Genomic DNA, 115,343 nt, shown 5'->3' with positions numbered 1-115,343 from the left:
CACTTTGCTGAGGAGCAATCGGGTGCAGCAAATTCAGTTCACCGTGCATACCGTGCATATTGTTCTCCGCGCATCGGCCAGAATTGGCCCAACAACTCAACCTGTGGACCACTTTGCAATTTGTTTGCCAGTTTTTAGATAACGCGATAACTCAATGATTTTCCTTTTGAATAGAGTATTTACGCCCCGGTCGGATAATAAAGGCGCGACCGCCGTGGTGCAGAAATCACCGGTTTTGTTACGCCGCTGTGCAGGGTTTGTCCATGCATGTAGCACGCAATGGATTGACGCTCGGTAGCGCAAATGATAATTGTTATCATATAAATTCATTTCATCAGGCAGGTTTGTATGATCACGAACACTGACCGCGCGTCCGTCCCCACTGTTTGTATTGTTGGCGGCGGCCCTGCCGGATTAATGCTGGGCTACCTGCTGGCCCGTCAGGGAATTGACGTGACGGTGCTGGAAAAACACCGAGATTTTCTGCGTGATTTTCGCGGCGACACCATTCACCCTTCGACGCTGGATATCATCTGGCAACTGGGTTTTCTCGATGAGTTTCTCGCCCTGCCGCATCAGCGCGCCGAGAAGCTGTACGGCGAAATCAACGGTAAAGAAACCACGCTGGCGGATTTCACCCATCTGCCGACGCAGTGCAAATTCATCGCTTTTATGCCGCAATGGGATTTCCTGAATTTCATCGCCAGCAAAGCCGCGCTGCTGCCAAATTTCCGGCTGATCCACAACGCGCAGGTGCTATCGCTGCGGGAGAAACAATCCCAGGTAACCGGCGTTCTGGCGGACGTTAACGGCGAAACGCAGCATTTCGATGCCGATCTGGTGGTGGGTTGTGACGGCAGAAATTCGATTGTGCGCGAGCAGGCCGGCATGGAAATCCGCCGTTTCGGCGCACCGCGTGACGTGCTGTGGCTGAAAATCAATAAACGCCCGGACGACCCGCAGTGGTCGATGGGCCATCGCGGCCCGAAGAAAAATTTCATCATGATCGACCGTGGCGATTACTGGCAGTGCGGTTATTCGATTCCTAAAGACAGCCTCGACGCGCTCAAAGCACGCGGCATCCCGCCTTTTCTGGATTTGCTGACGGATGTCTCACCGTTTGAGCGTGAGCGTCTGGGCGAAGACATTCAAAGCTGGGACGACGTGCGTCTGCTGGTAATCCGCATCGACCGCCTCAAAGAGTGGGCAAAACCGGGGCTTCTGTGCATCGGTGACGCCGCCCACGCGATGTCCCCGATTGGTGGCGTCGGCGTAAATCTGGCGATTCAGGATGCCGTGGCGACCGCAAATATTATCGCGCAACCGCTGAAATCCGGGCGTCTGACGCTCCGCCACCTGAAACACATCCAGCGTCGACGGAGATTCCCGACCTGGGCGACACAATCGCTACAGATTATGATCAGTAAAGCCGGGCAAAAAACCCGCAAGCGCGCCCCTTCACGGCTTGAAAGCTGGCTACGGGGGAGGAAGTTTATTCCATTCTTGTTCGGACGGCTGATCGGGGTCGGGTTTTATCGGGAGATCCCGAAGTTATGAGCGTAAGCCTTTTGGGAAAAGGCTTTAAAACTTTTTGAAAAGGTGAAAATTTCGGTTTTTCAATAACTGTGATCACTTAACGAGCTGCGCAGAAACCGCCAAAGAGGGAGGAAAGCGCCTCCCTCTTTGATCTCCCACGCTTTTTTCACTGCGCGCTGCCGCTCGCTGGCTATGTTCCAGGTGACGCTGTTATTGCCGCGAAAACTTGCCGCTACGCGATCCCCTTACTCGGTATCGAGCCATAGGTCTCGAAACTCTTCGCTCGGCAAGCTTTCTGAAAGCGGCCGGAGGCTTATCTAAATTCAAAGGCATTTTGAATAACAATTAGTGGTGAGGTTGCGAATTAGAAAGTCACTGGCCGCTATCAAAACGACGTTGAGAGAGTGGTAAGAAACAGCGAGAGTCTTTTTTCGAGCAGGTTCGAACCCGAAGCGAAAGTACCGCGCAGCGGCGGCGTTTGCGGCACTAACCAGCGTTGCTGAAACAGTGCCAGCCAGCGATAGCGCGCAGTGAAAGAGCCCGGGATTCTCAAGGGGCGCGGCGACAGGCGCTCCTTGAGGCCAGTTTGGGTGGCAACCCAAGCTCCTGACCCGAGCGTGCACAGCAAAAACCGTCTGGTGATGTCGGTCATCCATCACAAATATCAATCCTCTCCCCTATTTCATCACCGATAATTGATAAGCGTCATTACGCCGGACCGGTTAATTGTTCAAAGTGCCCGCCTTTCACTTGGATCCAAATTTAATCTCGGGGAATACATGTATGACAGAGTTATTGATAGGTCTGGTGGTCGCGGTGTTTGTCGGGCGGTACATCATCAAGGGATATTCGCCAACCGGCGTGCTGATGGTCGGCGGTTTATTACTCCTGATTATCAGTGCGTTAATGGGCCACAGCGTTTTACCGGAAGGTACGAAGAGCACCGGCTGGAATGCCACGGATATCGTGGAATACGTCAAAATTCTGCTGATGAGCCGCGGCGGCGATCTCGGGATGATGATCATGATGCTGTGCGGTTTCGCGGCGTACATGACGCATATCGGCGCTAATGACGTGGTCGTCAAACTCGCATCACGTCCGCTACAGATGATTAACTCGCCGTACATTCTGATGGTCGCGGCCTATATTCTGGCGTGTCTGATGTCGCTGGCGGTGTCTTCCGCAACCGGTCTCGGCGTGTTGCTGATGGCGACGCTGTTCCCGATTATGGTGAACGTCGGCATCAGCCGCGGCGCGGCGGCGGCGATTTGTGCATCTCCGGCGGCCATTATTCTTTCCCCGACGTCCGGTGATGTGGTGCTGGCGGCGCAGGCGGCCAACATGCCGCTGGTCGATTTTGCCTTCAAAGTCACCCTGCCGATTTCCATTGCCGCCATTGTGGCGATGGCCGTCGCGCATTTCTTCTGGCAGCGTTATCTGGATAAACGCGATACCGCCGTGGTGGATAGCGTGGATTCGAACAAAGACGACGTCATTGAAACCAACGCCCCGGCGTTTTACGCCATTTTACCTTTCACGCCGATTATCGGGGTGCTGATCTTTGACGGCAAATGGGGCCCGAATCTGCACATAATTACCATTCTGGTGATCTGCATGTTGCTCACTGCACTGATCGAAACGGTGCGAAACCGCAGCGCGAAAGCTGTGTTTGCCGGGCTGGACGTGGCGTACCGCGGCATGGCGGATGCGTTTGCCAACGTCGTGATGCTGCTGGTGGCGGCAGGCGTTTTCGCGCAGGGGCTGAGCACCGTCGGCTTTATCAGCAGCCTGATCGGGCTGGCACAAAACTTCGGTTCCGGCAGCATTATTATGATGCTGGTGTTGGTCACCATCACCGTTCTGGCCGCCATGACCACCGGCTCGGGCAATGCGTCGTTTTATGCGTTCGTGGAACTTATCCCGAAACTGGCGGCGAAAATGGGCATCAACCCGGAATATCTGGTGATCCCGATGTTGCAGGCGTCTAACCTCGGCCGCACCATTTCACCGGTCTCCGGCGTCGTGGTGGCGGTAGCCGGTATGGCAAAAATATCCCCGTTCGAAGTGGTAAAACGCACCTCCGTACCGGTTCTCGTCGGGCTGATTGTGGTCATCGTCGCCACAGAAATTCTGGTTCCGGTTCACTGATCCCCTTCTGCAAATCTATCCATCAATATCCCCTTAAAAAATGAAGGGGATATTGATCACATAAATACGATAACGAGAATCACCCTCTCAGGTTAAGCTACTGCGCCTTGAAGGTCGGGGAAAACGCCCCGTCTGAGTGATGGCGAAATCCGCGTAATATAGGCTTTTTATGTCGAATAATCCGGGCTATAAACGAATCGGCGGGTGGTTACTGGCCCCGATGGCGTATCTGATTGTCACGCTGCTGAGCGTTGTATTAATGCTGTTCCTGTTTTCAATGGCCATATTTATGCCGGAATCACGCGAATATTTAATCACCAATTCGCAGGCCTTTACGCTGCAATGGTATTTCTCCGTGGTGACCACATTAGCGATGGGGTTATTTACCGTTGCGGTTCTCTGGCAATTTTGTAAGCGTGCCAGAGCGTTACCAAAAATGTATATTATCTGGTTGCTGTGTACGGTTTTGCTGGCGGTAAAAGCCTTTGCATTCTCGCCGGTTACCGATGATCTGGCCGTGCGTAACCTGTTGTTACCCTTATTGGCTGCTGCGGTGTTTGTTCCTTATTTCAAGCGTTCACTGCGGGTGAAAGAAACCTTCACGGAATAACCCTGAAGTTTTAATGTTTATTATGTCCGGGCAATTGTCATGACCTCTTACTTATTACTGTTTGTCGGCACCATGCTGGTGAATAACTTTGTTCTGGTGAAGTTCCTCGGACTTTGCCCGTTTATGGGCGTGTCCAAAAAACTGGAATCCGCCATCGGCATGGGCCTGGCGACCACGTTCGTAATCACCTTGTCGAATATCTGTTCGTGGATGGTCAACACCTTCATTCTGATGCCGCTGGGTCTGGTGTATCTGCGCACCATGGCATTCATTCTGGTGATCGCCGTCGTCGTGCAGTTCACCGAAATGGTCGTGCGCAAAACCAGCCCGTCGCTGTATCGCCTGTTGGGTATTTTCCTGCCGCTTATCACTACCAACTGCGCCGTGCTCGGCGTGGCGCTGCTTAACATCAACCAGCAGCTGAATTTCATGCAGTCCGCGCTCTACGGGTTTGCCGCCTCACTCGGCTTCTCGCTGGTGATGGTGCTGTTCGCCGCCATTCGTGAGCGTCTGGTTGTCGCTGACGTGCCTGCACCTTTCAAAGGTTCTTCGATTGCGCTGGTCACGGCGGGCCTGATGTCACTGGCCTTTATGGGCTTCACAGGTCTGGTGAAATTCTAATGTTTGAATTATGGGTAGCTATTGGCGCGCTGACCGCACTGGCGCTGGTTTTTGGCCTGCTGCTGGGTTACGCATCGCGTCGTTTTGCTGTTGAAGGCAACCCGGTTGTCGATCAGATTGACGATATCCTGCCGCAAAGCCAGTGTGCGCAATGCGGGTATCCCGGCTGTAAACCTTACGCCGAAGCCGTGGCCAATGGCGACAACATCAACAAATGTGTGCCGGGCGGCGAAGCCGTCATGCTCAAGCTGGCCACCCTGCTCAACGTCGAGCCACAGCCGATGGGCGAAGACGTCGCCGCCGCCGTGCCGGTGCGTAAAGTGGCGTACATCGACGAAAGCAACTGTATCGGATGCACTAAATGCATACAGGCCTGCCCGGTCGATGCGATTGTGGGCGCAACCCGCGCCGTTCATACCGTAATTACTGATTTATGTACCGGCTGTGACCTGTGCGTCGCGCCGTGCCCGACGGACTGCATCGAAATGCTGCCGATCAAAACCACCACCGCAAACTGGAAGTGGGATTTGCAATCCATTCCGGTTCAGGTCATCCATGCGGAGTAACATGTTTAATCTGTTTGCCGCGCTCAAAAAAGACAAAGTCTGGGACTTCGACGGCGGTATCCATCCGCCGGAAATGAAGACCCAGTCGAGCCACGTTCCGCTGCGCAACGTGACGTTGCCTGAGCGCTTTATCATCCCTCTTCAGCAACATCTCGGCCCCGAGGGCGAGCTGTGTGTAAAAGCCGGTGACCGGGTTTTAAAAGGCCAGCCGCTGACGACAGGCCGTGGCCGCACCGTGCCGGTCCACGCACCGACGTCTGGCGTGATTACCGCCATCGAACCGCACATTACCGCGCACCCTTCCGGACTGAAAGAGCTCTGCGTTCTGATTAAAGCTGACGGGCAAGACACCTGGTGCGAACGCGACATTGTGGCCGATTACCGCCAGCTTTCTGCCGCGGATCTGAACCAGCGAATCAGCCAGGCCGGTATCGCCGGTTTGGGCGGCGCAGGTTTCCCGACTGCCAGCAAACTCGCGGGCGGCCTGACGTCAACGCGCACGCTGATCCTCAATGCCGCCGAATGCGAACCTTACATCACCGCCGATGACCGGCTGATGCAGGAACACGCGGATCAGATCCTCGAAGGCACGCGCATTCTCTGCCATATGCTCAGCCCGGAACGCGTTCTCATCGGCATCGAAGACAATAAACCAGAAGCCATTGCGGCGTTTAAAACCGCGATTAAAACCACGGCGCAGCCGGATCTGGCTAACGGTATCCGCTTTGAACTGCGCGTGGTGCCGACCAAGTATCCGTCCGGCGGTGCCAAACAGCTGACCAAAATTCTGACCGGTCTTGAAGTGCCGAAAGGTCATCACTCGTCGTCAATCGGCGTGCTGATGCAAAACGTCGGCACTGTTTACGCGATCAAACGCGCAATTATTGACGGCGAACCGCTGATCGAACGCGTCGTGACGCTGACCGGTGAAGCGATGGCGAAACCCGGCAATGTCTGGGCGCGTCTGGGCACACCGGTTTCGCATCTGATGCAGGAAGGCGCGTTGCAGCCGCAGGGCGACAAAAAGATGGTGATCATGGGCGGGCCGCTGATGGGCTTTACCCTGCCGTCGCTCTATGTGCCGGTCGTTAAGATTTCCAACTGCCTGCTGGCTCCGTCCGAATCGGAACTCGGTCAGCCTGAACCGGAAGAAGCCTGTATACGTTGCAGCCTGTGCGCGGAATCCTGTCCGGCAGGTTTACTGCCGCAGCAGCTTTACTGGTTCAGTCGCGGCGAAGAACACGAAAAAGCGCGCAACCATAATCTGTTCGATTGCATCGAATGCGGCGCCTGTGCGTACGTCTGCCCGAGCAACATTCCGCTGGTGCAGTATTACCGTCAGGAAAAGGCCGAAATCCGCGCCATCTACAGCGAAACCGCACGTGCGACCGAAGCCAAAGCGCGTTTCGAAGCCAAACAGGCGCGTATGGAACGCGACAAAATCGCCCGCGAAGAGAAACACCAGAAAGCCGCCGTGAAGCTGAGTGAAACGCCGGTGGACAACGCGCCGGTCGCCGAAGCCACAGGTGAAACGGCGGAAGTGGATCCGCGCCAGGCCGCACTGGCCGCCGCCATTGCCCGCGCCAAAGCCAAAAAAGCGGCTGCCGCACAGGAAATCCCGGTCGCGTCTGAACCGGTGCCTGAAACGCCGCCGACCGCACAAGACGATCGCAAAGCCGCCGTGGCTGCCGCTATCGCCCGGGTAAAAGCGAAGAAAGCGGGAAATGGCGTGGTGGTGGAAGCCACCGACAGCGTGCTGAATGTTACCCCGCCAGCGCCGGCAGAAGACGACCGCAAGGCCGCCGTAGCCGCAGCGATTGCCCGCGTGAAAGCGAAGAAAGCCGCCGCCGTGCAGGTCAATACTGACGAAAGCGTGACAACGTCACCGGCTGAACCTTCTGCTGACGACAAACGTAAAGCCGCTGTTGCTGCCGCCATTACCCGTGCGAAAGCTAAAAAAGCGGCGGCGCAGAGTGACGCCGATGAGTCCGCTGCGGACAACGACGCATCATCAGAACCAGGCACAACACAACAAGAAAGCGATCCACGCAAAGCCGCCGTGGCTGCTGCGATCGCCCGAGTTAAGGCCCGTAAAGCCGCTCAGACAATGTCGAACGAGGAATAGATGGCCTTCAGGATCGCAAGTTCACCTTTTACACATAACCGCCAAAATACCAGCACCATCATGATGATGGTGATTCTGGCGTGTATTCCGGGTCTGATCGCTCAGATTTGGTTTTTCGGCTACGGAACGCTGGTTCAGCTCGCACTGGCTATCGTGATTGCTTTACTGGCGGAAGGTGCGGTTTTGCAGCTGCGCAAGCAGCCGGTAAAAAAACGTCTGGGCGATAACAGCGCCCTGCTGACGGCTATTTTGATCGGCATCAGCCTGCCGCCGCTCGGCCCGTGGTGGATGGTGGTGCTTGGCACGTTTTTCGCCATCATCATCGCCAAACAGCTGTATGGCGGTCTGGGCCAAAACCCGTTTAACCCGGCGATGGTGGGTTATGTGGTGCTGCTGATTTCGTTCCCGGTACAGATGACCACCTGGCTGCCGCCGGACACGCTGCAACATCATCACGTCAGTTTCACCGATACGCTGCTGACCATTTTCACCGGCCACAGCGGGCAGGATCTGACCGCCTATCAGTTGCAGATGAACGTGGATGGCGTGACACAGGCAACGCCGCTGGATGCATTTAAAACCGGCTTACGCTCCGGCCATACCGCCGATCAGATTCTGGCAACACCGCTGTTTAGCGGCACGCTGGCGGGTCTTGGCTGGCAGTGGATTAACCTCGGTTTTCTGGCCGGTGGCCTGTTCCTGATGTGGCGCAAAATCATCAGCTGGCACATTCCGCTGGCGATGCTCGGTATGCTGGCGTTCTGCGCCGCCATCGCGTGGGGTCTCGCGCCGGAAAGCTATTCTTCACCGCTGGTCGGCCTGTTCTCCGGTGCGACCATGCTCGGTGCCTTCTTTATCGCCACCGACCCGGTGACGGCGTCAACTACACCCAAAGGTCGTCTGGTTTTCGGTGCATTAATTGGTTTGCTGGTGTGGCTTATCCGCACGTACGGCGGGTATCCTGACGGCGTGGCTTTTGCCGTTTTACTGGCCAACATTACCGTGCCGCTGATTGACCACTACACTCAACCACGTGTTTACGGGCATCGCTGAGGAAGAATTATGTTAGCTACAATGCGACGCCACGGGCTGATTCTGGCTTTCTTTGGCGCACTGATGACCGGCATGACCGCCATCGTAAACCTGCTGACCAAGCCGACGATTGAACATCAGGCGCTGTTACAGCAAAAAACGTTGTTTGATCAGGTGATCCCGGCCAGCGTTTACGATAACAACATGCAGGACGAATGTTACAACGTCACCGATGAATCACTCGGCACCGCTACGCCGCACCGCATGTATCTGGCGCGAAAAGGCGGCGAACCGGTGGCGGCCGTGGTGGAAACCACCGCGCCAGACGGCTATTCCGGCGCGATCCAGTTGCTGGTTGCCGCTGATTTTCATGGCAAAGTGTACGGTTCCCGCGTGCTCGAACAGCATGAAACGCCGGGGCTGGGTGACAAAATTGAAGTGCGTATTTCTGACTGGATCAAGCATTTCGCCAACGAAACCGTGAACGGCGCCAGCGACCCGCGCTGGGCTGTGAAGAAAGATGGCGGCGTGTTTGATCAGTTTACCGGCGCGACCATTACCCCGCGCGCTGTCGTGCGCTCCGTAAAACGCACGGCGTTATTTATCGAGACGGTACCGTCTCAGCTTTCCCACCTCACCCCTTGTGGAGCCCGTGATGAGTGAAGCCAGAAAGATAATCGTTCAGGGTCTGTGGACCAATAACTCCTCGCTGGTCCAGCTGCTGGGGCTTTGCCCGCTGCTGGCCGTGACGTCCACAGCGACTAACGCCTTAGGTTTAGGGCTGGCCACCACGCTGGTGCTGACCTGTACTAACGGTATGATTTCCGCATTCCGCAAATGGATACCGGATGAAATCCGTATCCCTATTTATGTGCTGATCATCGCATCGGTGGTCAGTACCGTTGAAATGCTGATTAATGCGTATGCCTTTGGTTTGTATCAGGCGCTGGGGATTTTCATCCCGCTGATTGTGACCAACTGTGTGGTGGTCGGTCGCGCGGAAGCCTGTGCCGCGACTAGCCCGGTGCATCTGGCGGCGCTGGACGGCGCCATGACTGGCCTCGGGGCGACGTGCGCAATGTTCGTCCTCGGTTCGATGCGTGAAATTCTCGGCAGCGGCGTGTTGTTTAACGGCGCGGATTTGCTGCTCGGTGGCTGGGCGAAAGTGCTGCGCGTTGAAGTGATTCATCTGGATAACCCGTTCCTGCTGGCGATGCTGCCGCCGGGCGCATTTATCGGTTTGGGCCTGCTGCTGGCGGCTAAATATCTGATTGATCAGCGCATGAAAGCGCGAAAAGCGGTGCAACACGTTGCCTCCGAAGACAGTTTGCCAAAGGGAAGTGTTCATGAATAAGGAAAAGCGCATTGAGATCCTCAGCCGTTTGCGGGACAACAACCCGCATCCCACGACCGAACTGGTGTACACCACGCCGTTCGAGCTGCTGATTTCGGTGTTACTTTCCGCGCAAGCCACGGACGTTAGCGTGAATAAAGCGACCGCGAAACTGTATCCGGTCGCGAACACCCCGGCGTCCGTTCTGGCGCTCGGCGTGGACGGTGTGAAGGAATACATCAAAACCATCGGCCTGTTTAATTCAAAAGCGGAAAACGTCATCAAAACCTGCCGGATTTTGCTGGAAAAACACAACGGCGAAGTACCGGAAGACCGCGCCGCACTGGAAGCCCTGCCGGGCGTCGGGCGTAAAACCGCCAACGTGGTGCTCAATACCGCCTTCGGCTGGCCGACCATTGCCGTCGATACCCATATTTTCCGCGTCTGTAACCGGACGAAATTCGCGCCAGGTAAGACCGTCGATGACGTGGAAGAAAAACTCCTTAAAGTCGTCCCCGCCGAGTTTAAGCTCGATTGCCATCACTGGTTGATCCTGCACGGGCGCTATACGTGCATTGCGAGGAAGCCACGGTGCGGATCGTGTTTGATTGAAGATTTGTGTGAGAGTAAAGAGAAGGTGTATGCGGAGTGAAAGGGAGATCCCTTTGAACCCGTTTTATTTTCATTTGCAACTTCAATCTTAAATTCGAATTCGAATTCAAATTCAAGACCTTGGGTTGCCACCCAAACGGGATTTTAACGGGATCGAGAATATTTCGGTTTCTCAATTGCGGTGATCACTTAACTCACTGCGCCGAAACCGCCAAAGAGGGAGTAAAGCGCCTCCCTCTTTGATCTCCCACGCTTTTTTTACTCCGCGCTATCGCTGGGGCGATGGACATGTTCTGGCACATCGGCGTGTGGCGCGAAATCTTGCCGCTGCGCGGTCCCTTCCCTACGGGCTTCGAGCCTTGCGGTCTCGAACCCTCGGTCAGCAAAATTTCTGAGCGCGCCATCTCACCATTCAAAAGAATCGATTCTGATGCTTCTTCGTTTTTCAAAATAATGAATGGCATGGCAACGTTGCGAACTAAAAAGCCAGTGGCCGCATTCAGAAAGCTTGCTGAATGAGTGTTTCGAGACCTTAGGCTCGAAGACCGAAATGAAGGGACCGCGCAGCGGCAAGTTTTCGCGGCAATAGCCGGAGTGGCTGAAACATAGCCAGCAAGCGACAGCGCGCAGTTAAAAGCGCGGGTGTCCAGAGGGCGCGCGCTTACGCGCCCTTTGGGCCAGTTTGGGCGGCGAGCCCAAGGTCTTAATTTGAATTTGAAGTAAAAAGCCGCCATTGCAGCGGCCTCTGCAATCATCAGATGAATGATTTCGCCTGCTTCAGCACCACATCACAGGCTTTGGTTTTCACTTTCTCTTTCACCTGCGACAGCCCGCTACCGAGATTATTCAGGTCAACGCTCTGATCTTTACCGGTTTTCAGCAAGCCACCCAGACCCTGCTGGTAATCCTGGCTTTCAGCACCGGAAGCACTTTGTATCCCCAGTTTGTTCAGCAGCTGATCTTTCACGTTTTCGGTGCTGGCTTTGGAAAGTACGTTGTTTTTCACGCAATACTGCAATACACCGGCGACGTTGGTCGCGCTGGTGGAGGTCAGCGCTTTATCGCCACCATTAAGCAGTGAAGTCAGTGATGATGTGGTTCCCGTCCCTGAGGTTGTTCCCGCACTGTTAAGGCCGTCGGATGCAGCCTGTTGCAGTTGTCCCAGCAGGTTATTTGATGCCTGTGCGGAGGCTGCCACTAACAGGCTGCCCGCGACGATTGCCAGAACGCCAGCTTTTAATGCTTTCATGTGCTACTCCATTCATTTCACTTATATATTGCGGGAAAGCTTGGTCTTAAATGATGAATTCATCAATAGGAAAATGGGAGAGAAACCGGCAATGCCGGTTTTATTTTATCGTCGACGGGGGTTTAAGCGGTTGTTGCTGCGTCAGCCACAGACCGGCGGCGGTGAAGAAATGCTGTGCCAGCGCCGTCGCCCTGCCCGGTTCGGCCACCACCAATGCTGCGTGGCGGGTCATAGGGGTGATGTCCAGCGGGCAGCGTTTCAGCGCCGGATGCATTTCATCAATCAGATGTCCGCTCGGCACCAGCGCACAGCCAATGCCGACAAACACGCCCTGCATCAGCTGAAATATTGAGGTGCTTTCCAGACGCGGATGAAGTTCCAGCCCGGCCTGACGGAAAAAATTATCCAGGTACCGGCGAAAATATCGGCTCGGCTCGGACAGACACAAAGGCAACGCCGCAGCCTGTTCGGCGGTCATTAGCCCCACATTGTCCAGCCCGGGGAAATGGTCCGGGTGATACACCACGTCCACGCCGCCGTCATCAAGCGACACCAGCTGGAAACGCAGTTCGTTGAGGGTCGAAAATTCGAAAAAGCCGATGCCGACATCCACGGAATGGCTGCTCAGCGCTTCAATCAACTGATCGGCGCTGACTTCCGAGACGCGGTAATCCAGCCCCGGATGCGCCTGGCTCACCGCTTTGATTAGCTGCGCCAGCGAAACGCTGCACTGCGGCATAACGCCGATGCGTAACGTCCCGCTCATGCCTTGTTTGAGAGATTCCACCTCCAGCTTAAGGCCTTCGTAAACCGCCACAATTTCGCGCGCCCAGCTCAGCACCCGCAGGCCTTCGGCGGTGAATCCTTCGAAGTTGTTGCCCCGGTTGATCAGATTCAGCCCGAGTTCTTTTTCAAGGTTTTTGAGCCGCATCGACAGCGTCGGCTGGCTGACAAAACTGGCTTCCGCCGCCCGCCCGAAATGACGTTCCCGTTCAAGATTGCAGAGATAAATAAGCTGTTTGATGTCCATTTTAATTGGTTATTCAATATGTTGCTAAAACGCTGTAAGCGTATTGATTCATTGTTGTACCACCGTGCGTACACACAAAGAATGGCCCGAAATCCGTGCGAAATAATTAACGAAGCATAGCGGATAGCAGGATGAACGTCATCAGCGTGTCCGTTCTGACTTTTCAGACAAGAATCCGGCAAACATCGTAATTTCCGGCTACGCTTAAAAGCTGTCACAAACAAAGGAGCACTAAAATGTCATCTCAAGAATTCGATAACGATGCAGATCGTCTGGCTGATAAGGTCGAAAACAAAGCGAACGAGTTCGCAGGCGAAGCGCAAAAGCAATTTGGCGACTTTGTGGATTCACCAAAGCACCAGTTGAAAGGCGCAGCGCGCAAATACTCTGCTCAGGCGAGTGAAGTGGTTTCGGATGTTGCGGATAAGGTTAAAGAAAATCCGCTGTCGGGACTGATCGCCGCAGGCGCTATCGGTGTCGTGCTCGGTTTGCTGCTTGGCCGCAAATAAGCCTGATCTTCAGTAAGATTAAAGCTTTAGTTAAAGAAAGCCCGGTTGGGCTTTCTTTGTTTTCAGCATCCCGTAATTCGTTTTACGCCGTCAGCCCGATAAAGGCGTGCACGCCCATATAGATTCCCACAGCGCCAATCAGTGCGCTGGAGAAATACGGTGCGCGCCGGGCAAGCGTGTTGAATCCGCTCCAGCGTTTGGCAACCTGACGGATACTCACCGCCGCCCCCACACCGACGGTCACCAGCGTTAACGCCAGCCCGAAGCTGAAACAGACCACCAGCGCGGCACCGAGCGCCAGCGCTTTCAGCTGGATGCAAATCAGCAGTACGGTAATCGCCGCCGGACACGGGATCAGCCCGCCGGTCAGGCCGAAGAACAGAATCTGCCAGTTGGTGACTTCCTGTGTCGCAAACCGCCGCGCGATATCCCCCGCATGCGCCCTTTCGTGCGCATCCTGATACTCCTGCGCAGCGACATTAACGCGAAACCCTGCCAGGTTCGCCGGTTTAGCGTTAATGGCATGAGGCACGCTGGCCGCCTGAAGAAGTCCGTGATCGTGACCGTGATGATGGTCATGCGGATGATCGTGATGGTGATCATCAGCGCCGTGATCATGGGTATGCCCTGCGCCGTTTTGCTGTTGTTTCCACGCGCTTTCTCCGCGATAAGTCCGCCAGAACATCCACGCGGCCGTCCCGACGATAATCACGGCAGAGATCAGCTGGAGCCAGGGTTCCGCCGATTCGGCAGTAAAACGGTTACTGATAACCATCCCGCCAAACGCAATCAGCCAGACGATGGCGGTATGCGAAACCGTAGCCGCCAGCCCGAGCATCACTGCCTGCCGGACGGTGCCTTTGATCGCGATGATGAATGCCGCCATCATCGTTTTCGAATGCCCCGGCTCAAGACCATGCAAAATCCCTAACAATATGGCGCTGGGAATAAATACCCCGGCATTCCCCTGCTGCAGCAAGGTGGCAAAGTCGTTCATCGTTATCATTCTCAATGGAAGTGGCGCGGACGATTGTACTCCCCCCCAGTATTATATACTACCCCCCAGTATCTTGAGAGTGTTATGCTATCTGCGTATTTACGGCCATCAGGGAGTTAACATGTCACATACAATTCGCGATAAACAGAAGCTGAAAGCGCGTACCAGCAAGATTCAGGGACAGGTTGTGGCATTGAATAAAATGCTGGATGAACCGCACGAATGCTCAGCAGTTTTGCAGCAGATTGCGGCAATCCGGGGCGCGGTAAACGGGCTGATGCGCGAAGTGATCAAGGGACATCTGACCGATCATCTGGTGCATGAAGAGGATGTGGCGAAGCGCGAGGCCGATCTGGATGTCGTGCTGAATGTGCTGAATTCTTACGTGAAGTGAATTGCGCCCATGAAAAAGGGGCCAAAGCCCCTTTTCGTTACTGTCTGTCAGACTTTATTTTCTGACCTGTTTGGTCGCAAAACCTTTGTTCAGCTTACGCCAGTACACCAGCCAGGTGATCAGCGCACACACCACGTAGAACACCAGGAAGACTTTCATCGCCCCTGCCGGTGAACCGGTCAGTGCCAGAGATGTCCCGAAAGCTTTCGGAATGAAGAAACCGCCGATCGCCCCAATTGAAGAGATGAAGCCCAGTGCCGCCGCGGTATCTGTCACTGCTTCACGCAGCGCTTCGTCGTCAGTTGCACCACGTGCTTTCGCCTGATCGGTGGTCAGCTTGCGGAAGATCACCGCAATCATCTGGTACGTGGAACCACTGCCCAGACCGGCCGTCAGGAACAGCACCATGAAGACCGCGAAGAAGGCCGGGAAGTTTCCGCCCACACCGCCGGCTGGCAGCGTCAGGAACAGCAAACCGGCAAAAATTGCCATCACGATATAGTTGACCAGCGTCACGCGAATGCCGCCCAGACGGTCTGAAAGCATACCGCCGCCGGAACGCGCCAGCGCGCCAATGAACGGGCCGAAAAACGCGTACTGAATGATATTCACGTCCGGGAACTGGGTTTTGGTCAGCATAGCAAAACCAGCGGAGAAACCGATAAATGAGCCAAACGTCGCCAGATAGAGCACGCTCATGATCCACAGGTGGCCGCGCTTCAGTACCGGCAGTTGCTGGCGGATGGACGCTTTAGACGTCGCCAGATCGTTCATGCCAAACCATGCCGCGACAGTCCCGATAATCAGGAACGGCACCCACACCCACGCGGCGTTTTGCAGCCACATGTCTGCGCCATTCGCCAGCGTTTGTTTGTCGCTGAACGCCGCAAACACGCCGAGGGAAATCACCAGCGGTGCAACCAGCTGCATTACGCTCACGCCCAGATTGCCCAGACCGCCGTTTATGCCCAGCGCACCGCCCTGTTTGGATTTCGGGAAGAAAAAGCTGATATTCGACATGCTTGACGCAAAGTTCGCGCCACCGAAACCACACAGTAATGCGATAACCAGGAAAGTATTGTAGGACGTGCTGACATCCTGCACCGCAAAGCCCAACCATACGCATGGCAGAACCAGGAAAATGGTGCTGAGTGCTGTCCAGCGACGGCCGCCAAACAGCGGGATCATGAACGAGTAAGGGACGCGCAACAGAGCGCCGGACACGGAAGGAATCGCGGTCAGCATGAACAGCTGATCGGTGGTGAAGTTAAAACCCACTTTGTTCAGGTTTACGGAAACCAGACTGAACAGCATCCAGACGCAGAACCCCAGTAGCAGACAAGGCACGGAGATCCAGAGATTTCGGCTCGCCACTTTATGCCCGGTTTTTTCCCAGAAAGCCGGATCTTCCGGCCGCCAGTCCTGCAAAAGGCGTGACGGCTTTTCCGTTGATGGAGCAGATGTTTGTGACATAAGTACCTCGTGTAGCAGCGCGTTATAGTTGTAATGACTGAGTTATGTCGCACACACTAGGTAGAGCACCGCTTCCGCATGTTGATGCAAATCAACGCAACGGCAGGTGTAAAAAGGCGAAAAAAAGCCCACAAATCCTTTGTGAGTATCCGGCGAATTTCGGATAAAGTGCTAAGATTCATTGAGTTGGTGACTTATTCCCCCTTTATTTATCAGGGGTATCGTCCCCGCGGAAATAAAGGAGTAATCACAAAGAGGTATAGGGAAACTCCCCCTGATCATAAAAAATGCCACTCCGTAATTATATCGTTTCAGCTTTACACGGTATTTACCGCTCCCGACACAGGTCCAGGAACTCAGTTATGTTTAAACGCGCTTTGCCATCTCTGTCGCTGGTCAGCCAGATCACCATGCTGATGCTGTTGCTCGGCCTGCTTGGCATTGGCGGAATGAGCATGGCGGCGTGGATGGCGGGAAGTATTGAAGGTAACGCCCACGCCATTAATAAAGCCGGTTCGCTGCGCATGCAAAGTTACCGGTTATTGTCCGAAGTGCCGCTTAACGGCAAAAGCGCTGCGTATATCCGCCAGATGGAAGTTGACCAGAACAGCGCCGATTTGTTGCAAGCCGTTGAGCGTGAAAATCTCCAGCCGCAATTTTTTGCACTGCGCCATTATTGGCAGACCACTTTGCGCGATCAGGTTCTGGCGGCAAAACATCCGCAGGACGTCTCCGCCAATATGGCAGTATTTGTCGGCCAGCTTGATGTGCTGGTGGCCGAACTCGAGCACAAAACCGAATACCATTTACAGCAGATCGCGCTGATCCAGCGCGGTCTGGTGTCTTTCACCCTGATCCTGCTGGCGCTGACCATCTGGTTCCTGCGTCGCCATCTGCTGACGCCGTGGCGCAGCCTGCTCGCTCAGGCCAGCGCAATTACCGCCGGTGACTTCACCCGCCGCTATGAACGCAAACGCGTGGCGACTGGCCATGCGCATAACGAGATGGATATTCTCGGTGATTCGCTCAACAGTATGTCAGTGGCGCTGGGTGAAATGGTCGATAATCTGGCGCAGCGCGTGGCGGAGAAAACTGCCGATCTGCAACAGAAAAACCGGGTGCTGGATTATCTGTACCGCGTCAGCCGCCAGTTGCACACCAGCGCGCCGCTGGAAATGCGGATGCAGCCGGTACTGAAAGAGCTGCAATCGCTGACACCGCTCAGTGGCGTGCAGGTGCGGCAATACGAAAATAACGGCGCGGAAGTGTTTAATGAATTCAGCCAGGCCTCACCGCGCCAGCCGGTCAGCCCGAAAGTGGGCGAACATGCGGGTGAAACCGGAGAATCCCTGAGCTGGAGCCTGCGCGATGAGCGCGAAAACTACGGCGTTCTGCTGGCCCAGCTGCCGCCGGGGCAACATCTTAATGACGATCAGCAACAGCTGGTGAATACGCTGCTAGAGCAACTGACCAGTACGCTGATGCTGGCTCGGCAGGCTGAGGATCAGCAGCAGCTGATGCTGATGGAAGAACGTTCGGCCATCGCCCGCGAGCTTCACGATTCGCTGGCGCAGTCCCTCTCCTGCCTGAAAATTCAGGTGGCCTGTTTGCAGATGCATCAGGAAAGATTGTGTGAGGAAGATGCGGCACTGTTACAGCAGATGCGTGAGGAGTTGAGCACCGCGTACCGCCAGCTGCGCGAATTGCTGACGACGTTCCGCCTGACGATCAACACACCCGGCCTGCGGGCTGCGCTGCAACATACGGTGGATGAATTCTCGCGCCGCATGGGGCTGAGGATAGATTTCGATTATCAGATACCGCCGCGATCGGTTCCGGCGAATCAGGGCATTCACCTGTTACACATCGCCCGCGAGGCGCTGAACAATGCCTATAAACACGCGAAAGCGACCCAGGTTTCCCTTTCGCTGCACGCCAGTGAAGGCGAAATCACCATGAGCATCTGCGATAACGGCGAGGGTATTTCCCCTGACGCAGAGCGGCAAAATCATTACGGCCTGATTATCATGCAGGATCGCGCCAGCACATTACACGGCCAATGTCGGGTTGCCCGACGTCCGGACGGCGGCACAGAAGTCACGGTCCGTTTCCGTCCGGAAGCGTTACCCATTAATCCCCAGGAGCAAGTATGAACGACATCACCCCTTCCACCATTTTGCTGATTGACGATCATCCTATGCTGCGCAACGGCGTGAAACAGCTGATTGCGCTCGATGCCAGCCTGCAAGTCATTGGCGAAGCCAGCAACGGCGAACAGGGTGTCGAATTGGCGAAACAGCTCGACCCGGATCTGATCCTGCTGGATCTGAACATGCCCGGCATGAACGGGCTGGATACGCTGGATAAAATGCGTGAAACCTCGCTGTCTGGCCGCGTGGTGGTTTTCAGCGTATCCAATCATGAAGATGACGTGGTGACGGCGTTAAAACGCGGCGCGGACGGCTACCTGCTCAAAGACATGGAGCCGGAAGATTTGCTGGCCGCCCTGCACAACGCCGCGGCGGGCAAAATGGTGCTCAGCGAAGCGCTGACGCCGGTACTGGCCGCAAGTTTGCGTGAAAGCCGTCCGAGCGGCGATCGCGATATTCAGTCCCTGACGCCGCGCGAACGCGACATCATCAAGCTGATTGCCGAAGGGTTACCGAATAAGATGATTGCCCGCCGCCTGAACATCACCGAAAGCACAGTGAAAGTTCACGTGAAGCATTTGCTGAAAAAGATGAAGCTAAAATCCCGCGTCGAAGCGGCGGTTTGGGTGTTGCAGAGTAACGTGATTTAAGCGTTACTTCACGGATACTCAGTACATTTCCGGTTAACTCCCTCCCCTGCGAAGGGGAGCTAGAAATTCAGCCCGGCGTCATCGCCGTATTGCGGTTGCGCCGTCAGCGGTGGGGAAACAGTCAGCGTGATCCAATTTGAGGTCACTTTCTGCGATTTGCTGTCTTCCACCGTCACCGATAAACGGTAGCTGTTAGTGGCACCCGGCGAATTGTCCCATTGCGGCACGATCACGCTCCAGCCTTCCGCGTTACGGTTATTGGCCGGCGGCGTCAGGCTCAGCGCCTGCGTATCGCCCTGCCAGCTCAGCGCAACAACGGAATTGAGCGCACGCAGTTGGAGTTTCAGCGGCACCGTTTCGCCCGGCTGTAACGACCAAGGCGGCGTCGCCAGATAGACCGACAGGGTTTTCCGCTGTTTAAACTCCATCACCGGCAGGTTATTGCGGTCGACCATATCGAACCGGCTACCACGCAGTGAACGCGCTGCGGCAACATTCTGCGATGACAGCTGCTGATCCAGCGGCACGCCCAGACGATAGTTGAGCGTCAGTTTCACCACATCCTGATTATCGCCATCCTGCCCGGCCTGATGTTCTGCCATCACGGTCACCAGCGGCACCGGCGTGTAATTCAGCCCGAACGAGACCGCAGAAGGGTTACTCTGGCGCGTACCGTTGCCGAATAAATCCACCTGATTACCGAAATATTGCTCATAACTGAGCGACGCCCCGATCTGACGGTAAAACGGCAAATAGCCTTTGGTGGTGATGTCGTAACCGCGCGCCTGACGCCGCAATTGCGCTGACGTGTTGCTGTCCGCACGATACGAGGTCAGCGGATGATAATAATTGGTGGAAAATCGCAGGTAATCCGTCCAGGCTTCCGCGCCCAAACTTCCGCGTGTCAGCTGATGGTCGAAATCATTATCGATAAACGCGTTATAGCCAAGCATCCACTCGCCGGTATTAAAACGCTGGCCCAGGCCAAAATTCCCCACCGTGGCGTCCGCCGCGCTTTGCAGGCCAATTTGGCTGTAGACCAGATTATTCTCTGAATTGTACAACGGGCTGAAAAGCTGGCCGGAGCTGCCATCCAGATTATGACCTGTGACATCCAGCGTCGTGCTGACAGTGCCCAGCGGCGAAAGCAAACTGCTGGTTTCTTTTTGCACCAGTTTGGCGGCCTGGCTGAGCGCAATATTTTCCGCCTGCAAACGCAGCGGATCGTCGCTGTCTGATGTCGTGGTGCCGAGTTCTTTCAGCGTAGTGGCGAGCTGTTTTTCCGTCGCACTCGGCGCATTGTCATTTTTAATGTACTGACTGCCGAGGCTGGGTAACACATTGGATTGCGGGCTGTTTCCGGTATTGAACGCAGACCGTTCATCATCCGCAGGCAGGAAACCGGAGAGATCATACGAAAGCCCTCGGGTGCCGGAAGCAACTTCAGAAGGGTCTGCCGTCAGCGCAGAGGCGCTTCCAGCATAGAAAGCCAATCCCCCTGCCACGAGCAGAAAGAAGCAGGTTGAGCCCGCATAACGCTTCAATAAATAAGAAAAAAAATCTGTGACCTTTGTCATGCCTTGCACATTTTAAACGTAAGGTTTGATCTTACCTGACAAACGACATATTTCAACCTTCATGCCATGAATGGCCACATAACCCTTTTCATAAAGTGGAATTATGCGGGGGTATTCCCTGCAATATGTGCGGTTAAAATCCACGCACATCACAAAAAAACGTCTAAAATTACAACATTAGAAACCATTGCCACACATTTAATAACATTTTTAACAAATTAATCACTTATCTTTACAGGTCGTTTTCATTTATCCTTAGCAGGTTAACGATTTATTCCGGTGCCACCCGACTGCTTTTGCAGAGCGCACCAGAATTCAGACCGGCGTTTTTAATGGCCGCCATCAGGCCGTAAAACGCTTCTGCACGCGTCCCTCTCCCCCTTTCTTCCGCCCGGAAGACGACGGGATGTGCGCCATTAATAGCTGCATATTGCTACATAAAAAACAGGGAACATACATGAGCAAAAAAACGTTACCGGGCGTCACCCGCAGGCAAATTCTCTCGTTTACGGCAGCCTCCGCAGTCTTGGGCGCGGCCAAAGCCGCAAACGCGGTAACACTTAAAGGAACGCCCGTGTGGAGCCCCTTTGACGCCAGCCCGCCTCCGCAAATTGATATCGATGGCTGGGCGTTCTTCACCGACGCCGAAGCCGCCGCCATGGAAGCCATTGTTGACCGTCTGGTACCCGCCGATAATCTGAGCGTCGGCGGTAAAGATGCCGGATGCGCAGTCTTTATCGACCGCCAGCTAGCCGGCTTTTACGGCACGTACGCACGCCTTTACATGGAAGGCCCGTTCAAGGACGGCACACCCGAACAGGGCGACCAGTCTCCTTTAGTTCCTCAACAACGTTATCGTCTCGGCCTCGCCGCGCTGGATAAATACAGCCAGTCGCAGCATCAGAAACTGTTCAAAGATCTGCCCGGCGACCAGCAGGATCAAATCCTGTCCGGCCTCGAAGGCGGAAAAATTGCTCTGGATGGGATCGATTCCAAACTGTTCTTCGCCATCGCGCTCAAGAACACCATGGAAGGTTTCTTCGCTGACCCGATTTATGGCGGTAACCGCAATATGGTGTCGTGGAAAATGCTGGGCTTCCCCGGCGCACGCTACGATTACCGCGAATATGTCGGCAAACATAACCAGAAACTCGATCTGGAACCGCTGAGCATTTCAGGCGGCGACGCATGGAAAATGAAGAGCTAAGGGCAGAAAACATTATGGCAAAGAAATTACCTAAAACCGACGTGGTGGTTATCGGGCTCGGCTGGGCCGGCTCGATCATCGCCAATGAACTGTGTGACGAAGGTCTCAACGTTGTGGCTATTGAACGCGGCCCGTGGCGTGATACGGCGCGCGATTTTAACGTGGCTACCGTCGCCGACGAACTGCGTTACAACTCCCGTCAGGAACTGATGTTACGCACGCGTCAGAACACCATTACTATCCGTAACAACCCGGCACAAACCGCCTTACCGATGCGTGAATGGGGCTCGTTCCATCCGGGCAATGGCACCGGCGGCGCAGGCAACCACTGGGCGGGAATTACCTTCCGCTTCCAGCCGGACGAATTCCGCCTGAAAAGCCATCTGACCGAACGTTACGGCGCAAAAGCGATTCCTGAAGAACTGGTTCTGCAAGACTGGGGAACCGACTGGGAAGAAATGGAGCCGCACTACGCCTCGTTTGAACGCATCGCCGGGGTTTCCGGTAAAGCCAGCAACGTGAACGGCGAGCATCGCGACGGCGGTAACCCGTATGAAGGCATGCGCTCGATTGAATATCCGACCCGCCCGATGGATCAGCCTTACGGCCCGACGCTGTTTGCCGAAGCCGCACGCAACATGGGCTACAAAGCGTTCCCGGTGCCCTCTTCGCTGATTTCCGAGCCTTACACCAACCCACTTGGCGTCAAAATGGGGCCGTGTACATTCTGCGGTTTCTGCACCAACTACGGTTGCGCTAACTACTCCAAAGCCAGCGCCATCACCACCGTGTTACCGGCGCTGATCCGCAAAGAGAATTTCGAAGCCCGTACCAACTGTGAAGTGATGCAGGTGCTGAAAGATTCCACCGGCAAACGCGCAACCGGCGTGGTTTACATCGACTCTTCCGGCGACGAATGGGAACAGCCTGCCGATCTGGTGATCGTCAGTGCCTTCACCTTTGAAAACGTCCGCCTGATGCTGCTTTCCGGCATCGGCAAACCTTATGATCCGGTCACGTTAGAGGGCACTACCGGCCGTAATTACGCGTATCAGACGGCCAACGGCGTGCAGCTGTTCTTCGATGACAAGAACTTCAACCCGTTCATCGGCGCAGGTGCGGTCGGAATGGGCATTGATGATTTTAACAACGATAACTTCGACCACAGCGGCCTCGGATTCTTTGGCGGCGGCAGTATCCGCGTCACGCCAATCGGTGGCGCGCCGATCGGCTACCGTCCTGTTCCACCGGGAACGCCGAAATGGGGTTCCGAGTGGAAAAAAGCCACCGTGGCCAACTATCTCAGCTCGATGTCCATCGGCTGCGAGGCCAGCAGCTACACCACCAAAACTAACTATCTGTCGCTCGATCCTAACTACAAAGATCGTCTGGGTCGCCCGCTGTTGCGCGTCACGTTCGATTTCCCGGAAAACGACCTGAAAATGGCGGCGTATTGCACCGGTAAAGTGGCGGAAATTGCGAAAGCGATGAATCCGCGCCAGCTGGTTGCCAACCCGATGAAAGGCCACTGGAACGGTACGCCGTATCAGTCGTCTCACGTTGTCGGAGGATTTGTGATGGGTGCAGATCCGTCCACCAGTTCCGTGAACAAACACCTGCAAGTCTGGGATGTGCCGAACCTGTTTGTGGTCGGCGCGTCGGCCTTCCCGCAGAACCCGGGATACAACCCGACCGGCACCGTCGGCGCACTGGCGTTTAAAGCCGCTCATGCGATCCGTAACTATTACCTGAAAAAACCGGGAGAGATGATCGCATGAAAAAGTTAACGTCATTCTCACTCGGCTTGCTGGCACTCAGTGTTTACGGCCTGGCGCACGCCGCCGGTGACGGCTCTTTCGAGCAGGTTGAACGAGGGCGCTATCTGGCTACCGTCGGCGACTGCGCGGCCTGCCACACTGCCTCCACGCCGGACGCCAAACCGTTCGCCGGTGGCGTGCCGATCGAAACGCCGTTTGGCCGTTTAGTCGGCGCCAACATCACACCGGACCCGGAAACGGGTATCGGTAAATGGTCTTTCGACGACTTCCAGCGCGCAATGTCCGAAGGCGTGGGCCACGGCGGTAAACGTCTGTACGGCGCGATGCCGTTCACGGCGTACACCAAAGTGACCCGCGAAGATAACGCCGCCATCTGGGCGTATCTGCAAACCCTGCAACCGGTGCATCACGAAGTGGAAACCAATCAGCTGCCGTTCCCGTTCAACGTGCGCGCCAGCCTGATGGGCTGGAACTGGCTGAACTTCAAAAAAGGCGAATTCAAACCGCAGATGGATAAATCCGCGGAATGGAATCGTGGCGCGTATCTGGTTGAAGGGCTCGGCCACTGCGGCACCTGCCATACGCCGAAGAACATGATTGGCGGCGATAAAGACAGCGAGTTCCTGCAAGGCGCTGTGGTGGAAAACTGGGTTGCGCCGGACATCACCAGCAATAAACATACGGGCATCGGTAACTGGACGCAGGAAGATCTGATGCAATATCTGAAAACCGGTTCAAACCGTTTCGATATTGCCTCCGGCCCGATGGCGGAAGAAGTGACGAATTCGTCGCAGCACTGGACGGATGCGGATCTCAAAGCCGTCGCGGTTTACCTGAAAGACAGCGGTCACGACAGCGGCAGTACTGCCCCTTCTCCGGTTAAAGCCGAAGACAGCGCGATGGTGGCCGGTAAAAATATCTACGCCGACCGCTGTTCCGCCTGCCACACACCATCCGGCATGGGTCAGGAAGGGTTGTTCCCGCGCCTCGCCGATTCCGCGCTGATCAACCAGCCAAACGCGACATCCCTGATCCGCGTTGTGCTGGCGGGCAGCCGTCCGGTCGCGACCGACAGCAAACCAACCGCGCCGTCTATGCCGTCATTTGATGCCAACATGAGCGATACGGACGTGGCGAACGTGCTGACTTACATCCGCAACAGTTGGGGAAATGCCGCGGCACCGGTTTCGGCAAGCGATGTGAAAGATTTACGTGCAGAGCTGAAGAAATAACCGGACGCCAGACAGGACAAAGGCCGCGAAAGCGGCCTTTTTTCTTACTGACGTTTGAAGACTTTTCGCACCGAACGGTCAGTGCTGTGAAGGCATCTGCATAATCTGCACTAACAGGTGATCGTTGTTCTGACTCAGCTGCACCAGATGTTTGCATTCCACTTTAATAGCGGTGAGTTGATCGTCGGTCAGCGAGTACGGCAGGTTGATATCGATGCTGTACATATTTTGCTGCTCTGCCAGTTCAATCAGCCGGACGATATTCGTTTCGTCGCTGACCTGCGTGGAAACCACCTGCAAAGCGAGTGCGCGCAAGGCTTCCTGCTTCGATTTATCTTTTTTCGAACGGGATTTCAGAACCATGCCGAAGAACGGCATCACGCCATAAATAGCGTCGACAAAACTCCATTTCTTTTTGCAGGATGCGGACAAATATTCCATGTAGTCAAAGGACGCTTTTTGACTGCGCGCATCGGGTACCAGGCGATTTTCATTCATCCCCGTTTCCTCTTCCTGGTCAGGGCCTGTTCATTTGAACGTCTGTACAGAACGTGCGAAGGTGTGCTCAGTGCTCTGCCTGCTGACAAAGAATCTGCCGGCAGATAGATAATGCAGATCAATTTATGAAGCTAAATTTATTCGTCTGTATAATGGCATAATTCAACAACACTTTGCCAGTCGGTTCAGGCGCTTTCCGTCACTGAAACGCACTTTGCTAGCATTTCAGAATTTAGCCAAAATATTTAGCGGATATGGAATTTATGCCGCAAAAATGTCACGTTCTATTACGCTAGCGCGATGGCGTCAGCAGACGTGTCACGCTATGCTACTCACCGGATTTCTTATAACAGCAAGCCAATGAATAGAATCGTTTTTGTAGAAGATGATGCGGAAGTCGGCAACCTGATCGCCGCCTATCTGGGTAAACATGATATCGACGTGCTGGTCGAGCCCCGTGGTGACACGGCGCAGGCGCGTATTGAGAAAGAAAAACCCGATCTTGTCCTGCTGGATATCATGCTGCCGGGCAAAGACGGCATGACGCTGTGCCGCGATCTGCGCCCTATTTTCCCCGGCCCGATCGTGCTGCTGACCTCGCTCGACAGTGACATGAACCACATTTTATCGCTCGAAATGGGCGCCAGCGACTACATCCTGAAAACCACACCGCCTGCCGTTTTGCTGGCACGGTTACGCCTGCATTTGCGCCAGAACCCGGTGCAATCCTCGCAAAACGAACAACCGGTTCAGACGCTGAAAAGCGGCAACGCACTGCACTTCGGCCAGTTGTGTATTGACCCGGTGAACCGCGAAGTCACGCTGGTGGATGAAACCATCATTCTTTCCACCTCAGACTTTGATTTGCTGTGGGAACTGGCGACACACGCAGGACGCATTATGGATCGCGAAGCGTTACTGAAAAACCTGCGCGGCGTGAGCTACGACGGGCTGGATCGCAGCATTGACGTGGCGATTTCCCGTCTGCGCAAAAAACTCTACGACAATACCCTCGAGCCTTTCCGCATCAAAACCGTGCGCAATAAAGGGTATTTGTTTGCTCCGAATGCCTGGGAGTCTTTACAGGAATGAGAAAGCTTTTCGTCCAGTTCTTTCTGTTACTGCTGGTCTGTTTCCTGGTGATGGCGATGCTGGTCGGCCTGGTGTACAAAGTCACCGCCGAACGCACAGGCCGTCAGTCCATGAATGACCTGATGAAAAGTTCGCTTTACCTGATGCGCAGTGAGCTCAGGGAAATCCCGATTAAAGACTGGAACAAGACCATTAATACGCTGGATTTGAACCTGTCTTTCAAACTCCACATTGAACCGCTCGGGAAACGCAAACTCAGCCCGGCGCTGGATCAGCGCCTGAAAGATGGCGAGATTATCGCCCTCGACGACGAATACACCTTTATTCAGCGTGTTCCGCGCAGCCATTATGTGTTGGTCGTCGGCCCGATCCCCTATCTGTTTTACATGCACGAAATGCGGCTGCTTGATTTGGGGTTGCTGATTTTTATCGGCCTTTCGCTCGCGCTGCCAGTCTTTCTGTGGATGCGCCCGCACTGGCAGGATTTGCTGCGGCTGGAAAACTCCGCGCTGCGCCTCGGTAACGGACACCTCGACGAACGCATCGATTTTGATTCGACCTCCAGCCTCAACAGGCTTGGCGTCGCGTTTAACCAGATGGCGGACAACATCAGCACGCTGGTTGCCAGTAAAAAACAGCTGATTGACGGCATCGCCCACGAACTTCGCACACCACTGGTACGTCTGCGTTACCGGCTGGCCATCAGCGAGAACCTGCCGGAGTCCGAACAAAACGCCATTAACCGCGACATCGGACAACTCGAAGCATTGATCGACGAACTGCTGACCTACGCCCGGTTGGATCGCCCGCAGGTGGCGCTGAATCTGGAAAAAGTGAATCTGGCGCACTGGCTCGAAGACAAGGTCGAGGATTTCCGCCTGATCAATGCTGAACGCACTATCCTTTATCAGGCGCCTGAAAACCTCGATTTCGGCGGCGTCGATTTACGGCTAATGGAGCGCGTGCTCGACAATCTGGTCAACAATGGCCTGCGTTATTCTCAGGAAATGCTGTGCATCAGCCTTTGGCTCGATGGCGAAATGGCCCATTTACAGGTCGAAGACGACGGCCCCGGCATTCCGGAAGAAGAACGTGTACGGATCTTCGAACCCTTTGTCCGCCTCGACCCGAGCCGCGACCGCGCAACCGGCGGCTGCGGGCTCGGGCTGGCAATCGTCCACTCTATCGCCGTGGCGTATCAGGGACGTATTGCGGTTGAAAGCAGTTCACTCGGCGGAGCCAGCATGCGTTTCAGCTGGCCGGTAAAACCCCTATTCAATCTGGCTGTTGAACAGCCTGACCAAAACCAGGAAGGGAGCTAATAATGACCATCGCGTATAAAAAATTGCATGACACCTTCGCCCGTTTATCCCGCTTCGGCCATTTATCGGCGATTGCAGGCTGGGATGCAGCGGCCATGATGCCCCCGCAAGGCGGCCAGGCGCGCTCCGAAGCGCTGGCTGAACTGAGCGTGCTGACGCATCAGATCCTCACTGCGAAACAGGTCGGCGAATGGCTGGAACAGGCCGGTGGCGAGCAGCTGAACGATGTGGAACAGGCGAACCTGCGTGAAATGCGCCGTCATTATCAGCAGGCAGCGCTGTTGCCGGAAAGTCTGGTACAGGCAAAATCACTGGCTGGCGCACGTTGCGAACAGGCATGGCGTATTCAGCGCAAATCCAACGACTGGGAAGGTTTCTCCGATAACCTGAAAGAAGTCGTAAAACTGAGCCGTGAAGAAGCCAAACTGCGTGCCGAAGCCGCGGGTATCAGCCGTTATGACGCCCTGCTCGATTTATATGAACCGGGTATGACTTCGCAGAAACTCGACGTTCTGTTCGGCGACCTGAAAACCTGGCTGCCAGATCTGCTGCAAACCGTGGTGGAAAAGCAGAAAACCGAATCCCGCATTGCGCCGCAAGGCCCGTTTGACATCGAAAAACAGCGTCAGCTCGGCCTGAAAGTTATGGATCGTCTGGGCTTTAATTTTGATGCCGGTCGTCTGGACGTCAGCGCTCACCCGTTCTGCGGCGGTGTTCCGCAAGATGTGCGCATCACCACGCGTTACAACGAAAATGAATTCCTCAGCGCCATGATGGGCGTCATCCATGAAACCGGTCATGCTCGTTATGAACAAAACCTGCCGAAAGAATGGCTGGGTCAGCCGGTTTCCAATGCTCGTTCAATGGGCGTTCATGAGTCGCAAAGCCTGCTGTTTGAAATGCAACTGGGTTGCAGCGAACCGTTCCTGAAATCGGTGTACCCGCTGGTTATCGAGCAATTCGGTCAGCGTCCGGGGCTGGATGAAAGCAACTTTATCAAGCTTAACCAACGCGTCCAGCCGGGTTTAATCCGCGTTGACGCCGATGAGCTCAGCTATCCGGCGCACGTCATCCTGCGTTATGAAATTGAAAAAGCGCTGATGGAAGGCGAAATCGAAGTCGACGATATTCCGGCCCTGTGGAACAGCAAGATGAAGGAATATCTGGGCATCAATACCGTGGGGAATTACCGCGACGGTTGTATGCAGGATATCCACTGGACCGACGGCGGTTTCGGTTACTTCCCGACGTACACGCTCGGCGCGATGTACGCCGCGCAGCTGTTCCAGTTCGCCAACAAAGCGATCCCAACCTTGCAGGAAGACATCGCCCGCGGCGACCTGACGGCGCTGTTCCAATGGCTGCAGCAGAATATCTGGCAACACGGGAGCCGGTTTACCACTGACCAGTTGATGGCGAATGCAACCGGGGAGACATTGAATCCGGGGTTCTTCAGGGCACACCTGGAGAATAGATACCTGTAAGGTAGCAGCCTGGCATTGAATTCAAATTCAAGACCTTGGGTTGCCACCCAAACTGGCCTTAGGGGTGGCTTATCGCCGCCACCCCTAAGAACCCCGGGCTCTTTCACTGCGCGCTGCCGCTGGCTGGCTATGTTTCAGAAACTCCCCTTATTGCCGCAAACGTCGCCGCTGCGCGGTACTTTCGCTTCGGGTTCGAACCTGCTCGAAAAAAGACTCTCACTGTTTCTCACCACTCCCTCAACGTCGTTTTGAAAGCGGCTGGAAGCTATGTAATTCGGAAGAATGATGCAGGTTGTTTTGATTTGCTCCTTCCCCTCTCACGAGGGGAAGGCCGGGATGGGGTGTTGGTTTTAGCGACTCAGAGGTTTGCAAAACCCCCTCCCAACCTCCCCCTTCGCAGGGGGAGGAGCAAACCAGCCGCTCGTGAAAGTTTGCTGAATTACATATCTCGTGGCCGCTTTCAGAAAGCTTGCCGAACGAAGCGTTTCGAGACCTGTGGCTCGAAACCGAGAAAGGGAACCGCGCAGCGGCAAGTTTTCGCGGCAATAGCTGTGGCACCTGAAACATAGCTAGCGAGCGGGAGCGCGTGTTGAAAAACGTGGGGAAATCCAAAAGGGGAAACGCTTTTCCCCTTTTGGTCGGTTTCGGCGCGAGCCGCTGAGTTATAACTGTTATTGAAAAACCGAAACTTTCTCGATCCAAATAATGTTAAGCCGCCAGCGCTGCAGCCCCACCGCATAACCTCATGATTTCCCTGAAATCCCCCCTTTGTACATTCCGTTACACGCCGAAACCAATCACTCACGGACTTTGCGATTCAACCCGCCTAGTATTCTTCATACCGGCCCCGCAGTGGGGTGGACACTTAAACGAAATTCCGAGGAATTAAAGATGAAAAAAGTATTAGCTCTGGTTGTAGCCGCTGCAATGGGTCTGTCTTCTGTCGCTTTCGCTGCTGAAACTACAGCAACTCCAGCGCCAGCCGCTGCTGCAACGACTACTGCTGCTCCAGCGCATGCTGCTAAGCACAAGACTCATAAGAAAGTAGCTCAGAAAGCTCAGGCTGCTAAAAAACATAAAAAAGCCGCTAAGAAAGCTGCTCCGGTAGCTCAGAAAGCGCAAGCTGCTAAAAAACACGTAAAACACGCTAAGAAAGCTGCTCCGGTAGCTCAGAAAGCGCAAGCTGCTAAAAAACACGTAAAACACGCTAAAAAAGCTGCTCCGGTAGCTCAGAAAGCGCAGGCTGCTAAAAAACACGTGAAACACGCTAAAAAAGCTGCTCCGGTAGCTCAGAAAGCGCAGGCAGCTAAAAAACACGTAAAACATGCTAAGAAAGCTGCACCAGCTGCAAAAGCAACTCCAGCAGCATAAGTCGTAAAGAAGTCTTTGTGAGCGTATCTACTCACCATTATCAAGACTGATGACTTAACACCCGGTTCGCCGGGTGTTTTTTTCTCCGGTTCTTTATCTTGAGGTACTGATGGAAGATGCTGCGCCGCTACCTGTTCGAAATCACCCTGTGCTCTCTGATCCTCTGCGGTCTGATCACCCTGTTCTTCTACTTCTGATGTCATTGTGAAGTACCCTGAGATGGCGCCCGCCGTCTGCTCAAAAGATTGAGTTATCAGACAAATATATCCATCACGAAAGATAACCGTCTATAATCGTTCCATAATAACTGGTTCACGGGTTCTCCCTGTTTTCAAGGTCAGAATGTTATGCGCATCGCGTTACCGCTGTTTTTGTGCTTTTTCTGTTTTACCGCCAGCCCTCTCGTTCATGCAGATTCTCCGGATGATGCAGATAGCGACGCACCTGCTATCAGCCTTAAAGAAAAAACCGCCCTGTTCTTCGGACACGATCAGCGCACTCCCGTTGCCGCCGCCGCACACTGGCCGTGGCAGGCGATTGGTCAGATAGAAACGGAAAGCGGCAATTTATGCACCGCAACCTTAATTTCTAAACATCTGGTTCTTACCGCAGGCCACTGTGTATTGGCACCGCCAGGCAAAATCGACAAAGTGATCGCCCTGCGTTTTATTTCGCATAATCAGAAATGGCGTTACCAGATCACTGCATTACAAACACTGGTTGACCCGAAGCTGGGTAAGAAACTGAAAGCTGACGGCGAGGGCTGGATTGTGCCGCCGAAAGCTGCGCCGTTTGATTTCGCGCTGATCCGCCTGACAGATGAAAAAATCGCTCTGCCGATCAAGCCGTTACCACTTTGGGAAGGTTCGCGTGATGACCTGACCGCCGTGCTGAAACAGGAAGGCAGAAAGGTGACCCAGGCCGGATATCCTGAAGATAATCTGGATGATTTGTATGTCCATCAGGATTGTCAGGTTACCGGTTGGGCGCAGCCAGGCGTGCTTTCGCACCGTTGCGACACGCTGCCGGGGGACAGCGGCTCTCCGTTGCTGATCAAAAATTCGGAAGGCTGGTCATTGATTGCGATTCAAAGCTCAGCTCCGGCGGCACAGGACCGCTATCTGGCTGACAACCGCGCGCTGGCCGTTCCGGCAATACGCGATGCACTGAGCACCTTGTCTTCCGGTGTGATCAGTGCCAGCTCTACAGCAGCCCCTGCTGCGCAATAATATTCTGCTGCACCTCAAAACAAAAAGGTCGCTGAGAGCGGCCTTTTTGACATGTTGACTGGTCTAATGACTTAAACAACGTGCTCTTTATGCAGCTAACCCACGAATCAGATTTTTACCCAGACGTTATGATGGCCTTGTTCTGCCTTAACAAGGTTTTCGAATACTGATGTCGTCTTGCCCGCACTGGTTGCGGGCTTTTTTTCGCCTGCAATGTGGCATAATTTAAAGCCCTTTACTCACCAGCTGCGCGGCCTTAACGAAGACTTCATCCTCAACGCCGTCACCTTTCTGACGCCCAAGCTTTTGCAGTTCTTCAATCAGACTTTCGCGGTTTATGGGTTTCTGCCCGGAAATAAGCCCCATCACAGCGGCACCGATCGCCAGACCAATTAAACCGGTTTGTTCTTTTTCATCGATCACAATGTTCACCCTGATAATAAGCCCGTTTCAAAATTAGCAGAAATTTTAAGTTTTTCATCAGAGTTGAATTCCGAATCCCTTAATTGCTGAACCGTTGTTCCATTGTCTGCATTTTGGGATGCCCCTTTTTATGCTCCCGGAGTGTCCTTATTTTAGCCGCCGAAACCTCGCTTTAAATCATGGCTGGCAATCAATAATAAACTTATGAAAATCACCTCCCCATCATTCGATTCATTGCTCTCTGATATCTCCGTGCGTAGGTTTACTCAAAATTTTATAAACTCAAGGAGATAAGAGAAATGGCAATTCCAGCTTACTTATGGCTCAAAGATGACGGCGGCGCGCTGATTAAAGGCGGAGTGGATGTTAACGGACGTGAACATAGCATCGAGGTGAAAGGATTTCATCACAACCTGATGATCCCGACTGACAACGCAACAGGGAAAGTTACAGCTACACGCATGCACTCCCCTTTGCTTATCGTAAAAGATTTTGACTGCTCAAGCCCTTATATTTACAAGGCTGTGGCAACAGGCCAGAACCTCGAATCAGCTGAAATTAAGTGGTATCGCATTAATGATGCCGGTCAGGAAGTGGAATATTTCAACATGCTTTTGGAGAAAGTGCGGATAGTTTCGATTTCTCCGGCAATGGCCGCAGCCAGCAATCCAAATGAGAACCATATGGAAACGGTTGAAATCCGTTACGAGAAAATTACCTGGAAGCACAACGACGGCAATATTATTTTTGCCGATTCGTGGAATGACCGTCAGACAGCTTAGTTTGAGAGGGGCGAAAGCCCCTTTCTTTAATCATCGTAAAACCATCGCCCAACTTTCACAGCTTCAATAATCATTTCGACGGTTAGCGGTTTTAACGCGCGTTGTGGCAGTTTCTTTTGCCAAAACGCTCTCTCCGCTTCGTAATAATTTAACATGTCAAAATCTGAATAATCGACGCTGTACTTAGTGAAAACGTCTACAAGCATGTCTTCGGCGTCTTCGGGAAGTAAGTTAAATTCCCCTTCGTTTATTCCCCAGTGCTTTTGAACAGGAACAATTTCAGGGTCACGCCAGCTCTTTCTGAAACCATAATGCTTGGTCAAATATTCACAAATTTCCGTTTCAAAATCCCTCTCGTCCATTAGAAATACGTCCAAGCGATTCGGTGTTCAGGTCTTGCGATGAGGTTGTATTTGTTTCTGGTACTCCTACCAACCATTTCAAGCATCATGACAATCTGCGCGTATCCCAACCACGGAATCCAGCGACCAATAAAAGGAGCCATGAACAGGTCAAACTACTCGATGCAAAAATGGCACTATGAGGCATCAACCCCAGAGTGCCACTATGGGAAAACCGGTAATTTTAAAGTCTATAAATACAATTAATTACTGACTAACTGTTCCATCGTCTGCAAGATTCGTTTATCTGAAATCGGGTACGGCGTGCCCAGCTGCTGGGCAAAATAGCTGACGCGAAGTTCTTCAATCATCCAGCGGACTTCCTTCACATCTTCGCTTTGCTGACGAACCGGCGGCAGTTTGTTCAGCCATTGCTGCCACTGCTGCTGGATATTTTCGACTTTCAGCATCTGCGCTCGGTCGCGGTGAGCATCCATCGCCAGCTTGTCCATCCGCCGCTCGATAGCCTGTAAATAGCGCAACGTATCCGGCAACCGTTTCCAGCCGTTTTGCGTGACAAAACCGCGATAAATCAGGCCGGACATCTGCGCTTTAATATCAGAAAGCGCCAGTGCCATCGAGATATCAATCCGCCCTTTCAGCCGTTTATTAATATTAAAAACCGTCGTCAGGATCTGCTCAACCTGAATCGCGATTTGCACCACGGTGTCATTGAGATTGGCGCGCACATGCTCGTGGAGCTTCGCGAAATCTTCCTCGCGCCACACCAGCCCGCCGGATTCCGCGATCAGTTTATCGATACCGCAGGAAATACAGTCGTCAATCAGATCCAGCACTTTGCCGTAAGGGTTGAAATACAGCCCCAGCTTGGCTTTGTTCGGCAGCTTTTCATGCAAGTATTTCACCGGCGACGGGATATTCAGCAGCAGCAAACGCCGCATCCCGGTGAGCATCGCCTGTTGCTGTTCCAGTTCGCTGTCAAACAGGCGGATCGCCACGCTGTCTTTCTCATCGACAATCGCCGGATACGCTTTCACTTCATAACCGCCGCGCTTTTGCTCGTAGCGTTCCGGCAGTGTGCCGAAACTCCAGACATGCAAATCGCGCTGTTCGATACCGTCATCGGCCACTGCGGAAAGCGTCTGCTGAACCTGCTCTTTCAGGCCAGATTTCAGCGCCATCAGATCTTTGCCTTCGCGCAGTGTTTTGTTCTTCTCATCAACAATGCGGAACGTCATTTTGAGATGATCGGGCACCTGATCCAAATGCCAGTCTTCGCGGTCAATGGTCACGCCGCTCATCTTGCGCAACTCTTTTTCCATCGCATCAAGCAGCGGCATTTCGAACGGTTTGATGCGTCCGAGCAGCGCATCCGCATAGTTTGGCGCAGGCACAAAATTGCGGCGAACAGGTTTAGGCAATGACTTAATCAGCGCCATAATCAGCTCGCGGCGGATGCCGGGGATCTGCCAGTCAAAACCTTCCTCACTCACCTGATTGAGCAGCGGCAACGGGATATGCACCGTGACGCCATCGGCGTCAGTGCCCGGCTCAAACTGGTACGTCACGCGCAGTTTGAGATTGCCCTGATGCCAGAAGTTCGGGTAATCGTGGGCGCTGATGTTGCCCGCGCCCTCTTTGATCAGCATGCTTTTTTCAAAATTCAGGCTGTCTTGTGGTTGTTTTTTCCACCACGTATCGAAGTGCTTCGCCGACACCACTTCCTGCCCGATGCGTTGCTCGTAGAAGAGGAACAGTGTCTCGTCATCGACCAGAATGTCGCGGCGACGTGATTTGTGTTCCAGCTCCTCAACTTCAGTACGCAGGCGTAAATTGGCGCGGAAAAACGCATGACGCGTCTGCCAGTCGCCTTCCACCAGCGCATGGCGGATAAACAACTCGCGCGAGACCACCGGATCGATCGTGCCGTAATTCACCCGGCGCGCAGCCACAATCGGCAGGCCGTACAGCGTGACTTTTTCCGTCGCCATCACCGCGCCCTGCGTTTTTTCCCAGTGCGGTTCGCTGTAACTGCTTTTCGCCAGATGTTGCGCCAGCGGCTCAATCCATTCCGGTTCGATGCGGGCGGCAATGCGCCCCCACAAACGGCTGGTTTCCACCAGTTCCGCCACCATCACCCATTTCGGCGGTTTTTTGAATAAACCGGAACCGGGGAACACGGCAAAACGGGCGTTACGCGCACCGGTATATTCCTGTTTGTCGGCGTCTTTCTGGCCGATATGCGACAGTAAACCGGTCAGCAACGCGCAATGCACCTCGCGGTATTCCGCCGGCTCACTGTTCACCGGCAGCCCGAGTTCTTTCACCACCTGACGCAGCTGAGTGTAAATATCCTGCCACTCTCGCACGCGCAGATAGTTGAGGAAATCACTGCGGCATAGCTTGCGGAACTGCGCCGAAGACAGCTCTTTTTGCTGCACTTTCAGGTGATCCCACAAATTCACGAACGCCAGGAAATCAGAATCTTTATCCGCAAACCGGCGATGCTTTTCATCAGATGCCTGCTGTTTGTCCATCGGACGCTCACGCGGATCCTGAATCGACAGCGCGGCGGTGATAATCATCACTTCACGCACGCAGCCATTTTTCTGCGCTTCCAGTACCATGCGCGCCAAACGTGGATCGACCGGTAACTGCGCCAGCTGGCGGCCCAGGGGCGTGAGCGAGTAACGGCCATCGACCGCATTATTGATGGCGTTCAGCTCTTCGAGCAGGCGCACGCCGTCCTGAATATTGCGTTTGTCCGGCGCTTCCACAAACGGGAATGCCGCGATATCGCCCAGTCCCAGCGACGTCATTTGCAAAATAACAGAGGCTAAGTTGGTACGCAGAATTTCAGGATCGGTAAATTCAGGGCGCGACAGGAAATCCTGCTCCGAATACAGACGGATACAGATACCTTCGGAAACGCGTCCGCAGCGGCCTTTACGCTGATTGGCCGAGGCCTGAGAAACCGGCTCAATCGGCAGGCGCTGCACTTTAGTGCGGAAACTGTAACGGCTGATACGCGCGGTACCGGGGTCAATCACATATTTGATGCCCGGCACGGTCAGCGAGGTTTCCGCCACGTTGGTCGCCAGCACGATACGGCGACCGGCGTGAGACTGGAACACGCGGTTTTGTTCGCTGTTCGACAGCCGCGCGTACAGCGGCAGAATCTCGGTATGCGGCAAATCCAGACGGTTCAGCGCATCGGCGGTATCGCGAATTTCACGTTCACCGCTCATGAAGATCAAGATATCGCCCATGCTTTCGCGACCCAGTTCATCCACGGCGTCAAAAATCGCCTGCAACTGGTCGCGGTCGACGTCGTCCGCATCATCCACAATCGGGCGATAACGCACGTCAACCGGGTAAGTACGGCCGGAAACTTCAATGATCGGCGCGTTATTGAAATGACGGGAGAAGCGCTGCGGATCGATGGTCGCGGACGTAATAATGACTTTCAGATCCGGGCGTTTTGGCAGCAACTGGCGTAGATAACCAAGTATAAAGTCGATGTTAAGACTGCGTTCGTGGGCTTCATCGATGATCAGCGTGTCGTACTGCATCAGCATACGATCCTGCTGGATCTCCGCCAGCAGAATACCGTCGGTCATCAGCTTCACCAGCGTGTTATCGCTGACCTGATCGTTAAAACGGACTTTATAGCCGACCGTATTGCCGAGCGTGGTATCCAGCTCATCGGCAATACGGTTGGCGACAGTACGCGCCGCCAGACGGCGTGGCTGCGTATGCCCGATGACCCCTTTAATGCCACGCCCGAGTTCCATACAGATTTTCGGGATCTGCGTGGTTTTACCGGAACCGGTCTCACCGGCGACAATCACCACCTGGTGGTCGCGGATGGCCTTAAAGATGTCGTCTTTTTTCTGGCTGACCGGCAGATTTTCCGGATAGCGGATTTTTGGCCGTGAGGCTTCACGGGCGGTGACTTTCTTCAGGCTTTCGGAAATGGCGTTCTGAAGCTCAGCCGTTAATGCTTCAACGGCCTGAGGATTAGTGTTCTGATCAAAAGTCTTTTTGGCACCCTGCAAACGACGTTGCAGGCGTTGCCGGTCACGTAGCATCAGCCCGTCTAACTGCGCTGATAATGCCGCGAGCGGTGATTTCACGTTCGATATTCCTTGTTGCAAGTCAGCGGACTGAATGGGCAAAGCATCCGTCATCTGAATGAGAAATGATTTGAGGCGGGTTCATACGAGCCTGTTTGCCAATATGTTAACACAAGCTATTGAGGATGAAGAAAGTTCGACTATTTTAGCCTTTCGTGTCTTGTTCAAAAATACTGAACGGAGGTCTCGAAATATTGCGCTATCACTGAATAAGCTTTGTGAATAAAGTAAGTTCCATTCCGGGGATGTTCTGGTTATAAAATCTGCTCCCCAATGTTCACACAGTTAAGGAACTCACTAATGAGCAAAGTACTCGTTCTGAAATCAAGCATTCTGGCTAACTTCTCTCAGTCTAACCAACTGGCCGATTATCTGGTTGCACAGTATCAGGCCGCTAACAGCGGTTCGACCGTAACTGTTCGTGACCTGGCTGCTGACCCAATCCCTGTACTGGATGGCGAACTGGTTGGCGCACTGCGTCCATCCGATGCTCCGCTGTCTCCACGTCAGGAAGAAGCACTGGCTCTGTCCAATACCCTGATTGAAGAATTGCAGGCGCATGACGTGATCGTCATCGCTGCACCAATGTACAACTTCAACATCCCGACTCAGCTGAAAAACTATTTTGACCTGGTTGCTCGTGCTGGCGTGACCTTCAAATACACCGAGAAAGGCCCTGAAGGTCTGGTGAAAGGCAAACGCGTTATCGTTCTTACCAGCCGTGGTGGCATCCATAAAGACACCGCAAGCGATCTGGTTGCCCCTTATCTGTCTCTGTTCCTGGGCTTCCTGGGCATGAGCGATGTAGAATTCGTTTACGCGGAAGGTATTGCTTACGGTCCGGAAGTCGCGACTAAAGCACAGACCGACGCGAAAGCAGCGATCGATGCAGCAATCAAAGAACTGGCTGCTGCATAACCTCTGTTATCACAATCTGAGCCATCATTCACTTTAGAATCCTTCAGACCTGCTCAGATGACGTTGTGATAAAGCACTTGCGCGCCGAAAGGCGCGCTTTTTTTCATGCCTTAAATTCCGGCTTACTTCTGCAACCACTGCCCGTTAATGCCGCGTACAAATTCACCTTTTGCGGCTCTGGCGACCAGTTTTTGCCCGGCGAGTTTGGCAACGTCGTCGGTGCTGACGTTATTATCCTGCGCCACCTGCTGATATTGTTGTTTGCGCGCATCGTTGATTTTTGCCGCCAGCGCAACACTTTCTGCATCCTGCCTGACCGGTGCCAGATAGCCGGAAAGGGTTTCGCCCACGCGCCCCTGCTGTTTGGCTTCATTGAGCGTTAACGCAAAAGCCTGGCTGCAAAACAGGAATCCGCTGGCGAGGATCATCAGGCTGAATCTTTTAAACACAACTCCGGACATACGGGCTCCTAGAACAAATCGCTCTGATTTTTCAACAGATTCTCGACATCCTTGTCAACTTTGATATGAATTTCATGCTCGATTTTCACATTCATGTTTATCGTGATCGGCTCTTTCGGCGCCGCCAGCTCGATGCGCGGGACGCAGCCGCTGAGCATCATTACGCTGAGCGCCAGAGATGGCCCGGCGAGTCGCAGTTTCATTGTTCCTTCCTCACTGTTTGTTCCTTTTCTGTCCGGCAGAAACCGGACCTTTCGACAGCGCATCAGCAGGCAAAGACACCTCCTGTTGCAGCCAGTCCTGAAGATTGTCGCCAAAGCGCAAACTGCGCCACAGCTGGTAAATATTTTCCTGATGGGTGTAATTGAGCACGATTTCGCGTTTTTCCTTATCGCCGCCGTGAGTCGTGTCGGTGTAATTCACGCCGTCGACTTTCGCCGCCATCGTCAGTACGCCCAGATTATCGAGGCTGACCTGTGCGTCGGAACGGCTGATTTCCAGATAGCGCAACAGGCTCACCACCATTTTATTAGCGAAGTTGCCGCTGGCCATCGCATCGGCAAACTGCGGATCCAGACGCAGCGTCAGGCCACCGTCATTTTTGATCCACCCGTTCTGAATGATCCATTTTGGATTCTCAACAAACAGCGGCAGTTCGCCGTAAATCACGCCGGACATCGCCAGTTGTTTGGGTTTCAGCGCCGTAAACAGCTCGCTGAGATTGATTTTTTCCAGCTTCAGCACCGCCGCGTCGTGCTGAGGCATTCGCAGTGCCGACAGGCTCAGATGCCCGCGCAGCATATCGACGCCCAGATTGGTGAGCGTCAGCGGTTTGCCTTCGCTCCACGGATAATGCCCCTGTAAATCGGCGGTGATATTTTTCATCGCCACCAGATTGTTCACTTCGCCGATACGAAGCGTGACGGGCTTTTTCACACCGAGCTGCCAGACGGAATCCTGCAAACGGTACGGCAGACTGAAATCCAGCCCGCTCAGGTCGCCGTCTTTCATCCACAGACCGCCATTTTTCACCACCCAGTGGCCACCGGCGACAAAGCCCTGCCCCCGTGCAGCGGAAAATGCTGATTGCGCGTAGAAACTCCCTTCGCGCAGTTTGATGTTGAGATCGGGCGTCAGCAGCGTCTGGAAAGACGTCAGCTGCTGCTTCGGCCACCAGGCTTCGCCGCGCAGACGCTCGCCGTCCCAGCGTCCGGTCAGCCGGATCGGGCCAATCGGTCTGGCGTCCAGCATACCGCGCATGCCAAACCTGTCCGGGCTGTCGCCGCTGAGCTGTAATACCAGCGTCGCAGGCGGCAGATAACCGCCGTTGGTGAGCGCGATTTTCTTCGCCACCAGTTTGATATCGCCTTTAAATACTGTCGGTAAATCAGGATATTGCGGTTTAAATCGCGCAGCCGGCGGGCGCAGCCAGACCAGCGGATGATCCAGCGTAAGACGTGGCGCTTCCACGTCAACCAGCCCGTAGTGCAGACGGTCGAAACCGGTCGAAAGGCTGTTGATGCTGATCCGGTTATCGTGCCATTGTCCTTTGCCGGACATATCCCAGCGCCCGTTAAGCGGCGGCAGATGCCCGTTGCCCCAGTAGTTGAAATCCCACAACCCGGCGTCCGGCCAGAATTCCTGTGATTTACCGCTGAGATGCAGATCGAATTTACCCCAGAAGCTGTGACTGGCTTTCAGAATCGCCTGCAATGGCCCGCTGACGCCCTGCGCCGATACTTTCACACCCGCCAGCGGCCAGCGTGCGTCGGTGATGGTCAGCTCCGGCGTCGGTTTTCCCCACGCGCGTAGCAGTGAACCGCTGCGCAGTAACAGCGTTGGGTTCAGCACTGAACCGCTTAGTTCGCCGGGCAATGAGGCGCTCAGAGAAGTGGCCTGCAAATTCGCCTGCCCGGTCAGCCGGAAACCTAAGTTGCTGTCGAGCAACCCGATGCGCCCCGGCCCCATACTGAGCACCACGTTGGCTTTGCCGTTGTGGCCCTGCGTCAGCACATTCAGGCGCGCGGTGATATTGGTCTGATCAAACGCCGGTGACCAGTCGCTGAGCGTCAGGTTGACGCCACCGGCCAGCGGCTGCGCGGCATACGGCCAGCGCCATTGCCCTTGTGAAATCTGCAATGCATTGCCATTGAGTTTCCACGGTAGAATCGCCAGCGGCTTATCGCCGCCTTTTTCCGTCAGCGTCAGTTGGCCCTCCGTTGCCTGCCAGCTGAGAATAATGTCCAGCGGCGAAGGAACCTGCGCGGTTTGAATTTCTGCATGAAGCTCGCCGGATTCCGGCAGTTGATCGAACGTGGCGGGCAGAAGAAGTTTGCCGCTGAGCGTGACGGGTTGTTCGCTTCCGGGCGGGATGAGGCTGAACGTATGGATCGCCAGCGAGCGGTCAGCACCGAGAACAGCGTCGAGTTTCAGCGCCTCACCGCTCACGGTCAGATGTTGCACACCGCCTTCGCTGCTCAGCTGAACCTGCCCCGCATAACGCTGCCACGGCGTGACAGAAAGCTGCGTCACATTGACGCGCCCGTCGGGCAACAGATGCTGTAAATCCGCCACGGAGAACGGGGTTGAGGCGTCACTTTTTGGCAGTTGTGCCAGACAGGCGGTATCGACTTTCAGCGCATCAACATTAAGCGCCCAGCGTCCGTTTTCTTTGCTCAGGCGCGCATTTTCCGCTGTCGCCAGCGCGCATTCACCGGCGGAATAACGCAGCCCCGGCAATTGCAACACGCCGTCCGACCAGTGCGGCGCACCGCTGAGCGTCAGTTGTGTTCCTTTCGGGAGCCAGTGGCTGGCAACCGGCGGCAGCCATCGCGGCACCGTTTTCCATAACCCCCACATCAGCAGCGTGAGAATCACCACTATACTCAGGATAATTTGCGCGCTTCTCTTCAGTCCGTTCCTCATGACTTGCCTTGTTTTGCACTTAATCGTCTGACCGCACGCAAGATATCATAATTAGCGTAACAACTGATGGTTGAAATACCAGTATCCGGCACCCAAATAGCACAGGAAAAATTGTCGGCACCCCGACGCTCTGTTAGTTTGGTGGCATATTGCGAATTGTTTCTGAAAATGTTTATTCCTTATAAAACATACGGAAACGGTTTCGCCAGAGATTCAAACTCACTGCGGAGAAACACCATGAAAGTGGCTGTCTACAGTACTAAAAATTACGACCGGAAATATCTGGAACTGGTCAATGAACATTATGGCTATGAACTGGAATTTTTCGATTTTCTGCTGTCCCCGCAAACTGCAAAAACCGCAGCCGGTGCAGATGCCGTCTGCATCTTCGTCAATGATGACGGCAGCCGCGAAGTGCTGCAGGAACTGGCTTCTCTGGGGATAAAAACGCTGGCGCTGCGCTGCGCGGGCTTTAACAACGTCGATCTTGAGGCGGCGAAAGAACTGGGCATCTCTGTTGTGCGCGTTCCGGCCTATTCACCGGAAGCCGTTGCTGAACACACCGTGGGCATGATGTTGTGTCTGAACCGCCATATTCATCGCGCTTATCAGCGCACACGTGAAGCAAACTTCTCACTTGAAGGGCTGATTGGTTTTAACATGCATCAGCGCACCGCCGGTATCATCGGCAGCGGTAAAATCGGCGTGGCAACCATGCGTATTCTGAAAGGTTTTGGAATGCGGATTCTGGCGTTCGACCCGTATCCAAGCCCGCTGGCGCTGGAACTGGGCGCCGAATATGTCGATCTGGATACGCTCTACGCAGAATCCGACGTTATTTCCCTGCATTGCCCGCTGACACCGGAAAACCACCATCTGCTCAACGCCCAGTCCTTTGCCAAAATGAAAGATGGCGTGATGATCGTGAACACCAGCCGCGGCGGTTTGCTGGATGCGACGGCCGCCATTGACGCGTTGAAAAAACAGAAAATCGGCGCGCTGGGCATGGACGTGTATGAAAACGAGCGAGATCTGTTCTTCGAGGACAACTCAAACGAAGTTATCCTCGACGACGTTTTCCGCCGCCTGTCTTCATGCCACAACGTGCTGTTTACCGGCCATCAGGCATTCCTGACCAGCGACGCGCTGACCAGCATTTCAGAAACCACGCTGATGAACATCGATCAGCTGGCCAAAGGGCAGAACTGCCCGAATGTGCTGACGGCGTAGCCCTGTCATGATGTTCAAAGCCCGCTACGGCGGGCTTTTTGCTTGTTACAGAGACTCAACCTGGCGGCTCAACACCCTGCTAATTTCCGGCCCGTAGCCCGTGATCGTCAGTACGTCGCCGGTCAACGTGACGGATGCAAATGGCAGGCTGCTTTCCCCGTCGACCATGCCTTTTAGCGTAATAAAATCGGTATTCTCCACGCGGTCATAGCCCCCGCGGTGATCGTGCCCGGCGAAATACGCGCGCACGTTATAGCGGCATAGCAATTCCACCAGCGTTTCGCAGTTCCACAGGTTATGCGTATTCACCGGCGTCAGCGGGTAATGGCCGAACACCAGCACCGTTTCGCCCTGCGCGCGGGCCTGTTTCAGGTTTTGCTCAATCCATTCCAGCTGTTTACGCCCTACCGCGCCGTTCCACGGCTGCGCCTGCGACTGCTGGCATTCGGTCAGTTCATCGAGCATAAATTCTGCCAACTGGCGGTCTTCGCCGTTGGCATGATTGCAGTACAAACTGACGTCGTTGCCGTCAATCACCAGAAAACGATAACCCGGCAGGCTGAACTGGTAATAGCTTTTCGGCAACCCCAGCGCTGGAGACTGTGCCGCCAGATGTTGGGAAATCACCTGCGCATCGTGATTACCAATGAGCACGGCGTGCGGATGGCGCAACGCCTCGTAACGCGCCAGCACCGCCTGATAACTGCTCCAGTCGCGATCCACCAGGTCGCCCAGCGTGACCACGAAATCGAGCTTTAAATCATTCAGCTCATTAATCGCTGTCGCCAGTTTATTCAGGCTGTTGCGGTAATGACGCTCTTTTTGTATGTCTGCATCGGCATATTGCGGGTCCGCAATCAGCCCGAAACGCAGCCTGACGCCTGAAACTGCCGCGTCATGCATATCCGGCAACTGATACAAAGCACTCACGTTGCCCAGAGCCCGTTCCTGCGCTTCCGATAACAAAGGGGATGAGGTGATGACGGTCATAAGATGCTCCGGTTGTTCTTAACGAATCCCAGCCCGCATAAAGGATTGAACGAACTGACGTTGAAAAATAAGGAATAAGGCCAATAACGGCAGCACCGTCATCAGCGTTGCCGCGCCAATCAGTGCCCACTGCACGCCCTGTTCCGGCGCAGAAAACAGTTGAAGTCCGACGGTAATCGGCCGCACTTTTACCGAATCGGTAATGACCAGCGGCCAGAGGAAATCGTTCCAGTGAAAGCTTACCGACACCAGCGCAAAGGCCACGTACACCGGTTTCGCCAGCGGGATATAGATTTTACGCAGAATGTAAAAACGGCTGGCACCTTCCACAACCGCGGCTTCTTCGAGCACCAGCGGAATGCTTCGGAACGTCTGGCGCAGCAGGAAAATGGCAAACGCCGAGGCGAAATACGGCAGCGCTATCCCGAGCAGGCTATCGCGCAGGCCGAACGCGCCGATCGTTTTGTAGTTATTGAGGATCAGAACGTCGGGGCTGATCATCAGCTGCAACAGCACCAGCGCAAAAATGATCCCCGCGCCTTTAAGTTTAAACCGTACCAGCGCGTAGGCGGCGAGCGTCGCTAAAATCAGCTGGCACACCACAATCATCAGCACCAGCAGCGTGGTATTGAGAAAATAGCGCCCGAACGGCGCGGCTTGCCAGGCGTTGATAAAATTCTGAAAAGTCAGCGGTGCAAACAGGGAAAAACTCCCCTGTTCAGATGCCGGATGAATCGCGACCCAGACCGACACCAGCACCGGTAAAAACCACAAAAACGCCGCCAGCCAGATGGCAATATTCAGGCACAGGCGGCCTGCGGAAAACGTCCGCACCGGCGTTAGCGTCATCGTCAGGCTGCTCATTGATAGTGCGTCCTTTTATCCAGCAAATTGAATTTGATCAGCGCAATCGTGGCAAGAATCGCCAGCAACACCACGGTCATCGCCGAGGCGTACGGCAAATCCCAGTAGCTGAACGCAGTGCGGTAGATATAAAACAGCAACAGACTGGTGCTGTTGTTTGGCCCGCCGTTGGTCATCGCAATCACCTGATCAACGATGCGGAAGGCGTTCATCGACGCATTGATCAGAATAAACAGCGTGGTCGGCATCAGCAGCGGCCACTGCACGCGGCGGAAAAAGTAGCGGCGCGACGCCCCTTCTATTTCTGCCGCCTCAGCCAGACGCGGATCGATTTGCTGCAACGCCGCGAGATAAAAAATCATAAAGAACCCGGCTTCGCGCCAAACGGAAACCACCATCAGGCTGTAAAGCGCGGTGCCCGGTTCGCCGAGCCAGTTCACGGCGGGCAGCGAAAACAGCGCCATCAGTTTGTTAAGCAATCCGAGCTGAGGCGTATAGAAAAACAGCCAGAGATTGGCGATCGCCACCATTGGTAATAAAGAAGGGATGAAAAACGCTGCGCGAACCATCGCGTTACCGCGCAAACGGCGGTTGACCGCCAACGCCATCATCAGCGCCAGCGCGACCGACAGCGGAATGGTGATCACCGCATAAAGCAGGTTGTTGCGCAGCGACAGCATAAACGTGTCGTCATCAAGCAGCGCCCGGTAGTTATCCAGCCCGACAAACTGCGCCGGATGCCCGTTGCGTGCAGCGCTGAACACACTTTCCCAAATCGTTGCCAGCGCCGGATAGTGGGTAAACAGCAGCAAAAAACAGAGCGCGGGCAAAATCAGCAGATAACCGTAAATCTGCAAAGACAACCCGCGTGTGCGGGCTGCCGGGGCAACAGCGTGAAGCGTGCTGTGAGGAATGCTCATCCGCGAGCCTTACTGATACGGTTTCAACAGACGGTCCGCCTGTTTTTGTGCAGAACTGAGCGCGTCGGCGGGCGTTTTCGCCTGCGTCACCGCCGCTTCAATCGCATGGTTCATTAGCTCCTGAATCTGCACGCTGTTGTACGTCGAGAGTTCCGGCTGTGAATATTTCAGCTGCTCACGCGCCACCAGCGCCTGGGGAACCTGTTTCACGTAATCCTGCATCACCGGTGTTTCCCACGCGGCAGGCGACGTCGCAACATAACCGGTCGCGATGCTCCAGCGCGCCGCCTGTTCCGGAGCGGAAACCCAGCGGATGAATTCCATCGCCGCTTTCTGCTGCTCAGGCGTCGCGTTTTTGAACACATACAGATTGCCGCCGCCGGTCGGGCTGCCGCGCTGCGTTTTCTCCGGCAGCATCGCTACGCCGAACGGGAATTTCGCGTTGTCACGCACCGTCGTCAGGTTGCCGGTGGTGGTCACCATCATGGCCGTTTTGCCATCGATGAAATCCTGCGGTGTGGTGCCCCAGGCAATAGCGCCTTTCGGGGAAACCGCGTCTTTTTGCGCCAGATCCGTCAGCCATTGCAGCGCTTCCACGTTGGCTGGCGTGTCAAACGTGACGGCGGTGCCTTTGCCGTTATCGAGATGGCTGCCGTTAGTGGCGGCGATGCCCTGGAAGTTCCAGTAACCGTTTGGTGTGGAAGGAATTTCAATGCCCCATTGTTTGACGTCGTTGCCGTCGCGCACCACCAGTTTCTTACCGAAATCCACCACCTGCTGCCAGTTGGCCGGAGGCGTATCGCCGTTCAGACCCGCTTTCTCAAACGCCTGTTTATTCCAGTACAAGACCACCGTCGAACGCTGGAACGGAATGCTCCAGACTTTGTCCTGAATGTGGCGGATAAAGGCCGGGTAGAAACCGTCGATCCACTTTTTCCCCTCGGCATCATTGGCAAGATCGCTCACCGGCACGATAGCGCCCGCGTCAATCAGGGAATAGGCTTCGATATCGCCGATCACCGCGATTTGCGGCGCATTGCCCCCGCGAAACGCCGTCAGCGCTTTCGTTACCGTCGTTGCATAATCCCCGGTGTAAACCGGCTGAATGCTGATATCCGGGTGCGTTTTCTGAAAATCTTCCACCAGCGTATCGACCGTATGACTGATTTTTCCGCCCACGGCAATCGGGTAATACATCTGTAATTTTACCGGATCTGCCGCAAAAGCAGAGGTTCCGGTGATCAGTAAAACAGCGGTAGCAAGGCGTGAAAAGCGATGAACAAGTGACATGGTTTTCCCTTCGGCAAGTGTTGTAGTAAGAGTAAAAAAAGACGTTCACGACGATAAATGGCCGTCAGACTGCGACTCTCTGGCCAGAGGGCAAACAAAATTCCTCTGCGTCATAACAGCGTTTTCCGCCCGTCGTGAAGAAAAAATATTGTGTGCTGTTCAGCCATTGCAGCCCGACCGGCTGGCCTTCCGCAAAACGCTTCATACCGGCCACTTTTACGGTCAGCGGCTCTGCGGCACCGGCGATGGAACACACCACCAGCGTATCGGCACCCATATATTCGTGGCTGATCACCTGCGCCGTCAGCCCCGCCTGCATGGCATCGGTCAGCTGAATATCTTCGGCGCGCAGCCCGAGGCTGAGCGAGGCGTCACCCGGCATTTCCACAACCGGAACCGGCATAGTGGCGAGATAATGATGTTCACCGCGACGCGTCAGCGGCAGGATATTCATCGGCGGCGCACCGATAAATTGCGCCGCAAAAATGCTTTCCGGGTTGTTGTAGAGATTGTCCGGCGTGTCGTGCTGTTCGATGCGCCCGTCGTTAAGCAGAATGATTTTGTCAGCCATGCTCATCGCTTCGGTCTGATCGTGGGTGACGTACACCATCGTCAGGCCGAGTTTTTTCTGAATCGCCCGGATCTCGCGGCGCATACTCTGGCGCAGTTTGGCGTCGAGATTGGACAGCGGCTCATCCATCAGGCACAACCGGTTATTGGCGATCACCGCCCGCCCCAGCGCCACGCGCTGTTGCTGGCCGCCGGAAAGCTGCGCAGGCAATCTGTCCAGCAGCGGCTCCAGCTCCATCAGCCGGCTGACGTCCGCCAGCCGCGAAGCAAATTGCCGCTTATCTTCGCCACGCGCCCTCAGCCCGAACAGCAGATTTTCCCGCACGCTCATGTGTGGAAATAATGCATAAGACTGAAACACCATCGACAACTTACGTTGTGACGGCGTCAGCGCGGTGACGTCGGATTGCTGGAAATAGATCGCTCCGCTGTCGGCCGACTCCAGCCCGGCAATCGTTCGCAGCATGGTGGATTTTCCGCAGCCGGAAGGGCCCAGCAGCGCAATAAATTCGCCCTCTTCCACATCAAAACTGATGTCATTGAGCGCAACTTTATTGCCCCAGATTTTGTGTATGTGATGGAGTGATAAATAACTCATGTCCGTTGCCCGTCTCTGACCGGTGATGGGCATAACCTAGCGGGGTTAAGTGACGCTTTTATGAAATTTGGTTTTTTTCACTCGCCCTGATGGCGGGATCGAGGAAGTTTCGGTTTTCAATTGCATTGATGGCTTGATCGAGAAAGTTTCGGCTTCTCAATAACTGTGATCACTTAACTCACAGCGCCGAAACCGACCAAAGAGGCCCAGGACGGGGCCTCTTTGGAATCTCCACGTCTTTTTTACTGCGCGCTATCGCTGGAACGACGGACATATTCTTTCGCATCAGCGTGTGGCGCAAATCCAGGCACTTCGTGCTTCCTTCACTCGGTCTTCGAGCCATTGGTCTCGAAGCCGCTCCGTTCAGCTGGATTTTGAGTGCGCCATATATCCATTGAAAACAATCGATTTTGAGACTTCTTAGTTTTCTAAAAATAATGAATGGCATGGTGAGGTTGCGAACTAAAAGTCGCTGGCCGCTTTCAGAACGACGTTGAGAGAGTGGTGAGAAATGGCGAGAGTCTGTTTTCGAGCAGGTTCGAACCCGAAGCGAAAGACCCGCGCAGCGGCGGCGTTTGCGGCACTAGCCGGAGTTGCTGAAACAGTGCCAGCCAGCGGCAGCGCGCAGTTAAGAGCCTGGGGGTCTTGGGTGGCGGCGGCGATAGGCCGCCCCCCAAGTCGGTGTGGGCCGACGCCCACGACCTTGAACTTGAACTTGAATTTAAACTTGACGTCCCCCCCGTACGGGCACCACCCCACAGGGTTACCGGGCTAAAGCACCGTGCTTAACCGTCCGCACGCCGTCGCAATACGCCGCCCGGCCTCAATCACCGTGGCGTTGTCTGTGGCAATCGACAGCCGGAAGTATGGCGACAAGCCGTACGCACTGCCGCCCACGCCGGAGACGCCGTTTTCCAGCAGATAATCCATCACATCGGCTTCGTTTTCGATTTTCGCGCCGCCCGGACGGTAACGCCCGATCAGCCCCGCACAGCGGCAGAAGACGAAGAAACCGCCCTGTGGCTGTAAAAGTTCCAGCCCGTCAACGCCGGAAAGGATGCCCGTGATGTCATCGCGCCGCTGCTGATAGGCCGCCACCTGGGGTGCGAGGAAATCCAGCCCGCCGGTGTACGCCGCCAGCGCCGCGGCCTGGCTGACAGAACTTGCGCCAGAACTGATTTGCGACTGCACCACGGTCATCGCGGTGATCAGTTCTTTTGGCCCGGCCCCGAAACCGATGCGCCAGCCGGTCATGGCGTAGGTTTTAGACACGCCGCCGACCAGCAAACTGCGTGCCTGAAAATCGTCCGCCACGTTCAGCAAATTACGGTGTTCGCGGCCATCAAACAGAATATGTTCGTACAAATCATCGAGCATCACCAGCACCTGCGGATGCCCGCGCAGCACAACGGCCAGCGCCTGTAACTCCTGCGCTGAATACACCGCACCGCTCGGATTCCCCGGATGATTGAGCACCAGCCAGCGCGTGCGCGGCGTGATGCTGGCCGCCAGTTGCGCCGGTGAAAGCTTATAACCCTGCTCCAGATGGCATTCCACAAACACTGGCGCGCCGCCGTTAAAACGCACGCTGTCCGGGAACGTCGGCCAGTACGGCACCGGCACAATCACTTCATCACCGTCGTTTAATGTCGCCGCAAACGCGTTGAAAATGACCTGCTTCGCGCCGTTGGCAATCATCAGGTTATCGATGCCAAACTCCAGGCGGTTTTCCTGCTGCAATTTTCGCTGTACCGCCTCACGCAGCGCCCGTATTCCGGGCGTTGGCGTGTATTTAGTCTCCCCGCGTGCAATCGCCTCATACGCCGCCTGCTTGATGTGCTCAGGCGTATCGAAATCCGGTTCACCGGTGGTGAGATCCAGAATATCGACACCGGCCTTTTTCAAATCATTAGTGCGCTGCTTTGCAGCCGCGTTGGCCGAAAGCGAGACGCGTTGCACGCGCTGTGACAACGAAATCGTCATACCGTTATCCTTATCTCAGAGCGCAGGCAAACCCAGATTTTCGCGCAATGTGCTGAATTCATACTCTTCGCGGAACAACCCGCGACGGCGTAATTCCGGGATCACCAGCTCGACAAACAACGAAAGCTGCTCCGGCATGATGGCGGGCATAATATTGAAACCGTCCGCGCCGCCCTGCTCCAGCCAGTGCTGGAAATCATCGGCGATATCTTCGGCGGTTCCCACCAGCACGCGATGACCGCGTGAACCTGCAGCAATCGCAGCCAGTTCACGCAGGGTCAGATTTTCGCGGTAGGCCAGATCCGTCAGCAGTTTCACACGGCTCTGATTGCCTTCCCCAGCAGGCACATCCGGCACCGGGCCGTCGAGCGGGAACTGGCTGAGATCCATATTAAAGCGGGTCGAAAGCTGACGAATACCGTTATCGATATCCACCAGTGAATTGAGTTCGCGCCAGGTTTCACGCGCTTCTTCCCGCGTGCGGCCCACGATCGGCATCACGCCGGGCAGGATCAGCACATGATCCGGGTTGCGCCCTGCGCCTTTTACCTGCTGTTTCTGCGAACGGTAAAACGTCTGTGCTTCTTCCAGCGTCGCGGCAGCGGTAAACACTACCTCGGCAGTGGCGGCTGCCAGCTTCTGGCCGTCAGCGGATGAACCGGCTTCAATAATGACCGGACGTCCCTGCGGTGAACGGGTGATATTCAGCGGTCCCTGCACCTGGAAATATTTCCCGCGATGATTAACCGGCTGAATTTTTTCATTCACGAAATACTGGCCGCTGTCTTTGTCCGGCGCGACGGCGCCTTCCTGCCAGCCTTCCCAAAGCTTAAACGCCACATCGAGAAACTCGTGCGCCACGGCGTAACGCTCGGCGTGCATCGGCATATCTTCCCGGCTGAAATTGCGTGCCACGTCGGTGGAAAACGACGTCACCACGTTCCACGCTGCACGGCCATGACTGATGTGATCCAGCGACGAAAAGCTGCGCGCCAGATTAAACGGATCGGTAAATGTGGTCGATGCGGTCGCCGCCAGCCCGATGTGACGGGTCTGCACCGCCAGCGCCGCCAGTAACGTCAGCGGCTCGAGGCGCGCCATGGTAGAAGGCAGCCGGTAAACGCTGGTCGCCAGCGCGTCACCGATGAAGAACATATCGAACTTGCCTTCTTCGGCTTTTTTGGCGATCCACGTCAGCCATTCTACGTCCGTTGGCGAACCGAGCTGTTCGGTTAAACGCCAGCCGCTGACGTGATGTCCGAGCGGTTGAACAAACAGGCCGAGGCGCAGCTTTCTGGTGTTTTCTGAAGAAGAAGTCATGAAATGTTCCTAAGAATAATGTTGATTTTCTGTCGCCCGCAGGGCTTTTTCGATGTGTTCAGCGGCCATGGAAAACGGCAGGCGCGCCGCGTTTTCGGCGGAGAACTTCACTTCACGGGCAATAGATGCAAGGATTTCATCGCGGTTACCGTTGAGTTCCGGCAGCGCCAGCGGCGCATCGTACTGACGCAGCAGCGCCAGCAGTTCCGGCTCCGGTTCACCGTTGTCGCTTTCCATCAGCGACTGCACCAGCAGGCCGAAACCGACTTTCTCGCCGTGCAGCCAGTCGTGCAGTTCAGGCTGATGGGTAAAACGGTTGTGAATGGCGTGCGCCACACCCGGTGCAGGCGTTTCATCGCGCATGCTGTTTGCCATGCCCGCCGCCGCGATATTGGCGTCGATCACTTTAATCAGCGCCGGTGTCACTTCATGGCGGGCGTTATCAAGCACCGCCTGCGCGCCGTATTTATCAAAGGTTTCCACCGCCAGTTTTGCCGCCTGAATCTTGAGATTCAGCGCCAGGCTGTCGTCGCTTTTCTGTTTATACGGACGGAATTCGTACCACTTCGCCAGCGCATCCACGATACCCGCCTTCAGATAACGGACATCGTTTTGGGCGATGACTTCGCTGTCCACCAGCACCATCAGCGGCATTCGCGATAACGGCTGACTGCGGACGTGCCCGCCATGCGCGTTGTAAATGATGCTCACCGGCGACCAGGCGGCGCAGGTGGCGGCCACCGTCGGCAGCGTCACCAGCACTACATCATCGATCAGATTCGCGATGGCTTTCGCGCAGTCCAGCACGCGTCCGCCGCCGATACCCAGCACCAGCGTGGCGTTTTGCGCTCGCACGGCGTTGAGATGCGTTTCGATCGCGGCATCGGTGCATTCGGTGGTCAGGAAATTCACCTGCCATCGGATCCCCGCCTCACGCAGGCTTTTTTCCAGCTGCGGATTCACCGCCTGCCAGGCTTTCGGGCTGGTGATAATGGCAATTTCATTCGAATGAACGGCAAGAAGTTCACCGGTGCGGGCACGCAGCCCCGGCTGATGGTGATAGGTTTGCGGTGATTTTATAGCGAACACGATGATGCCCTATTCTCTGGTCAGTAATTGAATAAACTGCCTGCCCGTAATAAACAGGAATTCGGATATTGGATATATTAAGTCGTTATATAAACATCGTACGAGAATTGAAAAAATAAACAAAGTTCTGATTACGGATCCTTATTCACTAATTCGCAATAGAATAGATGAATTTTAGCTATGGCAACAAAACTCCTTGCATCCTGTGCTGGATCAAAGAAATGATAGCGCTGTAAAGGGTTAATTTCATGAACAAAAACAGAAATATCGCCATCGGAATATACCGGTCTTTATTACTGTTTTTTGCCAAACACATTAATTAACCCTCAGAAAAACAGAGATTATTATGGCCTCACATCCGATTGATTTTCTTTTGCTTGGCAATAATTTTGGCACACCGGAAATGCGGGAAATCTGGTCAGAGAAAAATCGTCTGACGCAGCAAATAAATGTCGAAGTGGCGCTGGCATTAGCCGAAGGCGAACTTGGCGTGATCCCACAACCCGCGGCACTGTCGATAGCGGAAATGGCCGACGCCAGCCAGCTGAACGTTGACGATATCGCAGCGTCCGGTGCGCAGATGAAGCATTCCCTGATGCCGGTGCTGACGGCGCTGCAAAAACAGTGCGGCGAAGCCGGTGAATACATTCATTACGGCGCCACCACGCAGGATATCGTCGATACCGCCACGGTTTTGCAGCTCGCCCAGACAATGAAAGTGATCGTGCGTGACAGCACCGCGCTGGCGGACGTGCTGAAAATTCTGGCGCGCGAGCATCAGTACACCCTGATGGCGGGCCGTACCCACGGAATGCAGGCGTTGCCGACCACCTTCGGCTTTAAAGCCGCCGTCTGGCTGGATGAATTTATCCGCCATCTTGACCGCCTTCAGGCCATCACGCCGCGTCTGCTGACCGGCAATCTCAGCGGCGCGATCAGCACGTATGCCGCGCTCGGCGAAGCCGGCCCGGAAGTCGAACGCCGCACGCTGGCACGCCTTAATCTGAACACGCCGAATATTGGCTGGCAGGCGGCGCGCGACCGTTTCTCCGAATACGCCAGCACGGCAGTGCTCATCAGCGGCACGCTGGGCAAAATTGGCAACGAACTTTATAACCTGATGCGCACCGAAATTAATGAAGTCGAAGAACCGTTCAGCGCGGGGAAAATCGGCTCGACCACCATGCCGCATAAACGTAATCCAGCCGCCATCGAAGGTTTGGCCAGCCTGACCGCCCCGCTTTTACACAGCGCGTCGCTGATTTATCAGTCCATGCACGTCGAACACGAACGCGATGCCATGAGCTGGCGTGCGGAGTGGATCGCCCTGCCGGAAATCTCGATTTACCTTTCTGCCCAACTGCAAAACGCTCGTGCCATTTTGTCCGGCCTGACGGTCAATAAAGACCGCATGCTGGCGAATTTGCAGATGCAGGACGGCCTGCTGCTGTCGGAAAAAGTCATGTTTGAAGCCGGTAAAAAACTCGGCAAACAGACGGCGCATCATCTGGTTTACGAGTGTGCTATGCAGGCGTTCGAGAACCGTCTATCTTTTAAAACCGTGCTTTTAGCACACCCGGTTCTGGCCGCCAGCCTCTCAGAAGAAGATCTGGACCACTGGCTGGATCCGGCAAATTACATCGGCTGTGCGCCGCAAAAAGTGGATGACGTGATCCGCTTCGCCGAACAGTCCGGTCATTTATCATCCCCGGAGAAACCTGCGATATGACCCCACATTTCCGGCGGCTCAGTTCAGACGACAGGCACGAATATCTGTCGCTGATGCTGGCCGCATACGCCCCGATTAAAGCCCTCGGCATTCAGTTTGACGCGGCCACCGCCGATCTGGCGCGGGTGACGAAACATCTCGATGAACATGCGGTATTTGCCCTGTTTGACGGCGAGCACATGGTAGCCTCGGTCACTCTACGTTTCCCATGGGGCACGATGCCTGGCCCGATGGGCCTGCCACATATTGGCTGGTTCGGCACGCACCCGGACTACACAGGCCAGAATCTTGGAAAACAGCTGCTGGAATGGCTTGAAGACCACATCCTTATCGGCGAACTCAAAGCCCCGGCGTATTCGCTTGGCACCGCCACCAGCCATCCGTGGCTGCGCGAAATGTACATCAAACTGGGTTTTCAGCCGGTCTTCGAAAGAGACCTTGGCAAAGGCCATATCACGCTGTATCTGAAAAAGATCCTCGACGAAGAACGCCATGCCGGATGGCTGGCGCGTCAGCCAGCTTAAGGAGTTTTACATGTTGAATACCGGTCAGGAACATCAGGCGCTGGCGAAATTCATTGAGGATTTTCGCCATAACATGCACCGCCACCCTGAGCTTTCCAATCAGGAATTCGAGACCACGGCGCGTATTAAAGCCGTGCTGGAAAGTCATCAGATCCGCGTTCTGAATCTGCCGCTGAAAACCGGTCTGGTGGCCGAAATTGGCGGCCAGAAAGCCGGTAAGCTGGTGGTGTTACGTTCGGATATTGATGCCCTGCCAATAGAAGAAAAATCAGGTGTGGAATACACCTCGGAAAACCCGGGCGTAATGCACGCCTGCGGCCATGATTTCCACACTTCGGCGGCACTCGGCGCGGCGATTTTGCTCAAAGCGCGTGAGGAAACGCTTTCCGGTACTGTGCGCATTTTATTCCAGGCAGCGGAAGAAACCGGCCACGGCGCTCCGGCGCTGATTGAAACCGGCGCGCTCGACGCCGCCGCCGTCATCTTTGGTATTCACAACGACCCGACGTTGCCGGTCGGCATTATCGGCAGCAAAGATGGCGCACTCACCGCGGGCGTAGACCGTTTTGCCATCACCATTTCCGGCACCGGCAGCCACGCCGCCCGCCCGCATGAAGGCAATGATCCGATTATTATTGTCGGGCAAATCATCGGCGCATTGCAGACGCTGATTGCGCGCAACGTGCCGTCAGATCACAACGCGGTGGTGTCCGTCACGCAGGTTCACAGCGGCAGTACGTGGAACGTAATCCCCGATTCCGCCTGGCTCGAAGGTACAGTGCGCTCATTTAATCAGGACACCCGCGAGCTTATCGAACGCCGTTTCCGTCAGCTGCTCAAAGGCATCGCCGGTGCCTTTGATACGCAAATTGAACTCGACTGGCAGCCCGGCCCGCCGTCGGTGGTAAATACCGCTGAATGGGTGGATTTTGCACTGGCGCAGGCCGCCGGTTCGGGCTTTGAAGCGCGTCGCGTGGAAGCCAGCCCGATTGGCGAAGACTTCGCCTTCTATCAGCAAAAACTGCCCGGCGCATTCCTGATGATCGGCTCCGGCGGCCCGTTCGCGCTGCATCATCCGGAATTTCGCGTCGATGACCGCGCGCTCTTCCCGACCGCACATTATCTCGCGCAGCTGGCCGTTAACGCCCTTGAACGCCTCAGCCCGCTGGCCTGAAACAGGAAAAAACATGACACTGACTTCATCGCTGACAAAGCTTATTGTCAGTGCGCGTCCCTCCGCCGAAGCGCGTGAAAATGCCCGCGAAGGCCTGCTCGATTTTCTGGCCGTCACCCTGCCCGTTGTGCGCGGCGAAGCCGGCGATTCCGGGCTGAAAAGTTTGCAACAGGTTTACCGGACAGACGATGCGCAGACGCGCGCCGTGTTACTGGGTTACGCCGGTCATGCGCTGGATTTCGATGATTTCCACCCGGACTTTCGCGGTCATCCCGGCGTGGTGATTTTGCCTGCTTTACTGGCGCTGGCGGCCGATCGACCCGACATCAGCGGCGAGCAGTTTCTCAATGCCTGGGTGACGGGCGTGGAAACCGCTGGTCGCCTCGGACTGGCTGCCGGTTCGCAGCATTACAAACTGGGTTTCCACAATACCGCCACGCTCGGCACCATTGCCGCGGCGGCGGCCTGTGCGCGGCTGGTCAGCGCCAGTGAACCGGAAACGGCCCTTATTCTGGGGATGGCGGCTACCCAGGCGGGCGGTTTACGCGCGCAGTTTGGCAGCGCGGTTAAACCGCTGCACGCCGGGCTGGCGGCGCAGATTGCGGTTACATCCACGCTGCTGACACTGGCGGGTTTTCACGGTCAGTCAGAAAACGTGCTCGACAGCTTTTTCACTGCTTACTGCGCCGGTCAGCAGCAGCCGGAAAAACTCACCGAGAGCTGGGGCGCACCGTGGCGTATCGTCTCTCCGGGGCTGGAATTCAAACCTTATCCGACCTGTGGCGGCACGCACAGCGCCGCCGATGCCGCGCGGGCAATCCGCCATGACTGGCTGCAACAGGGGAACTCATTAAGCGAACTGAAAAATGCGGTGGAGCGGATTGAAATCTCTTTCCCGCCGGGCGGTGACATTGCAGCGTCGGTGCGCGTGCCGTCGAACGGTATTGAGGCACGTTTCAGCCTGGAATACGTGATTGCTGCCAGCCTGCTGCGCGACGCCTTGCTGATACAGGATTTCTCGGAAAACCCGCCGGATGCAGAAATCGCCGCGCTGGCTGCCCGTATCACCCGTCATCCGGATCTTAGCGCCCCGCCGGACGAGCTAAACCCGGCAGCCCGTTTTCATCAGGTGACGGTATTTTTACGCAACGGAGAAACGCGGCAAAAACGCTTTACGCGTCAGCAAAGTCTGGCGATTGCGTTCGATTTACCGGGGAAATTGCGCGCCTGTTTGCCGCATATGACGGACGCACAGCGGGCCAATATTGTGGCACTGAGCAGGCTGGAAAGCCGCGACAGTTTGCCGCAGCTGTGTGATTTACTTTTTAGAGCAGATTCTACAATACGGTAGACAGGAAATTGCGGACACGGACGTTCTCCGCTTCATCCAGCACAGTTTTCACCGGCCCCGACGCCACGATTTTTCCGCCTTCCATAAAGATCACGTTATCGGCGACTTCACGCGCAAAGCCAATTTCGTGCGTCACGATCACCATGGTGATCCCCGAATGCGCCAGCTTTTTGATGACCTGCAATACTTCGCCCACCAGTTCGGGATCGAGCGCCGACGTCGGCTCATCAAACAGCATCACTTCCGGATCCATCGCCAGCGCACGGGCAATCGCCACGCGCTGCTGCTGACCGCCGGAAAGCTGCTGCGGCCAGTCATCTTCACGGCTGGCTAACCCCACCTGCTGCAACAGCGCGCGGGCTTTGGTCAGCACCTGCTGACGGCTTTGTTTCTTCACGCGCAGCGGCGCATCGGTAATGTTTTGCAGCACCGTGCGGTGCGGGAACAGATTAAATTGCTGAAACACCATACCGGTACGGCTGCGCTGAGCGGCGATTTTCCCGCTGCTCAGTTCATACAGCGCGTTGCCTTTTTGCCGGTATCCGACCAGTTCGCCACCGATACGGATGGTGCCGCCGTCGAGTTTTTCCAGATGATTAATGCAGCGCAGCAACGTGGATTTCCCGGAACCGGAAGGCCCTAAAATCACCGTCACCGACCCCGCCGGAATATCCAGACTGATTTCGTCGAGAATGGTGTTTCCTGAAAAACGTTTGGTGACTTTCCGGAACTCAATCGCCTCACCCATGGCTGGTTTCTCCTGCATTCAGGCCGGTATTCACCGCCCGCGGCGTCTCGTCACGCGGTTTGGATTTACGTTTCACCTTGTGCAAACTGCTGCGGCTGAAATGACGCTCGACGTAATACTGAATCACCGACAGCAGCGACGTCAGCACCAGATACCACAGCGTCGCGACCAGCAATAACGGGATCACTTCATACGTTCGCTGATAAATAATCTGCGCGGAAAACAGCACGTCTTGCAGTGAAATCACCGACACCACCGCAGTGGTTTTAAGCTGACCGATCACTTCATTACCGGCTGGCGGCAGAATCGCCCGCATCGCTTGTGGCAACACGGTATGACGGAATATGGAAGCAGGCCGGTAACCGAGGGCACGCGCGGCTTCAATCTGGCCGGTGCCCACGCTCTGGATCCCCGCACGGATAATCTCAGCGGCATAAGCCGACTGGTGCATCACCAGCGCAATGACGGCAGCGCTGAACGGGCTGATTAATGAGTTGGCCGACGCACTCCAGATTTCACCTGCCCACGGCAGCGAAAACGAAATGGTCGGATACAGCGCGGCAATGTTGTACCAGAGAAACAGCTGAACCAGCATCGGCACGCCGCGGAAAAACCAGGTATACCCCCAGCTCACGGCGACCAGCACCGGATTGGACGATAACCGCATCAGCGCCAGCACGGTGCCGCCGGCAAAGCCGAAAATCACCGAAATGGCAGTCAGCTGCAACGTCATCAAGACGCCCTGCAAAATCGACGGGCCGGTGAAGTTTTCTGCAATCACTGACCATTCAAAACGCGGGTTATTGAGCATGGAATGGGCGGCAGCGCCCAGCACCAGAACGACGATCAGGGCGCTTATCCAGCGCCCGATGTATTTCTTACCGACGATCCGCAGCTCTTCCGGCTGCTGACCGTGTGTTTCAGTGCTCATCCGAAAATCTCTTCATTACGTTTGGATTCTTTCACTGCGCCAAAACCAATCGACCATTTATCAAGGATCTTCTGATAAGTCCCGTCTTTAATCAGCGAGTTAAGCGATGCCTGAACGGCCTCTTCCAGCGCAGATTGTTTCGGGAACGCAACCGAAACCGGTGCGTCATCCACATGAATGGTGCCGGACAGCGCCAGCGGCTTCACCTGGCTGACCTGATACGTCAGGCCTTCATACGGGCCAAAGAACATCGGTACGCGACCGCTGACCACAGCCTGCACGCCCGACGGACGGTCCGGGAATACGGCAATTTTGATCGGCTGTTTCCCCGCATCGGTGCAGATTTTGCTGGCCGCTTCGAGACGCCCTATTTGCGTCGTGCCCGCACCGGCACCGATTTCCTGCCCGCACACGGCATCAAAAGACGTAAACGGCGCGATATTGGCATCTTTACGGGAAATCACGCCCAGACGCGACGCATCGTAATAGCTGACAAAATCGACCTGCTCGAGGCGTTTTTTGGTGGCGTTAATATTGGAAAGCGCCACGTCATAGCGGCCTGATTTCAGCCCGGGAATGATGTTGTCGAAACCGCCAGTATCCTGCCAGCGCACGTCCACCCCCAGACGCGCCGCAACGGCATTCATCACGTCAATTTCACGCCCCGCGAGGGTTTTATTGTCTTCCTGGAAAAACGTGGTCGGCGGCGTATTCGGGTTGGTACCCGCGACAATATATCCGCGTTTAGCAATATCGGCTGGCAGTTTACTTTTCAGCGATTCATCGGCGGATACATGGAAAGTGGTAGAGGAAGGAACAATTTGCTCGGCTGCCCATGCAGTCGATAAATTCCCGGCAATCAGCAGCGGGAGCAATAACTTGGATAATGTCATGACGGGACCTTTTTCCTGGTGTAAACCCTGTGAAAAACCACAAAAATAGTGCGGTAAAAGCGGCAGAGTCTTTGCTGTTTATATTTCATCTCTGAATTAACACCTGTTCTGCCGATAGAACCGATTTTGCGGGTATATACCTTTTGGTGACAAATGAGAAAATGAGATAAGGATTTCACAAATATGGGAATGGTTATTACGCTGGCGCGTGGGTAATCCACACCTTGGGTTGCCACACAAACCTTGGGCTCGCCGCCCAAACTAGCCCAAAGGGCGCGTTACCGGGTCTCTGGTCGGTGTGGGCCGACGCCCACGACCTTGACCTTGAACTTGACCTTGACGTAACCCCCGCACGTGCGCCGAACCCACAGGTTTCCCGATTTCCGCAACTCCATAGCTACTATTGTTCTTTTACATCCCTTCCCCCTGACTTTAATAATCGTTGTTAATGATGTGTTGCGATTACAAGGGAAAACGATGGGATACCGCATAAGTTTGCTGGAAAAAAGTCCGCTTGATGAACATGAGGATGCCGCCGGGGCGCTGCGCCGGACGCTGGAACTGGCGAAGCTGGCAGAGCGCTGGGGCTATCACCGGTTCTGGCTGGCGGAACATCACAACAACGACAAACTCGCGATCTCCTCGCCGGAAATTGTCATCGCCTGGATCCTCGCGCATACGCAAAAACTGCGGGTCGGCTCAGGGGGTGTGATGCTGCAACATTACAGCCCGTACAAAGTCGCCGAGAATTTTAACCAGCTGGCATCACTTGCGCCTGGTCGTGTCGATATCGGTATCGGCAAAGCGCCGGGCGGATTGCCGCTTTCTACCCACGCGCTGCAATACGCTGTCGATCCGGCGCGCAAAGGCGAATTTGCGGATCAGCTGCGTCAGCTAGATGACTGGCTTTCTGTGCCGGTTCGCGGGCGCGGCGTGGATTCCCTTTCGGCCACGCCACAACCACCGCAGTCGGCATCGCGCTTTCTGCTTGGCGCGAGCGAACAAAGCGCCAGGCTGGCGGCCAGTCTCGGCTGGGAATTTGTTTTTGCTGCGCACCTTAATGCCGACGAACGCGACATTTCCAGCGCCCTTTCCGCTTATTCCTACGACAGCAACGGGCGACGCGCACTGCTCGCCGTGCCGGTGATTGTTGCCGACACCGCCGCTCAGGCCGCACGGCTGGTCGATAACACCCAGCGTTACCGTGTAACCGGCAGCGACGGCCAGAGCGTAAACGTCGGCAGTCTCGAACAGGCGGAAACGTATATCCGGCAATCCGGCGCGGCGTCGCATCAGATTGAAGAACGCCAGTCGGATGTGCTGCACGGCACCGGTGAGGACGTTCATCGCCAGCTGGAAGCGTTGCAGGCCCGTTACGGCGTGGAAGAATTCATTATCGACACACCGGTCGCTCAGCCGAAGGCGCGCCTGCGTTCACTCGAACTGCTAGCCGCGTCCAGCGTGGCGCTGGCATAAGGAAACGTACATGAGCCATCTGATCCGCCTTGCCCAGGAATCTGAAGCCGCGGCGCTGCATTCGCTGCTGCAAAAAGCCTATGAACCGCTGCTCGAACACGGCATCCATTTCACCATCACCCGCGCCAGCGTGGAGGATGTGCGGGATGTGATCCGCAATGAAACCACTTATGTGCTGGAAAAAGACGGCGAGCTGACGGCCACGCTGACGACACGTTTTCTGTGGACACCGGCGAAAAATCATCTCGCGCCCTGGCCTTTCGTTCACTGGTTTGCCGTGGCGGAACACGCCAAAGGACTAGGTTTTGGCAGCGAGATTATCCGTTATGTCGAAGAGACGTTTTTGCGCGACACGCTGAAATCCCCCGCCGTGTATCTGGCGACCGCCATCAAACACCCGTGGCTGACGGAGTTGTATCAGCGCCGGGGTTACGAGCCTTTTCATACCGCGACTAACCCGCTGGGCGTCGAGCTGGTTTATCTGCGAAAAGTGCTGATTCAGCAGGCTTTCGACGCGCAGGAACAGGCCCCGCTGGTGCGCTCCATCGCGGAATTACGCACGCTGGTTTGACCGCGCTTCAGCGCTATTTAATTCACGAATACTTTATCTCTGAGAGCCGTCCATTAAAGGGAAAGAAAATGACTCAACAACAAAAGATACGTCTTGGCGCTATTATTCAGGGCGCATCGGGAAATATGTCCGCATGGCGACATCCGGATGCCATTGCCGACGCCAGTATTAATATTCAGTTCTGCCAGCAATTAGCGCAAAGAGCCGAACAGGCTAAATTTGATTTCTTATTTGTGGCCGACGGGTTGTTCATTACTGAGAAATCAATCCCGCATTTTCTTAACCGTTTTGAACCGATTACGTTGCTTTCCGCACTGTCGCTGGTGACACAAAAAATCGGGCTGGTCGCGACGCTTTCCACCTCGTACAGCGAGCCGTTCACCGTCGCGCGCCAGTTCGCCAGCCTCGATCATCTCAGCGGTGGCCGCGCAGGCTGGAACGTCGTGACTTCTCCGCTGGAAGGTTCTGCCAAAAACTTCTCACGCGACAAACACCCGGAACACGACGAGCGTTACCGCATTGCCAGCGAATACGTCAGCGTGGTCAAAGGCTTATGGGATTCCTGGGAAAAAGACGCGTTTGTACGCAACAAAGCTACCGGCCAGTTCTTTGCGCCGGACAAACTGCATACGCTTAATCACCACGGCAAATATTTCTCGGTACAAGGTCCGCTGAACGTTGGCCGTTCTCCGCAAGGGCGTCCGGTCGTGTTCCAGGCCGGTGCATCCGAACAGGGAAAAGCCTTTGCAGCAGAAGCCGCCGACGCGATTTATACCCGTCAGGAAACGCCGGAGCTGGCACGCGAATTCCGTGAAGACGTCCGCCGTCAGCTGGTCGAAAATGGGCGTAATGCCGACGACATCCGCGTCTTCCAGGGTATCAGCGTGATTATCGGTGACACCGTCACAGATGCCGAACGTAAATACCAGGAAACTGCGCAGCTGGTGACGCTGGAAAGTGCGCTCGATTATCTGGGGCGTTACTTTGAGCATCACGATTTCGCGCAATATGACCCGGATGCGCCGTTCCCGGACATCGGCGATTTAGGTCAGAACAGCTTCCGCAGCACTACCGATGAAATCAAACGGAATGCTAAAGAGCGCGGGCTGACATTACGGCAAGCCGCGCTGGAAGCCGCCACGCCGCGCCCGACATTTTTCGGCACCGCCGAACACGTCGCCGACGGGCTGGAGCACTGGTTTACGTCAGGTGCAACGGACGGTTTTATCGTTCGGGGTGGCACACCGACCGCGTTTGATGACTTTATTGACTCCGTCATTCCAATTTTGCAGGCACGCGGGTTGTATCGTACCGAGTACGAAGAAGGGACGCTTCGCGGGAATCTGGGATTACGGGAGCCGGAGAATCAGTTCGTAGAGGTTGTGTATTCCGATGCACTGACGGTTTAAATTTTTGCTGAGACCGCAGCAAAAGGCGGTTTTTCACTTGCAGTGAGGGCCGGTGTTGACCGAGAAAGTTTCGGTTTCTCACTTACAGTGATCGCTCAGCGGCTGGCGCCGAAACCGCCCAAGAGAGGGAAGTGCTTTCCCTCTCTTGGATCTCTCCCCGCTTTTTCAACAAGCGCTATCGCTCGCTGGCTATGTTTCAGGTGCCACAGCTATTGCCGCGAAAACTTGCCGCTGCGCGGTTCCCTTTCTCGGTTTCGAGCCACAGGTCTCGAAACACTTCGTTCGGCAAGCTTTCTGAAAGCGGCTGGAGGCTTTCTGAATGTGCAAACATTTGCAAACGGTTCGTTTGCTCCTCCCCCTGCGAAGGGGGAGGTTGGGAGGGGGTTTAGCAGGTCACTGAGTCGCTAAAACCAACACCCCATCCCGGCCTTCCCCTCGTGAGAGGGGAAGGAGAAAACCAACAATCAGCCTGCATCTAACTTCCGAATTATATAGCCTCTGGCCGCTTTCAAAACGACGGCGAGTGAGGAGTGAGAAACAGCGAGAGTGTTTTTTCGAGCAGGTTCGAACCCGAGGCGAGAGAACCGCGCAGCGGCGGCGTTTGCGGCACTAGCAGGAGTTGCTGAAACATAGCCATCGAGCGGAGCGCGCAGTAAAAAAGACGCGGAGATTCCAAAGAGGGCTCGTCATAGCCCTCTTTGGTCGGTTTCGGCTCAGTGAGTTACGTAATCACAGTTATTGAGAAACCGAAACTTTCTCGATCCCGCCCTCACTGCAGGTGAAAAACCGATTTTAAAGCGGCCCGGGCAAACCAAGATTTGCCCGAAAATCCCCCCCGTTATAATCGGTATCCACCAACCCGCGTTTCCGTAACTCCGGTAATAACCCGTTTAAAAGCAAATCCTCCTGATCCGCCTGCCCCAATCCATGTAATGAAATCACATCCAGCACACCCGCGCGGTAGCGCTCTTCTATGGCGTCCGCCAGCGATTCCGGCGTTCCGGCGACAAACCAGTGACCGGTTTCCTGTGCCTGGATGATCAGTTCGCGCAGCGTCAGCCCCTGTAAGGCGAATCGTTTGAAGATTTCCGCACGCCCGCGACGGCGGTTGACCTGTTCGACGTCCGGCAGTAACCGCAGCGGGATCGGCTGATCCAGCGGGGAATCGCGCAGGTCTATTTCACCGCCCAGCATGTCCGCGACCTTGAGCCGCCCCTGCTGATAATCAATCCGCTCGTGCTTTTCGAACAGACGGCGCGCCACGTCTGACGGGCTTTCGCCGATGATCGAATGGAACGAGTTCATGATCAGTGGCCGGTTTTCGCGGCGACCAGACGCATCGGCGTGATGATGCACGCGCTCAACAAAGGCTTTGGCATCTTCCAGCGTCGGCTGCGAGGTGTAGATCACTTCGGCGTATTTCGCACCGAGTTTCAGCCCTTCTTCGGATTGCCCGGCCTGAAATTGTACCGGCCTGCGCTGTGGCGGCGGCGGTACGTTCAGCGGGCCCTGTACGCGGAAAAAATCCCCGTGATGATTAATCGGGTGCAGCTTACGCGGGTCAATTTTCACTGAACCGTTTTTACTGCGCGTCACCGCGTCCGGCTGATTGGCGTCAAATAAGGCATTGATGACCTGAATAAATTCCGTCGCGCGGGCGTAACGCACTTCCGGTGCGGGAAGCTGAATGTCACCGAAGTTTTCCTCACCCACCGAGGACGTCACGGCGTTCCAGCCCGCGCGGCCACCGCTGACGTGATCGAGCGTGCCAATCAGTCGTGCCAGGTTGTACGGATGCTGATAGGTGGTTGAAACGGTGGCGATCAGCCCGATTTGTGACGTCACCTGGCTGAGCGCGGCGAGTGTGACAATCGGGTCCTGACTGCCCGTTGAACCGGAAAGCCCGTCGGGATCCGCCTGCAATAAATCGGCGGTGAAAAGCGCAGTGAATTTCTCTTTCTCCGCTTTTTTGGCCAGCGCAACAGCGCGGGAAATACCGGTATCCGGGCGCGGATCATCAGAGGCGTAGATCGCACTCCCTGCCCCGGCCAGGGTTTTTAAACGTCTGCGGGATGAACTGGTCAAACTGATCTCCTTTCACGGGAAAAATAAACCTGCGTTAAAAATAGAGAACAGAGGTGATTAAGCCACGAAGAAAAAAGCATTTTATAACCCTGAATATAGATAAGCCGGGTTTTCCTGATTATTTCCTGATTGACCAAAAATAATAATTTTCCGCTAAGTCATTTATTTTCGCTGATAAGCAAATATTGTGATTTTACAACTTAGTAACCCGCCCTTAATAATTCCTTCCAGCCGCCGGTTAATAGCGCGGCATCCTTATTATTTATGCGCTTATTCAAATAATTCATGATTAATGACCTGACGGGAAATGTATGAAATCTTTTGCTGGTGTGCGTTCTCTTTCTGCTTTAACACTTCTGGTGCTTTCTTCCGGGCAGTCGCTGTATGCCGCTGAACAACCTCAGCAAGGCGGAAGCCTGACGTGGGGCGTCGAAACCGAGCCCAATACGCTGAATCCGCAGTTAAACGGGCAATCCAAAGCCGAGCTTATCCTGCGTGTTGCCTATGAATCACTGCTGGCGCGCACGCCGGACGGCGCGTATATCCCGTGGCTGGCGACCGGTTATCACGTTTCCGATGACGGCAAAACTTACACCTTCACCCTGCGCGATGACGTGAAGTTTTCCAACGGGGAAAAACTGACGTCCTCCGCCGTGGCAGAGAATTTCCGTCATGCACAGGATCCGGCGTATTGCGCAGGTTCGAGTATTTGTGCGCTGGCCGGGCGAATCGATACCATCGCCACACCGGACGAGCACACGGTTACCCTCACGCTGAAGCGGGTTTACAGCCCGTTCCTCTCGTTTGCCTCCGGCCTGAAACTGATCTCACCGTCGTCGTGGACATCGCCGCAGCTGAAAGCCGGTGGCACGGATATCGCAGGCACCGGCCCGTTCATTCTCAGGCGCTATGAGAAAGGCCAGCAGATTGAATATGTGCGCAACCCGGATTATCACTGGGCGTCAGCGAATGCCAAACATCAGGGCCCGGCGTATCTCGAAAGCGTAACGTACCGTTTCCTGCCGGAATCTTCCGTGCGCACCGGCGCGCTGCTTTCCGGTCAGGTGGATGTCATTGAAGGCGTGTCCGGCAACGATGCGGGCGAATTCAAGGACAACGCGGATTTCAGCTATCAGCACGCGCTGAACACCGGCACGCCGTATTCGCTGTTCCTGAATGTGAAATATGGCCCGACGCAGGAAGTGAAAGTGCGGCAAGCGATTTTACAGGGGCTGGATATTTCTCCGATTCTGCAATCGATTTATCGCGGCGAACGCACGCGCGTCTGGGGCATTACGTCGCCGGTTGACCCGCTGTATGACGCCAGTCTGACCGGCAAATATGGCAATAATCCAACCCTGGCGAACCAGCTTCTGGACGAAGCCGGCTGGAAAACCAAAGGCGCTGACGGCATCCGCACCAAAGACGGCAAGCCGCTGAGCATCGAAATTATTCAGGCACAGGCCACCGTGCGCGACCAGCGTGATGTCCTGTTGCAGGCCTTGCAGGCGCAGGCACGGCAGCGTCTGGGCGTGGATCTGAAAATCCGTTACGTCGATTCCGGAACCTATACCGAAGTCAGAAAAACCGGTCAGTTTGGCTCAATTGCCAACTCCAACACCGACACTGACGGCATCGATATCGAGAACCATTACCTGCCGATCAATGCCGGGGGTTCGATCAACTACAGCCGCACCGATGCACCGGAAATCATTCCGCTGCTGAAAGGCGCGTCGCAAACGCTGGATAACGCAGAACGCAAAACCTACTACGGGCAGTTGCAAAACTTTGCCGTGTTGCAGCAGGCGCTGGCGATCCCGCTTTATGAGCCAGAAGACCAGATTGCGGCGGCCTCTTACGTTCACGGCGTGGGTTTCAGACCGTTCAAACAGATGCCGGAAAACGCCTACGACGTCTGGCTGAGCAAGCATTAATCAGAAGTAAGGAGTTTTATTATGTCGGCTGAAAGTACCTTTATTCCCCCGCAGCGGCCTAACTCAGCGCCGTCATGGCGCGGTCGCGTTGTCCGGCGGTTGCTGAGCGGCGTGCTGGTGCTGTGGGCCGCGGTCACGCTGTCTTTTATCAGCGTGTATCTCGCGCCGGGCGATATCGTCAGCTTGCTGATGGGCGAACAGGTACAAACACCGGCGATTGAAGCGGCGATCCGCGCCGAATGGGGGTTGGATCAGCCCCTGTACATGCAATATCTGCACTATCTCTGGCGCGTTTTGCACGGTGATTTTGGCCGTTCTTATATGCTCAATACCGACGTCAGTTCGCTGGTGCTATCGCAGCTGTGGCCGACGCTTAAACTCACCGGTCTGGCGCTGGTCGTCAGCCTGGTGTTTGCCGTGGTGATGGCCGTCGCGACCGCACACCGTCGCTGGGGGCGACGCATTGCGGGGGGCATCGAGCTGGTTCTGGCCTCTACGCCCTCTTTCTGGCTCGGCATCGTGCTGCTGTTTATCTTCAGCTTTACGCTGCGCTGGTTCCCGGTGGCGGGCGACCGCAGTTTTTCCTCGCTGGTATTACCGGCGTTATCCCTCGGATTAGCGCAGGGCGCAGTGGTTTCTCAGGTATTGCGGCGCGGGCTGGAAGATGCGCTCGACGAACCCTTTGTGCTGACGTTGCGGGCATGGGGGCTGGGCAACCGCATTATCCGTTTACGCCACGGGCTGCGCCACGCTGCCCTGCCCGCCGTCACACTGACCGGCTGGCTGATTGGCGGTTTGCTTAGCGGCGCGGTGATCACCGAACAGGTGTTTGGCCGCCCGGGTTTGGGCAAAATCACCGTCGACGCGGTTCTGGGTAAAGACTTGCCGGTGGTGCTGGCCGTGGCGATTTTCTCCGCGCTGGTGTACGTCGTGCTGAGTACGCTGGTGGATATTTTGTATCTGTTTATCGATCCGCGCCTGCGGGATAACGGCCAGAATGACGGAGAAAACGCATGAGCCAGTTACTGATTTCAGGCCGCATGAAGCGCCGGTTTTCAACCGGTTACCTTCTCGCAGCCGTATACTTGCTGCTGGTCGCGTTGGCGGTGATTTTCCCCGCGTGGCTAACGCATTTCGACCCGCTGAACGCCGATCCGGTTAACGCGCAACTTCCGCCTTCGTCTGAACACTGGCTCGGCACCGATCAGCTCGGGCGCGACGTGCTGGCGCGCATCATTTACGGCAGCCGGTATTCCCTGCTGATCAGCCTCGCCGCGATGGCCGTGGCGGTCAGCATCGGCAGCCTGCTCGGTTTACTGGCCGGATTATTCAAAGGCCCGCTTGATGAGCTGATCAGCCGCGCCGTGGATGTGGTTTCCGCGTTCCCGGATTTACTGCTCGCACTGATGCTGATTGCGTTCACCGGCCCCGGCACCACCAATCTGATCTTCGCGCTCGGCGTTGCTTCCGTGCCGCGTTTCACCCGCGTGGTGCGGGCGCAAACCTTTGTGGTGATGTCCTCGGGTTACGTGGAGCAGGCACGCACGCTGGGCCTCAAACGCCACGTTCTGGTCTGGCGGCATGTGCTTCCGCACGCTATCGCACACGTTCCGGCGCTGGCAACGCTCGGGCTGGGCACCGCGATTATCGGCACGGCAGGTTTAAGTTTTCTCGGCATGGGGCCGCAACCGCCGACCGCAGAATGGGGGCTGATGCTGGCCGAAGGTCGTAATTATCTGCGTAATGCGTGGTGGATTGGCGTCTGGCCGGGCGTGGCGATCACCCTGACCGTGATTTCTGTGAACACGCTTGGCCGCTACTGGCAGGCCACTTTTGAAGGGAAACAGCCATGAGCGACGAACTGTTTATTGATATCCGCAATCTTTCGATCTCCTTTCCCTCAGCCGACGGTGAAAAACCGACGGTCAGCGGTCTGAACTTACAGCTTAAACGCGGGGAATCCATCGCATTCGTCGGGGAGTCCGGTTCAGGGAAAACCGTCACCGCCCGCAGCCTGCTGGGGTTACAGGATGCCAAAGCGAATATCACCGCAGACCGTTTTGTGATCGACGGGCAGGATATGCTCGGCGCCAGCCAGCGCCGCTGGCGAAAAATTCGTGGCAGCAAAATTGGCTATGTCTTGCAGGATGCGCTGGTGTCGCTCGACCCGCTGCGCCGCATCAGTCAGCAACTGCGCGATGCGTTACAGGCGAACCGCGCCGGTAAACCGCACGAGCTGCATCCGCAAAGCATTTCGCTGCTCAAATCGGTGGGTATTCCGGACGCTGAAAACCGGCTGACGGCGTATCCGCATCAGCTTTCCGGCGGGCTTCGTCAGCGTGTGCTAATTGCCACCGCGCTGGCCGGGAAACCCGGTTTGCTGATTGCCGATGAACCGACCACGGCGCTGGATATGACGGTGCAGAAGCAGATTCTGGATCTGCTGCAACTGCGTCGCGACCGGGGTGAAAGCCTGCTGCTGATCAGCCACGACCTTTCTGTCGTCGGGCAACTCGCCGACCGGATCCTGGTCATGCATCAGGGCAAAGTGGTGGAAGAAGGCACGGGCGAAAAACTGCTGAGCACACCGGATCACCCGTATACCCGCCAGCTGCTCGCCGCCATTCCCGGCCCTGCCACGCGCGGGCTGAAACTCTCCGGGCAGAGCGGCAGACCGCTACCCGCCAAAAATATCGTCAGCGGCGAACCGGTGCTGGACGTGCGCAATCTGAGCAAACATTACGCGAACAAAGCCGTGGTTAACCACGTCAGCCTGACGCTGGCGGCGGGTGAAACGTTGGGGATTGTGGGTGAATCCGGTTCGGGGAAAACCACGCTGGCCAGAATGGTGCTCGGTCTGACTGAACCCAGTTCCGGCACGATTACTATTCAGGGGCAGCGCTGGAGTCAGATCCCCGAATCCATCCGCAGGCTGCAACGCCGCGGGATTCAGCTGATCGCACAAGATCCGCTCAGCTCTTTTGATCCGCGTTATAACGTGGAAAAAATCATCGGAGAAAGCCTCGATAGTGTGGGCATTTTTGGCGATGAACGACGTCGCCGCATCCTTCAGTTGCTCGATGAAGTGCAGCTCGGCGAAGGATTTTTGCGGCGTTATCCGCGCGAACTTTCCGGCGGTCAGCGCCAGCGTGTTGCGATCGCCCGCGCTTTTGCCCCGAATCCTGCATTACTCGTGGCCGACGAACCGGTGAGCGCGCTGGACGTTTCCGTGCAGGCGCAGGTGCTGGATTTACTGGCCGAGATGCAGGCAGAACACCGCACCGCGCTGCTGTTTATTTCGCACGATCTCGGCGTGGTCCATCACCTGGCAGACAGGGTGATGGTGATGAAAGACGGCAGCGTGGTCGAGCACGGACAGGTCGATGACGTCTTCCACCGCCCTGCTCATCCGTGGACCCAAAAGCTGATTAATGCCCTGCCGGTGGTGAGTTCAAACCGGCAAACGGCGGCAGCGTTTTAAACACAGTTCAGACAAGCCGCTTGCCGTCTTTATCCACCACACGTTCGCCGTCTTCTTTGGTGAACGCGCCTTTCTGCGCATCCGGAAGAATATCCAGAACCTTCTCTGACGGGCGGCACAGCGCGGCCCCGAGCGGCGTCACCACTACCGGGCGGTTCATCAGGATTGGATACAAAAGTATCGCGTCAATAAGCTGCGCATCGGTGAAGTCCGGATTATCCAGCCCGAGTTCGCCGTAAGGCGCGGTGTTAACGCGCAGCAGTTCTCTGACAGAAATGCCCATCGCGGCAATCAGTTTCACCAGTTCTTCACGCGAAGGCGGCGTTTCCAGATACAGAATGATCTCAGGCTCAGCGCCGCTGTTGCGGATCAGTTCCAGCGTATTACGCGATGTGCCGCAAGCCGGATTATGGTAGATCGTTATATTGCTCATTTTTCAGGACTCATTGGAGGATTAATACTGTTTCCGCGTGAAATCACATTCACTAAAACATATTTTTTTGGCATCAGCACGCAGAAGAAACCGCGTGACTGAATTGACTTCGGACTTCTTAATGCTCGCATTTCCACGCTGTATCGATCATAGCGACTGCCCAGGCGGGCACATGTGGAGATAAACAGTAATGCACCCATTTACTTTCACGGCGATCAATGACCCGTTCCGCCTCGCTCAACAGTGCCATGTGCCTGGATATTTTGGGCTGTGATTCGCCAGTTACGGTACAGAGTTCGCAAATACACATCTCTCTTGAATGGGGTAAAAGCAGCACCCACCCAGAAATCCCATTACGGCAGTTCGTACTCACAACCTGATCAACATGCACAGGCGGCTAAAACCCTCAATAGTAAAGCTGTCGGTCGCTTACTGGCTGCAGGCGGTGTCTACAATGGAAACTTAGAAGGCTACGCCAAAACAGCTCAGCAACTCGGTGGAGATGCCCCGGCGGGTTACGATCAAGTTCTGAACGAAACAACAGCAGGATCGGCTATTGCTGTCGTTTCTGTAGCAGCCGGGCTAGGACTCGGCCGGTTAGGTGCAGCAAGTGAAATTGGTCAGTTGGAGAGGTTTGTTCCACCGCCAAAAATTAACGGTTTCACAATTGAACAATTATCCGATGGTGCAAAAATATTGGATAAAGGCGATTTGACTCAAGCAGGTCGTGCGCTTCAGAAGCACGGAGGACGTGTAGGTAGCGTATTCCCATCAGTTAAAGGCAATACGTTAGCAATCAACGAGCAAGGGCAAAGCATTGTAGATAACATTTTAAACGATACTGGTAAAACAGTCCTTCAGAGCAATACTGGCCGATTTGGTCAAGTCACTGATATTATTGCGACAGATGGTCGAGGTTTGCGCTATGACCTCGAAGGGAAACTAATTGGATTCTTGGAGCCACCGAAATGAGCAAGTTAACCGCACAACTGGCCAGCGTGCCAGACAGAGAAAACGTTGTTTATGAAATCTATTCTGATTCAGATCAAGTGGCTGAAGTATCTAATGAGCCTGATACCGGTATCCGAATTGAAATTTTCCCATGCACCAATTCGAACGGGATTTGGAGTTTTGATTTCAATGAGTTTTATACACTCATTGAACAAGCAAGAATGAATATCACCATTTAACCGCCAACATCCACCGGGCGACTTTGTATCTGACTCTCTACAGGTCTGAAAGGAAAGCCATCAGGAACTCTCTGCCCGTGTGAATCAGGCGAAAATCTGAGATTTCACAGATGGCTTTATGGCCTGTTACGCCCGCGATGCCTGACGGCGTTTAATCGATTTGCCCGCAACATAGGCCAGCGATGCGCACAGCAGGTAATACATCAGGCCGACAAACAGGAAGATTTCCGCCGGGTAGATTTGCACCCGGTTATTCACCTGCCCCGCGACGGTGGTCAGCTCCGGCACATTGACGATAAACGCCAGCGAGGTGTCCTTCACCAGCGAAATCAGCAACCCGAGATACGACGGCAACAGGTTCGGCCACGCCTGCGGCAGCAGGACATTGAGCAAAACCTGGCTGTAACTCATGCCGGACGCAATCCCCGCTTCGGTTTGCCCGCGCGGCAGTGAATCCAGCCCGGCCAGCGTGGAGTGCATCACCGCCGCCGAGGTAAACCAGGCAAGTGCGATAATCACCGTCAGCGGGCCGGGGATCGAGCCGCCAAACACCACCGGCAGCAGGAAATACAGCCAGAAAATCACAAAAATAAGCGGGATGCCGCGAATAAACGACGCCCACAGAAACAGCAATTTTCGCGTCCAGCCACCGAAACGCCAGGCTAAAGCTGCCATTGCGACGCCCAGCACTAACGCGAGCACGCCAGCTGAAACAGCCATGATCAGCGTAAGTAAAACGCCCCCCGGTTCGCCGTCGGCCAGTCTTCCCCACAACATGTAGGTGAAGTTATCGTGCAGAATCGACCAGTCAAATTCCATCATTCACCTCCGCCTTCTGCGCAGCCTGCGGCCTTTGTTGCGGGCGTTTCGGGCCAAATACCGTCATCAACCCACCAAGGATCATCCCCAGCGCCAGATACAGCAACGTGCCGACCGCAAAACCTTCAAAGGCGTGCGCGTTGTAACTTTCAATCTGACTGACCTGATACGTCAGCTCGGAAAATCCGATGCCGGTCGCCAGCGAGGAAAGCTTCATCAGGTTGAGATATTGCCCGGTAATCGGCTGCCACGCGTTGGTCAGCGCCTGCGGTAACAGGATCGAAAGCAGCAGCGTTTTACGGCTGAAACCCTGTGAAATCGCGGCTTCGGTCTGACCTTTCGGCACGGAATTCAGCCCCGCCTGCACTTCTTCCACCAGAAACGCGGCGGTGAATAATCCCAGCCCCCACGCGGCACACAAAAATTCCGGCGTGAGCCACGCGATATTGCCGGGGAAAACCGCCCACGCGTGGGTATCGCCGATGTAAAAACGCCAGCTTTGCGGCAGCGCGCCGTACGCGGCGAAATACCAGAAAAGCAGCTGAACCAGCAGCGGCGTGTTGCGGAAAACCGACACAAACGCCGCTACCGCGCCACGCGCCAGACGCGAATGACTCAGGCGCAGCGCAATCAGCAACACCACCAGAAGCGTCGCCAGCACACTGCCCGCAATACTGACGTAAAGCGTGGTGAGAAAGCCGGAAATAATCCACTGCAAAGGCTGGCCGGTGAGCACGCCAGCCCAGTCGGGATGCCAGATCATTGCCCCGCTCCTGTTTCAGGATGCAGCGGAAACAGGACTTTTTGCAGAAAACGCTGCGCACGCGGATGCTGCGGCCGCAGGAAGAAATCCTCCGGTTCCGCCTGTTCCAGGATCTCGCCGCCGTCCATGAAAATCACCCGGTCGGCAATTTCACGGGCAAAACTCATTTCGTGCGTCACCACAATCATCGTGATGCCGCTTTTCGCCAGTTCCTGCATCACCAGCAGGACTTCGCCGATCATCTCCGGATCCAGCGCCGACGTCGGCTCATCGAACAAAATGATGTCCGGATCCGTCACCAGCGCCCGGGCAATCGCCACGCGCTGCTGCTGTCCGCCGGAAAGTTGCTCGGGATAATGCTGCGCTTTGTCCTGCAAACCGACGCGGGTCAGGAGTGTCAGCGCCTTCTCTCGTGCATCACTTTTCTTCCAGCCGTGCACTTTAATCAGCGCGAGGCTGACGTTGTCCTGTGCGGTCAGATGGGCGTACAGGTTGAACTGCTGAAACACAAAGCCGATGTGCGTACGTAATTCGCGTAACGCCGGTCCGTTCAGGCCGCGCGTCGGTTTGTTGTGGATGAGAATTTCGCCATCAGTGACGGTTTCCAGCTGATTAATCAGGCGGATGAGCGTGGACTTCCCTGAGCCGGACGGCCCGCAGACCGCCACCACATCACCGCTGGCGACGCTCAGACTGACATTCCGGATCACAAGGTGATGACCGAAAGATTTACTGACCTGACGAAATTCGACCGCCGTGGTTTTCGCGGCGTTTGAATGTGAAAAAACCGCAGACGTCGCTGCGGTTGATAAGGTGTCTTGCTGCATGTGCATTACCTTGCATAAAGCGGATTATTTGGCTTCAATCTTAAACAGACGTGGCTGCGGAGATTTTGTCTGCGGGCCAAACCAGACGTTATAAATGCTTACCGCCTGACCGTTTTTCTCCAGATTTAGCAACTCGTCATTTACCACTTTCAGCAGGCTGGTTTCGCCTTTTTTCACGCCAACGCCAATCTCTTCTTTGCTCAGTAATTCAGGCAAGACTTTGTATTTTGCCTTGTCCGGCGCGCCATCCAGCAAACCGGCCAGAATGGTGCTGTCCTGTGTTATCGCCTGCACGTTGCCGTTACGCAGCGCAGAAAGCGCCAGAGGAATATCGTCGTAAGACAACACGCGCGATTGCGGGAAGCGGTTATGCAATTCCTGCTCGCCGGTGGTGCCTTTCACCGCGCCGATACGCGCCGTAGCATAGGCATCGAGTTTATCCGGTGAATTGGCCGGCACCAGGAACTGCTGGCCGGTCACGAAATAAGGAATGGAGAAATCGACCACTTTCGCGCGTTCCGGCGTGATGGTGATATCCGCCACAATCAGATCGGCTTTGCCGGACTGCAATAAAGGAATACGGTTCGCCGGATTCGTCGGCACCAGTTGTAGTTTCACACCCAGCGTTTTCGCCAGCGCTTTCGCAAAATCAACGTCATAACCGACGATATCGTGCGTTTTGGCATCCACAGAACCGAACGGTGGATTGGAATCAAACGTGGCCACTTTCACCACGCCGGCTTTCTTTATATCAGCCAACTGATCCGCATGGGCTGCAAAAGTTGAGACTGCGCTGAGCGCCAGAAACAGACCGGCGGAAACAACGCTTTTATTGAATTTATTTTTGATTACTGAAGAAGCAGCCATAGTTTTTCCTTATAAGTCGTCTTAAGAGGGCTCGCGCCCTAAATTTATAATCTGGCAGGTAAATAACGTTTTTGTTTTGTAGGTCAGAGAATTGCATATAGGAACGGGCGACTGCCACTAACAAAAAAGGATATAGATGGATGATTAATGCATAAGGGTTGGATCTGCCCACTGGGGCGCATATCTGTTCAAAGTATGGGCTCGCCGCCCAAACTGGCTTCAGGTCAAAATCAAGACCTTGGGTTGCCACACAAACTGGCCTCAAGGAGCGCCTGTCGCCGCGCCCGTTGAGGATCCCGGGCTCTTTAACTGCGTGCTACCGCTTGATGGCTATGTTTCAGGTACCGCTGCTATTGCCGCGAAAACTTGCCGCTACGCGGTTCCCTTACTCGGTTTCGAGCCATAGGTCTCGAAACGCTTCGCTCGGCAAGCTTTCTGAAAGCGGCCGGAGGCTTATCTAAATTCAAAGGCATTTTGAATAACAATTAGTGGTGAGGTTACGAATTAGAAAGTTATTGGCCGCTTTCAAAAATCACGCCAAAGCGAGAGGTGGAAAACCGCGTATCTGTTCGCGCGGTTTGTAACCCGAGTGCAGGGAACCGCGCAGCGGCGGGATTTTGCGGCAATAACCGGAGTCTCTGAAACATAGCCAGCGAGCGACAGCGCGCAGTTAGAAAAGCGCAGAGTCCAGAGACCCGCGCGTTACCGGGTCTTTGGTCGGTGTGGGCCGACGCCCACGACCTTGATTTTGATTTTGATTTTGACCGAAGAGCCAGTTTGAGCAGCGAGCTCAAGGTCTTCAGGCCCGTTTGGGTGGCCAAAACCCATAAAAAAAAGCGTCCTGTTAGCGCTCAGCCACCTGAACGCTAACGGACGCCTTCATCCGTAATCTCTCTGTACTGACGTATTTCACTCATGTCATAAAAGCTAATGCAGCTTGTATGCCAACTTCACAGCTATAACAAATTCAAAACCTTAGCCACAAAAGACTTTCATACTGGCGATTTTTTGCACCAAAAATGTCCGTTATGCCCTGCCGGAAGGCAAAAATTCCCCCCCAGCCCGTAACCAAAATAAGATCACAATTCCATGGAAGGGATTTTCATTGAAATCGTCATTTTTATTCTGCCTCGCACTTCCCTGTGCAGCATGTTGAAGGGTTATTTCATTCGCGTTAAGCGGCGGACCAGATCCATTTCAGCGCGACGGAACGGAATACCGTATTCGTCCAGCACGTCGTGGAACCATAAATGGGCGTAATCGTGATTGCCCTTGCGCACAACCGGCCACGGCAGTGTGGTCTGGGTTTTTCCGCGCACCAGCCCCCACTGATAACACCCGGCGTTGAAGGCGCTGAACAGCGGCAACTGCTCTTCGAAAACGCTGCCGACGTGGCGCGCCAGCCATTCGGTACACAGCATCGGGCGGTTGAATTTCTGCCAGAAACGCAGCGCGTGTAAGAGTTTTGGCGTGGCGACGTAAGCGTGAAAACTGATGACATCAGACAGTTTTGCCGCCGCGACATCAATCGGGTGCGTGAAAAACTCACTTTCCGGCTGTTCCGGATCCTGCGAGAAATGCCACGCACCGACGGTCAGCGGTTGCTGCGGATTTTCCTCACGCGCCCAGACAAACGCCTTTTGCATCAGTTCCAGCGCGAAAACTTCCAGTTTTTCGTCATACAGCACTTCTTCCAGACCGGTCGCAAACGTGCCGCGATTCCCCGGCTCGTTGTACAAATCCCAGATAGCGATGCGGGCGTCAGTGCGAAAATGGCGGATGATGTCGCGCACATAATCCTCAACCTGCGGCCATATTTCGCGGTTACACACCACATCGCGCCCCGGACTCGCCGCCGCCTGGCTGTTATGTTTTCCTGGCTCCGGCGCTTTTTGCGGCCCGAGATACGGCTCGTCGCCGGAAAAACCGCAATCGTCCATCAGCGTCAGCATCACTTTTATCTGGTGGCGCGCCGCGATATCCAGGAACTGGTCGATACGCGCCAGCAAACCTTCACGATCATCCTGCCAGACGATAAACGGCAAATTGGTGCGCAACTGGTTGTAACCCGCATCGTGCGCCCAGCCCAGCTCCTGATCGATAGTCGCCGCATCGAAGGTCTCTCGCTGCCAGAGATCTGTCCAGTTCACCGCCGTGCGCGGTAAGTAATTGAATCCGCACATCCACCCCTGCTTTTTGATCCACTGCGCCGCCTGCTGTTCATTCCATTGCTCTTTCATCGTTTATCCTCGCGTTATTGACCATTAACTAATATTATTAGCTAATTTTTATTACCTGACTGACATTGCAGCAAATTCGTCATGCGGGTTCTGCTGTTGAGATCACACTCTTTTTAGCCAGACTGCGGGGTGGCCGGGCAAAAAAGACCGCTGTGATATAGTGAAAAAGGAGTGATACATGGCAGACGGGAAAAGGGAAATGGAGAAAAAAAACAAAGTCACGATGAGTGATATTGCGCGGGAAGCCGGGGTTTCGCAGGCGACCGTTTCACTGATTTTAAACAATTCACGTTCTGTCAAACTCAGCGAAGAAACGCGTCAGCGGGTATTCAATACCGCGCTTTCGTTGGGTTACAAAAAAATACCTGCACCGCATAATGACAACGGACAGGAAGAAATTGCGCTGCTGGTCAACGCCATGCCGAGCTATGACCCGTTCGTTGATGCGCTGAGTGAAGCGCGTGAAGCCGCCTGGCGGCAAAATACCCTGCTCACCGTCTATGATTACGGCGATGATGCCGAACTCGCGGTGCGGATTATTTCTCAACTGAATCAGCGCCGTTGTTCCGGGATTATCATTGCCTCTCCGGTGACGCAGGCGATTGATTTTGCCCCTTTTGCTCACCAGACGCCGTTACCTGTCGTCCTGCTGAACGTCTACGATCGTGCTTATCCGCTGCTGCCCACATTTTTGCCGGACGACCGCGCAAACGCTTTGCAAATTACCCGACATCTTATCGATCAGGGCGCCACGCGCATTGCGCATATCATGGGGGATCACTGGATGGAAGCGTGCGAAATGCGACTCGAAGGTTACCGGGAGGCCCTGATACAAGCGGGCATGAAACCCGACGATCGGCTGGTGCAGGCCACCAACTGGTCACTCAATGAAACCTATCGCGCGACGCTGCAGCTAATGGATCAGCCCGAACCGCCGGATGCGATTTTCTGCTCCAGCGACTGGATGACCATCGGTTGTTATCAGGCGCTGACCGAACTGCATCTGCGAATTCCGCAGGACATTCTGGTCGCCGGATACGACGATCAGCGCATCACCGATCAGATGACGCCCAAACTCACCAGCGTCCAGTTGCCGTATAACGAATTAGGCCGGATGGCGGTGGAATATTTGTGCTCTGGCGAAGATGCCGCCACGCGGGTCATTATGGCGGGGAAACTGAAGGTTCGGGCGAGTACGGTCAGGTAATACAACCTGACCGCCCTGAGTACAAACTACCCCAAATCTCCCCCGTTACTGGCTATCACTTTCTTGTACCAGTAAAACGATTTCTTACGGGTTCTTTCCAGCGTGCCGTTGCCGCTGTCGTCGCGGTCGACGAAGACGAAGCCGTAGCGTTTGCTCATTTCGCCGGTGGAGGCGGAAACCAGATCGATGCAACCCCACGAGGTGTAGCCAATCACCGGAATGCCGTCGGCGATGGCTTCGCCCATCGCACTGATATGTTCACGCAAATAGCTGATGCGGTAATCATCGACGATTTCGCCTTGCGCGTTGAATTCATCTTTTGCGCCGAGGCCGTTTTCCACCAGGAATAACGGTTTCTGGTAGCGGTCGTACATCATGTTCATGGTGATGCGCAGCCCGAGCGGGTCAATGCCCCAGCCCCATTCACTGGCTTCGATGTACGGGTTTTTCAGTGATTTTACAATGTTCGCCGCGCTGCTGTTGTTGTCGTTCATGTCAGCGGACGCACAGCGCGAGGCGTAATAACTGAAGGAGACGAAATCGACGGTATTTTTGAGGATGTCGTCATCGCCGGGCTGTTTGTCGATGACAATACCTTTTTCAGCGAATACGCGGCGGGTGTAGGACGGATAAGCGCCGCGCGCCTGAACGTCGATAAAGAACAGGTTTTCGCGGTCCTTTTGCAGCGCCGCCCAGACATCTTCCGGCTTGCAGGTGCGCGGATAGAAATTGCCGCCCGCCAGCATGCAGCCGACCTGATTTTCCGGGTTCACTTCATGGGCTATTTTCGTGGCCAGTGCGCTGGCAATCAGCTCATGATGCGCGGCCTGATATTTCACCTGCTCCTGATTTTCGCCCTCTTCGAACACTAAACCCGCGCCGGAGAACGGGCTGTGCAGCAGGATATTGATTTCATTAAAGGTCAGCCAGTATTTCACCAGCCCGTCGAACGCCTCAAAACAGGTGCGCGCATAACGGGCGAAAAACTCGACCATTTTGCGGTTACGCCACGAACCGTATTCAATCACCAGATGCATCGGCACATCGAAGTGGCAAAGCGTCACCAGGGGTTCGATGCCGTATTTTTTGCATTCGGCAAACACGTCGCGGTAGAACGCGATGCCTTCCGCATTTGGCGTTAACTCATCGCCGTTGGGATACAGACGGCTCCAGGCGATTGAGGTGCGGAATACGGTGAAGCCCATTTCGGCCATCAGCGCGATGTCTTCTTTATAACGATGATAGAAATCAATCGCCTGATGACTCGGGTAAAACTCTGTTGCGTCCAGGCGGAAGCGCTTTTCCTGACCGGTTTTTACCGCCAGCCGGTGCGCACCGTGCGGGATCATGTCGACCGTCGTCAGGCCTTTGCCGCCTTCAAAACTGGCACCTTCGGCCTGGTTTGCGGCAATCGCGCCGCCCCATAAAAAGCCGTCAGGAAATAAGGATGCTGCCATGAATTACTTCTCCTTTAATGTGAACGCGCTGCGTTGGGTGCCACCGGCAACGGCGCAGGCGTGGTGATCTCTGCCGTTTTGCCCTCTTTCGGCGTCACGGTTTCCACGGGAATATCTTCAAATCCGAGTAGCAGGGTGATGACAAACGAGAGCACCACCGCGAGGATCATGACACCCGCCACCCAGACAATGGTCATCGGATTGGACGGGTCGAAGAACTGGACGCTGGTAAACAGCCCCGGCGACGCCATCGAATGGCTGGCGAGACCGCCTAAACCGGCAACGCCACCGCAGATAAAACCACTGATCAAGCAGGCGATGAGCGGACGTTTGAGCCGCAGCGCCACGCCGTAAAGCGCAGGTTCCGAGATCCCGGCCACAATCGCGGAAGCCGCTGCCGCTAGCGCGGTCTGGCGCAGTTCCGGGTTTTTCGTCCGCCACGCCACGGCCAGCGATGAACCGCCCAGTGACAGGTTTGCGCCGATTTCTGACGGCATCACCATGCCTTCTTTTCCGGTTTCCGCAATGGTCTGAATGATGGTCGGCGTGAACACGCGGTGCATGCCGGTCATCACCAGCAGCGGCCAGGCCGCGCCCATAATCGCCACCGACAGCCAGCCGAGATAGCTGTGAACGGTGTACACCACGGCGGAAATACCGGTACCTATCCAGATCCCCAGCGGCCCGATCAGCACGATGGCGATCGGTGCAGCAATCAGCATGATCAGCATCGGCTTGAGGAAGTTTTTGGTGACGACCGGCGTAATGCGATCGACCCATTTTTCAATGTAAGACAGCAGCCACGTCATGCACAGCGCGGGGATCACGGTGTAGGTGTATTTCACCGCCGTGACGGAAATGCCAATGAACTCGACTTTCTGCCCCTGCGCGGCTTTCGCCATCAGGTCGATAAACGCCGGATGTACCAGGATCCCGGCAATCGCAATCGCCAGTGACATATTGGTTTTGAATTTCACCGCCGCCGACGCCGCCACCATCACCGGCAGGAAGAAGAACGCACCGTCACCGATGGTATTGAGGATCACCAGCGTCGAAGCGCCCTTTTCAAACACGCCACTCATGTCCAGGATCATCGCCAGCAGTTTCACCATCGAACCGCCGATAATCGCCGGGATCAGCGGTGACATGGTGCCAATCAGCGCATCGAGAATTCCTGCGCCAATCCGTTTGAGCGTAATTTTGTTTTTGGCGGGCGCATCATCGCTGGCCGCCGCAAAGCCTTCCGGCAGCAGTTTCAGCACTTCGGCGTAAGCCTGTGACACGTTGTTGCCGATGATCACCTGGCACTGTTTTTCATTGCGCACCACGCCCATCACGCCGGTGATAGATTTGAGTGCCGCCGCGTCCACGACGGATTCGTCGTTCAGCACGAAGCGCAGGCGCGTCATGCAGTGCGTCACCGCCGCCACGTTGTCCGCGCCGCCAATGGCATCGACGATTGACCTGGAAATTGCTTCAAAATTCTTAGCCATGAGCGATAACTCTCTCGGATTCATAGGGTTATATATAATTATCTTTCCGGGAAGCCTTTTTTATGAAACGTAGCGGGCTTTTTCCGAAACAGTAGGTAACCGGTTTCATACGAGAATGTTCAGTTCTTCTTCTGACTTCAATAAATAAATACAACACCGTTTCATTTTTGTGATGACGATCTCCCTGCGCAGTGAAATCGTCTCAGGACGCGTGGAATGTGTAGAATGGCGAATAATTTTTCTCATCCAGAAGGTGCCTGATGTCGACAATGCAGGAAGTGGCAGCCAAAGCGGGCGTCTCGAAAGCCACGGTTTCCCGTGTGCTTTCCGGCAAAGGTTATGTAAGCCAGGAAACTAAAGATCAGGTCTATAAAGCCATTGAGGAAGCGGGTTACAGGCCCAATTTACTGGCAAGAAATCTGGCGACCAGCAAATCAATGTGCATCGGGCTGGTGGTGACGAATACGTTGTATAACGGGCATTATTTCAGCGAGTTAATTTCTCAGGCCGCGAAAAAACTCGATGCCAACGGACGCCAGCTGATTCTGGTGGATGGCAAACACAGCGCCGAAGAAGAACAGGATGCCATTCAGTTTTTGCACGATTTACGCTGCGACGGCATTATTATTTATCCGCGCTTTTTATCGGTCGATGAAATGGATTTTCTCATCGAAAAATATAAAAAACCGGTGATGGTCGTGAACCGCAAATTACGTAAACATCAGAGTCACTGTATTTATTGCGACCATAAAGGGTCGAGTTTTAATGCCACGCAGGCGCTTATTGAACGCGGACATCGGGATATTGCGTTTATTACCGGTTCTATGGATTCTCCGACCGCCATTGAGCGGCTTTCCGGCTATCGCGACGCGATGACGGCATCCGGTTTGCCAGTGGAAGAATCGCTGATCGTGCAGGGAAAATGGTCTCCGGCCAGCGGCGCGACAGCGGTGGAAACGTTGTTGTCGTCCGGGCAACCCTTCAGCGCCCTGCTTGCCAGTAACGATGAAATGGCGATTGGTGCAATGAAGCAGCTCAGCACTGCCGGAATTGCCGTGCCTGCGCAAGTTTCGGTGATCGGGTTTGATAATATTCCGACCGCGCCATTTCTTATTCCGGCACTGTCGAGCGTGAAGGATCCGGTCAGCGATATGGTCAGCGAAGTGATCAGCCAGATTATCGCCATGCTCGATGGCGGTTATTTATCCGGTCAGAACAAATTTTCATCCGACCTTATTCTGCGCGAGTCAGTGACCGACGGCCCTTATAAAGTTGTACAGTAATTCACGGGAATATTCCGGGGCGCTTGCAGAAAATACCGGAAGCGCCCTGCATTTCCCTCAGCTTTACGTAAACGCAGTTTAAATTTTCCGTTAAACCTCCTTTATTAAGCCTTATCCGAATTGTCGTTTTCCCGTTTGCCCCGCAAAGTCTGTGTGTTATCAGAAAACACCGTCAAAACGGGAACGAGGAATACAATGATTAAGTCAGGAATGGTTGTTCTGTGTGCGTTGCTGGCGACCGCCAGCCTGAGTGCTTACGCTGAAGGTCCGCAAAACGGGCCGGTCAGTCAGCCGCAGCCGGTCCATAAAGTTCACAAGCCTGTCGTGAAACACGAAAAACCGCATCATCAGGTCAAACCTGCGCCGGTTCATCATAAAGCGAAACCAAAACCACCGGTGAAGCACGAACCAAAACCGCAACGTCCGTAACCAAAATTTAACAGGCCGCCATAGTTTGCGGCCTTTTTATTTAACACATTGGATCCCCTCATATTTCCCTTAGCTTTTTATGCTATTTCTCTAAAGTTATCTGCCCGGCGTGCCGATACCTTATCTGGCTATTAAAACCCAAAAGCACAATTTCACTTAAGTCCGATCTTTTAGCTAAAAACGCTTAAATTTAAGCATGTTAGAAGCAAAATTTGGCGAACTAAGAATTATCTTATGCTAACGTTTCATGAGCACATCACAGCAAAAATGCGCCGGGACAGGCGCACTATTTCGCCGGACTCTGATTTGGACGGACCCCGCGCAGAGGCGGCAGGCTACCAGGCAAAAAAAATGAGCGAAGATTCTGATGTACTGTATCGGTTGCTGGTCCAACGCGTAGAAGACTACGCGATCTATATGCTGACACCGGACGGCACGATTGCGAACTGGAACGCCGGGGCGCAGCGGGCCAAAGGCTATACGCCTGAAGAAGTGGTGGGTAAGCATTTCTCCTGCTTTTACACCGAAGAAGATAAAAAAAGTGGCTGGCCGCAACACGGTCTGGAGACCGCGCGCTCAACGGGGCGCTATGAATCTGAGGGCTGGCGACAGCGCAAAGACGGTTCGCGCTTCTGGGCACATATAATTATTGAAGCCCTGCGTGAAGCCGGTGAAATCATTGGTTTCGCCAAGATCACCCGTGATGTGACCGAAAGACGTGAAACCGAAAAGGAATTGCTGAAAGCCAAAGAACTGGCCGAAACCAACAGCGAACAGCTCTCTTCGCTGTCGCAATTTCTGAATACGGTGATCGCAAATATTCCTTCTTCCGTCATCGTCGAAAATGCCGTTTCACGTGAAATTCTGCTGGTTAACCGTCAGGCAGAACGTCTGCTGGGAATTTCGCGTGAGAAAATGCTCGGCAAGCGACCGCAGGATTGTATGGGGATCGGGCTCAGCAATTTTATTAATAAGCAGTCAGACGAATGTCTGCGCGCTGAAGGTGTGCATAAAAGCGAGCAACAGTTGCTCACGGCACTCGGCGACAGGACGTTGCAAACCACCAGCTCAGTGATCCGCGGACACGATCCGCAGACCAGTTACGTAATGATGATTGCTGACGACGTCACCGATCAGCAGGCCGCACATGCGCGCATTCATCACATGGCGCACCACGATAATCTGACCAGCCTGCCCAACCGCATTCTTTTCAGCCAGCGTCTTAACGAAGCTTTGCAGCGCGACAGCTATACGCACAGCCACACTGCCACGCTGTGTCTGGATCTGGATAACTTCAAAAACGTGAATGACGCGCTCGGCCATCAGGTCGGCGATGAGCTGCTGCGGGCGATTTCCAAGCGCCTGCGGATGACACTGCGCGATGACGACACGCTGGCGCGCATCGGTGGCGACGAGTTTGCCGTGGTGCTGCCCGGCCTGAAAGATATCTCCGCTGCGCATCAGATTTCCAAGCGCCTGATTGAATCCGTGCGTCCGCCGGTCATTATCGACGGTCACTCGCTCTCTGTCGGCCTGAGTATCGGCATCGCACTGGCGGATTCCATCGAGAACACGCCGGATCAGCTGCTTCGTTGCGCGGACATGGCGCTCTACGAAGCCAAACGTAATGGCCGCAACCGATACGAAGATTTCCGTATTGAAATGGACGCCGCCGCTCGTAAACGCCGTGTGGTCGAGATGGATTTGCGCGATGCCATTACCTGCAATCAGCTGCGTCTTTACTACCAGCCGATTACCGACGCCAAACACGATTCGGTGATAGGTTATGAGGCGCTGATGCGCTGGCATCACCCGCAAAACGGGCTGATCATGCCGGTGGATTTCATTCCTATCGCCGAAGAAACGGGCCTGATTCACAGCCTTGGATCCTTTGCGCTGCATGAAGCCTGCCGCGAAGCCACGACATGGAAGGGATCGCAAACTGTTGCCGTCAACCTTTCACCAATTCAGTTCAAGAACAGCGGGCTGGTTTCTGTGGTGGAATCCGCACTGGAAGCGTCCGGGTTGGATCCTTCGCGTCTGGAAGTAGAAATTACCGAATCTGTGCTGCTTGACAATACGCTGGGCAATATCGATACCCTGCGAAAACTGAAGGCACTGGGCGTACGTATCGCGCTGGATGATTTCGGCACCGGTTATTCCTCGCTGAGTTACCTGCGCTCGTTCCCGTTCGACAAAATCAAAATCGACCGGTCGTTCATCAACGATATGCAAGATAGCCGCGAAGCGTTGGCGATCATCCGCGCCATCACCGGCATGAGCCGCAGTCTGGATATTCAGACCACCGCAGAAGGCGTCGAAACCCCCGAGCAGTTCATGCGTCTTAAAGAAGAAGGTTGTAGTTTGTTCCAGGGATATTATTTTGGACGGCCTCAGCCCTCAGAATCTCGCCTGACCGGGTTTACACCTCTCTGATGATAGGTATTAAACACGATTAGCGGGAGGAGTCATCGGGGGATAAAGGTTTCATTATTGGGTTAATTCTGGCGATTGGTTTCCACTTGCCATAAGGGCTGGATCGAGAAGATTTCGTTTTCTCATCTGCGGTGATCGTTCAGCAGCTGTTTTGCCCCTCCCCCTGCGAAGGGTGAGGTTCGGAGGGGGTTTTGCAGGCCGCGAAGCCACTAAAACCAACACCCCATCCCGGCCTTCCCCTCGTGAGAGGGGAAGGAGCAAACCAAATTAGTCTGCACGATTCTCCCTAACATCTTTCTTTTTATTCGGCATACGTATTTCAGCTCCCGTGCTGGCAAATGCATCCCATTTTTTGAATTTGACAAAGACATTCCCGGATGTTCCAAATGTCTGAATGAGTTAAAAAATGCCAGTCGCCGCGAGGGCGTAATGCGTTCACCGCTTCTTAAGGAATAATGATGTCTGAGAATTACGATTTTAACGTCGCTTATCCTACCCTGCGCCCGACGATGATGGGAGCCAATGCGGTCTGCGCTTCTCAACCGCTGGCAGCACAGGCCGGGATGAAAATGCTGATGCTCGGCGGAAACGCTGCCGATGCGGCCATCGCCACCGCCATCGCGCTGACCGTGCTGGAACCCAGCGGTAACGGCGTGGGCAGCGACGCTTTTGCGATTATCTGGGACGGCAAGAAAGCCCACGGCCTGAACGCATCGGGCCGCTCACCGGCGGCGTGGACGCCGGAATATTTCGCATCCAAAGGCCATGAAGCCGTGCCGACCTATGGCTGGGACGCCGTCACCGTGCCCGGCGCAGTCTCCGGCTGGGTGGCGGTGGCAAAACGTTTTGGCACCCTGCCGCTGACCACGCTGGCACAACCGGCGATCGACTATGCCCGCAATGGTTTCCCGGTGTCGCCGCTGATTGGCCGCCTGTGGGAAATCGCGGTGAAAAAATTGAGCAACCAGCCGGGTTTCAGCGCCTGTTTTGCGCCTGAAGGCCGTGCGCCAAAAATCGGCGAAATCTTCCGTAATCCTCAGCTGGCCGACACGCTGGAACTGATCGCCAAAACCGAAGGCGGAGCGTTCTACCGCGGCGAACTGGCCGATATAATGATCGCCCACAGCCGGGAATTTGGCGGTGCGATGACGCACGCTGATCTGGCGAATCACAAAGCCGACTGGGTGGAAACGCTGCAACAATCCTTCGCGGGCGGTTCGGTTCACGAACTGCCGCCAAACGGTCAGGGCATTGCCACGCTGATTGCGCTGGGCATTCTCGATAAGCTTAACATCGGCGATAAACCGGTGGATTCCGTCGAAACCACGCATCTGTGCATCGAAGCGATGAAACTGGCGCTGGCCGATTTGGATCAGCACGTCACCGACAACGACCACATGCAGTTCGACCCACAACTGTTCCTGAACGATGCTTATCTGGAAGAGCGTGCGCGCCTGATTGACCGCACGAAAGCCAGCGACGTGACCTACGGCGCACCGCGTCCGGGCGGCACGGTTTACCTCACCGCCGCCGATTCCAGCGGCATGATGGTGTCATTTATTCAGTCCAACTACATGGGTTTCGGTTCCGGCGTTGTCGTACCGGGAACCGGTATCAGTATGCAAAACCGGGGTTGCGGCTTCACGCTCGATCCGCAGCATGCCAACTGCGTCGCGCCAAATAAGCGCACGCTGCACACCATTATTCCGGCATTTGCGCAGGACGGCGAAGGCAAACCGCTGATGTCCTTCGGCCTGATGGGCGGCCCGATGCAGGCGCAGGGGCATTTGCAACTGGCGCTGCGCATAATGCTGTACAAACAAAATCCGCAGGCCGCCATCGATGCGCCGCGCTGGCGGATTAACGGTGGCCGCCAGGTCGCGATGGAAGCCACTTGTGACCACAATACGCTGGCGGCGCTGCGCGCAATGGGGCATGAGCTGATTGTCGAAGATCCACTTAGCGGCCATTCGTTCGGCGGTGCGCAGGTGATTGTGGCAAATCCGGCGGGCGGGTATCTGGCGGGGACAGAATCCCGCAAGGACGGACAAGCGTTGGTGATGTGATTTGCAGGAAGCCGCTGCAAACAGGCTGCTTTTGAGGCGAGCTTGTGATTTTAGTTTTTCACTTGCAGTGAAGCGCCAGAACGATGATCGAGAAAATTTCGGTTTTTCAATAACGGTGATCGCCTAACTCTCCGCGCCGAAACTGACCAGAGACCCGCGCGTTACCGGGTCTTTGGTCGGTGTGGGCCGACGCCCACGACCTTGAAGTTGAAGTTGAAGTTGAAGTTGAATTTCCCCCTTGATCCCACATCCTCTGTGATGCCCCTTCCAAATTTCACCTAAACAAATGTAATTCGACGCAGGTTGTTTAAAAATTTGAAACGCCGTTCTATAAATGGAGTGTTGCGTTTTTCGCACTTTCATATGGAGAACAAATCTATGAGCCGTCCACTGTTTTATGGCGTAATCCCGCCGGTTTCGACCATCCTGAAAGAGAACGAGCAGCTTGATCGCCAGGGAATGGCGCGTCTGATTGATTTCGCCATTGAAGGCGGCGTTAACGGTCTGTTTTTCCTCGGCAGTGCGGGGGAATTTGCGCATATGTCCCGCGAACTGCGGCATGAAGTCGCTGAATTTTGCACCAGACACGTCGCCGGACGCGTGCCTGTGCTGATTGGCGCGGCGCATCCCGGGACGGCGGAAACGCTGGCGTTTGCACAACACGCCAAAAGTGTCGGCGCGGACGGCGTGGTGGTGGTGAATCCGTATTACAACCCGATCACAGAAGAAGCACTGTACCTGCACTACAAAACCATTGCCGAAAACGCCGGGCTGCCGGTGGTGATGTACAACTATCCGGGGCTGACCGGTCAGTCGATTCCCGTGAGTCTGATTAAACGCCTGGCGCTGGATTGCCCGAATATTGTCGGCCTGAAAGATACCGTCGACAGCCTGAACCATATCCGCGAAACGCTGGCGGCGGTGAAACCGGTGCGACCGGATTTCGCGGTGTTCTCCGGCTATGACGAATACCTGTTCGGCACGCTGATCCTCGGCGGTGACGGCGCTATTCCCGCCAGCGCAAACTTTGCGCCACAGCTCACCTGCGGCATTTACCGCGCGTTCAGAGAGAATGATTTCGCCACCGCCGTTGAACTGCAACAGCGCCTGTCGTTCCTGCCGCCGCTGTATTCGCTGGATACGCCGATTTACAACGTCATCAAATACGCCATCTCGCAGGTCGGTATCGACGTGCCGGTTTATTCGCTGAAACCGGCCTTACCGCTGAGCGGTGATAAGCAGAAGATCGTCCGTGACATCCTCAGGCAGGCAGGCGTCCTGCACTGATTGCAAGCACCGCCCTCCTCCCTCTGCAACGAGGGAGGAAAATCCCCAACAAATCTAAATCGAAATCATTACTATTCCGCTTTAATATTCGCTACTCTATCCGCATGATTTATCGAACCGAATCTCTTTCATAACGTCATGATGCAAACACTTCTCGACAGTTTCCGCGATACGCCTGTGAGCTGGGTGGCCGATACATTTAAGCCACTGACGCCGCTGGTCACCAACGCGGTGCCGATGTCACAGCTGACTACCGCAGAAGGCTGTGGTCTTGTGCTGAAACGCTATCTGGATGCCAATGCCGGCGACGCCGCGCAGTGCGACAAACGCCGCGCGCGCATTTCGATGTGGTCACAATGGTATTTCGCCACCCTGCTGCCAAGCTGGGTGATTGTGTCCTTGCGCCACGGCTGGCAGCTGCCGATCGCCGCTGAAAACGTCTATCTGTGCATGCAGGAAGAAGGCTTACCGGCGCAGATTTATCTGGATGGTGAAGGCGCAGCGCTGACTTCACAGGAACCGATGGCGCGGTTTGACGTGATGATCGAGCAGCAGCTGCGCCCGATTTGCGAAGCACTGGCAGAATTCTCCGGCCTGAAACCGGGCATTTACTGGAGCAATGCGGCCATCCGCGTCGGCTGGGGTGTGAAACAGGCCGAACTGGTCGATGCTGATATTTCTGACGGCATGACGCTGATGGAATCGCGCGAGCTGCGCTACGGCGGCAAAAATCCTTTATTTCAGCCAATGCGCGCAGAAAACCCCGCGGATCCCGACAGCCCGCAATACCGTAAACAGTGCTGCCTGCGCTACGATCTGGAAGACCATGCGATGTGCCCTTCCTGCCCGTTATTGCTAGCAGAGCGTAAATCCGGCAAAAGACGCAAAACCGTCGCGGAGTAATTTGCTGATGCGCCAGCTACTTACCAAACGGTAATAAGTTAAGCGTAAAAAATGATTGGATCTTAGTCTCATATAATTATAAGAATTACGTTATATAGACCAACGAGGCATTCATCATGACAATGAAAAAACCTAAGAGCTGGCCATCCGCTCTTAACTCGCTGGCCTCAGAGGTGATTGATACTCTGGCGCAACCCGTTAACCGCGTATGGAACACGTTAACCGGCAATCAGCAGCCGCTCAGAGCAAGGATTGTTCATCGTTATGCGATTCCGTCTACCCGCACCATCAGCGTAACGGAAGGGTTCTTCGGGTTTATTCCGGTGGAATCTTATGAAAACGAACGTTTTATTCTGGAAGTCGCCTACGCCGACAAACAGTATCAGGTAGAAGTCCCGCGGGCTTATTACCAGAAAAGTAATATCGGCGACGGTATCGATATCCACACGCTGTAATGCCCTCTTCTTTAAACAGGCTGCGCCTTCACGGGCGCAGCCTTTTTTTATGCCCTGAACTCTGCCGTTTTTGCCAAAAATCTGCCTTACCCCACAGATTTCGCTTTTATTTTGTTCAAAACGTGAAAATTATTGACATAATAATCACCTGAATTTAGAAAATTATTTACATTTTATTCCCGCCGTTTCTTTCCTTATATGAGGTTAATAATGACCCGCACCGGACAGCTTTCCCCTGCCTCTGCCAGCCAGTCACGCCGCGCGTTAGTCGCCGGTTCGGTGGGCAACTTTATTGAATGGTACGAATTTGGCGTTTACGGTTATCTGGCGACACTGATCGCCGGTAACTTTTTCACCCTCGAAGGCCAGACCGGCATGACCGGTTTGCTTCTGACGTACGCGTCGTTTGCGCTGGCCTTTTTCTGTCGCCCGATTGGCGCGATTATTTTTGGCCGCATCGGCGACCGCATTGGGCGTAAGCCTACGCTGATTGCCGTGGTATTGCTGATGACGCTCGCCACCGCCATCATCGGTATCCTGCCGACTTACGCACAAATTGGCGTCGCCGCACCGCTGTTACTGACGCTGATGCGCATGTTCCAGGGCTTATTTGCAGGCGGTGAATTCGGCGGTGCGGTTTCGCTGATGACGGAATTCGCCCCGAAAGGCAAACGCGGAATTTACGGCGCGTGGCAGTCGTTTACCGTGTCACTCGGTTTACTGACAGGCGTGGCGCTGGTGGCCATTCTGGTGCAGTGGCTGCCTGAAGCGGAAATGAAAGCCTGGGGCTGGCGCATACCGTTCCTGCTGGCTCTGCCGATGGGGCTGGTGGCGCTTTATCTTCGTCTTAAACTCGACGAAACGCCGACCTTTATTGCCAGCCAGAAACCGGAAAAGAACGCACCGCGGACGTCGGAAGAAAAAGCCTCAACACTGGCGACAGCCAAAGCCATTGCACTGGGGATTGGCCGCATGATGGGTTGGTCGGCGGGCGGTTACACCTTCCTGGTGGTGATGCCGTCTTATCTGCAAACCTCGCTTCACGCCACGTTTTTGCAGGCGCTGGTCGCGACCGTGCTGGCGAACGTTGGTTTCGCGATTGCGATCCTGCCCTCGGGCTGGCTGAGTGACAAAATCGGCCGTAAAAAAGTGATGATGATTGCCGTGCTGGCGGTGATTATTCTCAGCTTCCCGCTGCTGCATCTGCTGCAAAACCCGGACAGCAGCCTGCTGGCAAAAGGCGTCGCCGTGCTGATTGCCGGTGCAACCATCGGCATGATTGCGGGCCCCGGCCCGGCGATGCTGGCGGAAATGTTCCCGACCCGCGTGCGTTATACCGGTCTCGGGCTGTCTTATTCGCTGTCAAACGCCGTGTTCTCCGGCTGCGCAGGGCTGATTATCACCGGCCTGATTAAAAAAACCGGCAATCTCGACATTCCGGCGTATTACGTGGTGGCGACCTGCGTGGTCAGCCTGTTTGCGCTGATGACGCTGCGCAAAGACGACCATCTTCGCGAACTGGAAAAATAACCGATGAATCTGCAATCACGTTTACAGGCTTTGCAGGGCAGCTTTTCACCGGCAGAAAAGCGGATCATTACCCTCATCATGCTGAACCCGCCGGATATTGCGAAATTGAGCGTCACCGCGCTGGCGAAGCTTGCCGAAACCAGCACTGCCACGGTGGTGCGAACCAGCAAACGGTTAGGGTTTGAGGGGTATCCCGCGATGCGGCTGGCGCTGGCGGCAGAATTACCCCATGCTCTGCCGCCTGTTGAATCGCCGCTGGCGGCGGACATTAATGAAACCGACTCCCCGAAGCAAATCCTGCATAAGCTGCTGGCATTTGAGGTCGAAGGCGCGACCGCCACGGCGCAGTTGCTGAAAGGCGAATCGCTGGAAGACGCTGTTGCGGCGCTGGCACAGGCGCGGCGGATTGATGTTTACGGCGCGGGCGCGTCTTCGCTAGTGGCACAGGATTTTTGCCAGAAACTGCGCCGCATCGGCGTCATCGCGCAGACGTTCGGCAGCACCGATGAAAGCCTGGTCAGCGCCTGTCAGTTAACGGCGGCGGATGTCGCACTGGCAATTTCCCATTCCGGTGAAACGGCGGGCGTGCTGGACGCCCTGCTGCACGCGAAAAACGCCGGTGCGGCAACGCTCGCCATCACCGCCAGTGGCCGGTCACCGCTGGCGCGCAAAGCCGATATTGTGCTGCTCACCAGCAGCCGCGAACTGGGTTTTCGCGCCGCCGCGATGGCGAGCCGCACCAGCCAGTTGCTGATTATCGATTGCCTGTATATCGGCGTTGCGCAGCGTCTTCCGGGCGCGCGGGACGCCTTACGCAAAACTCACGACGCCGTGCGCCAGCGCCGCCGCTGATATTCCGGCACTTCACAACGCGCCTTCTATACTTCATAAAACACTCCGTTTTATGCGTTTATTTTGAGGGCAGCCATGTTCACCCACCGTTTGGTTTTTCCTGCCAGCGTGCTTCGCGGACGCGGAGCGATTAAACATTTAGGCGCAATGTGCGGACGTCTCGGCCAGCGGGCGTTATTGGTCGGCGGTAAACGGGCAATTGCCAGCGTGGAAGCCAAAGTCGCCGATCAGCTCGAACAACAGATGGTCAGTTATCTCGGCAGTGAAATATTCAACGGCGAATGTTGCCAGCAGGAAATCAACCGGCTGGTGAACGTTTTCCGCACGCAGGGCGTTGAAGTGATAATCGCCACCGGCGGTGGAAAGGCACTGGATACGGCCAAAGCGGCAGGCGTTGCCTGCAACATTCCAGTCGTCACATTGCCGAGCATTGCGGGTACCTGCTCCGCCGTCACCTCACTGGCGTTTCGTTATCATGAGGACGGCGAGTTCCGCGACATGGTTCCGCTCCCCTGCGGCCCGGCGGCGGCGGTGATCGACGCTGATTTGCTCGCAACTTCTCCCCTGGCGTTGCTCTCAGCCGGTATCGGCGACACGCTGGCAAAATGGTACGAATATCGCGCCATCAGTGACCTGAACCAGCTCACCGGCCTTGCGGGTGTTGCGAGAACCAACAGTGAACTTTGCTATACGCTCATCGAACACTTCGCCGCCGACGCCTGTTTCGCGGTGCAGGACGGCAAAGCCAACAATGCGCTCGAACAGGTTCTCGATGCGATTTTCCTCTACGCCGGACTGACATCCATTATGAGCAACGGCGCACACACCGGCGCGTCCCATGCGTTATACGAAGGTTTCACCGCCTGCGCCAAAACCCGCCACGTCGCCCACGGTCTGCTGGTCGGTTACGGGAATCTGTGCTTGCTGGCACTCGAAGGGCGCAGCGATGAAGAGTTGCACATCGCGTTAGCCCTTGCGCGTGCCAGCGCGATACCGACGCAGCTTTCGCACATCGCAGAGGGTCTGACGGAGCAGGATCTGGCAGTGATTATCGACCGGAGTCTGAGTACGCCGGATATGGCGAACATGCCAGGGGATGTCTGTTTCGCAGACGTGAGGGGGGCAATTAAGCGAGTGGAGAAGTTGGGTGTCCTGTAGTTTTTCTTGAAAGCGGCTGGAGGTTATGGAATCGAAAGATTGCTGCTGGCTGATTTTGATTTGCTCCTTCCCCTCTCACGAGGGGAAGGAGCAAACCAACCAACTGTAATGTATAAATAAAATGTCATCTGGCGCTTTCTGAACCTGCAGATTTACATAGCCATTGGCCGCTTTCAGAAAGCTTGCAGAATGAGAGTTTCGAGACCGAAAGGCTCGAACACCGAAATGAAGGTACCGCGCAGCGGCAAGTTTTCGCGGCAATAGCTGTGGCACCTGAAACAGTGCCAGCGAGCGGCAGCACGCAGTTAAAGAGCCGGAGATTCTTAAGAGGCGCGGCGATAGGCGCCTCTTAAGGCCAGTTTGGGTGGCAACCCAAGGTTTAGAACTTGAATTTAAGGATTCAAAAGCCCCCTTTTGTCCTCCCCCAACTCCCACAATTTCCTCCGAATCAGCTGCTTAAGCTTTAACGCCGCCTGCGAAGCAGGCTGATCCTTCCTGCTCAGCAGGATCACCTCAAACGGCAGTGCCTCCACGACAGGCACAATCTTCAGCTGATCGACATACCGCCGGGCGGTAAACGTATCAACAACGCCAACACCGCCGCCTGCCAGCACCATGTCGGCAATCACGGAATAGGTTTTGATGAACAACGCGGAATGCGGCATCAGGCCGTTTTCGCGCAGGACGCGGTTGAGCACCTGCCCGAGCGGATCCTGCTGCTGGAGCATCAGTAAGTCGTTTTCACATAGCCATGCCAGCGACACCGGGCCTTCAACCTCAGAATCTTTCGGTAATAACGCCACCATGTTGGCCTGATAAATCGACTCGGCAACCAGTTCCTGCGTAGCCTGCTCACCAAACGCCAGTGCAAAATCCATTTTGTATTGCAGCAGATCCTGACTCAGCGTGTTGAAATGCCCTGTCACCAGTTCGACGCTGCCGCCAGGCGTCTGGCGGCGAAAATCCACCAGCACCGGAGCCATGACGCTGTGCCCCAGCGCGTGCGCCGAACCGATGCGCACGTGCTGGCCTTCGCCCTGACGCAGCTGCTCCGCCAGTTCACCAATCGCCTGAATATGGCTGAACAACGCCTCAACTTCCGGCATCAGGCGGCGGCCTTCGGGCGTGACGATTAGCCCCTGCGGCGTGCGGTCAAAAAGCGTGAAACCCAGTTGCTGCTCGGCGTGGTTCAGTACGCGGCTGACGTTGGGCTGTGAAACGTTGAGCAGGCGGGCCGCGCCGCTGACGCTGCCCGCCTGTAAGACCGCCTGAAAGACTTCAATGTGGCGTAAGCGCATTTATTTCTGCGTCGTCGCAAGGTAAGAAAATGCGCTTAACAGGCTGATAATATTGGCGACGTTCGGGCTGTGATAGCCCACGGTCACGGCGTCGATGCGCTCAACGCCGGGGATCAGGCTGAACAAGTCGGCCAGAACCGGTTTAGCGGCCATCAGTTCAAGATGGTATGGCGCACTGAATCTTCCGGCGGTGAGCGGCGCGGGTTTGCTGACGGCAATCGTCGCCTGTTTGCGGATTTTAGCGCAGGCAATTGACGGGCTGTCGGATTCGGCAGCGTTGGCGGAAATCGCGCGTTTTACGCAGACGTACTGGGATTCCGGGTAGTGGCGGCGGATCCAGGTTTCGAGATGATCGTCGCCGGTCACCAGCCACAGCGGAACGTTCAGTTCGGCCCCGGCTGCGGCATACAAATCACTTTCGCCGACCACGTTGCCGTTGAGTTTTACGCGGTAAAAGGCGCGGCCATTAATGGTATGCGCCAGTACGCCATTTTCCCCGGCGGCGGTGTGATAACCGACAAACATCAGGCCGTCGTATTGCTGCTGTTGCAGCCCTTCGACCATCGATAATCCGCGCGGTTTGCCCTGAACCAGACGGGCGCGCGGATCGATTTTATCCGCACGCAGGTTCTGCATCATCGCGTGGCTGTCGGCGACCGTCACTTCCATCGCACCACCGGCAAATGCGCCGTCGATAGCTGCATTCACTTCGCCTTCCATCAGCGCCCGCGCGGCGTCGTAATCCGCATTGCCGGGGCTGCATTGCTCGGGGCGCATCACGCCCGCAATACCTTCGATGTCAGCAGAGATAAAGATTTTCATAATGGTTCCCTTTCAGTTTATTTGCTCCTCCTCCTGCAAAGGAGGAGGCCGGGAGGGGGTTTAGCAAACGACTACTTTGCCAGATTATCAAGGAGATAACTCAGCCCCAACCGGTAATGTCCGTCGAATCCGCAGACGGTTTCTGCACTCAGTAAGGCATCAATAATAGCGTGTTCTGTAGCATCTGCTGCGAGCGCCAGCAGCGGTTCCAGTTCTGCCTCTGTCAACGTGACACTGTCACGATTAGTGGAAAATGCCAGCGCGATATCACCCGAACCATGGCCCCAGTAACTGCCCAGACGCCCTAACCCGGCACCGGCGCGTTTGGCGATCCGGCCAAGCTGGCGGCTGTCGAGATAACGGTCGCAGGCCATGATGATAATGATGGAACCGGCGTCTACTTGCGGAGCAAGCTGTGGCTGGATTTGCGCGATGGCGTCACCGACGCGCACGCCGTCAAGCGTCAGTTCGGAAAGCTTGCCGAAATTCGCCAGCACCAGCACGCCGAGCGTTGCGTTAAGTTCTTCACACCAACGCGATGCCGTGCCGATCCCACCTTTCAGGCCGAAACTGCTCATGCCACGCCCTGCTCCCACGCTGCCACGGGCGAACGTTTTTGTCGCGCCGTCGAGTGCGGTCAGCGCGTCGTCTTCACTGACCGCCATCGCCTGAATATCGTTAAGATAGAAGTCATTACATTCGAGGATCACCGGATTAATGGTCGCGTCCGGTCGGCCAATTTGCGGAAACTGTTCGCAACTGTGTTTCACCAGTGCGTTGAACAAGGTGCCGGTGGCGAAGGTATTGCTGAGCAGAATGGGCGTTTGCAGTTCGCCCAGTTCCATTATCTGGATCAGCCCCATCGGTTTGGCAAAACCATTCAGAACTGCCGCACCGCACGGCAGCGGGTATTCATAAAGGTTATCGCCCGGCGGCACAATCGCGGTGACGCCGGTCTGGACATCCCCCGCCGCCAGCGTGCTGTGGCCGACAGTCACGCCCGCGACGTCGGTGATGGAATTGGACGGCCCGCAGGGAAACCGCGGGTGAAAAATCTGACGCGTTTTGCGCCAGCGTTGCAGCAAAGCCGCCAGCGTCTGCTGCGTGAATTCGTCTTCGTTATCTTGCGGTGCATCAGTCTTCCGTTTCATGTCATGAGTTCACAGCGTAATTACTTTTTCAGTTTAGGATCGAGCGTGTCACGCAGCGCGTCGCCAAGCAAATTAAACGCCAGAACCGTGAGGAATATCGCCAGACCCGGGAAAACGCTGACGTTCCATTTGCCCGCCATCATCATGTTACGGCTCATCGCCAGAATATTGCCCCACTCCGGCACGTCCGGTTCCGGGCCAAGACCGATAAAACTCAGGCTGGCGGCGGTGAGAATGCTGGTGCCGATGCGCATGGTGAAATAGACAATCACGTTCGTAAGCGTGCCCGGCAGAATGTGGCGCAAAATGACCACACGGTCAGGCGCACCGACGCACCGCACCGCTTCCACGTAGGCACTTTGTTTGATGGATAACGTTGCCGCACGCACGATGCGGGCGAAAACCGGCACGCTGAACACCGCCACGGCGATTATTACGTTATTCAGGCCGGGGCCGAGAATGGCAACCACCGCAATCGCCAGCAACATACCGGGAAACGCAAACAGAACATCGGAGCCGCGCATGATTAGCATGTCCGCCCACCGGCCATAATAACCCGCCAGTAGCCCGAGCAAAACACCGGCAATCATGCCCAGCGTGACGGAGAAAATGCCGACGTAGAGGGAAATCCGTGCGCCATAAATAATACGGCTGAGCACGTCGCGGCCCAGATCATCGGTGCCAAACCAGTGTTCCGGTGTCGGGCCGACGCCCAGCGCCATCCAGTCCGGCGTCATCGGGTCAAAAGGTGCCAGCCAAGGCGCAAAAATGGCCACCAGGATCAGCAGCAAAATAAATCCGCCGGACACCAGTGCCATCGGATGGCGGATAAACGTCTGGAAAAAGTCGTACCACGGCGAGCGGATATCCTCACTGTGCGAGGCCATCGCTGCCGGTTGGTTTTCCACCGGCGAAGAGACAGGATCGGTCATATACAGCTCCTAGCGCAGACGAATCGCCGGATTGACCACGGCGTAAAGCACGTCAACCAGCAGATTAATCAGAATAAATTCAAATACAAACAGCATAACCAACGCCTGTATCACCGGCTGATCCTGCGTTTTGATGGATTCGATGAGTAACCAGCCCAGCCCCGGCCAGCTGAAGACGCTTTCGACGATGATCGAGCCGCCGAGCAGGAAACCAAACTGCAAACCGAGCATGGTAATTATCGGGATCAGCGCGTTGCGCATGATGTGTTTCCAGGTCACCAGCCGCGCCCGTAAACCTTTGGCGTTGGCGGTGCGGACGTAATCTTCCTGCGCCACGTCGAGAAATGCCGAGCGGGTGAAACGCGCCATGACCGCTGCAACTGAAGAACCGAGCGTAATCGCCGGTAAAATGATGTCGGTCGGCTGGTTAAATCCGCTGACGGCAAATAGCCCAAACGGCATGGCGACAAACTGAATCAGCAGCAACCCGAGCCAGAACGGCGGCATGGAAATCCCGCCGACCGCCATACTCATTAGCGTCCAGTCCTGCCACTTTCCGCGTTTTAGCGCTGAGACCACACCAATCACCAGCCCCAAAACCACTGACCAGGCGAAACCGGCCAGCGCCAGCAGCAGCGTGGGCATAAATCCGCTTTCAATCACACCTAACACCGGCTGGCGCGTGCGGTACGTCGTACCCAGATCGCCATGTACCATGCCGTCGAGCCAGTGCCAGTACTGCGCCGGAAGCGGATCATTCAGACCAAGCAGTTGCCGCGCTGACTCAACCGCCTCAATCGGCGCATCCTGACCGGCGTAAATACGCGCAGGGTCACCCGGCAGCAGCTTGATAAATCCAAATACCAGTAAGGATACCACCAGTAAAACCGGGATCATCTCCAGTAAACGGCGGATTAAATAGGTCAGCATAAATGTGTTTCCCTGAGCCTGAATATGGATGGCAGTCTACTCATCCCCGGCGCAAAAGAGAGAGCTGACCGAAGGTCTGGCCTTTGCTCCTCCCCCCCTGCGAAGGGGGAGGTTGGGAGGGGGTTTAGCAGACATGCCCCTTGCCAAAGCACACTTTAACAAGGGTTTTTAACCTTAATACCCCACCCCAACCCTCCCCTTCACAGGAGAGGGGGAGTAAACCGCATACACGTTCTGGCATTCAATTACTTAAACTGTGCCTGATTGAAAATCAGCGAACCGTCGGCCAGCATGTAGACGCCGGACAACGCTTTGCTCTTACCGACCAGATTGTCCGGCACGCCCAGATACGCCATTGGCGCATCTGCCCACAGCAGTTTCTGCGCATCGGCATAAGCCGCTTTACGTTTTTCAACGTCGGCGGTTTGTAGCCCGGCGGTGATCGCCGCATCGACCTGTTTGTTGCTGTAGTACGACACGTTGTACGCCGACGGGATCCAGGATTCGGTGGCGAACAGCGGACGCAGCGCCCAGTCTGCATCACCGGTCGAGGCCGACCATGCGCCGTAATACATTTCAACTTTCGCATCTGCCGGCTTCGGCGTGCTCCAAAGACGCTGCGTCAGGGTTCCGGCGTCCATCGGCACCAGTTTCACGCGGACGCCAATCAATGAGAGCTGCTGTTTCAGGAACTGCGCGCTGCGGATACGGTCGGTTTTATTCGAACTCCACATTTCCACGTCGAAGCCCTTTTCATACCCGGCTTCTTTCATCAGCTCTTTCGCTTTGGCGATGTTGTAGCTGTAATCCGGCGTGGACTGTTTCTGATAGAACTGGACATTTTTCGGCAGCGGCGACGTGGACGGCGACCCTAAACCGGCGAAGCCCACTTTCAGCCATAAATTACGGTCGATGGCGTAATTAATCGCCTGACGAACACGCACGTCGGAGAACTCTTTTTTCTGCGTGTTGAAGGCGATGTAATAAAGATAAATACCCGGATCCTGCGCGATATCGAGTTTCGGATCGCTTTTCACGGTTTCGACCAGATCAGATGGCAGCGGATACACCGCATCCACGCCGCCGGATTTCAGTTTTGCTACCTGCGTGGAATCTTCCGGCGTCGGATACAGCGTCACGGATTCGACTTTCGGCCAGCCTTTCTGCCAGTAGTTGTCGTATTTCACCAGCTTCACGTCTTTGCCCTGCTGCCATTCGACAAATTTAAACGGACCGGTTCCGACCGGATGCACGCTCAGATCCTGCTCGTTCGGATACTGTTTCAGCGATGCCGGGCTGTGCATGACTGCTGACGGGTGCGCCAGCGTGTTGATCATCGCGCCGAACGGTTTATTCAGCGTAATTTTGACCTGATAAGGACTGACCACGTCTACCGATTTAATCATGCTGAACAGGGAGTTACGTTTCAGATGATTCGCCGGATTCGCCAGGCGATCGAGGTTCGCTTTTACCGCATCGGCGTTAAACGGCGTGCCATCCTGGAAGGTCACGTCGTGACGCAGGTTGATAGTAAATTCTGTGGCGTCGCTGTTACTGGTGTAATCGGTCGCCAGCACCGGCACGACGGCCATTTTGTTGTCGAACTGGAACAGACGTTCAAAAATGCCGCTCTGTATGGAATAACTCAGCGTATCCGTGGTGTCGTGCGGATCAAAACCGGTCACATCGGCATACATAGAAATGCGCAGATCTTTCGCCTGTGCTGAAGCGGCAAAACAGAGCGCCAGTCCCGCTGCCAGCAGGCTTTTACGTAGAAACGTTGAGTGCATGAACTTCTCCTGTGTATTCCAAAAAAGAAAAAAATAAACGTTATGCCTGTTGTTCAGCCACCCAGTGGTGCGGCGAAACCTGGCTGTACCTGAGTTTTTCTATCTGTACACCGGCCGGATGCACCGGCGATTTCACTTCCACATCATCAAAATTGCGCAACGCCCGCTGCGTCGGATCCGCCACCGGCACCGAACTGAGCAGGCGACGGGTGTAAGAATGTTGAGGATTACTAAACACAGCATCTCGCGGACCAATTTCCACAATCTGCCCGCTGTACATCACCGCGACCCGGTTGGCGATGCGTTCCACCACCGCCATATCGTGCGAGATAAACAGCCACGCCAAACCGGTGTCACGCTGTAAATCCATCATCAAATTCACCACCTGCGCCTGAATAGAAACATCCAGCGCCGACACCGCTTCATCAGCAATAATCACCTGCGGCTGCAACGCCATGGCGCGTGCGATGGCAATACGCTGCCGCTGGCCGCCGGAGAATTCGTGGGGATAGCGGCGCGCAAAAGAAGGATCCAGCCCGACGCTTTTCAGCAGCTGATTCACCACCGGCGTGGCATCTGCCAGTGATTTTTTCAGGCCGTGCAGTAATAAAGGTTCCGCAATAGAAAAACCAACGGTCAGACGCGGGTTCAGCGATGCATACGGATCCTGAAATACCATCTGAATCTGACGGCGGACGGCCTGAAACGGCGTGTCGCGCATCAGCGTGATTTCTTTGCCTTCCAGATGAATGCTTTCAGATTCGCTGCCGACAAGACGCAAAATCGCGCGCCCGGTGGTGGATTTTCCGCAGCCACTTTCTCCGACCAGCGCCAGCGTTTCGCCCGGCCATATTGAAAAATCAATTTGCTCAACGGCGTGAACTTCTTTGGTCACACGCGACAACACGCCGGAACGTATCGGATAGCAGACCCGCAGCCCGCGTACATCCAGCAGCGGCGGTGCGTCGTAATTCGCGGTTTTCTGATCGCCGTCGGCGGCTGAAATGTGAGATTCATCACCTGCAATCGATTGCTTATTTACGCCATTTTTAGCCGCGCTGAGGAGCGGAAAACGGCGTGGCCATTTGAGCCCCTGCATGTCGCCCAGTTTCGGCACGGCCGCCAGCAGCGCGCGGGTATAAGGGTGCTGCGCATGGGCAAAAATTTCGGTCACGCTGCCCTGTTCCACCACGTTGCCCTGATACATCACCACCACGCGGTCGGCAATTTCGGCGACCACGCCCATGTCATGCGTAATAAAGAGAACAGACATGTCGGTGCCCTGTTGCAGGTCACGCAGGATTTGCAGAATGCGCGCCTGTACGGTGACATCGAGCGCAGTGGTAGGCTCGTCGGCAATCAGCAATGCCGGATCGCAGGCCAGCGCTTGCGCAATCATGACGCGCTGACGCATACCACCGGAAAGTTCGTGGGGATAACATTTGAGAATGCGTTCAACGTCGGGGATACGCACCTGTTTAAGCAGTTCGCGGGCTTTGTTCAGTGCATTGGCTTTGGTCGCCATCCCGTGATCAATCAACCCTTCCGTAAGCTGATCGCCGACCCGCAACACCGGGTTCAGCGACGTCATCGGCTCCTGAAAAATCATCGACATTTCGCGGCCACGCAGTTTGCGCCGCGATTCTGCCGAAAGGGAATTGAGCGTGTGGCGTGTGCCGTCGCGCCCGAAAAAATTAATACTCCCGCCGTTTATATGGGCGGAATCCGGCAGCAGGCCCATCACGCTGAGCGACGTGACGGACTTACCGGAGCCGCTTTCGCCGACCACGGCGACGACTTCACCTTTATTAATAGAAAAGGAAACGCCCTTCAGCGCCTGAGTTTTGCCCTGACGGCCGGAAAACGTGACCGACAAATCGTTAATCTGCAAGATTGGCGATGGCTGTTCATTAATCAAAAAACGTCTCCTTTATATAGCAGTTAAAAATCAGAGCCAGACTTCGCCATTCTCGTAGCGCAATGCCGGTTCGGCGTCCTGCGCCAGCCAGATCGGGCCATCAAGATCGACACGTTCAGCCTGAACCGCCACTGGCAGCGCGGCTTCCATGGCAATCGAAGAACCGAGCATACAGCCAACCATGATCCGCAACCCCAGACGCCGGGCTTCTTCAGTCATCGCCAGGGCTTCGGTCAGTCCACCGCACTTATCAAGCTTGATGTTGATCATCTCGTAACGGTCGCGCAGACCGGCGATATCCGAAAGTTCGTGACAGCTTTCGTCGGCGCAGACAGGAATGGGATGCAAACAACGCACCAGATCGTTGTCATTGCCTGCCGGAAGCGGTTGTTCAATCATCGCCACGTTAAATTCGTGCAGAGCCTGAAACAGGCTGCCGAGATCTAAACCCTGCCAGGCTTCGTTGGCATCCACGACCAGCGTCGCCAGCGGAGCCGCCGCGCGGATAGCCGCCACTTTCTCAATAATCTGCTCGCGATCGAGTTTGATTTTCAGCAACTGCGCGCCGCCGGCCACGGCAATTCCGGCCGCTTTCGCCATGTTTTCCAGAGAATCCAGACTCAGGGTTTCTGCGGTAATCACCGAAACAGGTTTCGGCATATCAAGCAGTTGCCACAAGGTTTTGCCCTGTTTTGCCGCATCGAGACGCCACATTGCACAGTCGAGGGCATTGCGCGCCGAACCGATCGGCATCACTTCCTGCAACGCTTCACGGGTCAGCCCCTCTTCAACCAGCGGGCGGATCAAGTCCAGCTGTTCGCAAACGCTTTGCGGGGATTCCTGATAATGCGCAGTGGGCGTGCATTCGCCGGTTGCGGTAAACTCCCCGTCCGTCAGGATCACACGCACCACCGTCACCGCGGTACGTGTCCCGCGTGAGATCGCAAAAGGCTTCGCCAGCGGCAGTTCGGCTGACAGGAAAGTCATCTGAGTCATCAGCCGTTATCCCTGATCCATTGCGCGATATTTTTGATACCGAAACGCACCGGATCGGTCGCCGGAACGCCGAATTCTTCACTGATTTTGGCCAGCGCGATCTTGGCTTCTTCTTCACTCACGGCAGAGGTGTTCAGCGAGAAACCGGCAATTCTGACGTCCGGACTGGTGAGGCTGGCCGCCGCCAGATTGGTATCCAGGCACTGGCGCAGCGTCGGCATAAACTGATGCGGCAGATGGCGCATATGCGGACGGCCAAGTTCATGACACATCACCAGCAAATGTGCCTGCGCGCCGTGGATCAGGCCCATGCTGACGCCTGCAAACGACGGATGATAAAGCGAACCCTGCCCTTCAATGATGTCCCAGTGATCGTCGTCGTTGGCGGGTGCCAGCGCCTCAACTGCGCCGGAGATAAAGTCAGCAATCACGGCATCAATCGCGATCCCGGCACCAGCCACCAGCACGCCGGTTTGCCCGGTAGCACGGAAATCCGCGTTTAAATCCAGTTCACGCATAGCAGATTCCAGCGCCAGCGAGGTATACATCTTGCCGACGGAACAGTCCGTGCCGACGGTCAGAATACGTTTGCCGCTGCGCTTCTTACCGGTGCCGGTATCCAGCTCAGGTTGCATATGGCGAACATCGAACAGTTGCACGTTATGCTCGGCAGCCAGTTTCACCAGCTCAGGAATATCGTTCAGCCCCTGATGCAGGCCGTTGGCGACGTTCAGCCCGGCGCGGATCGCCGCTTTGATGGAATCAAGCCAGTGCGCCGGTAATTTTCCGCCTGAATTCGCCGTGCCCAGCACCATGGTTTTTGCGCCCTGCGCGACCGCTGTGTCGATATCCAGATCCGGCAGCCCGAGGGAGACAGAGTCCGTCGCCAGACGAATTTGCCCGACGCAGGCTTCGGGACGCCAGACGTGTATACCACGCGCCGTTTTCGCCGCCAGCGGATCCATCACATCGCCCAGGAATAACAGGTAAGGCTTGGGTATTTGCTGCATGTCAGTTTCTCCGGAAATGAATTTTAGAATGTGTTTTAAGTCAGGCCGGAAGTCACTATTCCACGGGCGTCATCACCCGGCGAATACTTGTTTAGCGCTGGGGTATAACCTCAGGCTATAGGTTCTAGTGCATTGAATTGGATGGATTATTTGAGATGGAGAGAAAAGTCGTGAGGATGGAGAATTCAGAGAAAAACAACAATAAAAAAAGGCAGAGCCAATGAACTCTGCCTTTGCGATTACCTTTTTCAGACACAGAATGGGGTAATAATTTCTTCCACTAACTTAGAAGCGGTAAGTCAGCGCAACAGCCACAACATCATCAGAGCTCACGCCCAGTTTGTTGTTGTCATCGATCAGGTTGATCTCGTAGTCAACATAGGTGTACATGTTTTTGTTGAAGTAGTAAGTCGCACCGATTTCAACATATTTGACCAGATCCTGATCGCCAATGCCGTTTTCAACGTCTTTCGCTTTAGACTGAACATAACCGATTGAAGGACGCAGACCGTTTTCGAACTGGTACTGTGCAACAAACTCGTAACCCTGAGTTTTGTTCGCGAAACCGCTGGTGCCGTTAACAGTGATTGGCGCTTCGTTGCGGGTTTCGTTGTACATTGCCGCCAGGTAAACCTGGTGTGCGTCATATTTCAGGCCAGTTGCCCATGCAGAAGCTTTGTCGCCTTTGCCGTAAGTGCCGTTAGTTTGTGCATTAGTGCGGTCAGAAGAAGAACCCGCGATAACTGCACCGATACCTGAACCTGCGATATCTTCATAGTCGATAGACGCACCGTAACCGTCGCCATTCGCTTTAGACGCAGTACGACCGTCGTTTTCGTTCTTAGCCTGATATTGCAAAGCTACGTTCAGACCGGTGACCAGACCGAAGAAGTCCTGGTTACGGTAAGTAGCGAGGGCATTCGAACGACCAACCATGAAGTTATCGGAGTTAGCGGTATCACCACCGAACTCTGGCAGCATGTCCGTGAAGCCCAGTGCGTCGTAAACCACACCGTAGTTACGGCCGTAGTCGATTGAACCGAAGTCTTTAATTTTCAGACCTGCAAAGCCCAGACGAGTTTTGTTGCCCAAATCACCCTGAGATTCAGCGTGGTTAGCCTGAATGTTGTATTCCCACTGACCATAACCGGTCAATGTGTCGTTAATTTGTGTTTCACCCTTAAAGCCCAGACGCGCATAAGTTTTGTCGCCGTCTGAACCGGTGTCATCAGAAAAATAATGCTTAGCGGTTACGCGACCGTAAAGGTCCAGTTTATTGCCATCTTTGTTATAAATTTCGGCTGCATTTGCGGTAGAACCCACTGCAATTAAAGAGACCGCTAAGGCCAGCACACTGCGCTTCATCATTATTTAAGTTTCCTTGATTTTTTATAAAGGATTTCTCATGCCCGCTTTCTTTTAAGTATCGGGAATATCAGGCTGTGAGTATTTGTACATGTATTTAAATGCGTCTGTCTGTAAAACGATTTGAACCTTAACACTGAGCACGAAAAGTTAAAATGGAAAAGTTCGCCTCGGTAAGTCTTTTTTGCGTAAAGAGTTGTAATAAATTATTTCAATCATAAGTCTCTAACCCCCTGATTATATGCGGTTTTCGCATAACGTTTTGCACCATAATGGTGCCATGCATTATTTTGGTGCATCTGAGGTTAGCTTTTGTAAAGCAGTTGCAAGCGGGATCACCTTTCTCAAACGGTTTTTATCTGTTAACAATCGTTAATGAATTCACGGTAGGAAAAAGCGTAACGCCTTTTAATAGTGCATAGCAGGATAATCATTTCGATGATAAGTTCATTAGCAAATAAATAGAAAATGCGACCATAAGATTTTTGTACTACGCAATTTCGCCCGGCTTCGGATTTTTAATAGAAGACCTGAGTAAAATAAACCAAAATTTAATCCAAAAATAATTTCGTGGGTGACTAGATTGAACAATAATCCGTATTTAAGCTTATCCGAATTGTATTTTATTTATTCAAAACGGGCTTTGTAATTTCCGGATGCAGATTTACTGAGAAAAAAGTTGTCTCAGACGGGGAAGAATTTTCAGGTTTTTAAAGCAGAAAGTGGCTGATGAATCCTTCAACCCTCCTCAGTATTGAGGAGGGTGCCGAATATTAACGAAACTGTGCGGCGTGAAGTTGTGCGTAACGTCCCTGAAGGGCCAGCAGAGAGTCGTGTGTCCCCTGCTCGACGATGCCTTCTTTGTCGACCACGATAATACGGTCGGCATTCTGGATCGTCGCCAGACGGTGAGCAATGACCAGCGTGGTTCGTCCTTCAGACAGCTCAGCCAGCGATTGCTGAATAGCCTGTTCGGTTGCGGTATCCAGTGCAGAAGTCGCTTCATCAAGGATCAGGATCGGCGGATTCTTGAGGAAAATACGGGCAATGGAAAGCCGCTGTTTCTGACCGCCGGACAGTTTAACGCCCCGCTCACCAATGACCGTGTCCATTCCCAGCGGCAGCGCGTCAATCACATCATCCAGACGCGCACGGCTGGCGGCGAGACGGATTTCTTCTTCGGTGGCATCCAGTTTTCCATAAGCAATGTTCTCGCGGATTGTGCCGCCAAACAGGAAGACATCCTGCTGCACTATACCGATGTTGTGGCGCAGCGAGGTTTGCGTCATATCACGGATATCAATGCCATCGATGGTGATACTGCCGCTGTCAATTTCATAGAAACGGGGCAACAGTGAGCACAGCGTGGTTTTCCCCGCACCGGACGGGCCGACAAACGCCAGCGTTTCACCGGCATTAATCGAGAGCGTAATCCCGTTCAGAATCTTGCTGGCGGATGTGTAACCGAACACCACATTATCATAGTGAATATCGCCGCGCAGATGGCTGACGACCTGCGCGCGCGGGCGATCCACGATATCCGGCGCGGTATCGATCAGTTGGGTAAAGCGTTTAAAACCGGCAATGCCTTTCGGATAGCTTTCCAGAACCGAGCTGATTTTCGCCACCGGCCGGAAGAACACTTCCACCAGCAGCAGGAAACCCACGAAGCCGCCGTAAGTCAGCTGGTCATTAATCACGTACCAGGTGCCCGCGACCATCACGATCAGCTGGACCAGACGCGTGCTCAGATAACTCAGCGTCAGGCTGGCGGTCATGATCTGATAGGCTTTCAGCTTCGTCGTCCGGTATTTATCGTTGTCATACGCGAACAGTTTTTGCTCATGCTCTTCGTTGGCGAAGGCTTTCACCACGCGGATACCGCCGATGCTTTCTTCTATACGGGCGTTAAAATTCCCCACCTGCCCGAACAGGCGCCGCCAGGTTTCTGTCATTTGCGCCCCGTAACGGCTGACCATCCAGGTCATTGCGGGCACAATAATGATGGTCATCAGCGCCAGTTGCATATGCACGGTAGCCATCAGAATAAAGGCACCAATGAAGGTCATCACCGCAATAAACACGTCTTCCGGCCCGTGGTGCGCGATTTCCCCAACCTCTTCCAGATCTTTGGTCACATGCGTAATGATGTGGCCGGTTTTGGTATTGTCGTAATAACGGAAAGAGAGTTTCTGTAAATGGCTGAAAGCCTGACGGCGCATGTCGGTTTCAATCCCGACGCCCAGCGCGTGACCCCAGTAGTTCACAATCGCCATCAGCGCGGTGTTAAACAGGTAGATCAGCAGCAAGCCGACCGTTGCACCGATGATCAGCACCCAGTCATGTGCAGGCAGAAGCTTATCAATGAAAGTTTTGATCGCCATCGGAAAACCCAGTTCCAGCAATCCGGCGAGGATCGCGCACCCGAAGTCGAGGAAGAACAGTTTTTTATAAGGCGCGTAATAAGAGAAAAATCGGCGGAGCATCATGCATCCTCTAATTAAGATTACCAACCTGTAAAGGCGAAGCGACCAGTCTAGATGAAAATTGTTATCAATCAGAGAATTTTATGTGCCTGCATGTGAGACGCATTACAGGCAAACCGGCATTCTCTTTTGATCTGGTTAAAAAAATCGGGGATACTGTTTAAATACACAGTAAGCCATTTTAGCTTCAGAATAAGGGGATGTCATGGGAGAATTCACCGGTTTCACACAGTCAGGCCTGAACTTCCTGCAGGCGCTGCGCCAGAACAACAATAAAGAGTGGTTCGAAGAAAATCGTGACATTTATCATGAACATCTTCTCGAACCGATGCGCAAACTGGTCGAAGATTTAAGTCAGGATATGGTCATCATCGACGATTTGTTCGAAACGCGTCCGGCGATTGGCAAAACCATTTCCAGAATGCACCGCGATACGCGTTTCTCTCACGATAAGTCGATCTACCGCTGCAATCTGTGGCTGACCTTCAAACGCTCCCGCAAAAACTGGACCGATGCGCCGGTGTACTTCTTTGAATTCGGTCAGGACTGGTGGCGGTACGGACTGGGATATTACAGCGCGTCAAAAACCACGATGGATCTTTTCCGCCAGCAGCTTCTGAAAAAGCCCGCAGAGTTTCTGAAAATCGCGAAATGCATCGAGCCGAATTTCACCATCGAAGGCGACAGTTATAAACGCCCGCTGATTAAAGATCAGGATCCGGCGCTAGCAGCCTGGTACAACAAAAAATCCTTTGCGCTAATGAGTTCCCACAGGGATATGGAGCCGGTTTTGAGCAGTGAACTGGTGGGGATTTTAAGGGCTGATTTTTTGCGCATAGCGCCGTTGTATCAGATGCTGATCGGGATCGAAGGAATGAAGAGGAATCAACTGCCGTTGGGGGAAGAGTGATGTTCATGGGCTCGCCGCCCAAACGGGCCCAACGGATTGAGAAAATTTCGGTTTTTCACTCGCCGTGAGGGCTTAATCGGGATCAAGAAAATTTCGGTTTTTCACTCGCCGTGAGGGCTTAATCGGGATCGAGAAAATTTCGGTTTCTCACGAGCGGTGATCACATGGCTTTTCGCGCCCAAACCGCCAAAGAGGGAGGAAAGCGCCTCCCTCTTTGATCTCCCACGCTTTTTTCACTGCGCGCTATCGCTCTCTGGCACTGTTTCAGAAGCCGCAATTATTGCCGCGAAAACTTGCCGCTGCGCGGTACCTTCATTTCGGTCTTCGAGCCTTTCGGTCTCGAAACACTCATTCAGCAAGCTTTCTGAAAGCGGCTGGAGGCTTATCCAAATTTAGCAGCATTTTTTAAAAAACAATCAGCAGTAAGGTTGCGAACTAGAAAGCTTCTGGCCGCTTTCAAAACGACGTCGAGTGAGGAGTGAGAAACAGCGAGAGTTTTTTTTCGAGCAGGTTCGAACCCGAGGCGAGAGAACCGCGCAGCGGCGGCGTTTGCGGCACTAACGGTAGCCACTGAAACAGTGCCAGCGAGCGGAGCGGGCAGTTAAAAAAGCGCAGAGTCCAGAGACCCGCGCGTTACCGGGTCTTTGGTCGGTGTGGGCCGACGCCCACGACCTTGACGTTGACGTTGACGTTGAAGTTGACGTTGAAGTTGAATTTAACTCCCAACTCCCCCGGTTGCCTCAACCGCCTTCGCCACATATATCTCCCGCAATTTCCCGGTCATCACCCCCGGTTTCCCATCCCCGACCGCTTTCCCGTTCAGGCTCACCACCGGCCAGATAAAGGTTGTGGCGGAACTGATGAAAATTTCCCGCGCATTCTGCGCCTCTTCCAGCGTGAACGGACGTTCTTCGAATCGCAGATCGTTTTGTTTCGCCAGTTCGAGCAGCGCCTGACGCGTGATCCCGTGCAGGATGTGCGTACTCAGCGGTCGGGTGATCAGCGTGCCATCGGCATCGACGATCCAGGCATTGCTGGAACTGGCTTCAGTGATCAGGCCGTTCTCAACGAGCAGCGCGTCGTCCGCATCATGTTTATGCGCGTATTCTTTAGCAAGGCACGGCGCTAACAGACCGACGGTTTTGATGTCGCGACGCTGCCAGCGGATATCATCCACGGAAACCATGCGGATGCCGGTTTTGGATTTCGGATGATCAATCAGCGGACGGGCCTGTGTGAACATCAGGAACGTCGGGCTGACCTTTTCACCGGGAAAATCAAAGTCGCGGTCGCCGCTGTTGCCCCGGCTAATTTGCAGATAAACCGCACCTTCGCGCAAATTGTTTTCGGTAATAAGGCGGTTTTGCAGGATCTCAATTTCCCCCAGCGCACAAGGCAACCGCAGCCCCAACGACTGACACGAACGCGCCAGCCGGGCCAGATGGGCGGCGTTATCCAGTAAGCGACCGTTCAGAACGGCACTCACTTCATACACCGCATCCGCAAATAAGAAACCGCGGTCAAAAACCGACACCTTTGCATCCTGCTCGGCAACAAACTCCCCGTTGAGGTATACCGTTCTGGTCATGTTATTTTTCCTGGCCAAATTGAAATAGGATTTTTATTAGCTTACCTGAGTCACAGGAATAAACTGCGTGAAAACTGAGCGGGCGATGTTGACGTAACGCAGGTTTCTGGCTCCCGGCACATAAAAAAAGCGCTCCGTTGAGCGCTTTTCGTGAGAATTTCCAGACGGTCAGAGCTGACCTTTCTTCTTTTTATTACGGATGACCAGCCAGCTGATCAGCGCCATCACCGCACCCATAAAAATAAACCAGATACCGAGCATAAGCTGAGGTGCCATTTCCCCCGGCGGGGTTTCAGGGCTGCCAACGATCAGGCCGTGAAGCGTAGCGACAATGCCGATTACCAGCAAAATCAGGCTGTTGCGTAATAAACGACGGGCGACAGTCATAGGTTGTCTTGGAGTGGCCATCAGTGCGTCCTTGAGCAGTAAAATAAAGATAAGGGCGCATAATAGCGCCCCTGATTTTTATGTCAAAACACACTGTTCACAACTTCAGCCGATTTTCAGCGGCGGTTGCGAACCAGCTGGTAGCGACGGGTGAGATATTCCACCGGCGCGCTCCAGATATGCACCAGACGGCAGAACGGGAACAGCAGGAATAACGTCATTCCCAGCACCAGATGCACACGGAAAATAAACGCCACGCCGTCCAGGTGCGCCGCCGCGTCGCCGTGGAACGTCACCACCGATTGCGCCCAGCCAACCAGTTTCATCATTTCGCTGCCGTCCATATGCTGGGCGGAGAACGGAATGGTGCCAAGGCCGAGCGCGCACTGAATCACAAGCAGTGCGATGATCATGATGTCGCCAAAGCTAGAGGTTGCACGCACGCGCTCGTTAGTCAGACGACGCCAGAGCAGCATGCCGCCGCCGACTAACGTCAGCACGCCGCACGCGCCACCGGCAAACATCGCCATTTGCTGTTTCACCGGCACCGGCAGGAAGGATTCGTACATCCAGTGCGGCGTCAGCATCCCGAAGGCGTGGCCGGCAATAATACCGAGAATGCCGACGTGGAACAGCGGTGAAGCGATGCGTAAGGTTTTTTTCTCCAGCAACTGGCTGGAGCCCGCGCGCCAGCTGTACTGACCGTAGTCATAGCGCAGCCAGCTGCCGACCAGAAAGACCGTGCCGCACAGGTACGGGTAGATATTGAAGAAAAAGTTGTTGAGGAAGTCAGTCATTTGCGTGGTTCCCCCGCATTCGTGTCATCAAGGTTCAGATACTGCGGTGCGACAGCACCGGCAAAACGTTTCTGGCGCGCAGCTTCTTCACCGCCCGCACAGCTTTGCTCGCCGAGGAATTTTATTTGCTCTTCTTCCCAGACCGCATCCAGCGCAGCCGGAGTGTCGTCACGCGCTTCCTGTTTAATCCCTTCGCGCACGTTTTCTGTGGCGATGTCGGTGCCGGACAGCGCCAGCAGCAGATCAAACAACTCCGCATAATGGCTGTCGCGTTCCTGCAAACGGGCGCTCAGCAGCGCCAGGATCGGCGCGATGTCACGCAGGCCGCTACGGGCTTCCTGTTCGTCACGCGTGGTCAGATATTCCAGATAAAGCGGCAGGTAATCCGGCAGCTCGCGGCTGTCGATTTCAAGACCGGCTTCACGGTACTGCCCCATCAGATCGACCATGGCCTGCCCGCGGTCACGGGATTCGCCGTGAACGTGTTCAAACAGCAGCAGCGAGGTGGCGCGCCCACGGTCAAACAAACCGGTGTACGCCGACTGTGCGTCGAGTAAATCTTTCTGGCAGAAATCCGTGATGTACAGCGCCAGATCCAGGCGCTGTTCGGCACTCAGTTCCGCAGAGGTGGTCACGGCTTCAAGCAGTTCCATCTTGTGCGTCCAGAGATCTTCCGACGGGTAATCCAGCAATAAGCCAATCAGTCGTAAACTGTTCATTAGCCTTTCCTTTCGGTTTTCGCGCCAATGTCGATGGCATCGATGCGTTTGCTGTTAAACAGGTTGAATTTGGTATCGCTGCCGTGGCAACCGTCACCAAAGCTGAAACCACAGCCCTTCGCTTCCGGGAACGCTTCGCGCGCCTGTTCGCGGTGGCTCGATGGCACAACGAAACGGTCTTCGTAGTTAGCAATGGCCAGATAGCGGTACATTTCTTCCGCCTGGGCAGCCGTCAGCCCGACCTGCTCCAGCGCGCTGGTATCCACCACGCCTTCCACGCTTTCTGCTCGTTTGAAATGACGCATCGCCAGCATACGTTTCAGGGCGCGCAGCACCGGCGCGGTATCGCCCGCGGTCAGCAGATTCGCCAGATATTCCACCGGAATACGCAGACTTTCGACGTCCGGCAACACGCCGCTGTGCGGTAATGCACCCGCGTCGGCGGCAGACTGAATCGGTGACAGTGGCGGCACATACCAGACCATCGGCAGTGTGCGGTATTCCGGGTGCAGAGGCAGCGCCAGCTTCCATTCAATCGCCATTTTGTAAACCGGCGACTGACGCGCGGCGTCCATTACGGACAGCGGAATGCCGTCGATCTCAGCCTGCGCGATCACTTCCGGATCGTTCGGATCCAGGAAGATGCTCATCTGGCTTTCGTACAGATCTTTCTCGTTTTCTACCGATGCAGCTTCTGCAATACGGTCGGCGTCATACAACACCACGCCGAGGTAGCGGATGCGGCCTACGCAGGTTTCGGAACAGACCGTTGGCTGGCCAGCTTCAATACGCGGATAACAGAAAATACATTTTTCTGATTTGCCGCTTTTCCAGTTGAAGTAGATTTTTTTGTACGGGCAGCCAGTCAGGCACATACGCCAGCCGCGGCATTTGTCCTGATCAATCAGCACAATGCCGTCTTCGCCACGTTTATAAATCGCGCCACTCGGACAGGTCGCCACACACGCCGGGTTCAGGCAGTGTTCACACAAGCGTGGCAGGTACGCCATGAAGGTGTTTTCAAACTCGCCGTACATTTCTTTCTGCATGTTGGCAAAGTTCTGGTCGGCAGAACGCTTGCTGAACTCGGTGCCTAAATCATCTTCCCAGTTCGGGCCGCCGACAATTTTCTTCATGCGTTTTCCGGTCAGCAGGGAGCGCGGACGCGCCACCGGCTGATGTTTACCGTCTTTCGCGGTGTGCAGATGCTGATAATCGAAATCAAACGGTTCGTAATAATCGTCAATTTCCGGCATATGCGGGTTGGCGAAAATTTTATGCAGCAGGTTGGCTTTGTTGCCCATACGCGGCTGCAATTTGCCGTTGATTTTACGGATCCAGCCGCCCTTCCATTTTTCCTGATTTTCCCAGTCGTGCGGATAACCCAGGCCCGGTTTGGTTTCGACGTTATTGAACCACGCGTATTCCATCCCTTCGCGGCTGGTCCAGACGTTTTTACAGGTTACAGAACAGGTGTGGCAGCCAATGCATTTGTCGAGGTTCAGCACCATGCCGACTTGTGAACGAATTTTCATTTGGCTTTCTCCTGACTTTTTT

General features: G+C 54.9%; 104 protein-coding genes and 1 pseudogene (2 of these 105 running past the window's edge). 52 read left to right on the top strand and 53 right to left on the bottom strand.

The features are described 5' to 3' along the window. Positions 1-49: the start of a FadR/GntR family transcriptional regulator gene (locus ACLBVC_RS11110; RefSeq protein WP_410149704.1), read on the bottom strand. The gene continues 665 nt to the left of window position 1, outside the view; the window shows 49 of its 714 coding nt (coding positions 1-49); the start codon lies at positions 47-49; its stop codon lies beyond the left edge, outside the window. 299 nt (positions 50-348) lie between these two features. On the opposite strand from ACLBVC_RS11110, the gene ACLBVC_RS11105 reads away from it, so the two are divergent. Further along, entirely contained in the window at positions 349-1,557 is a 1,209-nt protein-coding gene (locus ACLBVC_RS11105) for an FAD-dependent oxidoreductase (RefSeq protein ID WP_410149631.1), read from the top strand. Between the two features lie 364 nt (positions 1,558-1,921). On the opposite strand, the gene ACLBVC_RS11100 is transcribed toward ACLBVC_RS11105, so the two are convergent. Further along, a complete protein-coding gene (locus ACLBVC_RS11100) occupies positions 1,922-2,188 on the bottom strand; it encodes a hypothetical protein (RefSeq protein ID WP_410149630.1) in 267 nt (88 codons plus the stop codon). Between the two features lie 131 nt (positions 2,189-2,319). Between ACLBVC_RS11100 and dcuC the strand changes: the two genes are divergently transcribed. The 10 genes from dcuC to ACLBVC_RS11050 all read left to right on the top strand — a co-directional run bounded on the left by dcuC (position 2,320) and on the right by ACLBVC_RS11050 (position 11,102). After that, a complete protein-coding gene (dcuC, locus tag ACLBVC_RS11095; protein ID WP_410149629.1) occupies positions 2,320-3,684 on the top strand; it encodes an anaerobic C4-dicarboxylate transporter DcuC in 1,365 nt (454 codons plus the stop codon). A gap of 169 nt (positions 3,685-3,853) precedes the next feature. Then, entirely contained in the window at positions 3,854-4,294 is a 441-nt protein-coding gene (locus tag ACLBVC_RS11090; RefSeq protein WP_152326145.1) for a DUF2569 domain-containing protein, read from the top strand. A gap of 39 nt (positions 4,295-4,333) precedes the next feature. Beyond that, positions 4,334-4,915 (top strand): electron transport complex subunit RsxA, encoded by a 582-nt coding sequence (gene rsxA, locus ACLBVC_RS11085; RefSeq protein WP_101078861.1) that lies wholly within the window; start codon positions 4,334-4,336, stop codon positions 4,913-4,915. After that, complete coding sequence (gene rsxB / locus ACLBVC_RS11080) at positions 4,915-5,481, top strand: electron transport complex subunit RsxB (RefSeq protein WP_152326144.1); 567 nt, start codon at positions 4,915-4,917, stop codon at positions 5,479-5,481. Before rsxA ends, rsxB begins: the two co-directional genes overlap by 1 nt. Position 5,482: 1 nt before the next feature. Further along, the gene (gene rsxC, locus ACLBVC_RS11075) at positions 5,483-7,606 is read left to right on the top strand and encodes an electron transport complex subunit RsxC (RefSeq protein WP_410149628.1); all 2,124 of its coding nucleotides are present in this window, start codon (positions 5,483-5,485) and stop codon (positions 7,604-7,606) included. Next, positions 7,607-8,659, top strand: a complete 1,053-nt coding sequence (gene rsxD / locus ACLBVC_RS11070; RefSeq protein WP_410149627.1) for an electron transport complex subunit RsxD — start codon at positions 7,607-7,609, stop codon at positions 8,657-8,659. A gap of 9 nt (positions 8,660-8,668) precedes the next feature. After that, entirely contained in the window at positions 8,669-9,301 is a 633-nt protein-coding gene (gene rsxG, locus ACLBVC_RS11065) for an electron transport complex subunit RsxG (RefSeq protein ID WP_410149626.1), read from the top strand. Then, positions 9,294-9,992, top strand: coding sequence for an electron transport complex subunit E (locus tag ACLBVC_RS11060; RefSeq protein ID WP_410149625.1), 699 nt, complete (start codon positions 9,294-9,296; stop codon positions 9,990-9,992). Before rsxG ends, ACLBVC_RS11060 begins: the two co-directional genes overlap by 8 nt. After that, a complete protein-coding gene (gene nth, locus ACLBVC_RS11055; RefSeq protein ID WP_410149624.1) occupies positions 9,985-10,623 on the top strand; it encodes an endonuclease III in 639 nt (212 codons plus the stop codon). Before ACLBVC_RS11060 ends, nth begins: the two co-directional genes overlap by 8 nt. A gap of 248 nt (positions 10,624-10,871) precedes the next feature. Beyond that, positions 10,872-11,102: a hypothetical protein gene (locus tag ACLBVC_RS11050; protein ID WP_410149623.1), complete on the top strand. Its 231-nt coding sequence runs from the start codon at positions 10,872-10,874 to the stop codon at positions 11,100-11,102. A 235-nt stretch (positions 11,103-11,337) separates the two neighbouring features. On the opposite strand, the gene ACLBVC_RS11045 is transcribed toward ACLBVC_RS11050, so the two are convergent. Continuing rightward, entirely contained in the window at positions 11,338-11,832 is a 495-nt protein-coding gene (locus ACLBVC_RS11045) for a DUF2501 domain-containing protein (protein ID WP_410149622.1), read from the bottom strand. A 100-nt stretch (positions 11,833-11,932) separates the two neighbouring features. Beyond that, complete coding sequence (locus tag ACLBVC_RS11040) at positions 11,933-12,862, bottom strand: LysR family transcriptional regulator (protein ID WP_410149621.1); 930 nt, start codon at positions 12,860-12,862, stop codon at positions 11,933-11,935. Between the two features lie 236 nt (positions 12,863-13,098). Between ACLBVC_RS11040 and ACLBVC_RS11035 the strand changes: the two genes are divergently transcribed. After that, positions 13,099-13,371, top strand: a complete 273-nt coding sequence (locus tag ACLBVC_RS11035; RefSeq protein ID WP_410149620.1) for a DUF883 family protein — start codon at positions 13,099-13,101, stop codon at positions 13,369-13,371. A gap of 82 nt (positions 13,372-13,453) precedes the next feature. On the opposite strand, the gene ACLBVC_RS11030 is transcribed toward ACLBVC_RS11035, so the two are convergent. Then, positions 13,454-14,368, bottom strand: coding sequence for a nickel/cobalt efflux protein RcnA (locus ACLBVC_RS11030; RefSeq protein ID WP_410149619.1), 915 nt, complete (start codon positions 14,366-14,368; stop codon positions 13,454-13,456). A 121-nt stretch (positions 14,369-14,489) separates the two neighbouring features. Between ACLBVC_RS11030 and rcnR the strand changes: the two genes are divergently transcribed. Beyond that, positions 14,490-14,762, top strand: a complete 273-nt coding sequence (rcnR, locus tag ACLBVC_RS11025) for a Ni(II)/Co(II)-binding transcriptional repressor RcnR (RefSeq protein ID WP_195815876.1) — start codon at positions 14,490-14,492, stop codon at positions 14,760-14,762. A 54-nt stretch (positions 14,763-14,816) separates the two neighbouring features. Here rcnR and ACLBVC_RS11020 read toward each other — a convergent pair whose 3' ends face one another. Continuing rightward, the gene (locus ACLBVC_RS11020; protein ID WP_410149618.1) at positions 14,817-16,235 is read right to left on the bottom strand and encodes a NarK family nitrate/nitrite MFS transporter; all 1,419 of its coding nucleotides are present in this window, start codon (positions 16,233-16,235) and stop codon (positions 14,817-14,819) included. A gap of 362 nt (positions 16,236-16,597) precedes the next feature. Between ACLBVC_RS11020 and narX the strand changes: the two genes are divergently transcribed. Both narX and narL read left to right on the top strand, forming a co-directional pair. Continuing rightward, entirely contained in the window at positions 16,598-18,388 is a 1,791-nt protein-coding gene (gene narX, locus ACLBVC_RS11015; RefSeq protein ID WP_410149617.1) for a nitrate/nitrite two-component system sensor histidine kinase NarX, read from the top strand. Then, positions 18,385-19,035 (top strand): two-component system response regulator NarL, encoded by a 651-nt coding sequence (narL, locus tag ACLBVC_RS11010; protein WP_104922132.1) that lies wholly within the window; start codon positions 18,385-18,387, stop codon positions 19,033-19,035. Before narX ends, narL begins: the two co-directional genes overlap by 4 nt. Before the next feature lie 59 nt (positions 19,036-19,094). Here the strand turns inward: narL and ACLBVC_RS11005 are convergent, their stop codons facing one another. After that, positions 19,095-20,612 (bottom strand): YchO/YchP family invasin, encoded by a 1,518-nt coding sequence (locus ACLBVC_RS11005; RefSeq protein ID WP_410149616.1) that lies wholly within the window; start codon positions 20,610-20,612, stop codon positions 19,095-19,097. A gap of 457 nt (positions 20,613-21,069) precedes the next feature. Between ACLBVC_RS11005 and ACLBVC_RS11000 the strand changes: the two genes are divergently transcribed. From ACLBVC_RS11000 to ACLBVC_RS10990, 3 genes are read left to right on the top strand one after another with little or no spacing between them, the layout of a single operon-like run. Then, positions 21,070-21,819, top strand: coding sequence for a gluconate 2-dehydrogenase subunit 3 family protein (locus ACLBVC_RS11000; protein WP_410149615.1), 750 nt, complete (start codon positions 21,070-21,072; stop codon positions 21,817-21,819). 14 nt (positions 21,820-21,833) lie between these two features. Further along, positions 21,834-23,597: a GMC family oxidoreductase gene (locus ACLBVC_RS10995; RefSeq protein WP_165057389.1), complete on the top strand. Its 1,764-nt coding sequence runs from the start codon at positions 21,834-21,836 to the stop codon at positions 23,595-23,597. Further along, entirely contained in the window at positions 23,594-24,829 is a 1,236-nt protein-coding gene (locus tag ACLBVC_RS10990; RefSeq protein ID WP_410149614.1) for a c-type cytochrome, read from the top strand. The genes ACLBVC_RS10995 and ACLBVC_RS10990 overlap by 4 nt, the downstream gene beginning before the upstream one ends. Before the next feature lie 78 nt (positions 24,830-24,907). On the opposite strand, the gene ACLBVC_RS10985 is transcribed toward ACLBVC_RS10990, so the two are convergent. Continuing rightward, positions 24,908-25,327 carry a hypothetical protein gene (locus ACLBVC_RS10985; protein WP_104922006.1) on the bottom strand — a complete coding sequence of 140 codons (420 nt, stop codon included), beginning with the start codon at positions 25,325-25,327 and terminating at the stop codon, positions 24,908-24,910. Between the two features lie 360 nt (positions 25,328-25,687). Between ACLBVC_RS10985 and rstA the strand changes: the two genes are divergently transcribed. The 6 genes from rstA to ACLBVC_RS10960 all read left to right on the top strand — a co-directional run bounded on the left by rstA (position 25,688) and on the right by ACLBVC_RS10960 (position 31,825). Further along, positions 25,688-26,419 (top strand): two-component system response regulator RstA, encoded by a 732-nt coding sequence (gene rstA / locus ACLBVC_RS10980; RefSeq protein WP_410149613.1) that lies wholly within the window; start codon positions 25,688-25,690, stop codon positions 26,417-26,419. Next, positions 26,416-27,741: a two-component system sensor histidine kinase RstB gene (gene rstB / locus ACLBVC_RS10975; RefSeq protein ID WP_410149612.1), complete on the top strand. Its 1,326-nt coding sequence runs from the start codon at positions 26,416-26,418 to the stop codon at positions 27,739-27,741. The genes rstA and rstB overlap by 4 nt, the downstream gene beginning before the upstream one ends. 2 nt (positions 27,742-27,743) lie before the next feature. Next, entirely contained in the window at positions 27,744-29,225 is a 1,482-nt protein-coding gene (locus ACLBVC_RS10970; protein WP_410149611.1) for a carboxypeptidase M32, read from the top strand. 891 nt (positions 29,226-30,116) lie between these two features. Further along, a complete protein-coding gene (gene asr / locus ACLBVC_RS10965; RefSeq protein WP_195815867.1) occupies positions 30,117-30,596 on the top strand; it encodes an acid resistance repetitive basic protein Asr in 480 nt (159 codons plus the stop codon). A 116-nt stretch (positions 30,597-30,712) separates the two neighbouring features. Beyond that, positions 30,713-30,793: a small membrane protein YdgU gene (gene ydgU / locus ACLBVC_RS24850; protein WP_455567028.1), complete on the top strand. Its 81-nt coding sequence runs from the start codon at positions 30,713-30,715 to the stop codon at positions 30,791-30,793. 150 nt (positions 30,794-30,943) lie between these two features. Then, positions 30,944-31,825: a trypsin-like serine peptidase gene (locus ACLBVC_RS10960; RefSeq protein ID WP_410149610.1), complete on the top strand. Its 882-nt coding sequence runs from the start codon at positions 30,944-30,946 to the stop codon at positions 31,823-31,825. Between the two features lie 225 nt (positions 31,826-32,050). On the opposite strand, the gene ACLBVC_RS10955 is transcribed toward ACLBVC_RS10960, so the two are convergent. Further along, a complete protein-coding gene (locus ACLBVC_RS10955; RefSeq protein ID WP_195815865.1) occupies positions 32,051-32,248 on the bottom strand; it encodes a hypothetical protein in 198 nt (65 codons plus the stop codon). A 299-nt stretch (positions 32,249-32,547) separates the two neighbouring features. Here ACLBVC_RS10955 and ACLBVC_RS10950 point away from each other — a divergent pair, with 299 nt between their 5' ends. Next, positions 32,548-33,030, top strand: a complete 483-nt coding sequence (locus ACLBVC_RS10950; protein WP_218521025.1) for an Hcp family type VI secretion system effector — start codon at positions 32,548-32,550, stop codon at positions 33,028-33,030. Between the two features lie 26 nt (positions 33,031-33,056). On the opposite strand, the gene ACLBVC_RS10945 is transcribed toward ACLBVC_RS10950, so the two are convergent. The 3 genes and pseudogenes from ACLBVC_RS10945 to hrpA form a co-directional block, all read right to left on the bottom strand. Further along, positions 33,057-33,392 carry a DUF1493 family protein gene (locus ACLBVC_RS10945; protein WP_195824698.1) on the bottom strand — a complete coding sequence of 112 codons (336 nt, stop codon included), beginning with the start codon at positions 33,390-33,392 and terminating at the stop codon, positions 33,057-33,059. Next, positions 33,392-33,526, bottom strand: a pseudogene (locus tag ACLBVC_RS10940) (STM2901 family protein); the annotation flags it as partial. The pseudogene ACLBVC_RS10940 and the gene ACLBVC_RS10945, both read right to left, overlap by 1 nt. Positions 33,527-33,634: 108 nt before the next feature. Continuing rightward, complete coding sequence (gene hrpA, locus ACLBVC_RS10935; protein ID WP_410149609.1) at positions 33,635-37,528, bottom strand: ATP-dependent RNA helicase HrpA; 3,894 nt, start codon at positions 37,526-37,528, stop codon at positions 33,635-33,637. A 300-nt stretch (positions 37,529-37,828) separates the two neighbouring features. On the opposite strand from hrpA, the gene ACLBVC_RS10930 reads away from it, so the two are divergent. Beyond that, complete coding sequence (locus tag ACLBVC_RS10930; protein ID WP_195815863.1) at positions 37,829-38,446, top strand: FMN-dependent NADH-azoreductase; 618 nt, start codon at positions 37,829-37,831, stop codon at positions 38,444-38,446. Positions 38,447-38,568: 122 nt separating this feature from the next. Here the strand turns inward: ACLBVC_RS10930 and ACLBVC_RS10925 are convergent, their stop codons facing one another. The 3 genes from ACLBVC_RS10925 to ACLBVC_RS10915 are packed head-to-tail and all read right to left on the bottom strand — an operon-like array spanning position 38,569 to position 41,832. Beyond that, positions 38,569-38,874: a YdbL family probable chaperone protein gene (locus ACLBVC_RS10925; RefSeq protein WP_410149703.1), complete on the bottom strand. Its 306-nt coding sequence runs from the start codon at positions 38,872-38,874 to the stop codon at positions 38,569-38,571. A gap of 41 nt (positions 38,875-38,915) precedes the next feature. Further along, positions 38,916-39,110: a YnbE family lipoprotein gene (locus ACLBVC_RS10920; protein WP_410149608.1), complete on the bottom strand. Its 195-nt coding sequence runs from the start codon at positions 39,108-39,110 to the stop codon at positions 38,916-38,918. A gap of 10 nt (positions 39,111-39,120) precedes the next feature. Continuing rightward, on the bottom strand, positions 39,121-41,832 hold the full coding sequence (locus ACLBVC_RS10915; RefSeq protein WP_458351913.1) for a YdbH family protein: 2,712 nt from the start codon (positions 41,830-41,832) through the stop codon (positions 39,121-39,123). 237 nt (positions 41,833-42,069) lie between these two features. On the opposite strand from ACLBVC_RS10915, the gene ACLBVC_RS10910 reads away from it, so the two are divergent. Continuing rightward, positions 42,070-43,062, top strand: coding sequence for a 2-hydroxyacid dehydrogenase (locus tag ACLBVC_RS10910; protein ID WP_410149607.1), 993 nt, complete (start codon positions 42,070-42,072; stop codon positions 43,060-43,062). 45 nt (positions 43,063-43,107) lie between these two features. Here ACLBVC_RS10910 and ACLBVC_RS10905 read toward each other — a convergent pair whose 3' ends face one another. The 8 genes from ACLBVC_RS10905 to ACLBVC_RS10870 form a co-directional block, all read right to left on the bottom strand. Beyond that, positions 43,108-44,052 (bottom strand): metallophosphoesterase, encoded by a 945-nt coding sequence (locus tag ACLBVC_RS10905; protein WP_410149606.1) that lies wholly within the window; start codon positions 44,050-44,052, stop codon positions 43,108-43,110. Positions 44,053-44,070: 18 nt separating this feature from the next. Beyond that, on the bottom strand, positions 44,071-44,916 hold the full coding sequence (locus ACLBVC_RS10900) for a carbohydrate ABC transporter permease (RefSeq protein ID WP_410149605.1): 846 nt from the start codon (positions 44,914-44,916) through the stop codon (positions 44,071-44,073). Continuing rightward, the gene (locus ACLBVC_RS10895) at positions 44,913-45,836 is read right to left on the bottom strand and encodes a carbohydrate ABC transporter permease (RefSeq protein WP_195815858.1); all 924 of its coding nucleotides are present in this window, start codon (positions 45,834-45,836) and stop codon (positions 44,913-44,915) included. The genes ACLBVC_RS10900 and ACLBVC_RS10895 overlap by 4 nt, the downstream gene beginning before the upstream one ends. A gap of 9 nt (positions 45,837-45,845) precedes the next feature. Next, on the bottom strand, positions 45,846-47,126 hold the full coding sequence (locus tag ACLBVC_RS10890) for an ABC transporter substrate-binding protein (protein WP_410149604.1): 1,281 nt from the start codon (positions 47,124-47,126) through the stop codon (positions 45,846-45,848). Between the two features lie 64 nt (positions 47,127-47,190). Then, positions 47,191-48,294, bottom strand: a complete 1,104-nt coding sequence (locus tag ACLBVC_RS10885; RefSeq protein ID WP_410149603.1) for an ABC transporter ATP-binding protein — start codon at positions 48,292-48,294, stop codon at positions 47,191-47,193. 771 nt (positions 48,295-49,065) lie between these two features. Further along, positions 49,066-50,277: an aminotransferase class I/II-fold pyridoxal phosphate-dependent enzyme gene (locus tag ACLBVC_RS10880; RefSeq protein WP_410149602.1), complete on the bottom strand. Its 1,212-nt coding sequence runs from the start codon at positions 50,275-50,277 to the stop codon at positions 49,066-49,068. A gap of 15 nt (positions 50,278-50,292) precedes the next feature. Further along, on the bottom strand, positions 50,293-51,597 hold the full coding sequence (locus ACLBVC_RS10875) for an LLM class flavin-dependent oxidoreductase (RefSeq protein ID WP_410149601.1): 1,305 nt from the start codon (positions 51,595-51,597) through the stop codon (positions 50,293-50,295). 9 nt (positions 51,598-51,606) lie between these two features. Continuing rightward, positions 51,607-52,686, bottom strand: coding sequence for an iron-containing alcohol dehydrogenase family protein (locus ACLBVC_RS10870; RefSeq protein ID WP_410149600.1), 1,080 nt, complete (start codon positions 52,684-52,686; stop codon positions 51,607-51,609). Positions 52,687-53,032: 346 nt separating this feature from the next. Here ACLBVC_RS10870 and purB point away from each other — a divergent pair, with 346 nt between their 5' ends. The 4 genes from purB to ACLBVC_RS10850 are packed head-to-tail and all read left to right on the top strand — an operon-like array spanning position 53,033 to position 57,464. Further along, entirely contained in the window at positions 53,033-54,415 is a 1,383-nt protein-coding gene (gene purB / locus ACLBVC_RS10865; protein ID WP_410149599.1) for an adenylosuccinate lyase, read from the top strand. Then, positions 54,412-54,939: a GNAT family N-acetyltransferase gene (locus ACLBVC_RS10860; protein WP_410149598.1), complete on the top strand. Its 528-nt coding sequence runs from the start codon at positions 54,412-54,414 to the stop codon at positions 54,937-54,939. Before purB ends, ACLBVC_RS10860 begins: the two co-directional genes overlap by 4 nt. Before the next feature lie 10 nt (positions 54,940-54,949). After that, positions 54,950-56,113: an amidohydrolase gene (locus tag ACLBVC_RS10855; protein WP_410149597.1), complete on the top strand. Its 1,164-nt coding sequence runs from the start codon at positions 54,950-54,952 to the stop codon at positions 56,111-56,113. Between the two features lie 13 nt (positions 56,114-56,126). After that, the gene (locus ACLBVC_RS10850; RefSeq protein WP_410149596.1) at positions 56,127-57,464 is read left to right on the top strand and encodes an MmgE/PrpD family protein; all 1,338 of its coding nucleotides are present in this window, start codon (positions 56,127-56,129) and stop codon (positions 57,462-57,464) included. Here ACLBVC_RS10850 and ACLBVC_RS10845 read toward each other — a convergent pair. The 3 genes from ACLBVC_RS10845 to ACLBVC_RS10835 are packed head-to-tail and all read right to left on the bottom strand — an operon-like array spanning position 57,451 to position 60,036. Then, positions 57,451-58,212 carry an amino acid ABC transporter ATP-binding protein gene (locus ACLBVC_RS10845; RefSeq protein WP_195815848.1) on the bottom strand — a complete coding sequence of 254 codons (762 nt, stop codon included), beginning with the start codon at positions 58,210-58,212 and terminating at the stop codon, positions 57,451-57,453. The two genes, ACLBVC_RS10850 and ACLBVC_RS10845, sit on opposite strands and share 14 nt — an antisense overlap. Next, positions 58,205-59,143 (bottom strand): amino acid ABC transporter permease, encoded by a 939-nt coding sequence (locus ACLBVC_RS10840; RefSeq protein ID WP_410149595.1) that lies wholly within the window; start codon positions 59,141-59,143, stop codon positions 58,205-58,207. The genes ACLBVC_RS10845 and ACLBVC_RS10840 overlap by 8 nt, the downstream gene beginning before the upstream one ends. Next, positions 59,140-60,036 carry an ABC transporter substrate-binding protein gene (locus ACLBVC_RS10835; RefSeq protein ID WP_410149594.1) on the bottom strand — a complete coding sequence of 299 codons (897 nt, stop codon included), beginning with the start codon at positions 60,034-60,036 and terminating at the stop codon, positions 59,140-59,142. Before ACLBVC_RS10835 ends, ACLBVC_RS10840 begins: the two co-directional genes overlap by 4 nt. A 477-nt stretch (positions 60,037-60,513) precedes the next feature. Here ACLBVC_RS10835 and ACLBVC_RS10830 point away from each other — a divergent pair, with 477 nt between their 5' ends. The 3 genes from ACLBVC_RS10830 (at position 60,514) to ACLBVC_RS10820 (ending at position 63,492) form a co-directional block, all read left to right on the top strand. Next, the gene (locus ACLBVC_RS10830; RefSeq protein WP_410149593.1) at positions 60,514-61,512 is read left to right on the top strand and encodes an LLM class flavin-dependent oxidoreductase; all 999 of its coding nucleotides are present in this window, start codon (positions 60,514-60,516) and stop codon (positions 61,510-61,512) included. 10 nt (positions 61,513-61,522) lie between these two features. Continuing rightward, positions 61,523-62,083: a GNAT family N-acetyltransferase gene (locus tag ACLBVC_RS10825; RefSeq protein ID WP_410149592.1), complete on the top strand. Its 561-nt coding sequence runs from the start codon at positions 61,523-61,525 to the stop codon at positions 62,081-62,083. Positions 62,084-62,151: 68 nt separating this feature from the next. After that, positions 62,152-63,492 carry an LLM class flavin-dependent oxidoreductase gene (locus ACLBVC_RS10820; RefSeq protein ID WP_410149591.1) on the top strand — a complete coding sequence of 447 codons (1,341 nt, stop codon included), beginning with the start codon at positions 62,152-62,154 and terminating at the stop codon, positions 63,490-63,492. A gap of 792 nt (positions 63,493-64,284) precedes the next feature. Here the strand turns inward: ACLBVC_RS10820 and ACLBVC_RS10815 are convergent. Next, complete coding sequence (locus ACLBVC_RS10815) at positions 64,285-65,577, bottom strand: NtaA/DmoA family FMN-dependent monooxygenase (RefSeq protein ID WP_410149590.1); 1,293 nt, start codon at positions 65,575-65,577, stop codon at positions 64,285-64,287. 311 nt (positions 65,578-65,888) lie between these two features. Here ACLBVC_RS10815 and ACLBVC_RS10810 point away from each other — a divergent pair, with 311 nt between their 5' ends. Genes ACLBVC_RS10810 through ACLBVC_RS10795 form a run of 4 tightly spaced genes read left to right on the top strand, consistent with a single transcriptional unit; the run spans position 65,889 to position 70,992 of the window. Next, positions 65,889-67,511, top strand: a complete 1,623-nt coding sequence (locus ACLBVC_RS10810; RefSeq protein WP_410149589.1) for an ABC transporter substrate-binding protein — start codon at positions 65,889-65,891, stop codon at positions 67,509-67,511. Between the two features lie 21 nt (positions 67,512-67,532). Next, a complete protein-coding gene (locus ACLBVC_RS10805) occupies positions 67,533-68,528 on the top strand; it encodes an ABC transporter permease (RefSeq protein WP_410149588.1) in 996 nt (331 codons plus the stop codon). Positions 68,529-68,551: 23 nt separating this feature from the next. Beyond that, positions 68,552-69,364, top strand: coding sequence for an ABC transporter permease (locus tag ACLBVC_RS10800; protein ID WP_410149701.1), 813 nt, complete (start codon positions 68,552-68,554; stop codon positions 69,362-69,364). Continuing rightward, entirely contained in the window at positions 69,361-70,992 is a 1,632-nt protein-coding gene (locus tag ACLBVC_RS10795; RefSeq protein ID WP_410149587.1) for a dipeptide ABC transporter ATP-binding protein, read from the top strand. Before ACLBVC_RS10800 ends, ACLBVC_RS10795 begins: the two co-directional genes overlap by 4 nt. Before the next feature lie 7 nt (positions 70,993-70,999). Here ACLBVC_RS10795 and arsC read toward each other — a convergent pair whose 3' ends face one another. After that, positions 71,000-71,425, bottom strand: a complete 426-nt coding sequence (gene arsC / locus ACLBVC_RS10790) for a glutaredoxin-dependent arsenate reductase (protein WP_410149586.1) — start codon at positions 71,423-71,425, stop codon at positions 71,000-71,002. 118 nt (positions 71,426-71,543) lie between these two features. Further along, positions 71,544-71,798, bottom strand: a complete 255-nt coding sequence (locus ACLBVC_RS10785) for a metalloregulator ArsR/SmtB family transcription factor (protein WP_410149585.1) — start codon at positions 71,796-71,798, stop codon at positions 71,544-71,546. Here ACLBVC_RS10785 and ACLBVC_RS10780 point away from each other — a divergent pair. Together ACLBVC_RS10780 and ACLBVC_RS10775 are read left to right on the top strand one after the other, a co-directional pair. Continuing rightward, positions 71,696-72,397, top strand: coding sequence for a hypothetical protein (locus ACLBVC_RS10780; RefSeq protein WP_410149708.1), 702 nt, complete (start codon positions 71,696-71,698; stop codon positions 72,395-72,397). The genes ACLBVC_RS10785 and ACLBVC_RS10780 overlap by 103 nt on opposite strands. Next, the gene (locus ACLBVC_RS10775; RefSeq protein WP_410149584.1) at positions 72,394-72,615 is read left to right on the top strand and encodes a hypothetical protein; all 222 of its coding nucleotides are present in this window, start codon (positions 72,394-72,396) and stop codon (positions 72,613-72,615) included. Before ACLBVC_RS10780 ends, ACLBVC_RS10775 begins: the two co-directional genes overlap by 4 nt. Before the next feature lie 126 nt (positions 72,616-72,741). On the opposite strand, the gene ACLBVC_RS10770 is transcribed toward ACLBVC_RS10775, so the two are convergent. The 5 genes from ACLBVC_RS10770 to ACLBVC_RS10750 all read right to left on the bottom strand — a co-directional run bounded on the left by ACLBVC_RS10770 (position 72,742) and on the right by ACLBVC_RS10750 (position 78,131). Continuing rightward, positions 72,742-73,434: an amino acid ABC transporter permease gene (locus tag ACLBVC_RS10770; protein ID WP_410149700.1), complete on the bottom strand. Its 693-nt coding sequence runs from the start codon at positions 73,432-73,434 to the stop codon at positions 72,742-72,744. Further along, complete coding sequence (locus tag ACLBVC_RS10765) at positions 73,424-74,197, bottom strand: amino acid ABC transporter permease (RefSeq protein WP_410149583.1); 774 nt, start codon at positions 74,195-74,197, stop codon at positions 73,424-73,426. The genes ACLBVC_RS10770 and ACLBVC_RS10765 overlap by 11 nt, the downstream gene beginning before the upstream one ends. Continuing rightward, positions 74,194-75,024 carry an amino acid ABC transporter ATP-binding protein gene (locus tag ACLBVC_RS10760; protein WP_410149582.1) on the bottom strand — a complete coding sequence of 277 codons (831 nt, stop codon included), beginning with the start codon at positions 75,022-75,024 and terminating at the stop codon, positions 74,194-74,196. The genes ACLBVC_RS10765 and ACLBVC_RS10760 overlap by 4 nt, the downstream gene beginning before the upstream one ends. Positions 75,025-75,048: 24 nt before the next feature. After that, positions 75,049-75,891: an ABC transporter substrate-binding protein gene (locus tag ACLBVC_RS10755; protein ID WP_195824673.1), complete on the bottom strand. Its 843-nt coding sequence runs from the start codon at positions 75,889-75,891 to the stop codon at positions 75,049-75,051. 1,160 nt (positions 75,892-77,051) lie between these two features. Next, positions 77,052-78,131, bottom strand: a complete 1,080-nt coding sequence (locus tag ACLBVC_RS10750) for a cellulase family glycosylhydrolase (protein WP_410149581.1) — start codon at positions 78,129-78,131, stop codon at positions 77,052-77,054. Between the two features lie 199 nt (positions 78,132-78,330). Between ACLBVC_RS10750 and ACLBVC_RS10745 the strand changes: the two genes are divergently transcribed. Next, a complete protein-coding gene (locus ACLBVC_RS10745) occupies positions 78,331-79,338 on the top strand; it encodes a LacI family DNA-binding transcriptional regulator (RefSeq protein ID WP_410149699.1) in 1,008 nt (335 codons plus the stop codon). 26 nt (positions 79,339-79,364) lie between these two features. On the opposite strand, the gene ACLBVC_RS10740 is transcribed toward ACLBVC_RS10745, so the two are convergent. Then, positions 79,365-80,795, bottom strand: a complete 1,431-nt coding sequence (locus ACLBVC_RS10740) for a 6-phospho-beta-glucosidase (protein ID WP_410149580.1) — start codon at positions 80,793-80,795, stop codon at positions 79,365-79,367. Positions 80,796-80,809: 14 nt separating this feature from the next. Continuing rightward, complete coding sequence (ascF, locus tag ACLBVC_RS10735) at positions 80,810-82,288, bottom strand: PTS cellobiose/arbutin/salicin transporter subunit IIBC (RefSeq protein ID WP_410149579.1); 1,479 nt, start codon at positions 82,286-82,288, stop codon at positions 80,810-80,812. A 260-nt stretch (positions 82,289-82,548) separates the two neighbouring features. On the opposite strand from ascF, the gene ACLBVC_RS10730 reads away from it, so the two are divergent. From ACLBVC_RS10730 to ACLBVC_RS10685, 10 genes are all read left to right on the top strand, one after another. Beyond that, positions 82,549-83,571 (top strand): LacI family DNA-binding transcriptional regulator, encoded by a 1,023-nt coding sequence (locus ACLBVC_RS10730; RefSeq protein WP_410149578.1) that lies wholly within the window; start codon positions 82,549-82,551, stop codon positions 83,569-83,571. 195 nt (positions 83,572-83,766) lie between these two features. After that, positions 83,767-84,000: a hypothetical protein gene (locus ACLBVC_RS10725; RefSeq protein WP_410149577.1), complete on the top strand. Its 234-nt coding sequence runs from the start codon at positions 83,767-83,769 to the stop codon at positions 83,998-84,000. A 351-nt stretch (positions 84,001-84,351) separates the two neighbouring features. After that, positions 84,352-86,436, top strand: a complete 2,085-nt coding sequence (locus tag ACLBVC_RS10720) for a sensor domain-containing protein (RefSeq protein WP_410149576.1) — start codon at positions 84,352-84,354, stop codon at positions 86,434-86,436. A 458-nt stretch (positions 86,437-86,894) separates the two neighbouring features. Further along, positions 86,895-88,502: a gamma-glutamyltransferase family protein gene (locus tag ACLBVC_RS10715; RefSeq protein WP_410149575.1), complete on the top strand. Its 1,608-nt coding sequence runs from the start codon at positions 86,895-86,897 to the stop codon at positions 88,500-88,502. A gap of 378 nt (positions 88,503-88,880) precedes the next feature. Next, on the top strand, positions 88,881-89,789 hold the full coding sequence (locus ACLBVC_RS10710) for a dihydrodipicolinate synthase family protein (protein ID WP_410149574.1): 909 nt from the start codon (positions 88,881-88,883) through the stop codon (positions 89,787-89,789). Positions 89,790-89,927: 138 nt separating this feature from the next. Then, positions 89,928-90,692, top strand: a complete 765-nt coding sequence (gene fhuF, locus ACLBVC_RS10705) for a siderophore-iron reductase FhuF (RefSeq protein WP_410149573.1) — start codon at positions 89,928-89,930, stop codon at positions 90,690-90,692. A gap of 116 nt (positions 90,693-90,808) precedes the next feature. Then, complete coding sequence (locus ACLBVC_RS10700; protein ID WP_104922154.1) at positions 90,809-91,147, top strand: hypothetical protein; 339 nt, start codon at positions 90,809-90,811, stop codon at positions 91,145-91,147. 210 nt (positions 91,148-91,357) lie between these two features. Continuing rightward, positions 91,358-92,677, top strand: a complete 1,320-nt coding sequence (locus ACLBVC_RS10695) for an MFS transporter (RefSeq protein WP_410149572.1) — start codon at positions 91,358-91,360, stop codon at positions 92,675-92,677. A 3-nt stretch (positions 92,678-92,680) separates the two neighbouring features. Then, positions 92,681-93,529, top strand: a complete 849-nt coding sequence (locus ACLBVC_RS10690; protein WP_410149571.1) for a MurR/RpiR family transcriptional regulator — start codon at positions 92,681-92,683, stop codon at positions 93,527-93,529. Between the two features lie 75 nt (positions 93,530-93,604). After that, positions 93,605-94,687 (top strand): iron-containing alcohol dehydrogenase family protein, encoded by a 1,083-nt coding sequence (locus tag ACLBVC_RS10685; RefSeq protein ID WP_410149570.1) that lies wholly within the window; start codon positions 93,605-93,607, stop codon positions 94,685-94,687. A gap of 392 nt (positions 94,688-95,079) precedes the next feature. On the opposite strand, the gene ACLBVC_RS10680 is transcribed toward ACLBVC_RS10685, so the two are convergent. The 11 genes from ACLBVC_RS10680 to ACLBVC_RS10630 form a co-directional block, all read right to left on the bottom strand. Next, complete coding sequence (locus ACLBVC_RS10680; protein WP_101076671.1) at positions 95,080-95,985, bottom strand: LysR family transcriptional regulator; 906 nt, start codon at positions 95,983-95,985, stop codon at positions 95,080-95,082. Continuing rightward, positions 95,986-96,807, bottom strand: a complete 822-nt coding sequence (locus ACLBVC_RS10675) for a M55 family metallopeptidase (protein ID WP_410149569.1) — start codon at positions 96,805-96,807, stop codon at positions 95,986-95,988. 71 nt (positions 96,808-96,878) lie between these two features. Next, on the bottom strand, positions 96,879-97,958 hold the full coding sequence (locus tag ACLBVC_RS10670; protein ID WP_410149568.1) for a DmpA family aminopeptidase: 1,080 nt from the start codon (positions 97,956-97,958) through the stop codon (positions 96,879-96,881). A 20-nt stretch (positions 97,959-97,978) separates the two neighbouring features. Beyond that, positions 97,979-98,845 (bottom strand): ABC transporter permease subunit, encoded by an 867-nt coding sequence (locus tag ACLBVC_RS10665; protein ID WP_410149698.1) that lies wholly within the window; start codon positions 98,843-98,845, stop codon positions 97,979-97,981. A 54-nt stretch (positions 98,846-98,899) separates the two neighbouring features. Then, positions 98,900-99,820, bottom strand: a complete 921-nt coding sequence (locus ACLBVC_RS10660; RefSeq protein ID WP_410149567.1) for an ABC transporter permease subunit — start codon at positions 99,818-99,820, stop codon at positions 98,900-98,902. A gap of 245 nt (positions 99,821-100,065) precedes the next feature. Further along, positions 100,066-101,610: a glutathione ABC transporter substrate-binding protein gene (locus tag ACLBVC_RS10655; RefSeq protein WP_410149566.1), complete on the bottom strand. Its 1,545-nt coding sequence runs from the start codon at positions 101,608-101,610 to the stop codon at positions 100,066-100,068. A 40-nt stretch (positions 101,611-101,650) separates the two neighbouring features. Continuing rightward, complete coding sequence (locus tag ACLBVC_RS10650) at positions 101,651-103,528, bottom strand: ABC transporter ATP-binding protein (protein WP_410149565.1); 1,878 nt, start codon at positions 103,526-103,528, stop codon at positions 101,651-101,653. Between the two features lie 30 nt (positions 103,529-103,558). Beyond that, positions 103,559-104,524, bottom strand: a complete 966-nt coding sequence (gene dgcA, locus ACLBVC_RS10645) for an N-acetyl-D-Glu racemase DgcA (RefSeq protein ID WP_410149564.1) — start codon at positions 104,522-104,524, stop codon at positions 103,559-103,561. Next, on the bottom strand, positions 104,524-105,534 hold the full coding sequence (gene dgcN / locus ACLBVC_RS10640; RefSeq protein WP_410149563.1) for an N-acetyltransferase DgcN: 1,011 nt from the start codon (positions 105,532-105,534) through the stop codon (positions 104,524-104,526). The genes dgcA and dgcN overlap by 1 nt, the downstream gene beginning before the upstream one ends. Positions 105,535-105,819: 285 nt before the next feature. Further along, positions 105,820-106,902, bottom strand: a complete 1,083-nt coding sequence (locus tag ACLBVC_RS10635) for a porin (RefSeq protein ID WP_410149562.1) — start codon at positions 106,900-106,902, stop codon at positions 105,820-105,822. A 770-nt stretch (positions 106,903-107,672) separates the two neighbouring features. Beyond that, a complete protein-coding gene (locus tag ACLBVC_RS10630; RefSeq protein WP_410149561.1) occupies positions 107,673-109,385 on the bottom strand; it encodes an ABC transporter ATP-binding protein in 1,713 nt (570 codons plus the stop codon). Positions 109,386-109,590: 205 nt separating this feature from the next. Here ACLBVC_RS10630 and ACLBVC_RS10625 point away from each other — a divergent pair, with 205 nt between their 5' ends. Beyond that, the gene (locus ACLBVC_RS10625) at positions 109,591-110,295 is read left to right on the top strand and encodes a DUF2461 domain-containing protein (RefSeq protein WP_410149560.1); all 705 of its coding nucleotides are present in this window, start codon (positions 109,591-109,593) and stop codon (positions 110,293-110,295) included. Positions 110,296-111,010: 715 nt separating this feature from the next. Here the strand turns inward: ACLBVC_RS10625 and ACLBVC_RS10620 are convergent. The 6 genes from ACLBVC_RS10620 to ACLBVC_RS10595 all read right to left on the bottom strand — a co-directional run. After that, positions 111,011-111,883, bottom strand: a complete 873-nt coding sequence (locus ACLBVC_RS10620; RefSeq protein WP_410149559.1) for a D-amino-acid transaminase — start codon at positions 111,881-111,883, stop codon at positions 111,011-111,013. 168 nt (positions 111,884-112,051) lie between these two features. Continuing rightward, positions 112,052-112,291 (bottom strand): hypothetical protein, encoded by a 240-nt coding sequence (locus ACLBVC_RS10615; RefSeq protein WP_410149558.1) that lies wholly within the window; start codon positions 112,289-112,291, stop codon positions 112,052-112,054. Positions 112,292-112,386: 95 nt separating this feature from the next. Next, positions 112,387-113,067: a respiratory nitrate reductase subunit gamma gene (gene narI, locus ACLBVC_RS10610; protein ID WP_410149557.1), complete on the bottom strand. Its 681-nt coding sequence runs from the start codon at positions 113,065-113,067 to the stop codon at positions 112,387-112,389. Beyond that, positions 113,064-113,786 (bottom strand): nitrate reductase molybdenum cofactor assembly chaperone, encoded by a 723-nt coding sequence (gene narJ, locus ACLBVC_RS10605; RefSeq protein WP_410149556.1) that lies wholly within the window; start codon positions 113,784-113,786, stop codon positions 113,064-113,066. Before narJ ends, narI begins: the two co-directional genes overlap by 4 nt. Then, positions 113,786-115,321 carry a nitrate reductase subunit beta gene (gene narH / locus ACLBVC_RS10600; protein WP_101076686.1) on the bottom strand — a complete coding sequence of 512 codons (1,536 nt, stop codon included), beginning with the start codon at positions 115,319-115,321 and terminating at the stop codon, positions 113,786-113,788. The genes narJ and narH overlap by 1 nt, the downstream gene beginning before the upstream one ends. Continuing rightward, a protein-coding gene (locus ACLBVC_RS10595) for a nitrate reductase subunit alpha (RefSeq protein WP_410149555.1) crosses the window boundary here: on the bottom strand, positions 115,318-115,343 show its end. Its footprint extends 3,751 nt past the window's final position; only the last 26 of its 3,777 coding nucleotides appear in the window; its start codon lies beyond the right edge, outside the window; its stop codon occupies positions 115,318-115,320. Before ACLBVC_RS10595 ends, narH begins: the two co-directional genes overlap by 4 nt.

The sequence above is a fragment of the Rahnella selenatireducens genome (assembly GCF_046449555.1).
Taxonomy (GTDB): domain Bacteria; phylum Pseudomonadota; class Gammaproteobacteria; order Enterobacterales; family Enterobacteriaceae; genus Rahnella; species Rahnella selenatireducens.
This window is presented reverse-complemented; position numbering and strand designations above follow the sequence as displayed.

Excerpts from the sequence above, each read along its gene's own strand:
- ACLBVC_RS11105 (WP_410149631.1), top strand. The coding sequence starts at position 349 with ATGATCACGAACACTGACCGCGCGTCCGTCCCCACTGTTTGTATTGTT.
- ACLBVC_RS11100 (WP_410149630.1), bottom strand. The coding sequence starts at position 2,188 with ATGACCGACATCACCAGACGGTTTTTGCTGTGCACGCTCGGGTCAGGA.
- dcuC (WP_410149629.1), top strand. The coding sequence starts at position 2,320 with ATGACAGAGTTATTGATAGGTCTGGTGGTCGCGGTGTTTGTCGGGCGG.
- ACLBVC_RS11090 (WP_152326145.1), top strand. The coding sequence starts at position 3,854 with ATGTCGAATAATCCGGGCTATAAACGAATCGGCGGGTGGTTACTGGCC.
- rsxA (WP_101078861.1), top strand. The coding sequence starts at position 4,334 with ATGACCTCTTACTTATTACTGTTTGTCGGCACCATGCTGGTGAATAAC.
- rsxB (WP_152326144.1), top strand. The coding sequence starts at position 4,915 with ATGTTTGAATTATGGGTAGCTATTGGCGCGCTGACCGCACTGGCGCTG.
- rsxC (WP_410149628.1), top strand. The coding sequence starts at position 5,483 with ATGTTTAATCTGTTTGCCGCGCTCAAAAAAGACAAAGTCTGGGACTTC.
- rsxD (WP_410149627.1), top strand. The coding sequence starts at position 7,607 with ATGGCCTTCAGGATCGCAAGTTCACCTTTTACACATAACCGCCAAAAT.
- rsxG (WP_410149626.1), top strand. The coding sequence starts at position 8,669 with ATGTTAGCTACAATGCGACGCCACGGGCTGATTCTGGCTTTCTTTGGC.
- ACLBVC_RS11060 (WP_410149625.1), top strand. The coding sequence starts at position 9,294 with ATGAGTGAAGCCAGAAAGATAATCGTTCAGGGTCTGTGGACCAATAAC.
- nth (WP_410149624.1), top strand. The coding sequence starts at position 9,985 with ATGAATAAGGAAAAGCGCATTGAGATCCTCAGCCGTTTGCGGGACAAC.
- ACLBVC_RS11050 (WP_410149623.1), top strand. The coding sequence starts at position 10,872 with ATGTTCTGGCACATCGGCGTGTGGCGCGAAATCTTGCCGCTGCGCGGT.
- ACLBVC_RS11045 (WP_410149622.1), bottom strand. The coding sequence starts at position 11,832 with ATGAAAGCATTAAAAGCTGGCGTTCTGGCAATCGTCGCGGGCAGCCTG.
- ACLBVC_RS11040 (WP_410149621.1), bottom strand. The coding sequence starts at position 12,862 with ATGGACATCAAACAGCTTATTTATCTCTGCAATCTTGAACGGGAACGT.
- ACLBVC_RS11035 (WP_410149620.1), top strand. The coding sequence starts at position 13,099 with ATGTCATCTCAAGAATTCGATAACGATGCAGATCGTCTGGCTGATAAG.
- ACLBVC_RS11030 (WP_410149619.1), bottom strand. The coding sequence starts at position 14,368 with ATGAACGACTTTGCCACCTTGCTGCAGCAGGGGAATGCCGGGGTATTT.
- rcnR (WP_195815876.1), top strand. The coding sequence starts at position 14,490 with ATGTCACATACAATTCGCGATAAACAGAAGCTGAAAGCGCGTACCAGC.
- ACLBVC_RS11020 (WP_410149618.1), bottom strand. The coding sequence starts at position 16,235 with ATGTCACAAACATCTGCTCCATCAACGGAAAAGCCGTCACGCCTTTTG.
- narX (WP_410149617.1), top strand. The coding sequence starts at position 16,598 with ATGTTTAAACGCGCTTTGCCATCTCTGTCGCTGGTCAGCCAGATCACC.
- narL (WP_104922132.1), top strand. The coding sequence starts at position 18,385 with ATGAACGACATCACCCCTTCCACCATTTTGCTGATTGACGATCATCCT.
- ACLBVC_RS11005 (WP_410149616.1), bottom strand. The coding sequence starts at position 20,612 with ATGACAAAGGTCACAGATTTTTTTTCTTATTTATTGAAGCGTTATGCG.
- ACLBVC_RS11000 (WP_410149615.1), top strand. The coding sequence starts at position 21,070 with ATGAGCAAAAAAACGTTACCGGGCGTCACCCGCAGGCAAATTCTCTCG.
- ACLBVC_RS10995 (WP_165057389.1), top strand. The coding sequence starts at position 21,834 with ATGGCAAAGAAATTACCTAAAACCGACGTGGTGGTTATCGGGCTCGGC.
- ACLBVC_RS10990 (WP_410149614.1), top strand. The coding sequence starts at position 23,594 with ATGAAAAAGTTAACGTCATTCTCACTCGGCTTGCTGGCACTCAGTGTT.
- ACLBVC_RS10985 (WP_104922006.1), bottom strand. The coding sequence starts at position 25,327 with ATGAATGAAAATCGCCTGGTACCCGATGCGCGCAGTCAAAAAGCGTCC.
- rstA (WP_410149613.1), top strand. The coding sequence starts at position 25,688 with ATGAATAGAATCGTTTTTGTAGAAGATGATGCGGAAGTCGGCAACCTG.
- rstB (WP_410149612.1), top strand. The coding sequence starts at position 26,416 with ATGAGAAAGCTTTTCGTCCAGTTCTTTCTGTTACTGCTGGTCTGTTTC.
- ACLBVC_RS10970 (WP_410149611.1), top strand. The coding sequence starts at position 27,744 with ATGACCATCGCGTATAAAAAATTGCATGACACCTTCGCCCGTTTATCC.
- asr (WP_195815867.1), top strand. The coding sequence starts at position 30,117 with ATGAAAAAAGTATTAGCTCTGGTTGTAGCCGCTGCAATGGGTCTGTCT.
- ydgU (WP_455567028.1), top strand. The coding sequence starts at position 30,713 with ATGCTGCGCCGCTACCTGTTCGAAATCACCCTGTGCTCTCTGATCCTC.
- ACLBVC_RS10960 (WP_410149610.1), top strand. The coding sequence starts at position 30,944 with ATGCGCATCGCGTTACCGCTGTTTTTGTGCTTTTTCTGTTTTACCGCC.
- ACLBVC_RS10950 (WP_218521025.1), top strand. The coding sequence starts at position 32,548 with ATGGCAATTCCAGCTTACTTATGGCTCAAAGATGACGGCGGCGCGCTG.
- ACLBVC_RS10945 (WP_195824698.1), bottom strand. The coding sequence starts at position 33,392 with ATGGACGAGAGGGATTTTGAAACGGAAATTTGTGAATATTTGACCAAG.
- ACLBVC_RS10930 (WP_195815863.1), top strand. The coding sequence starts at position 37,829 with ATGAGCAAAGTACTCGTTCTGAAATCAAGCATTCTGGCTAACTTCTCT.
- ACLBVC_RS10925 (WP_410149703.1), bottom strand. The coding sequence starts at position 38,874 with ATGATCCTCGCCAGCGGATTCCTGTTTTGCAGCCAGGCTTTTGCGTTA.
- ACLBVC_RS10920 (WP_410149608.1), bottom strand. The coding sequence starts at position 39,110 with ATGAAACTGCGACTCGCCGGGCCATCTCTGGCGCTCAGCGTAATGATG.
- ACLBVC_RS10915 (WP_458351913.1), bottom strand. The coding sequence starts at position 41,832 with ATGAGGAACGGACTGAAGAGAAGCGCGCAAATTATCCTGAGTATAGTG.
- ACLBVC_RS10910 (WP_410149607.1), top strand. The coding sequence starts at position 42,070 with ATGAAAGTGGCTGTCTACAGTACTAAAAATTACGACCGGAAATATCTG.
- ACLBVC_RS10905 (WP_410149606.1), bottom strand. The coding sequence starts at position 44,052 with ATGACCGTCATCACCTCATCCCCTTTGTTATCGGAAGCGCAGGAACGG.
- ACLBVC_RS10900 (WP_410149605.1), bottom strand. The coding sequence starts at position 44,916 with ATGAGCAGCCTGACGATGACGCTAACGCCGGTGCGGACGTTTTCCGCA.
- ACLBVC_RS10895 (WP_195815858.1), bottom strand. The coding sequence starts at position 45,836 with ATGAGCATTCCTCACAGCACGCTTCACGCTGTTGCCCCGGCAGCCCGC.
- ACLBVC_RS10890 (WP_410149604.1), bottom strand. The coding sequence starts at position 47,126 with ATGTCACTTGTTCATCGCTTTTCACGCCTTGCTACCGCTGTTTTACTG.
- ACLBVC_RS10885 (WP_410149603.1), bottom strand. The coding sequence starts at position 48,294 with ATGAGTTATTTATCACTCCATCACATACACAAAATCTGGGGCAATAAA.
- ACLBVC_RS10880 (WP_410149602.1), bottom strand. The coding sequence starts at position 50,277 with ATGACGATTTCGTTGTCACAGCGCGTGCAACGCGTCTCGCTTTCGGCC.
- ACLBVC_RS10875 (WP_410149601.1), bottom strand. The coding sequence starts at position 51,597 with ATGACTTCTTCTTCAGAAAACACCAGAAAGCTGCGCCTCGGCCTGTTT.
- purB (WP_410149599.1), top strand. The coding sequence starts at position 53,033 with ATGGCCTCACATCCGATTGATTTTCTTTTGCTTGGCAATAATTTTGGC.
- ACLBVC_RS10860 (WP_410149598.1), top strand. The coding sequence starts at position 54,412 with ATGACCCCACATTTCCGGCGGCTCAGTTCAGACGACAGGCACGAATAT.
- ACLBVC_RS10855 (WP_410149597.1), top strand. The coding sequence starts at position 54,950 with ATGTTGAATACCGGTCAGGAACATCAGGCGCTGGCGAAATTCATTGAG.
- ACLBVC_RS10850 (WP_410149596.1), top strand. The coding sequence starts at position 56,127 with ATGACACTGACTTCATCGCTGACAAAGCTTATTGTCAGTGCGCGTCCC.
- ACLBVC_RS10845 (WP_195815848.1), bottom strand. The coding sequence starts at position 58,212 with ATGGGTGAGGCGATTGAGTTCCGGAAAGTCACCAAACGTTTTTCAGGA.
- ACLBVC_RS10840 (WP_410149595.1), bottom strand. The coding sequence starts at position 59,143 with ATGAGCACTGAAACACACGGTCAGCAGCCGGAAGAGCTGCGGATCGTC.
- ACLBVC_RS10835 (WP_410149594.1), bottom strand. The coding sequence starts at position 60,036 with ATGACATTATCCAAGTTATTGCTCCCGCTGCTGATTGCCGGGAATTTA.
- ACLBVC_RS10830 (WP_410149593.1), top strand. The coding sequence starts at position 60,514 with ATGGGATACCGCATAAGTTTGCTGGAAAAAAGTCCGCTTGATGAACAT.
- ACLBVC_RS10825 (WP_410149592.1), top strand. The coding sequence starts at position 61,523 with ATGAGCCATCTGATCCGCCTTGCCCAGGAATCTGAAGCCGCGGCGCTG.
- ACLBVC_RS10820 (WP_410149591.1), top strand. The coding sequence starts at position 62,152 with ATGACTCAACAACAAAAGATACGTCTTGGCGCTATTATTCAGGGCGCA.
- ACLBVC_RS10810 (WP_410149589.1), top strand. The coding sequence starts at position 65,889 with ATGAAATCTTTTGCTGGTGTGCGTTCTCTTTCTGCTTTAACACTTCTG.
- ACLBVC_RS10805 (WP_410149588.1), top strand. The coding sequence starts at position 67,533 with ATGTCGGCTGAAAGTACCTTTATTCCCCCGCAGCGGCCTAACTCAGCG.
- ACLBVC_RS10800 (WP_410149701.1), top strand. The coding sequence starts at position 68,552 with ATGAAGCGCCGGTTTTCAACCGGTTACCTTCTCGCAGCCGTATACTTG.
- ACLBVC_RS10795 (WP_410149587.1), top strand. The coding sequence starts at position 69,361 with ATGAGCGACGAACTGTTTATTGATATCCGCAATCTTTCGATCTCCTTT.
- arsC (WP_410149586.1), bottom strand. The coding sequence starts at position 71,425 with ATGAGCAATATAACGATCTACCATAATCCGGCTTGCGGCACATCGCGT.
- ACLBVC_RS10775 (WP_410149584.1), top strand. The coding sequence starts at position 72,394 with ATGAGCAAGTTAACCGCACAACTGGCCAGCGTGCCAGACAGAGAAAAC.
- ACLBVC_RS10770 (WP_410149700.1), bottom strand. The coding sequence starts at position 73,434 with ATGGAATTTGACTGGTCGATTCTGCACGATAACTTCACCTACATGTTG.
- ACLBVC_RS10765 (WP_410149583.1), bottom strand. The coding sequence starts at position 74,197 with ATGATCTGGCATCCCGACTGGGCTGGCGTGCTCACCGGCCAGCCTTTG.
- ACLBVC_RS10760 (WP_410149582.1), bottom strand. The coding sequence starts at position 75,024 with ATGCAGCAAGACACCTTATCAACCGCAGCGACGTCTGCGGTTTTTTCA.
- ACLBVC_RS10755 (WP_195824673.1), bottom strand. The coding sequence starts at position 75,891 with ATGGCTGCTTCTTCAGTAATCAAAAATAAATTCAATAAAAGCGTTGTT.
- ACLBVC_RS10750 (WP_410149581.1), bottom strand. The coding sequence starts at position 78,131 with ATGAAAGAGCAATGGAATGAACAGCAGGCGGCGCAGTGGATCAAAAAG.
- ACLBVC_RS10745 (WP_410149699.1), top strand. The coding sequence starts at position 78,331 with ATGGAGAAAAAAAACAAAGTCACGATGAGTGATATTGCGCGGGAAGCC.
- ACLBVC_RS10740 (WP_410149580.1), bottom strand. The coding sequence starts at position 80,795 with ATGGCAGCATCCTTATTTCCTGACGGCTTTTTATGGGGCGGCGCGATT.
- ascF (WP_410149579.1), bottom strand. The coding sequence starts at position 82,288 with ATGGCTAAGAATTTTGAAGCAATTTCCAGGTCAATCGTCGATGCCATT.
- ACLBVC_RS10730 (WP_410149578.1), top strand. The coding sequence starts at position 82,549 with ATGTCGACAATGCAGGAAGTGGCAGCCAAAGCGGGCGTCTCGAAAGCC.
- ACLBVC_RS10725 (WP_410149577.1), top strand. The coding sequence starts at position 83,767 with ATGATTAAGTCAGGAATGGTTGTTCTGTGTGCGTTGCTGGCGACCGCC.
- ACLBVC_RS10720 (WP_410149576.1), top strand. The coding sequence starts at position 84,352 with ATGAGCGAAGATTCTGATGTACTGTATCGGTTGCTGGTCCAACGCGTA.
- ACLBVC_RS10715 (WP_410149575.1), top strand. The coding sequence starts at position 86,895 with ATGTCTGAGAATTACGATTTTAACGTCGCTTATCCTACCCTGCGCCCG.
- ACLBVC_RS10710 (WP_410149574.1), top strand. The coding sequence starts at position 88,881 with ATGAGCCGTCCACTGTTTTATGGCGTAATCCCGCCGGTTTCGACCATC.
- fhuF (WP_410149573.1), top strand. The coding sequence starts at position 89,928 with ATGATGCAAACACTTCTCGACAGTTTCCGCGATACGCCTGTGAGCTGG.
- ACLBVC_RS10700 (WP_104922154.1), top strand. The coding sequence starts at position 90,809 with ATGACAATGAAAAAACCTAAGAGCTGGCCATCCGCTCTTAACTCGCTG.
- ACLBVC_RS10695 (WP_410149572.1), top strand. The coding sequence starts at position 91,358 with ATGACCCGCACCGGACAGCTTTCCCCTGCCTCTGCCAGCCAGTCACGC.
- ACLBVC_RS10690 (WP_410149571.1), top strand. The coding sequence starts at position 92,681 with ATGAATCTGCAATCACGTTTACAGGCTTTGCAGGGCAGCTTTTCACCG.
- ACLBVC_RS10685 (WP_410149570.1), top strand. The coding sequence starts at position 93,605 with ATGTTCACCCACCGTTTGGTTTTTCCTGCCAGCGTGCTTCGCGGACGC.
- ACLBVC_RS10680 (WP_101076671.1), bottom strand. The coding sequence starts at position 95,985 with ATGCGCTTACGCCACATTGAAGTCTTTCAGGCGGTCTTACAGGCGGGC.
- ACLBVC_RS10675 (WP_410149569.1), bottom strand. The coding sequence starts at position 96,807 with ATGAAAATCTTTATCTCTGCTGACATCGAAGGTATTGCGGGCGTGATG.
- ACLBVC_RS10670 (WP_410149568.1), bottom strand. The coding sequence starts at position 97,958 with ATGAAACGGAAGACTGATGCACCGCAAGATAACGAAGACGAATTCACG.
- ACLBVC_RS10665 (WP_410149698.1), bottom strand. The coding sequence starts at position 98,845 with ATGGCCTCGCACAGTGAGGATATCCGCTCGCCGTGGTACGACTTTTTC.
- ACLBVC_RS10660 (WP_410149567.1), bottom strand. The coding sequence starts at position 99,820 with ATGCTGACCTATTTAATCCGCCGTTTACTGGAGATGATCCCGGTTTTA.
- ACLBVC_RS10655 (WP_410149566.1), bottom strand. The coding sequence starts at position 101,610 with ATGCACTCAACGTTTCTACGTAAAAGCCTGCTGGCAGCGGGACTGGCG.
- dgcA (WP_410149564.1), bottom strand. The coding sequence starts at position 104,524 with ATGACTCAGATGACTTTCCTGTCAGCCGAACTGCCGCTGGCGAAGCCT.
- dgcN (WP_410149563.1), bottom strand. The coding sequence starts at position 105,534 with ATGCAGCAAATACCCAAGCCTTACCTGTTATTCCTGGGCGATGTGATG.
- ACLBVC_RS10635 (WP_410149562.1), bottom strand. The coding sequence starts at position 106,902 with ATGATGAAGCGCAGTGTGCTGGCCTTAGCGGTCTCTTTAATTGCAGTG.
- ACLBVC_RS10630 (WP_410149561.1), bottom strand. The coding sequence starts at position 109,385 with ATGCTCCGCCGATTTTTCTCTTATTACGCGCCTTATAAAAAACTGTTC.
- ACLBVC_RS10625 (WP_410149560.1), top strand. The coding sequence starts at position 109,591 with ATGGGAGAATTCACCGGTTTCACACAGTCAGGCCTGAACTTCCTGCAG.
- ACLBVC_RS10620 (WP_410149559.1), bottom strand. The coding sequence starts at position 111,883 with ATGACCAGAACGGTATACCTCAACGGGGAGTTTGTTGCCGAGCAGGAT.
- ACLBVC_RS10615 (WP_410149558.1), bottom strand. The coding sequence starts at position 112,291 with ATGGCCACTCCAAGACAACCTATGACTGTCGCCCGTCGTTTATTACGC.
- narI (WP_410149557.1), bottom strand. The coding sequence starts at position 113,067 with ATGACTGACTTCCTCAACAACTTTTTCTTCAATATCTACCCGTACCTG.
- narJ (WP_410149556.1), bottom strand. The coding sequence starts at position 113,786 with ATGAACAGTTTACGACTGATTGGCTTATTGCTGGATTACCCGTCGGAA.
- narH (WP_101076686.1), bottom strand. The coding sequence starts at position 115,321 with ATGAAAATTCGTTCACAAGTCGGCATGGTGCTGAACCTCGACAAATGC.